The 115,343-nt window shown below is 60.4% G+C and carries 86 protein-coding genes and 1 pseudogene (1 of these 87 running past the window's edge); 36 read left to right on the forward strand and 51 right to left on the reverse strand.

Going from position 1 to position 115,343, the window contains the following annotated elements; genetic code table 11:
• Nucleotides 1-577, forward strand: a pseudogene (locus tag HNQ65_RS10130) (hypothetical protein); the annotation flags it as partial.
• A 104-nt stretch (nt 578-681) separates the two neighbouring features.
• On the opposite strand, the gene HNQ65_RS10135 reads toward HNQ65_RS10130, so the two are convergent.
• Nucleotides 682-3,639, reverse strand: a complete 2,958-nt coding sequence (locus tag HNQ65_RS10135; protein ID WP_184339417.1) for a PAS domain-containing protein — start codon at nt 3,637-3,639, stop codon at nt 682-684.
• A gap of 131 nt (nt 3,640-3,770) precedes the next feature.
• The gene (locus HNQ65_RS10140; RefSeq protein WP_184339418.1) at nt 3,771-4,211 is read right to left on the reverse strand and encodes a 23S rRNA (pseudouridine(1915)-N(3))-methyltransferase RlmH; all 441 of its coding nucleotides are present in this window, start codon (nt 4,209-4,211) and stop codon (nt 3,771-3,773) included.
• 170 nt (nt 4,212-4,381) lie between these two features.
• On the opposite strand from HNQ65_RS10140, the gene HNQ65_RS10145 reads away from it, so the two are divergent.
• From HNQ65_RS10145 to HNQ65_RS10160, 4 genes are all read left to right on the forward strand, one after another.
• Complete coding sequence (locus tag HNQ65_RS10145) at nt 4,382-5,140, forward strand: hypothetical protein (RefSeq protein WP_184339419.1); 759 nt, start codon at nt 4,382-4,384, stop codon at nt 5,138-5,140.
• A gap of 128 nt (nt 5,141-5,268) precedes the next feature.
• Entirely contained in the window at nt 5,269-6,072 is an 804-nt protein-coding gene (locus tag HNQ65_RS10150) for an MlaE family ABC transporter permease (protein WP_184339420.1), read from the forward strand.
• 4 nt (nt 6,073-6,076) lie between these two features.
• Nucleotides 6,077-6,871 (forward strand): ABC transporter ATP-binding protein, encoded by a 795-nt coding sequence (locus tag HNQ65_RS10155; RefSeq protein ID WP_246438082.1) that lies wholly within the window; start codon nt 6,077-6,079, stop codon nt 6,869-6,871.
• A 44-nt stretch (nt 6,872-6,915) separates the two neighbouring features.
• Nucleotides 6,916-7,968, forward strand: coding sequence for an MlaD family protein (locus HNQ65_RS10160; protein WP_184339421.1), 1,053 nt, complete (start codon nt 6,916-6,918; stop codon nt 7,966-7,968).
• Nucleotides 7,969-8,117: 149 nt separating this feature from the next.
• Here HNQ65_RS10160 and HNQ65_RS10165 read toward each other — a convergent pair whose 3' ends face one another.
• Nucleotides 8,118-11,675: an MBG domain-containing protein gene (locus tag HNQ65_RS10165; RefSeq protein WP_184339422.1), complete on the reverse strand. Its 3,558-nt coding sequence runs from the start codon at nt 11,673-11,675 to the stop codon at nt 8,118-8,120.
• Nucleotides 11,676-11,957: 282 nt separating this feature from the next.
• A complete protein-coding gene (locus HNQ65_RS10170; RefSeq protein WP_184339423.1) occupies nt 11,958-12,596 on the reverse strand; it encodes an RNA polymerase sigma factor in 639 nt (212 codons plus the stop codon).
• A gap of 143 nt (nt 12,597-12,739) precedes the next feature.
• Between HNQ65_RS10170 and HNQ65_RS10175 the strand changes: the two genes are divergently transcribed.
• Nucleotides 12,740-14,362: a sensor histidine kinase gene (locus HNQ65_RS10175; protein ID WP_184339424.1), complete on the forward strand. Its 1,623-nt coding sequence runs from the start codon at nt 12,740-12,742 to the stop codon at nt 14,360-14,362.
• 31 nt (nt 14,363-14,393) lie between these two features.
• Here HNQ65_RS10175 and HNQ65_RS10180 read toward each other — a convergent pair whose 3' ends face one another.
• Together HNQ65_RS10180 and HNQ65_RS10185 are read right to left on the reverse strand one after the other, a co-directional pair.
• Complete coding sequence (locus HNQ65_RS10180; RefSeq protein ID WP_184339849.1) at nt 14,394-15,302, reverse strand: hypothetical protein; 909 nt, start codon at nt 15,300-15,302, stop codon at nt 14,394-14,396.
• Nucleotides 15,221-16,318 (reverse strand): alpha/beta hydrolase, encoded by a 1,098-nt coding sequence (locus HNQ65_RS10185; protein WP_184339425.1) that lies wholly within the window; start codon nt 16,316-16,318, stop codon nt 15,221-15,223. The genes HNQ65_RS10180 and HNQ65_RS10185 overlap by 82 nt, the downstream gene beginning before the upstream one ends.
• A 131-nt stretch (nt 16,319-16,449) precedes the next feature.
• Here HNQ65_RS10185 and HNQ65_RS10190 point away from each other — a divergent pair, with 131 nt between their 5' ends.
• Nucleotides 16,450-16,764: a spore coat protein gene (locus HNQ65_RS10190; protein ID WP_184339426.1), complete on the forward strand. Its 315-nt coding sequence runs from the start codon at nt 16,450-16,452 to the stop codon at nt 16,762-16,764.
• A gap of 114 nt (nt 16,765-16,878) precedes the next feature.
• On the opposite strand, the gene HNQ65_RS10195 is transcribed toward HNQ65_RS10190, so the two are convergent.
• The gene (locus tag HNQ65_RS10195) at nt 16,879-18,363 is read right to left on the reverse strand and encodes a protein adenylyltransferase SelO (RefSeq protein ID WP_184339427.1); all 1,485 of its coding nucleotides are present in this window, start codon (nt 18,361-18,363) and stop codon (nt 16,879-16,881) included.
• 132 nt (nt 18,364-18,495) lie between these two features.
• On the opposite strand from HNQ65_RS10195, the gene HNQ65_RS10200 reads away from it, so the two are divergent.
• The 3 genes from HNQ65_RS10200 to HNQ65_RS10210 all read left to right on the forward strand — a co-directional run bounded on the left by HNQ65_RS10200 (nt 18,496) and on the right by HNQ65_RS10210 (nt 20,915).
• Nucleotides 18,496-19,101: a tRNA (mnm(5)s(2)U34)-methyltransferase gene (locus tag HNQ65_RS10200; RefSeq protein WP_221306115.1), complete on the forward strand. Its 606-nt coding sequence runs from the start codon at nt 18,496-18,498 to the stop codon at nt 19,099-19,101.
• Nucleotides 19,102-19,181: 80 nt separating this feature from the next.
• A complete protein-coding gene (locus HNQ65_RS10205; protein ID WP_184339428.1) occupies nt 19,182-20,087 on the forward strand; it encodes a sugar phosphate isomerase/epimerase family protein in 906 nt (301 codons plus the stop codon).
• Nucleotides 20,088-20,132: 45 nt separating this feature from the next.
• Nucleotides 20,133-20,915 carry an NIPSNAP family protein gene (locus tag HNQ65_RS10210; RefSeq protein WP_184339429.1) on the forward strand — a complete coding sequence of 261 codons (783 nt, stop codon included), beginning with the start codon at nt 20,133-20,135 and terminating at the stop codon, nt 20,913-20,915.
• A gap of 60 nt (nt 20,916-20,975) precedes the next feature.
• On the opposite strand, the gene HNQ65_RS10215 is transcribed toward HNQ65_RS10210, so the two are convergent.
• Nucleotides 20,976-21,398, reverse strand: coding sequence for a thioredoxin family protein (locus HNQ65_RS10215; protein ID WP_184339430.1), 423 nt, complete (start codon nt 21,396-21,398; stop codon nt 20,976-20,978).
• A 186-nt stretch (nt 21,399-21,584) separates the two neighbouring features.
• Here HNQ65_RS10215 and HNQ65_RS10220 point away from each other — a divergent pair, with 186 nt between their 5' ends.
• On the forward strand, nt 21,585-22,568 hold the full coding sequence (locus HNQ65_RS10220) for a hypothetical protein (RefSeq protein ID WP_184339431.1): 984 nt from the start codon (nt 21,585-21,587) through the stop codon (nt 22,566-22,568).
• A gap of 21 nt (nt 22,569-22,589) precedes the next feature.
• Nucleotides 22,590-23,453, forward strand: coding sequence for a hypothetical protein (locus HNQ65_RS10225; RefSeq protein ID WP_184339432.1), 864 nt, complete (start codon nt 22,590-22,592; stop codon nt 23,451-23,453).
• 76 nt (nt 23,454-23,529) lie between these two features.
• Here the strand turns inward: HNQ65_RS10225 and HNQ65_RS10230 are convergent, their stop codons facing one another.
• Together HNQ65_RS10230 and HNQ65_RS10235 are read right to left on the reverse strand one after the other, a co-directional pair.
• The gene (locus tag HNQ65_RS10230) at nt 23,530-24,069 is read right to left on the reverse strand and encodes a hypothetical protein (protein ID WP_184339433.1); all 540 of its coding nucleotides are present in this window, start codon (nt 24,067-24,069) and stop codon (nt 23,530-23,532) included.
• A 73-nt stretch (nt 24,070-24,142) separates the two neighbouring features.
• The gene (locus HNQ65_RS10235) at nt 24,143-25,018 is read right to left on the reverse strand and encodes a LysR family transcriptional regulator (RefSeq protein ID WP_184339434.1); all 876 of its coding nucleotides are present in this window, start codon (nt 25,016-25,018) and stop codon (nt 24,143-24,145) included.
• 89 nt (nt 25,019-25,107) lie between these two features.
• On the opposite strand from HNQ65_RS10235, the gene HNQ65_RS10240 reads away from it, so the two are divergent.
• From HNQ65_RS10240 to HNQ65_RS10250, 3 genes are all read left to right on the forward strand, one after another.
• On the forward strand, nt 25,108-28,101 hold the full coding sequence (locus HNQ65_RS10240; protein ID WP_184339435.1) for a DUF2339 domain-containing protein: 2,994 nt from the start codon (nt 25,108-25,110) through the stop codon (nt 28,099-28,101).
• Complete coding sequence (locus tag HNQ65_RS10245) at nt 28,098-30,023, forward strand: hypothetical protein (RefSeq protein ID WP_184339436.1); 1,926 nt, start codon at nt 28,098-28,100, stop codon at nt 30,021-30,023. Before HNQ65_RS10240 ends, HNQ65_RS10245 begins: the two co-directional genes overlap by 4 nt.
• A 135-nt stretch (nt 30,024-30,158) precedes the next feature.
• Nucleotides 30,159-32,516: a heparinase II/III domain-containing protein gene (locus HNQ65_RS10250; protein ID WP_184339437.1), complete on the forward strand. Its 2,358-nt coding sequence runs from the start codon at nt 30,159-30,161 to the stop codon at nt 32,514-32,516.
• A gap of 51 nt (nt 32,517-32,567) precedes the next feature.
• Here HNQ65_RS10250 and HNQ65_RS10255 read toward each other — a convergent pair whose 3' ends face one another.
• From HNQ65_RS10255 to HNQ65_RS10290, 8 genes are all read right to left on the reverse strand, one after another.
• The gene (locus tag HNQ65_RS10255; protein ID WP_184339438.1) at nt 32,568-33,455 is read right to left on the reverse strand and encodes a tyrosine-type recombinase/integrase; all 888 of its coding nucleotides are present in this window, start codon (nt 33,453-33,455) and stop codon (nt 32,568-32,570) included.
• 5 nt (nt 33,456-33,460) lie between these two features.
• On the reverse strand, nt 33,461-34,249 hold the full coding sequence (locus tag HNQ65_RS10260) for a hypothetical protein (protein WP_184339439.1): 789 nt from the start codon (nt 34,247-34,249) through the stop codon (nt 33,461-33,463).
• Between the two features lie 23 nt (nt 34,250-34,272).
• Nucleotides 34,273-35,943, reverse strand: a complete 1,671-nt coding sequence (locus HNQ65_RS10265) for an FMN-binding protein (protein WP_184339440.1) — start codon at nt 35,941-35,943, stop codon at nt 34,273-34,275.
• Between the two features lie 84 nt (nt 35,944-36,027).
• The gene (locus tag HNQ65_RS10270; RefSeq protein ID WP_221306116.1) at nt 36,028-36,759 is read right to left on the reverse strand and encodes a DUF434 domain-containing protein; all 732 of its coding nucleotides are present in this window, start codon (nt 36,757-36,759) and stop codon (nt 36,028-36,030) included.
• A gap of 54 nt (nt 36,760-36,813) precedes the next feature.
• Complete coding sequence (locus HNQ65_RS10275; RefSeq protein WP_184339442.1) at nt 36,814-36,960, reverse strand: hypothetical protein; 147 nt, start codon at nt 36,958-36,960, stop codon at nt 36,814-36,816.
• Nucleotides 36,961-36,988: 28 nt separating this feature from the next.
• Complete coding sequence (locus HNQ65_RS10280; RefSeq protein WP_184339443.1) at nt 36,989-37,432, reverse strand: hypothetical protein; 444 nt, start codon at nt 37,430-37,432, stop codon at nt 36,989-36,991.
• 144 nt (nt 37,433-37,576) lie between these two features.
• On the reverse strand, nt 37,577-38,965 hold the full coding sequence (locus HNQ65_RS10285) for a HAMP domain-containing sensor histidine kinase (RefSeq protein ID WP_184339444.1): 1,389 nt from the start codon (nt 38,963-38,965) through the stop codon (nt 37,577-37,579).
• A 4-nt stretch (nt 38,966-38,969) separates the two neighbouring features.
• Nucleotides 38,970-39,671 (reverse strand): response regulator transcription factor, encoded by a 702-nt coding sequence (locus HNQ65_RS10290; protein WP_221306117.1) that lies wholly within the window; start codon nt 39,669-39,671, stop codon nt 38,970-38,972.
• A gap of 93 nt (nt 39,672-39,764) precedes the next feature.
• Between HNQ65_RS10290 and HNQ65_RS10295 the strand changes: the two genes are divergently transcribed.
• From HNQ65_RS10295 to HNQ65_RS10340, 10 genes are all read left to right on the forward strand, one after another.
• The gene (locus tag HNQ65_RS10295) at nt 39,765-42,047 is read left to right on the forward strand and encodes a multiheme c-type cytochrome (RefSeq protein WP_184339446.1); all 2,283 of its coding nucleotides are present in this window, start codon (nt 39,765-39,767) and stop codon (nt 42,045-42,047) included.
• Nucleotides 42,048-42,173: 126 nt separating this feature from the next.
• Entirely contained in the window at nt 42,174-42,755 is a 582-nt protein-coding gene (locus tag HNQ65_RS10300; protein ID WP_184339447.1) for an RNA polymerase sigma factor, read from the forward strand.
• A gap of 10 nt (nt 42,756-42,765) precedes the next feature.
• A complete protein-coding gene (locus HNQ65_RS10305) occupies nt 42,766-47,820 on the forward strand; it encodes an InlB B-repeat-containing protein (protein ID WP_184339448.1) in 5,055 nt (1,684 codons plus the stop codon).
• Nucleotides 47,821-47,979: 159 nt separating this feature from the next.
• Entirely contained in the window at nt 47,980-48,462 is a 483-nt protein-coding gene (locus tag HNQ65_RS10310; RefSeq protein ID WP_184339449.1) for a hypothetical protein, read from the forward strand.
• Between the two features lie 161 nt (nt 48,463-48,623).
• Nucleotides 48,624-49,193, forward strand: coding sequence for a YceI family protein (locus tag HNQ65_RS10315; protein ID WP_184339450.1), 570 nt, complete (start codon nt 48,624-48,626; stop codon nt 49,191-49,193).
• Nucleotides 49,194-49,196: 3 nt separating this feature from the next.
• Nucleotides 49,197-50,357, forward strand: coding sequence for a type III polyketide synthase (locus tag HNQ65_RS10320; protein WP_184339451.1), 1,161 nt, complete (start codon nt 49,197-49,199; stop codon nt 50,355-50,357).
• Nucleotides 50,354-51,526 carry an FAD-dependent oxidoreductase gene (locus HNQ65_RS10325; protein ID WP_184339452.1) on the forward strand — a complete coding sequence of 391 codons (1,173 nt, stop codon included), beginning with the start codon at nt 50,354-50,356 and terminating at the stop codon, nt 51,524-51,526. The genes HNQ65_RS10320 and HNQ65_RS10325 overlap by 4 nt, the downstream gene beginning before the upstream one ends.
• Before the next feature lie 9 nt (nt 51,527-51,535).
• Nucleotides 51,536-52,384: an SAM-dependent methyltransferase gene (locus HNQ65_RS10330; protein ID WP_184339453.1), complete on the forward strand. Its 849-nt coding sequence runs from the start codon at nt 51,536-51,538 to the stop codon at nt 52,382-52,384.
• 30 nt (nt 52,385-52,414) lie between these two features.
• Nucleotides 52,415-52,777, forward strand: coding sequence for an acyl carrier protein (locus tag HNQ65_RS10335; protein WP_184339454.1), 363 nt, complete (start codon nt 52,415-52,417; stop codon nt 52,775-52,777).
• Nucleotides 52,774-54,033 carry a beta-ketoacyl-[acyl-carrier-protein] synthase family protein gene (locus tag HNQ65_RS10340; protein WP_184339455.1) on the forward strand — a complete coding sequence of 420 codons (1,260 nt, stop codon included), beginning with the start codon at nt 52,774-52,776 and terminating at the stop codon, nt 54,031-54,033. The genes HNQ65_RS10335 and HNQ65_RS10340 overlap by 4 nt, the downstream gene beginning before the upstream one ends.
• Here the strand turns inward: HNQ65_RS10340 and HNQ65_RS10345 are convergent.
• Nucleotides 54,026-56,563, reverse strand: a complete 2,538-nt coding sequence (locus HNQ65_RS10345; protein WP_184339456.1) for an efflux RND transporter permease subunit — start codon at nt 56,561-56,563, stop codon at nt 54,026-54,028. The two genes, HNQ65_RS10340 and HNQ65_RS10345, sit on opposite strands and share 8 nt — an antisense overlap.
• 94 nt (nt 56,564-56,657) lie before the next feature.
• Here HNQ65_RS10345 and HNQ65_RS10350 point away from each other — a divergent pair, with 94 nt between their 5' ends.
• Nucleotides 56,658-58,247 carry a hypothetical protein gene (locus HNQ65_RS10350; protein ID WP_184339457.1) on the forward strand — a complete coding sequence of 530 codons (1,590 nt, stop codon included), beginning with the start codon at nt 56,658-56,660 and terminating at the stop codon, nt 58,245-58,247.
• Here HNQ65_RS10350 and HNQ65_RS10355 read toward each other — a convergent pair whose 3' ends face one another.
• Nucleotides 58,248-59,819, reverse strand: a complete 1,572-nt coding sequence (locus HNQ65_RS10355; RefSeq protein WP_343076556.1) for a peptide ABC transporter substrate-binding protein — start codon at nt 59,817-59,819, stop codon at nt 58,248-58,250.
• 108 nt (nt 59,820-59,927) lie between these two features.
• Here HNQ65_RS10355 and HNQ65_RS10360 point away from each other — a divergent pair, with 108 nt between their 5' ends.
• The 3 genes from HNQ65_RS10360 (at nt 59,928) to HNQ65_RS10370 (ending at nt 64,787) form a co-directional block, all read left to right on the forward strand.
• On the forward strand, nt 59,928-61,601 hold the full coding sequence (locus HNQ65_RS10360; protein WP_184339459.1) for a sialate O-acetylesterase: 1,674 nt from the start codon (nt 59,928-59,930) through the stop codon (nt 61,599-61,601).
• Between the two features lie 85 nt (nt 61,602-61,686).
• Nucleotides 61,687-63,189, forward strand: coding sequence for a S1C family serine protease (locus HNQ65_RS10365; RefSeq protein ID WP_184339460.1), 1,503 nt, complete (start codon nt 61,687-61,689; stop codon nt 63,187-63,189).
• Nucleotides 63,190-63,227: 38 nt separating this feature from the next.
• Nucleotides 63,228-64,787 carry a S1C family serine protease gene (locus HNQ65_RS10370; protein ID WP_184339461.1) on the forward strand — a complete coding sequence of 520 codons (1,560 nt, stop codon included), beginning with the start codon at nt 63,228-63,230 and terminating at the stop codon, nt 64,785-64,787.
• A 5-nt stretch (nt 64,788-64,792) separates the two neighbouring features.
• On the opposite strand, the gene HNQ65_RS10375 is transcribed toward HNQ65_RS10370, so the two are convergent.
• The gene (locus tag HNQ65_RS10375; protein ID WP_184339462.1) at nt 64,793-65,485 is read right to left on the reverse strand and encodes a YceH family protein; all 693 of its coding nucleotides are present in this window, start codon (nt 65,483-65,485) and stop codon (nt 64,793-64,795) included.
• 140 nt (nt 65,486-65,625) lie between these two features.
• Between HNQ65_RS10375 and HNQ65_RS10380 the strand changes: the two genes are divergently transcribed.
• Nucleotides 65,626-66,216 carry a hypothetical protein gene (locus HNQ65_RS10380; RefSeq protein ID WP_184339463.1) on the forward strand — a complete coding sequence of 197 codons (591 nt, stop codon included), beginning with the start codon at nt 65,626-65,628 and terminating at the stop codon, nt 66,214-66,216.
• 155 nt (nt 66,217-66,371) lie between these two features.
• Here HNQ65_RS10380 and HNQ65_RS10385 read toward each other — a convergent pair whose 3' ends face one another.
• The 6 genes from HNQ65_RS10385 to HNQ65_RS10410 all read right to left on the reverse strand — a co-directional run bounded on the left by HNQ65_RS10385 (nt 66,372) and on the right by HNQ65_RS10410 (nt 83,727).
• On the reverse strand, nt 66,372-67,061 hold the full coding sequence (locus HNQ65_RS10385; RefSeq protein ID WP_184339464.1) for a pseudouridine synthase: 690 nt from the start codon (nt 67,059-67,061) through the stop codon (nt 66,372-66,374).
• Nucleotides 67,062-67,165: 104 nt separating this feature from the next.
• Nucleotides 67,166-69,523 carry an alkaline phosphatase D family protein gene (locus tag HNQ65_RS10390; RefSeq protein WP_184339465.1) on the reverse strand — a complete coding sequence of 786 codons (2,358 nt, stop codon included), beginning with the start codon at nt 69,521-69,523 and terminating at the stop codon, nt 67,166-67,168.
• Nucleotides 69,524-69,593: 70 nt separating this feature from the next.
• On the reverse strand, nt 69,594-70,715 hold the full coding sequence (locus tag HNQ65_RS10395; protein ID WP_184339466.1) for an acyltransferase family protein: 1,122 nt from the start codon (nt 70,713-70,715) through the stop codon (nt 69,594-69,596).
• An 18-nt stretch (nt 70,716-70,733) separates the two neighbouring features.
• The gene (locus tag HNQ65_RS10400; RefSeq protein ID WP_184339467.1) at nt 70,734-71,981 is read right to left on the reverse strand and encodes a PhoPQ-activated protein PqaA family protein; all 1,248 of its coding nucleotides are present in this window, start codon (nt 71,979-71,981) and stop codon (nt 70,734-70,736) included.
• Nucleotides 71,982-72,061: 80 nt separating this feature from the next.
• Entirely contained in the window at nt 72,062-82,606 is a 10,545-nt protein-coding gene (locus tag HNQ65_RS10405; RefSeq protein WP_184339468.1) for an Ig-like domain-containing protein, read from the reverse strand.
• 521 nt (nt 82,607-83,127) lie between these two features.
• Nucleotides 83,128-83,727 (reverse strand): group I truncated hemoglobin, encoded by a 600-nt coding sequence (locus HNQ65_RS10410; RefSeq protein ID WP_221306118.1) that lies wholly within the window; start codon nt 83,725-83,727, stop codon nt 83,128-83,130.
• Nucleotides 83,728-83,888: 161 nt separating this feature from the next.
• Here HNQ65_RS10410 and HNQ65_RS10415 point away from each other — a divergent pair, with 161 nt between their 5' ends.
• From HNQ65_RS10415 to HNQ65_RS10425, 3 genes are all read left to right on the forward strand, one after another.
• On the forward strand, nt 83,889-84,365 hold the full coding sequence (locus HNQ65_RS10415; protein WP_184339469.1) for a group III truncated hemoglobin: 477 nt from the start codon (nt 83,889-83,891) through the stop codon (nt 84,363-84,365).
• Nucleotides 84,362-85,561 carry an NnrS family protein gene (locus HNQ65_RS10420; protein ID WP_184339470.1) on the forward strand — a complete coding sequence of 400 codons (1,200 nt, stop codon included), beginning with the start codon at nt 84,362-84,364 and terminating at the stop codon, nt 85,559-85,561. The genes HNQ65_RS10415 and HNQ65_RS10420 overlap by 4 nt, the downstream gene beginning before the upstream one ends.
• A 74-nt stretch (nt 85,562-85,635) precedes the next feature.
• Nucleotides 85,636-86,739: a radical SAM protein gene (locus HNQ65_RS10425; protein WP_221306119.1), complete on the forward strand. Its 1,104-nt coding sequence runs from the start codon at nt 85,636-85,638 to the stop codon at nt 86,737-86,739.
• Between the two features lie 10 nt (nt 86,740-86,749).
• Here the strand turns inward: HNQ65_RS10425 and HNQ65_RS10430 are convergent, their stop codons facing one another.
• From HNQ65_RS10430 to HNQ65_RS10455, 6 genes are all read right to left on the reverse strand, one after another.
• A complete protein-coding gene (locus HNQ65_RS10430; protein ID WP_184339471.1) occupies nt 86,750-87,283 on the reverse strand; it encodes a hypothetical protein in 534 nt (177 codons plus the stop codon).
• Nucleotides 87,284-87,339: 56 nt separating this feature from the next.
• Nucleotides 87,340-88,860, reverse strand: a complete 1,521-nt coding sequence (locus HNQ65_RS10435; protein WP_184339472.1) for an arylsulfatase — start codon at nt 88,858-88,860, stop codon at nt 87,340-87,342.
• A 69-nt stretch (nt 88,861-88,929) separates the two neighbouring features.
• The gene (locus tag HNQ65_RS10440) at nt 88,930-90,348 is read right to left on the reverse strand and encodes a sulfatase family protein (RefSeq protein WP_184339473.1); all 1,419 of its coding nucleotides are present in this window, start codon (nt 90,346-90,348) and stop codon (nt 88,930-88,932) included.
• Nucleotides 90,349-90,469: 121 nt separating this feature from the next.
• A complete protein-coding gene (locus HNQ65_RS10445) occupies nt 90,470-91,060 on the reverse strand; it encodes a hypothetical protein (RefSeq protein WP_184339474.1) in 591 nt (196 codons plus the stop codon).
• A gap of 34 nt (nt 91,061-91,094) precedes the next feature.
• Nucleotides 91,095-92,411: a sulfatase-like hydrolase/transferase gene (locus HNQ65_RS10450; protein ID WP_184339475.1), complete on the reverse strand. Its 1,317-nt coding sequence runs from the start codon at nt 92,409-92,411 to the stop codon at nt 91,095-91,097.
• Nucleotides 92,412-92,490: 79 nt separating this feature from the next.
• Complete coding sequence (locus HNQ65_RS10455; protein ID WP_184339476.1) at nt 92,491-93,888, reverse strand: sulfatase family protein; 1,398 nt, start codon at nt 93,886-93,888, stop codon at nt 92,491-92,493.
• Between the two features lie 111 nt (nt 93,889-93,999).
• On the opposite strand from HNQ65_RS10455, the gene HNQ65_RS10460 reads away from it, so the two are divergent.
• Complete coding sequence (locus HNQ65_RS10460) at nt 94,000-94,929, forward strand: VPGUxxT family thioredoxin-like (seleno)protein, type 2 (protein ID WP_184339477.1); 930 nt, start codon at nt 94,000-94,002, stop codon at nt 94,927-94,929.
• A gap of 4 nt (nt 94,930-94,933) precedes the next feature.
• Here HNQ65_RS10460 and HNQ65_RS10465 read toward each other — a convergent pair whose 3' ends face one another.
• Genes HNQ65_RS10465 through HNQ65_RS10485 form a run of 5 tightly spaced genes read right to left on the reverse strand, consistent with a single transcriptional unit; the run spans nt 94,934 to nt 98,088 of the window.
• Complete coding sequence (locus HNQ65_RS10465) at nt 94,934-95,899, reverse strand: right-handed parallel beta-helix repeat-containing protein (RefSeq protein ID WP_184339478.1); 966 nt, start codon at nt 95,897-95,899, stop codon at nt 94,934-94,936.
• Nucleotides 95,900-95,936: 37 nt separating this feature from the next.
• The gene (locus HNQ65_RS10470; protein WP_184339479.1) at nt 95,937-96,623 is read right to left on the reverse strand and encodes an SDR family NAD(P)-dependent oxidoreductase; all 687 of its coding nucleotides are present in this window, start codon (nt 96,621-96,623) and stop codon (nt 95,937-95,939) included.
• Between the two features lie 24 nt (nt 96,624-96,647).
• Complete coding sequence (locus HNQ65_RS10475) at nt 96,648-97,073, reverse strand: nuclear transport factor 2 family protein (RefSeq protein WP_184339480.1); 426 nt, start codon at nt 97,071-97,073, stop codon at nt 96,648-96,650.
• A complete protein-coding gene (locus HNQ65_RS10480) occupies nt 97,070-97,675 on the reverse strand; it encodes a pyridoxamine 5'-phosphate oxidase family protein (RefSeq protein ID WP_184339481.1) in 606 nt (201 codons plus the stop codon). The genes HNQ65_RS10475 and HNQ65_RS10480 overlap by 4 nt, the downstream gene beginning before the upstream one ends.
• 41 nt (nt 97,676-97,716) lie before the next feature.
• Nucleotides 97,717-98,088, reverse strand: coding sequence for a DsrE family protein (locus HNQ65_RS10485; protein WP_184339482.1), 372 nt, complete (start codon nt 98,086-98,088; stop codon nt 97,717-97,719).
• A gap of 124 nt (nt 98,089-98,212) precedes the next feature.
• Here HNQ65_RS10485 and HNQ65_RS10490 point away from each other — a divergent pair, with 124 nt between their 5' ends.
• Nucleotides 98,213-99,106, forward strand: coding sequence for a LysR family transcriptional regulator (locus HNQ65_RS10490; protein WP_184339483.1), 894 nt, complete (start codon nt 98,213-98,215; stop codon nt 99,104-99,106).
• Between the two features lie 75 nt (nt 99,107-99,181).
• On the opposite strand, the gene HNQ65_RS10495 is transcribed toward HNQ65_RS10490, so the two are convergent.
• The 10 genes from HNQ65_RS10495 to HNQ65_RS10540 all read right to left on the reverse strand — a co-directional run bounded on the left by HNQ65_RS10495 (nt 99,182) and on the right by HNQ65_RS10540 (nt 111,982).
• Nucleotides 99,182-100,174: an alpha/beta fold hydrolase gene (locus HNQ65_RS10495; protein WP_221306120.1), complete on the reverse strand. Its 993-nt coding sequence runs from the start codon at nt 100,172-100,174 to the stop codon at nt 99,182-99,184.
• Nucleotides 100,175-100,248: 74 nt separating this feature from the next.
• Nucleotides 100,249-100,758 carry a DUF5069 domain-containing protein gene (locus HNQ65_RS10500; RefSeq protein ID WP_246438086.1) on the reverse strand — a complete coding sequence of 170 codons (510 nt, stop codon included), beginning with the start codon at nt 100,756-100,758 and terminating at the stop codon, nt 100,249-100,251.
• A 35-nt stretch (nt 100,759-100,793) separates the two neighbouring features.
• Nucleotides 100,794-101,678 carry a GH25 family lysozyme gene (locus tag HNQ65_RS10505; protein ID WP_184339484.1) on the reverse strand — a complete coding sequence of 295 codons (885 nt, stop codon included), beginning with the start codon at nt 101,676-101,678 and terminating at the stop codon, nt 100,794-100,796.
• Complete coding sequence (locus HNQ65_RS10510) at nt 101,675-102,394, reverse strand: phytanoyl-CoA dioxygenase family protein (protein WP_184339485.1); 720 nt, start codon at nt 102,392-102,394, stop codon at nt 101,675-101,677. Before HNQ65_RS10510 ends, HNQ65_RS10505 begins: the two co-directional genes overlap by 4 nt.
• A gap of 53 nt (nt 102,395-102,447) precedes the next feature.
• Nucleotides 102,448-104,331 (reverse strand): sulfatase, encoded by a 1,884-nt coding sequence (locus HNQ65_RS10515; protein ID WP_184339486.1) that lies wholly within the window; start codon nt 104,329-104,331, stop codon nt 102,448-102,450.
• A gap of 71 nt (nt 104,332-104,402) precedes the next feature.
• Nucleotides 104,403-105,974 (reverse strand): hypothetical protein, encoded by a 1,572-nt coding sequence (locus tag HNQ65_RS10520; protein ID WP_184339487.1) that lies wholly within the window; start codon nt 105,972-105,974, stop codon nt 104,403-104,405.
• Nucleotides 105,971-107,371: a sulfatase gene (locus HNQ65_RS10525; RefSeq protein ID WP_184339488.1), complete on the reverse strand. Its 1,401-nt coding sequence runs from the start codon at nt 107,369-107,371 to the stop codon at nt 105,971-105,973. The genes HNQ65_RS10520 and HNQ65_RS10525 overlap by 4 nt, the downstream gene beginning before the upstream one ends.
• Before the next feature lie 2 nt (nt 107,372-107,373).
• On the reverse strand, nt 107,374-109,137 hold the full coding sequence (locus HNQ65_RS10530) for a sulfatase family protein (RefSeq protein WP_184339489.1): 1,764 nt from the start codon (nt 109,135-109,137) through the stop codon (nt 107,374-107,376).
• Nucleotides 109,134-110,552 carry an arylsulfatase B gene (locus tag HNQ65_RS10535; RefSeq protein WP_184339490.1) on the reverse strand — a complete coding sequence of 473 codons (1,419 nt, stop codon included), beginning with the start codon at nt 110,550-110,552 and terminating at the stop codon, nt 109,134-109,136. Before HNQ65_RS10535 ends, HNQ65_RS10530 begins: the two co-directional genes overlap by 4 nt.
• Nucleotides 110,553-110,575: 23 nt before the next feature.
• The gene (locus HNQ65_RS10540) at nt 110,576-111,982 is read right to left on the reverse strand and encodes a sulfatase family protein (RefSeq protein ID WP_184339491.1); all 1,407 of its coding nucleotides are present in this window, start codon (nt 111,980-111,982) and stop codon (nt 110,576-110,578) included.
• Between the two features lie 102 nt (nt 111,983-112,084).
• Between HNQ65_RS10540 and HNQ65_RS10545 the strand changes: the two genes are divergently transcribed.
• Nucleotides 112,085-112,543 carry a hypothetical protein gene (locus HNQ65_RS10545; protein ID WP_184339492.1) on the forward strand — a complete coding sequence of 153 codons (459 nt, stop codon included), beginning with the start codon at nt 112,085-112,087 and terminating at the stop codon, nt 112,541-112,543.
• 4 nt (nt 112,544-112,547) lie between these two features.
• On the opposite strand, the gene HNQ65_RS10550 is transcribed toward HNQ65_RS10545, so the two are convergent.
• The 3 genes from HNQ65_RS10550 to HNQ65_RS10560 all read right to left on the reverse strand — a co-directional run.
• On the reverse strand, nt 112,548-113,690 hold the full coding sequence (locus HNQ65_RS10550; RefSeq protein ID WP_184339493.1) for a cytochrome P450: 1,143 nt from the start codon (nt 113,688-113,690) through the stop codon (nt 112,548-112,550).
• Between the two features lie 97 nt (nt 113,691-113,787).
• Nucleotides 113,788-115,185, reverse strand: a complete 1,398-nt coding sequence (locus HNQ65_RS10555) for a sulfatase family protein (protein ID WP_184339494.1) — start codon at nt 115,183-115,185, stop codon at nt 113,788-113,790.
• A 40-nt stretch (nt 115,186-115,225) separates the two neighbouring features.
• A protein-coding gene (locus HNQ65_RS10560) for a family 16 glycoside hydrolase (RefSeq protein WP_184339495.1) crosses the window boundary here: on the reverse strand, nt 115,226-115,343 show its end. It continues 3,230 nt past the right edge of the window; the window shows 118 of its 3,348 coding nt (coding positions 3,231-3,348); the start codon falls outside the window, past its right edge; the stop codon is at nt 115,226-115,228.

A 115,343-nucleotide genomic window follows, 5' to 3' on the forward strand; every position in this document is an offset into this window, starting at 1 on the left:
ACAAGCTTGCTCGCCACTTCCTCTCCCTCATTCAGTTTGCCTCCGTCATCGACTGGCTCAGATATGGCTCTTGAGGGTTTTCAAACACGGCCTAGCCAGCTACGAACGCAATGAAGACGGCACGCAGACTTGCGCCGCTCGTGGCACATACAAGGGCGCAGAGGTCGGCTTTCGAGTTCGGCTGCCTTCCGAGTGGAAGCCAGGCACCTTGGGGAATACGGGCATAACCACTTATCAAGCCACAATCACCCTTGAAAGCCTGGGCGCGGCCAGTGATTGCTTCGTCGTAGCGCTGGGAGACTTGTATGGCGGTGAGCTGCGCCCCACCAGCATGGCCCCACAGGTGACTTTCACCGCCATTAGCCTGGAGGGCACCCCAGCCACGCTCGAGAAGGGGGCGACGAAGATCAAACTGTTCTTCGAGCCCACGGAAGATTCGGAGGAGGCCAGCGAGCTGTTCTATGCCGAACACTATTTGAACATTGATCTTGAATCTCGGACAGTTGAGTTTCACGAGAAGGATGATTCCTACAGAGATGCTGTCTTGAGAGCTCTCTCTGGTGAGATAAAAAAATGAACCTGCCGCACGTGGGCAACCTGGCATGATATTGAGAGCAATGTGGAACGGTCTGTTGGTCTAGTAGACAGCGTTCATCCCCATTGGAGATCGCACATCTGGCATCAGCCCTCGGTGGAGGAAATCGGGAAGCGCAGCTTGATCTCCGTGCCTTGGTCTGGATTCCCCCGCACATAAAGCTGGCCGCGCATCTGCTCGGCAAAAACGGCGAGGATCTTGAGGCCGAGGCCGCTGCCTTCTCCCGGATGAAAATCTGCCGGCAGGCCCACGCCGTCATCGAGGATGACGAGCTCTCCAGTGCCGTGTTTGTAGTTCAGCACAGCGCTGACCTGGCCTTTGCGACCGTGCGGGTAGGCGTGCTCAAAGCAGTTGGAGAGAGCCTCATTCAGCGTCAGCGCCAGAGGCATGAGCCACTCCTGCTCCACTGAGCCTTCCTGGAGCTGCAGCTTCACCTTGATCTGCTCCTCCTTCATTTCATAGCACTCGCGCAGATGCGCCACGAGATCGCGGGCAAAGTCGTTGAAGGTGTCTCCTCTGCCCAGCGCCACCTGATAGAGATGCTGGTGCAGAGCGGCGATGGCGCGGACTCGGTTCTGGCTGGAGCGCAGGGCATTGCGTGCATCCTGATCACTCACGCCATTGATCTGCATGTTAAGCAGGCTGGAGATGATCTGAAGATGATTTTTGATGCGGTGATGCGTCTCGGTGAGCAGGAGCTTCTCGCGCTCCAGATTCACCACCGGCCAGCGCTGGCTGGAGGGAGCCACCACCTGGTAGGCCACCGGCGTGGCTGCATGGACGGCAGGTGCGGTCTGCATCTGCGCCGCCCCTGGGGCATCGCCAGCAGGACTGCTGTGACTGGAGAGCTCGATGCCGCCAAACTCCAGCACGCGCGCGGTGGTTTCCACCTCGCCGCGCTTGCCATTGCCGCCAAAGAACGGACGCCTGACGATATTGTCTGGGTGTGCGGCCTGATCTGCCAGATCGGTGAAGAAACCGGTGGCGTCCGAAGGACGGAAGAACTGGTGCAGCGGGCGGCCGATGGCTGCGGCGGCCTCGATACCAAAGACATGCTGCGCATGCTCCGTCCAGCTGCGCACCCTGCCGTTGGCATCGGTAGTCAGCAAGATGTGGCTGATGGGCTGGGAAGGAGCGTGGAAAGGTCGCGTGAGTGGCGGTGCCGCAGGGAAGGAAGGCACGGGTGCGGCCCCATGCTCCGGCAGTTCCTGCAGATAATGAATGGTGCAGTGTGCCTCACCCTGGGCATCCTGCACCACAGCGATGTGCAGCATGGCGCGGGAGAAGCCGCCGCCTGGGCGCTTGATCTGCACGCTGATGGATTCTGACTGCCTGCCGCTGATGCGAAGGGTGCGCAGCGCATCCCTCCGTGCGGTGGCGCTTTCAGGGTCCAGCCACGCATCCAGCGGGTAGCGGCGCAGCTCCGACTTGGCCTGTCCCAGCAGCGCCTCGGCATGCTGGTTGACTTCAAAGATCACGCCCGCCTTGTCCGTCATCACCAGCGCCACGGGGCTGCCCTGCATGAGCGTGCGCAGTTTGGCCTCCATGCTGCGCAGCTGCTCTTCATGACGTGTGTGCTCGGTGGCGTCCTGAATGCTCACGAGCAGTCCGCCGCTGGGCAGCGAGACGGGATGAAATTCCAGCTCCTTGAGCAGGCCGTCAGCCGTAGCCAGAGAAACGGTACGCGTGAGCTGCCTGCGCCACACGCTCTCCCGCCAGGCCATGACCACCTGGGCGCGGTGCTCTTCGGTGGGGCAGCCATGCGCCAGCCAGCTTTCCACATTTTGCTCGGGGTCCAGCGGGCGGCCGAGCAGCTTGGCCAGGCGCTCGTTTTGAAACACAGGTGTGCCGCGCTCATCCAGAACAAAGACTCCGCAGGGGATGCTCTCCAGGTAACTGCGCAGCCGTCCCTCACGACGGGCAAAGGTCTGCTGCGCCTCGGAGAGCGTGCGCAGTTCCTGGCGCGCACGGGAGAGCTCCGTCTCCAGGCGCTGCAAGGCACCGTCGTCCACAGCCGGTGCGGGCGCTGGCTGGGCCAGGAAAGCCGGCGGCGGTGTGACAGGAGCTGGTATCACCGGCTCAGGCGGACTGTAGAGCAGACCGCCCTCCAGCGCCGTCTGCGGGGAGAGACCCATCAGCATGAACTGCCGGGGCGCATTCTCTCCGCCTTTGCTGGCCAGTGCTGAGACCAGCCAGCGAGATGGCGCGCCATATTCTGCGGAAAAGTCGTTTCGGGTGATGATGCAGCCGGGAGTAGGTTCCTGGCTGAGCGCCACATTGGTCAGCACCTCCAGTGTTTGCAGTCGCAGGGCACCGTGGTCGCGTCCCGGGCCGAAGATTTCCCAGAAGCAGGTGCTGCCCTCCTGAATGCCTTTGTCCAGGGTCAGATGGGCTGCAGCCACATTGGCGCGCAGGATGACTCCGTCTTCATTCAGCACCAGCATGGGCATGGCGCAGTCCAGGGCGTCGGGGGCCTTCGCCTCAGGTGGGGTGTCCTCCAGATCCTCGATGTGGGAGGGTAGTTTGGAATCGTCTTCGGCGGAACGCTGGCGTGAGCTGAACTTCTCGCAGGTGACCATGAGGCCTCCTACAGAGGCATCCCGCTTCTTGCGCCAGGGGCGCACCTCCCAGCGGTACACCAGATGGCGTCCATCAGGGCCGCTGAGCGCGTCGTGCTCACTGCGGACGATGTGTCCCTGAAGCGCACGCTCATAGACCTGCCGCCAGCCTGGGTGCAGGCCGGGAAAGATTTCATACTGGCTCTTGCCCACCAGTGGCTGCACCTGCTGCAGGCCAAATTCGGAGATCCACTGCCGGTTGGCCAGCATGTAGCGCATGCTGCGGTCAAACATGGCCATGGCCACCGGGGCGTTTTCCACCAGCACACCCAGCACCAGCTCCATGTCCTCGGATTCATTCTTGGTGGGCTCCCCACCTCCTGCCGATCTCGTGGTAGGAGGATCCTTGAACTCATCGCGCGTCTTCTCCGCAGGCGCTGCCTGCGCCTTGGGATGAATGACATTTCTGAGGACCGAGGAAGACATTTCGAGACTTGTTGAGAAAATTTAAAATTTAAGTCCTCCCAAGTTATCAGCAAGGCGAAAAACAGAAGAATTGATTCTCAATTCAGCAATATTATAGCCTGAAGTGCAATGGGAGCAATTGGGCGGAATATTCATTCCCGATGATAAGGCTCTCCCTTGATAATGGTGTAGGCACGATAAATCTGCTCCATCAACATCACCCAGGCGATGTCGTGCTGCATCGTTAATGAGGAAAGAGACCAGCACACGCGGGCCTTGGCGCGTAACTGGGTCGAATGACCGTCAGCACCGCCGATGACGAGGCAGACGCGTTTACGTCCGGAGACCTCTTCCTGCTGGATCCAGCGCGCCATTTCCACACTGCGCAGCTGCTTGCCTCGCTCGTCCAGCAAAATGCACAACTCTCTTGCGCAGGCAGCCTCGATCTGTTTCTCCACTTTTTCGAGAGGCCCCTCTTTAATGATGATATGCTCAAAGTGGCTGTAGTGTTGCAGCCTCTTCCAATAGAGGTCCACGGCCTCCTTGACCCAAGGATGGCCGGGTTTTCCAACGGTGATGATGCGCCACTGCATGAGAGACAAAAGCCCACATCAGCAGGAGATGATCAACATGTCCATGATATTATTGTGGTTTTAATAAAAGTGGATATTGTTACTTAGCATTACCATCCTTGTTGTTGCATAATTTAAAAAGATCGTTAAATTGAGAATGCTAATTCAAAAATTAACCGCCCGATAAGCCTATGTCTAAAGCTCCTCTTACTTCGGTTCATCTCGTCGCTACTGGCCTTGCGGCGGTTATGATGGCCTCCTGTGCCGTCCCGCCCCGCCAAGCCTGGCAGCAGATCCAGACTCAGGGTCTCTTCTCTTATTACATGGGAAATGAGAGCCGCCCGCTGGGTGCTGGAAACCGCAGCACTCCTGTAGTCGTGCAGAGCAACACCCCTGCTCAGACTCCTGCTGCTCCTGTCGTGGGTCCTGACCGCCCTGCCACCCCCCCACCGGCCATGCTGAATGCTTCCACCATGCCCGTGGCGCAGACAGTCCCAGACCTTCCCGGTTATGTACGCACTCCCTTCACCAATCCGCCGCGTCTTGTGGATGTGCGTGGCATGGCTGCGGGCTCCAAGGTGGTGTGCCCCTATACCCAGCGTCCCTTCCTGGTGCCTGGCAGTGTGAGCGCCACCAGCGTGGCCTCCAGCCGCCCGAAAACTCCGGCTGAGCCAGAGCGTCCACGCACCACGCCTCCAGTGGAAGCCAACACCAATGTGGCCGCAATGACCAAGCCCGCGCCTTCTGCCCCGAGCACACCGGCTCCCGTCACAGCACCTACCACCGCCGCTCCTGAGCTGCCGTATGGTACCGCCATCGCCGGCCGCCCCGGTTTTGTGAACAGCCCCTATGCCGCCAAGCATCAGCTGGTGGACGTAACCGGCCTCCCTGTCGGTATGGAAGTGAAGTGCCCCTACACCGGCAAGCTCTTCCGCGTTCCTCCGCAGTAGGCTCCGGCTTTACCCAGCATTGCTCAATCACCCGCCCCGTCTGGAAAAAATCCGGACGGGGCTTTTCATTTTTTATCTGCGTGTACCGTGATTTGCCTTCACGCCACAACATGCGATGATGGCGCGCAATGGAATTCCCCACTGGCCCGTTGACCCTTGCGGGCCGCACGTTTTTACATTTTCTGGTCTATCTCGGGCAGCTCACCTCACTGATGAAGGAGCTGTCGATTGCCGTGCGCTCCGGTGTCTGGAGGCTGCGGCTGGTGGCGCAGCAGATTGTCTCCATCGGCTATGGTTCCCAGGCGGTGGTGATAGTGACCGGCGCCTTCACCGGGGCGGTGTTCACGTTTCAGAGCTACGCCAAGTTCAAAGATTTTGGCTTTGAGACGACGGTGGGCGCCGTGGTGTCTGTGGCGCTGTGCCGTGAGCTGGGACCAGTGCTGGCCGGACTGATGGTGGCAGGCCGTGTGGGTGCGGCGATGGCTGCCGATATCGGCACCATGAAGGTCACGGAGCAGGTGGACGCACTGCGCGTCATGGGCGTGCATCCGGTGGACTATTTGGTGCTGCCGCGCTTTCTGGCCATGATGGTCTCCATGCCCTTCCTGGTGGCGGAGAGCATTTCCTTTGGTCTCTTTGCCTCGTATCTGGTCACGAGCTTTGGCTATGACATGCCTTCGGCATGGTATCTGACCCACATGCTCGACCACACCAACATGGAGGATCTCAGCATCGGCATGATCAAAGGTTTTGTCTTCGGCATGCTGATCACTCTGATCTCCTGCCATCAGGGGCTGAATGCAGAAAATGGTGCCGTGGGTGTGGGCGCAGGTACCACGCGTGCTGTGGTGATCTCATCGCTGGTGATGCTGATCGTGAATTTCTTTCTTTCCATCCTGCTGAACTACGTCTTTCCCATCGGGACCGTCTAAGCCCATGGCTGAATCCTCCTCCAACATGACGAAGCCTGCACCCGCAGAAAGCGGACGTGCCTTCATTGAACTGATCAATGTCAGCAAGCGTTTCGGCAGCCAGGTGGTGCTCGACAACGTCAATCTCTCCCTGCAGCATGGGGAGACACTCTGCATCATCGGCCCCAGCGGCGAGGGCAAAACCGTCACGCTCAAGCACATCATCGGCCTTCTCAAGCCCGACAGCGGAGATATCTACGTGGACGGCATGCACGTGAATCGCCTCAAGGAGCGCGAGATGGCGCCCATTCGTCAGAAGGTCAGCATGCTTTTCCAGGGCGGCGCGCTCTTTGACAACCTGACTGTGGAGCAAAACGTGGCCTTCCCGCTGCTGGAGCATGGCCTCCGGGACCGTGAAGAGATCGACCGCCGGGTGCGGGCCGCGCTGCAGGCCGTAGATTTGGACGAGCACCGCTTCAAATACCCCACCAGTCTCTCTGGTGGCATGCGTAAGAGAACCGGCATCGCCCGCGCCATCATCGACCGCAGCGAGTGCATCCTGTACGACGAGCCCAACTCGGGCCTCGACCCTATCGGCTCGGACATCATTGACCAGATGATCCTGCGCATGCAGCGCCGCTACAAAGTGACCTCCGTCATCGTCACGCATGACATGCGCAGCATCTTCAAGATCGCCAACCGTGTGGCCATGCTCTACCGTGGCCAGATCCGCTTCCTCGGCACGCCCCAGGAGCTGCGGGATTCCCAAGATCAGATCGTGCAGGACTTCATCAATGGCCGCTCTGACGTGACCGGCTGACCTGCCGCATAGCTTTCTTCATCCTCATTCCACTTCATCATCTCATGATCGACAGCGACAAAAAAACCGAAATGCTCGTCGGGCTTTTCATGTTCGTCGGGCTTCTTCTGCTCGGCGGCCTCATCCTCATGTTTGGGCGTGTGCGCGAGGTCTTCAAGGACACCTACCATCTTCGCGTGGCGTTTCCAAACGCTGCCGGCATCAAGGAGGGCTCTCCGATCTTCCTCGGCGGCTCCCGCGTGGGCAAGGTGGACAAGAAACCGCAGCTCAATGACACCTTCACCGGCGTTATCCTGGATCTTGAGCTCTTCAAGGACGTGATGATCCCTGCGGACGCCTCCTTTGCCATCGGCTCCGCAGGCCTGATGGGAGATGCGCTGGTGGAGATCAAGCCCACCGGCAAGCAGACAAGCGCCTTCCTCCCGCATGACCTCGACAAGGTCATCGAAGGTGAAAAGGGCGGTGGTCTCAACGACCTGCAAAGCCAGGCTGAAAAGGTGGGCAAAAAAGTGGATGTGGTGCTGGATGACGTGCGCACCGCACTCAAGGATGTCCAGGGCGCCATGGGCAAGGTGAACAAAGAAGCGCTCTCAGACACGACGATCCAACACTTCAAAGAGGGCATCGAGCATCTGAACAACACGCTCAAACGGGTGGATGAAAAAGTGCTGGGAGACGAAAACTCCCTGGCTCTCAAGACAGCTCTGGCAGACTTCAAAGCCGCGGCAGCCAGCTTCAAGGTGGCCGCCAAAAACGTGGAGGAATCCTCCGCCAAGCTCGGACCCATGTTAGACAAGCTGGACCCTGCCATCGCCAAGGCCGACAAAGTCATGACCACGGCGGATGAATCTCTGCAGTCCATCAAGAAGGCCGCTGACAGCTTTGCCCTGGCCGCCTCTAACATCACCACCGGCAAGGGTCTGCTGGGCGCGCTCATGAACGACGAGCGCCTCATGACCGACTTCCGCGACCTGATTTACAACTTCAAGGTCAACGGCCCGCTCTGGTACAAGGACACCGCCGAAAGGCTGCGTGCGGAAGAAGCCAAGAAGCTGCATCCCGAGGAGTCCCAGCCGAAGCGTGGTATCTTCAGGTAAAAAGTATACGCTATGGCGGAGAGGGCTCGTCCCGATGCTTCGAGCCGTCGCAGAATCAATTCATCCAACGTTTTGATGGCCGGCTGGGCCGCGTGGTGTCGTGGTTGAGTTGACGGTATCTTGACGAGCCAGCTGCTCCCAAACCATGATTACGGTGTGCCGAAGATCAGGCGCATAAAGCGGCGGGTGGTATTGCCGCTGCTGAGGGTATCGCGAGCGCGCACGGTCTGCACAGGACCGTCTGTGATGACTTCCAGCGTGACTGGGTTCCAGCTGCCGAATGAGTCAGTGGACTCTGCAGAGTAGGTGACGTCCGGCAGGGCCTTGGGCCGGGTGAAGATGAGCGTGAGTCCGTTGGCATCCACCGTAGGCTGCGGTGGTGTATTGCGTGCCAGCGGATCAGTGCCCATGGCGTACTCTGCCAGATTTTTCACGCCATCGCCATCCGGGTCTGCATTGTCGGCGGAAAGACCTGCGGAGATCTGGCCGGCGGTGAAGTGCTGTGACTTCCAGCTGCTGGAACTCTGCCCCTGGATGACGAGTGTGCCGCCCTGGGTGCCGGTGTAGTTGGTGTCGGAGATGCTGGCCGCCACCGTGTAGCTGCCGAAGCCGGAGGGCGCGGTGGAGGATCCGTTGTAGGTGATGTTGACCGTCAGCCCCACAGGCGTGGTCACCGCAGTGACGGGCTTGGCTGCGCCATCGTAGACTTGAGTGAGGCCGCTGAGCGCGATACTGGCGGTGGCCTGTGCTACGTTCAGGGTGCCGTTGGCGGTGCCCTGATAGTTGGTGTCGTTGATCGTGGCGACAATAGGATAGCTGCCAGCGTTGGTGGGTGCGCTGGAAGAGCCGTTGTAAGTGTAGGTAACCGTAAGGCCATTAGGCGTCGTGGTGGAGGTGACGGTCCTGGCAGTGCCGTTGTAGGTCTGAGAAAGACTGCCAAGACTGATGCTACCGCTGGCTTTGGAGATGGTGAGTGTGCCGTTGGCGGTGCCCTGATAATTGGTGTCGTTGATGGTGGCGACAACAGGATAGCTGCCAGCGTTGGTGGGAGCAGTGGAGGAGCCGTTGTAAGTGTAGGTCACCGTGAGGCCGTTGGGTGTTGTCGTGGAGGTGACACTCTTGGCGGTGCCGTCGTAGGTTGGAGAAAGACTGCCAAGGCTCACTGTTGCAGTCGCTTTGGCGATGGTCATGCTGCCGGTGGCGGAGCCTTGGTAGTTGGTGTCATTGATGGTCCCCACCACCGTATAGGTTCCGGCGTTGGTGGGAGCAGTGGAAGAGCCGTTGTAGGTATAGGTGACTGTGAGGCCGCTAGGTGTGGTGGTGGACGTGGCGGTCTTGGCGGTGCCGTCGTAAGTGGGGGAAAGACCGCCTAAATTCACAGTGCCACTGAGTTTGGGCACGGTGATACTAAAACTCTGAGTGGTTGTGCCGTTGCTATTGGTGGCTGTTACGACTCCACTGTAGGTGCCTGCGGTGCTGCAGGTGCCGGAGATGACACCTGCAGAGCTTAGGGTCAGTCCCGCTGGCAGTGCTCCTGACGTGACAGAGAAAGTCGGCACAGGATAGCCGGTTGCAGTATAGGTGAAAGAATAAGCGGAGCCCACTGCACCATTGGCGCTAGGCGCTGCACTGGTAATGGAGGGGGCTTGATTCACGGTCACTGCAAAAGTCTGCGACACAGTGTTTCCATCCAGATCTGTTGCGGTGACGGTCACATTGCTCTGACCGCCAGCCACGCCATTGATCTGCAGGTTGGTGCCGCTGATGCTGGCGCTGACGGCTGAAGAGTTGGTGTTGCCGGTGACACTGTAACTCAGCACGGCCACGGGGGCAGCGGAGGTGATGGTGACCATCTTTGTCGTATCCATCGTGGAGCCACTGGTCACCGGCCAGTTGGTCAGCGAGGTGTTGGCGGTGCCGTCCACATTCACCGTGCTGCTTACTGTGGGCAGGGCTGCGATGGCGTTGGCTGTGGTCATGCCGCTGCCAGCCACACGCGCAAAAACGGTGAAGCCACCGTTTTGGTTGTCCAGGTTGCTGCTGTTGTCCGCCAGATTGACAAAAAACTGGTCTGTGGCGCTGTTGGGGTCAGAGCCCAGCTTGGCCATGGCCACAGTGCCTGTCAGGTTGGAGATGCCGGGCTCATTGGTGGGAGACGCGGTCGTGGTAATGGAGGTGAAATTGTTTGGCGATGACAGTACCTTGAAGCCCCCCCCTTGAATGACGAATCCGGGCACAGAGCGGTGAAACACAGCCCCGTTGTAGTTTCCGCTGTAGCTGGCGTTGTTGACGTAGCTGAGGAAATTCGTCACCGTGTTCGGTGTGGCGGTGTTGTAGAGAATGAAGTCCATGTTCCCCATGTTGGTGATGAGGCGCACGGCGGATTCAGAGTCGGGATCTGAAAATTTGTCTGTGAGGGAGATGGAGGTGTTGCCGCCGCTGGCCAGCGTCTGGCTGCTGATAGTGGTGCCGGTCAATGGCGCGGCAGGGGCTCGGATGATTCGAAGTTTGAGCGTGTTATTGGTGGTCCATCCGCTGCTAAACGTGGCCGTCATCGGGCAGCTGAACACGCCTGTCACCGTTGGTGTGCCGGAGACGAGCCCTGTGCTGCTGTTGAAAGTGAGGCCGGTGGGCAGGCCCGTGATGCTCCACGAAGTGCGCGAGGATGCCGTGCTGACGGTTGCTTGATAAGAGAAGGCCTGGTTGTAGGTGATAGGCTGGTAGGTGCGACTGGTGAAGCCGTCCTTGGTGGTTGTTGTAGCGGTGTTGCTGGCCGAGGAAAGGATGACTGAGGTGCTCTGATAGGCGGCATACACCTGGAAGTCATAGGCGGTGCCGGGGTTGAGGCCAGTTACGCTATACGAGGTTGCGTTTGCAGCCGTGTAGTTAAGCAAGGTATAGCTGCCTGTTCCGCTGCTGCGGTAATAGACCGCATAGCCACCCTCAGCGGCAGAGTTGTCCGTCCAAGCCAGGTTCACCGTGCTCTCAGAGGCGGTGGTGGCCGTGAGGCCGGTGGGCGCAAAGAAGGGTGTGGTGACAGACACCGTGTTGGAATAGGAAGTGTAGGCCGTGGGACTGGCGGACGTGCCCTGGAAGCCACGAATGCGGAACTGATAGGCCGTGCCCGGAGCCAGGCCGGGGAAGTTCACATTGGAGAGGCTGGCACCTGTGTTTCCTCCTGAGACGAAACCGGTGGAGGCGGGGTTGTATTCGTAGAAATAGCCCGCCTCGGAGTAGGAGTTGTCCACAACCGCGAAGCGCACGGTGGATTCATTAGTGATCGTGGTCGTGGCGATCACCGGCGTGCTGAAGGATGCGGGCGTGACGGTGATGGTATTGGTGTAGCTGGTGCTGTTGCCTGCGTTGAAGGCTCCGACGTAGGCGCATACCTGGAAGGTGTATGTGGTGCCGGCCGACAACGTGAGTCCGACGTATACAGTACCCTTACTGGCGCTGGTAGTAGAGGTCACCTGAAAGTGCTGTGTGCCACTGCCGTTTACCGTGTAGGCAAAGTCAAAACCGGTTTCATCGGTGGAGTTGTCGTCAAAGCTGAAATAGACAACACTCGCACTGTCTTGGACGGCTGCGCCGAGTGCGGCTGGAGCGCCATTGGGCACACCTGCGAAAGAGGGCGAAGCGCAAAAAAGCGCCAGAAAGCTGATGACGAGAAAGCGCAAACCCCGGAGGGAGAGAATGCTGGAGACCATGATTTGGAGGATTTTTGGGGGAGGGCGGCGAGAGTAACCGCAATGGCCCGACGGCGTCAATCACAGAGGGGCGGACCATGGTGGCGGTGCCCTCTACCTGACATCCCTGCGCGGCAAATGTTCACCACTTTGATGCTGAATAGGCTGAACCTTTAATATTCGGCACTCCCGACGGAAACCCCGGACGGCAGGAGCATGGAGCACTATCCCCAGGCAGAACTTGAAACCTTGAAGATATTTCCGGCCACGCTGCGCTGTGTGACGAAACTTTTACACGCCGAGCTAGGCCAGCACTTCGTGCAGCATCTGCTCGTCTTCCTGCAGCTCCTCCAGAATGAGCGCACGCAGGCGGCGTTTGGCGCGATGCAGGGCGGTGCGCAGGGAGCCTTTCATGGGCTGAGCTGCGCGGCAGCCTTTGACGATCTGGTCTTCCAGGCAGCTCCACACATCAGGATGCCCCTGGGCATGCAGCTCCGCACAGCAGGAGTGCAGCGCACGCTCGATCGCGCCACGGGCCCAGTCGCGGTCCATCTCGTGGTCCGGTGCGGGATGTGAGTCTGCCACGTCGATGTTTTCGCCATTTTCATCGCTGAGGGAAAAGCACACGGCACCGCCACCACGACGCTGCCGGGTGCGGTGCTGCCACCGCTTGATGAGGTGGGTGCGCAGTCGTGCAAACAGGAAGGCAGCCTGCTCTCCATGATCCACAATGGCGGCGGCGCGCTCGTGCTGGCCCTGGGCCACCAGTTTGGCAAAGAGCTCCTGCACAGCGTCCTCGGCGTCGTGCATCTCACAGCCGCGTGCCCTGGCAAAGGCGCAGAGCACCGGCCAGTGGCGGCGGTAAAGCTGAGAGGTGGCGGCGAGGGCGGAGGTATCGGTGGTGTAGCTGCTGCTGGTAGCGTGGTCTTCTCCGAGGTGCATGGCGTGCGTGGGTTGTTTCTTTGAAGCATTTGAGCCGCACGGCATGACGCCAGCCTGCGGCGGAACATTAATTGGCATTTATCTTCGTGCGCACTGCGCCGTGCCGGGTGAAACTCCCCGCAGATACTCCTTCCCCTCCCGGCATGAGCGCCCCGGCCAACACCCGCAGCTTCCGTACCCGCCTGGCCCTGCAGACCATCGTCGTCGCAGGCGCCTTGGTGGCGGGCTTTGGCACCGCTGCATGGTGGTATGCCAGCCGCACGCTGGAGCGCAGCGTGGACGACCGCATCATCGCCCCCGCTCAGCGTGTGTGGAACCGCATCGACCCCTACACCACAGATGCACAATTCAAGATGATCGCCGACCTTGTCTTCGGCACTTCCCCGGACCGTAATTCCACGCATGCCGCCCTCGTGGTACAGGAGCATGCGCAGGGTAAGACGCTTTTCGCAACGCCCAATGCGCCGAAAGATCTGGATGTGTATTTCCGCAGCTGCTTTCCCACGGCCGAGGAAATCCAGCGTGCGCCGCAGGGGCCGCATCCTGGAGGTGCAGGTGGCCCGCCCGGTCCTCCAGGGAGCAGGCGGCGCGAGCCCCCGCCGCCGCGCGGTGGCGGTGGGTTTGACGAGCTGCTTGGCACCCCTGGCTATGACCTCGGACGGCCGCCACCACCGGACGACGAACTGCCCTTCCGCCCGCAGATGCCCATGGTGCGGGAGCCCACCACTTTTACTGCTCGCTCCGGAGGCATCGACTGGCGTTTTGGCGCTTTCAGCAGCCCCAGCTACACCATCTTTGTGGGCCTCTCTCTCACCGACGTCTATGCTGAGATCAACCGCATGGCATGGTGGTACGTGAGCGCCGGTGCGCTGGGGCTGGCTCTGGCGGGCCTCGGTGCACTGTGGACCTCCAGGCAGGCCATGCGCCCGCTGGAGCGCGTGGTGGGGACCGCACAGCGTCTCACGGCCAGCGATCTCGCCGAACGCATCCCGCTGCAAAAGGATGACAACCGCGAATTCGCCCAGCTCATTGACGTGCTCAATGGCATGATGCAGCGCCTGGAGGCCAGCTTTCAGCAGGCCGTGCGCTTCACGGCAGACGCCTCCCACGAGCTCAAGACGCCGCTGGCCATCATGCTGGCGGATCTGGACGATGCCGTGCGCCATTCCACCCCTGGCAGCACTGAGCACGAGCGCTTTACCTCGCTCTTTCAGGAGGCCACACGCCTCAAGCAGATCACCCAGAGCCTGCTGCTTCTCTCTCAGGCAGACGCGGGCCGTCTGCCCACCCATCCAGAAACCTACGACCTCAGCACAGATCTTGAGCGCCTCATCGAGGACGGAGAAATTTTGTGCGAGCAGGCCGGGCTCAAGCTGGAGCACCACATCCAGCCCGGCATCTCGGTGCATGCAGATCGTGCGCTGCTGCAGCAGGTATTTCAAAATCTGCTCAGCAATGCAGTTAAGTACAACCGCCCCGGCGGCAGTGTCTCACTCAGCCTTTCACGCCAGGATGGGATGATGGTTTTCACCGCTCTCAACACCGGCCCCGGTATCCCTGCGGAAAATCAGCAGCGTCTTTTTGAGCGCTTCTTCCGTGGAGACAAAGCCCACACACGCCAAAAAGACGGCTTCGGTCTCGGCCTCAACATCGCCACCGAACTCGCCCGTGCCAACGGTGCCGACCTTCGTCTGGTGAGCTCGAAGGAGGACGAAACGATCTTCGAGGTTCGAATGCCTGCGCAGGCCGAGATGGTGGCGGCGTGATGCTAAATTGTCAGAGCCAAGTCTGCCCCGGTTATTTTTTGCCCATAATACCTGTGGCAGTCTTATTTTTAAATGCTGGTGCGGCAAGGATTTCCCACGTAGCCTCCGGGTTCTCGCGCCTTTGCATGACGCCAGGTTCAGCGGGCACGAGCCCTCGTTTTTTATTCGGCAGGCCCTGTGCTTCTTTCCAGGCATCCATCATGAAGTCGGCCATTCCCGCATACCATTCTAGATCAGGGTTAGGGTACATTTCCCCGTCTGCTAACTTCGCTTTATGATCAAGAGCTGATGTGATCGTAATCTGCATAAGCTTGCTGCCAGTCAGTCCAAAGACCATAAACCCTCTGATGCACAGGAGGTCGAATCCCCGAGGATTTTGAAAAAACAGCCCCGGCGTCCTGGCAATCACTGAAGTCCGGGAGATTCTATGCCAAAGCGCATCATGGGCAGTCTGAGAATCAGCATACTCGTGAAACTCAAAAAGGACGAGGGCTCTGACCTTCGAATCTTTTGGAAAGTCAATTTGGAAACCAGTGCGCATCGAGGAGGAATCCGTTCGAATAGCCTTAGAATCGTCAGCCGGTGCATTTGTTGCAGGCTTTACACTTGGATTAAAAAAGATGTTATAATCGCTTTGTGTGGGATGGAGGTTTGTTAACCGATCCGCCAGGACGGTTTGGAGATTTGCATAAGCATTGAAGCGAGCATCCTCTCCATGGATCAGTCGGGTGGAAAACAAGGCACCTACAATTACCAAAGTTAATTTGGCCGCCATGATCATGACTAGATTTTGTTTAAAAGGTGCCTGGATGCGAATGCTGCGTTCTTCGCCGCAATGAGGGTGGAAGGCTCTTTTCTTTACCGAAACAGCTTCGGCGTGAAGTCGGTGAGATACTGACGCCACACGGGCCAGGAATGATCTCCTGCGGTCTCGTGCCATTCGTGGTTGATGCCGCTGGACTTGAGCTTGTCGATGAGCTGATGATTGCGCTCCAGCAGGAAGTCTTTTTCTCCGCAGGCGATCCACAGCAGCTTCAGTTTTGCATTCGTGCCCGAGGCGTCATTGAGAGCGGGCTTGATTTCGTTTTCATCCACTGCGCCGCTGAAGGAGCCGATCCAGGCAAAGCGGTCGAGATTTGTCATGCCGATGCTCAGGGCCTGCCAGCCGCCCATGCTGAGGCCGGCGAGGGCGCGTTGCGTACGGTCTTTGGACACACGGTAGTGGCTTTCCACCAGAGGGATGGCATCGGTGAAGAGTTCGTCCTTGAAGGCGGCCAGAGAGAGTGCGCGGCGGTCGGCCATGTCCCGTGGCACCTGGCCGAGCGGGTGACCGTCGATCATGAGGATGATCATGGGCTGCGCTTTGCCTGCAGCGATGAGGTTGTCGAGAATCCAGTGTGCCTTGCCATGCTGCACCCAGGTCTCGTGGCGGTCGCCGGAGCCGTGCTGCAGCACAAAGAGCGGGTACTCTTTCGGTGCACCGGACTCATAGCCGGGCGGGGTGTACACCCAGGCACCGCGTTGTTTTTTGAGTGCCTTGGAGAGGTAGATGTGCTGATGCACGGTGCCGTGGGGCACCTCCTGAAAATCCCACGGCGCAGGCGGGCTGGCGGGAATGTGCAGGATGCTGGAGGTGGGGCTGCGCTGGGGCTTCTGTGCCGTGTTGGCGGGGTCGATCATGCTGAGCTCATCCATCACCAGGCTGTACTCCCAGACGCCTGCGGGCACGCTGGGCACCGCCAGAGTCCAGACGCCATCTTCGCCCTTGGTCATGGCCACGGTCTTGCGGTCCCACTGGCCTCTCACGGCCACGTTTTGAGCCTTGGGCGCACGCAGGCGGAAGGTCACGCTGCTGCCATCCTCCGCGATTTCGGGGGAGATGACGGGGCCGCTTTTCTGTGCCAGAGCGGCACAGTGGCAGGTGAAAAGAAACGCGAGGCTAAGGAGGTGCTTCATAGGAGACTCGATGCTGACATAACGGACAGTTAAAGGGAAGACTGGAATATGGATACCACAGTGAGAGGGGGGATATTGTTGAATAGGGGCGGCTGGTGGGCGTCCAACTCAAATAACAACCCACTGTGGTTATGAAAACAAAACTCCTCCTCCTCGTGGCGGCTGTGGTTGCCGCCACCTCTCTGAGCTCATGCTATGTGCCGGGCTACTACGGCTACAGCAACAACTACTACCGACCGTGGGGCTACTACGGCGGGTACGGCATCTACAACAACTACTACGGCCGCCCTGGCTACGCTTACGGCGGCTATCGCGGGCCTTACTTTGGCCGCCCTGCCTACGGCGGTTATCGGCCAGGCTTTGGTGGCTACCATGGTGGCTTTGCCCACACGGGTGGTTTCCACGGCGGCTATCATGGCGGTGGTTTCCACGGCTGGCACCACTGATGCAAATGGCTGCAAGCAGATCATCCCCGGCACTAGGGGCATGATCTGTCCGATCTCACATGCCGCATGCACTCATGCGGCATGTGCTTTTTTCGCAGGTGCGTTTGAGCCAGTTCAGGTGCCGCAGAAGGTCTGATACTCGCCGGGACCAACGCCTGAGGGAGTGGTGTACTCGGCGGGCAGCGTGCGGCTGTGATCAAACGGCCGCGCCAGCACCTCAAGCAAGTGGTGCATGGGAGTCAGATCATCGCGCTCTGAGGCCGCTGCCAGCGCCTCCTCTACCTTGTGATTGCGCGGGATGACAACCGGATTGTGCGCTTGCATGCACTGCTGCACCTCGTCTGCAGACTGGGGCTGTCGGCCCAATCTCTCCTGCCACTGTTTGTGCCAGGCGGTGAAGGCGGCGTCCTCCAGCGGCAGGTTTTTCTCGGTGCTGCTCAGGCTCCGGAAGGCATTGGTAAAATCCGCCTTCTGCTCGCGCATCCAGGTCAGCAGACCCTCGATCAGCGCACGATCCTCCACCTCCTCGGTGAAGAGACCCAGCTTGGCGCGCATGCCAGCCAACCATCGCTGCTCAAAGAGCGTGCGGAAGCTTGAGATCTCCGCGTTGGCCACTTCTATGGCCTGCTTTTCATCGGCATGCAGCAGCGGCAGCAGAGCCTCGGCAAGGCGGGCCAGATTCCACTGCGCCATCTGCGGCTGGTTGCCGTAGGCATAGCGTCCGTGGCGGTCGATGCTGCTAAACACCGTGGCGGGGTCGAAGGCATCCATGAAGGCACAAGGGCCATAGTCGATCGTCTCGCCGCTCAGTGCCACGTTGTCTGTGTTCATCACACCGTGGATGAAGCCCACGCACTGCCATTGCGCGATGAGTGCGGCCTGGCGCTCGATCACCGCACGCAGCAGGGTCAGGCCGGGTTCATTTGTCTCTGCACGGTCCGGGTAGTGCCGCTTCAGAGTGTACTCTGCCAGCGCCTTCAGAGCTTCGTGGTTCTGATGCGCCGCCGCCCACTCAAAGGTACCCACACGGATGTGACTGGCGGCGATGCGTGTGAGCACCGCTCCCGGCTGCACCTCCTGACGCCAGACTTTCTCTCCCGTAGCCGCCACCGCGAGACTGCGCGTAGTGGGAATGCCCAGCGCGTGCATGGCTTCGCTGATGATGTATTCGCGAAGCATCGGTCCCAGCGCTGCACGGCCGTCTCCACGGCGTGAGAAGGGCGTGGGTCCTGAGCCTTTGAGCTGCACGTCAAAACGCTCGCCTGCAGGCGTCACCTGCTCTCCCAGCAGGATGGCGCGGCCATCGCCCAGCCCGGTAAAGTTTCCATATTGGTGTCCCGCATAGGCCTGCGCCAGCGGCTTGGCACCCTCCGGCAGCTCATTGCCTGCAAAGATCGCCGCACGCTCTGCCAGCACTGAGCCGTTGAGTCCGAGCGTTTGCGCCAGCGCGTGATTAAACACGACCATGCGCGGCTCCTTCACCGGTGTGGGGTCCAGGTGCTCGTAGAACAGCGCGGGGAGCTCGGCGTACGTGTGCTCCAGATTCCAGCCACTCAGGCCGGGCGCGGAGACAGAGGATGAAATCACAGACTCAGACATGCAGGGTATACGCCCCTCATCCGCCACGCGGGGCGGCAAGTCCAATGCTCACGCGAAGAGAGAGAAGCACCATCGTCACATCCCGCATGCAAACTCATGGTTTCTGCTCCAAAGGATGCGTCTGATTGCGACATGACACCTGCTCCCCATAAACCTCACCTTGCCAGCCCGAATGGCGGCCTGCCCTCATCCGTGCTGTGGGCGCAACTCATGCTCAAAGACCGCCTGCAGCCCGGAGACGTGGTGGTGGATGCCACGATGGGCAATGGCCATGACACTCTTTTCCTCACGCAATGCGTGAGCCCCGGCGGCCATGTGTATGCGTTTGATGTGCAGGCCGCCGCGCTGGTGGAAACCGCCAAACGCGTGCCTGCGGAGATGACGACCCTCATCCACTCCGGGCATGAAACCATGCGCGAGCACGTGCCGGCTGAGCTTCATGGAAAGATCAGCGCCATCATGTTCAATCTCGGCTACCTGCCCGGTACGGACAAAACGCTCATCACCCGCACTGAGACCACCATGACCGCCGTGCAGGTGGCGCTGGAGCTGCTGCGGCCGGGAGGGCTGCTCACCATCGCCGTGTATCCCGGGCATGAAGGCGGAGCCGAGGAGGGGCGCAGCATCGCCGCGTGGGCTGCGGGGTTGGAATCCCGCCGCTACGAGGTGCAGCATCTGCGCCCGATCAACCGTGCTGCTTCCCCGCCGGAGCTGTGGGTGGTGTGGAAGCGCGGATAATGCGTCATAAACACAGCCGGGCTTGCGCAGGCGCTGGGTACGAGCCCCATTACGATACGTTCTCCAACCATCCGCTCTCCATGCCCACACGCCGCCACTTTCTTCACACCGCACTTGGGTTTGCCACATTGCCCCATCTCGCACAGGCGGCACCGAGTGGCATCGGTCTCGGATTCAGCCTGTATGGCATGAAGACGTTGACGCTGGCAGACGCGCTTAAAACGTGTGCCGAGATCGGCTACTCGAATGTGGAGCTGGCTCTGAACGCAGGCTTTCCTAGCGAGCCCAAGGTCTTCACTGCCGAGGCGCGCAAGCTGGCTGTGGAGCAGCTCGCGGCACTGAAGCTGGACCTGCCCTGCCTGATGGTGAACATCAGCCTGACTGCCGACGACAAGGCCCATGCGCTGGCATTGCAGACCATCCGCGATGCCGCGCAGGTGGCGCGTGACATGAACGCTTTGCAGCCGCCCATCATCGAAACCGTCTGCGGCGGCAAACCGGCCACCTGGGAGCAGCAGAAGGCCGGCATGGTGGAGAAACTGCATGCCTGGGCTGAAGTGGCCGAGAAAGAGAAGACCACCATCGCCATCAAGGCCCACGTGGGCAGCGCGGTGAACTCGCCCGAGCGGCTGCTCTGGCTGCTGGATCAGGTGAAGTCTCCCGCCATCCAGGTGACCTATGACTACAGCCATTTTGAGCTGCAAGGCATCGACATGGAGGAGAGCATGAAGCTCCTGCTGCCGCGCACCAAGTTCATCCACGTCAAAGACGCGAGCGGAGATGCCGCCAAGTTCCAGTTCCTGCTGCCCGGCGAAGGCCGCACCGATTACGTGAAGTACTTCACGGTGCTCAAGCAGCACGGCTACCACGGACCCGTGGTGGTGGAGGTCAGCGGCCAGATCTTCAGCAAGCCCGGCTACGACCCCGTGGCTGCAGCGAAGAAATGCCACGCCGCGCTGGCTGGTGCGCTGGCGAAAGCTGGTTGATCTCGTTTTCCTCTTTCTGATCTGTTCCACCAACTCCCCTCCCCCATGACACGAAGCTCCTTTCTTAAATCCACCGTAGCCGCCACCGGTCTGGTCGGCGCTGTTCAAAGCCTGTCTGCCGCTGATGCACCTGCTGGCGCTCGAGAGTACTTTGAAATTCGCAAATACACACTCAAGAGTCCGGAAAAGCAGGCCGTGCTGGAAGCTTACCTGAAGGACGCCGCCATCCCCGCGCTCAACCGCCTGGGTGTGAAGAATGTGGGCGTGTTTCTGCCAGAAAAGCAGGAAGGTGCCTCTGTGCTATATGTGGTGCTGCGCTACAGCACGCTGGACCAGCTGGCCAAAACGGTGGAACTGCTCTCAGACACCGCGCTGCAGCAGCAGGGCGCAGCGCATCTCGATGCACCTGCCACGGATGTCGTCTTTGACTGCGTGGAAAGCTGGCTGACGCAGGGCATCTCCGGCATGCCAGCCATGGAAGTCCCCGCCAAGGGCGACCAGGTGTACCAGCTCCGCATCTACGAAAGCCCCACGGAGAAGACCGCGAAGAAAAAGATCGAGATGTTCAACATCGGCGAGCTGGAGATCTTCAAGCGCAGTGGTCTGAACGCCGTCTTCTTTGGAGAGACAATCGTCGGGCCGCTCATGCCCAATCTGACCTACATGCTGAGCTTCAGCGATGCTGCGGCCAAGGACAAAGCCTGGGGCACCTTCCGTATGGACCCTGACTGGACCAAGCTCAAGACCACACCCGGATTCACGGACAAGGAGATCGTCTCCCGCATCACCAACATCGTGCTGGTGCCTGCACCGTATTCACAGATCTAGCGATAATGTTGGAGCCGGGATGTTTCCCGGCTCCGCAGTCTCAGGTGGCAGGCTTCGGCTTTATTTCTTTGCTTTGGCCAGCACGCTGGAGAGCGTCTTGGCAAACGCTTCTGGTGAATTGGAGCCAATCTGTTTGTCGATCTCCTTGCCTTCAGGCGTGAGAAACTCGATGTGCGGAATGCTGGTGACGCCGTACTTGGTGGCGACTTTCTCATTACGCTCGTCATCGATGTCGATGTAGGCCCAGACGAATTTGTCGTGATAGGCCTTCACCGCCTCACTGGGATAGACCTCCCTTTTCATGGACTGGCAGGGGCCGCACCAGGCTGCGGAGAAGACCATGATGACGGGCTTGCCGGACTTTTTGGCGGCGCTCATGGCGTAGTCGCTGCTGTCTTTGAATTCGGGGCTGCCTTTGGGGAAATCACTGGCGAGTGCGAGGCCAGTGGCTGCCGCGAGGACGAGAAGAATGGCTTTTTTCATGGCTGGGGTTGGGTGGTGTATGAAAGTGTAACGACTCATACGAGGCAGGGGCGGCGGTTTTATTTCAGGTTTTTCTCTCCCGCTCTCATCGCATGATGAGGATTGACATGCCTGCCGCCTGTCCTAGCCATGCGCATGAAGATTATCCGGTTTCCACTCATGGTGGCGTGTGCTTCCGCTCTTATCATGTCGTCGCTGCCGGCGGCGGCGAACGAAGGATTCTTCTCCAAGGATGGCCAGACCGTGACGCTTGGCTTGGGAGAGCGGGGTATCTCGGGTCTGCTGCAGGTGGAAATAGCCACTGGAAAAGTCACCCAAGCCCCGCTGCCGGCAGAGCTCAAGGATGAAAGCATCGACAGCGTGGCCTGTGGCAGCGAGGGCGAGGCACTCTTTCTGGCCAAGAACGGTGTGTGGGTGTGGACGCCCGGAGCCGCCATACCAGTGAAGCACGTCTGCCCCACCGCGCCTGCCATGAATGCCATGGAGCTTTTTGTTTCCACGGTGCCTGGCACCCCCTTCACCGACTGCCTTTTTGTCAGCGGCAATGAGACTGCAGACGCGGGCAGCCTGGGCTCCTTCTACGGACGTCGCCCGGGTGCTAAAAACGCCTTTCAATCTGTCTTCTGCCGCAGGGTCAGCGATGTCACAGGAGGCATCTTTTCCACGGACGGGCGTCTTTTCTTCATCAGCCGTGGCGATGTGTGGGAGGGCGGGTTCCAGCCGAATGAAGACAACGGCATGGATCGCCTAGGAACGCTGGTGGGCGCACGCATCGCTCCATTGGCTGCGCTCTATACCGATGAAGCTAGCGGAGGCAGTCTGTGGGCGGAGCACGTGGCTCCTGCGGGGGGCTGGCTCTATGTGCAGATGCGCGGACGCCACATGGCCACCGTGCTGCGGCTGCCTCTGCCCGCCAAGCCGCTCTACACGCCTGCCTCGCAGGATACTCCAGGCACAAAAGACCAGCTCTCCGTCATGTCCCACGCCTTGGCCCGGACGGAAGTCATTGCTGAGGACATGGAGTTTGCCAGCGGCTTCTGCGCCACCGAAGTGGATGGCAAGCCGCGCATTTTTTACGTGAGCGACATGGAGGGTGAAAAAGGCCTGGCCATGATGCTGTGGGAAGGTGCAGGCAAGCCGCGTGTCATTGGCCACCTGCCCAGGGAGTAAACCACGCCGCCTATCAGATTCATGTCCCCTGGCGAGCCCCTCCGGCTGACTCTCTTTGCCGTGCCGAAACCTTTTGAGGGACACATCGGCTGCATCCAGCGCAATGCCGTGCGCAGCTGGCGGCAGCTGGGCGAGCAGGTGCAGATCCTGCTGTTTGGCGATGAGCATGGCACGCGGGAGATGGCGCAGGAGGTCGGGGCGGTGCATCTGCCGCATATCCGATACAATCAGCATGGCACTCCGCTGCTGGACGGCGTATTTGCCGAAGCCCACCAGCACGGCACAGCTCCATTTCTCGTCTATGTGAATGCAGATATCATCCTGCTGGATGACCTCTGGACTACGCTGGAGATCGTGCGGCAGTCCGCGCATCAGCGGTTTCTCATCTTCGGAAAACGCACGGATCTGGATGTGACCGAGACGATTCCCATGGAGAGCGCAGGCTGGCAGCAGCAGCTGAGGCTGGACGCCGCCCAGCGTGGTGTTCTGGCCTACCGGGGGTGCAAAGACTACTTTCTTTTTTCGAGGTTGGTCTATGAAACGATTCCCGCCTTTGCCGTGGGGCGCGGCAATTGGGACAACTGGATGCTGCACGATGCCAAACTGCGGAAGATTCCTGTCATCGACGTTACGGGAACGCTCACTGCCATCCATCAAAACCATGGCTACAGCCACACCAAGGGCTCGCGCAAAATGGCGTATGTGACCGGAGCTGAGGCTCGGGAAAACGAGAGACTGGCAGGGGGGCAGAATATTGTCTCCGGCAGCACGCCTACCCACACCATCCGAGGCAGGCAGATCAGGCGCCTATCCTGGATGGCGAGCCGCTGGCTCTACTGGCGCGAGATACCACAGCTGTTCAAGCTGCTGAAAAGTTTTTGTTAAACTCTGCAGCCGCCTGTAGGGGGCACTGCGTCGGGAAGAAGGCTGCAGGCGCAGTTTTGTCCAGCTTTCCGCAGCATCAGTGCATGCCTCGGTGGCTTCCGCCATGATGACTGCCGCTGCTGTGGCCAGATGATGAGCCGCCGGACGCAGCCCCCCCTGAATGATGCCTGCCATGCGAGCTCCCGCCAAAACCCCCTGCCCCTGCGCCGCCACCGGAGTGGTGATGCGTGCTGCCGCCAAAGCTGCCACCCGCTGAAGATCCGCCGGAATGATGATGTGAGCTGCCGCCGAAGGAAGAAAAACCGCTGCCCAAATGGCTGCCAGAATGGTGCTGGTAGTGGCCGGCTGAGGGAGCCGGCACGTGCCTGCCGCTGGCATGATGCGAGGGCGCGCCATGCCATGAGACGACCGAAGAAGGGCCGGAGTAGCTAGTGTAGGGACGTGTGGGGTAGCGGCTGTATGAGCCCACCGGGCGCGAGTAATAACTGCTGCCGTAGTAGCCGGGCCTCCCGTAAGAGGAGCCGTAGCCATAACTGGAGACATAAGGGCCGTCCACACAGGAGGGCAGAGAGACGGCAGTGATTGAGGCAAAAAGAAAAAGCAGGCGGATTTTCATAGTCTCCCTATCCGACGAATAGGCCCACAGCTTATTCAGCCTATTATTGCAGCAGGTGCATGGCCCCGTTTTTCTACTTCGAGAATTCGCCTGCCAGCGCGGTGGCTTCCGCCAGAAAGGCCTCCGCCAGCGGCGAAAGACGGCCCGTCCATAGCGCGCCAAAGCACAGGGGTGGAAAGTCATCTAGCACCAGAAGCTGCAGCTCTGCAGGCAGTTCAAAGCGCGGATGCTGCAGCACGAGGCCCGCCCCAAAGCCCTCTGTGACGTAGCGCAGCACCAGATCCAGGCTGCCCACCTCCAGGCTTGGCAGCCACTCAAGACCGCGCTGGCGCAGTGCTGTTTGAAAAGTGCGCGACACCACATCCCGCGCACCCATGGCCACCAGCGGCAGGTCGATGCGGTCCTTTTCAAAGATTTGAGCGGCACGAGTGATCCCGCTCTGCTTTGGCACCAGCAGGGCCATGGGCAGGCGAAGCAACTCGCGGGATTCGATGTTGGCTGTGGTCTTTTCCGTCAGGGTGCCAAAGCCAATGTCGACCTCCTGTGCTGCCAGCAGGGTCTCGATCTCCTGCTGCCGACCGTGTGTGAGTGTGAAGTGAAAACCCTTCACCCGCCGACGCATGCGGCCAAAGATCTCCGGCAGGTAGTCGCGCTGCACCACCTCCGCTGCAGCGATGCGCAGACGGTTTTCTCCGCCGCCGCGCAGGCGGTCCGCCATCTCACCCAGGCCGCCGAAAAATGGGGAGATGAAGTCATAAAGCGTCTGTCCCTCGCGCGTGAGCTGGAACGGCCGCCGCTGATAGAGCGTGACGCCCAGCGCATCCTCCAGCTGCAGAATCTGCGCGCTGATGGCAGGCTGCTGGATGCCGTAAGGCATGGCCCGTGCCGCCGCGCTCACACCGCCGTGACGTGCCACATAGTAGAAAAGCTCAAGGTGATGAACGTTCATGCCGGCAGGAGGCTATACGGTTTATCAATGATGCCACCTGGAAATATCAATTTCCCTTGCGGGTCGTTGCTGGGAGACTTCGCGGCGTTATGGAAGAAATCGTTTTCATCCTGTTGATCGTCAGCGGTGCGGTGCTTGTCATGCCCATCATCGCGCTTGTCACCGCCAACCTGGCCAAGCGACGCATCGCGGCACTGGACACGGAAATCCAGGCCATGCGGGAGCGCGAAGACAGGCTGATCCGACGCATTGAGGCGCTGGAAAATACCAGCCCGTCTCAGACGACCACAGCCGCCGTTCCGCCAGCCTCAGCCCCGGCCACCGTCGCAGCACCTCCGCCTCTTGAGCCCGTCTTCGCTGCACCCAGCTCGGTAGCATCGCCTGCTCCAGCCGTCCGTCCTCCGGACCCGCAACCACCCGCAACGGTTCCCGCCGTCAGTCCTCCGTACTCGCGGCCACCCGCCCCTCCCAGACCCCGCTCCGCGCCTGCGCCCGGCATATCGCTTGAACAATTCATGGGGGCCAAGCTCTTCGCCTGGGTGGGTGGGCTGGCCTTGTTTTTGGGCATCGTCTTCTTTGTGAAACTCAGCATCGAGCGCGGCTGGATCTCTGCGGAGCTGCGCACGGCCATCGGTTTTGTCATGGGTGCGGCGCTTGTGAGCGCCGGAGTGGTGATTCAGCGCCGCAGGGCTTATGCCACGCTGGCTCACACGCTCTGTGCCACAGGCATCGTGGTGCTCTACGGGGTCAGCTTTGCCGCACATGCGCTCTACCATATCCCTCCCTTTCACCATTCGCTCGTGACGTTTGGCATGATGGCCCTCATCACCACCGCCGCATTTCTGCTGGCCGTGCGCATGGAGGCTCAGGTCGTCGCAGTGCTCGGCATGCTCGGCGGTTTCCTCACCCCCATCCTCTGCTCCACCGGCCATGACAACCCGGGCGGGCTGTTTGGCTACATCGCGCTGCTGGACATCGGCGTGCTGGCCGTGGCCAGAAGCAAACGCTGGCTGCACCTCACGGCGCTCGCAGCTGCGGGCACCATCTTCATGCAGGCGGGATGGATGGTGAAATTTTTCCACTCCTCACACTATGCCATGGGTGCGGCCACATGGGTTCCCGTATCCGTGTTTCTCGGCTTTGCGGTGCTGTTTGCGCTCGCGGCGTGGTGGTCGCGCCGGAGTGAGGATGAGGACGCCTTTCCCGCAGCTGCCGCTCTGGCCCTTTGCGGCAGCGCCTTGTTTACCGCCTTTGTGTTTCTTTGCTTCGGCGCCATCACGGAACGGCCCACGCTGCTGTACAGCTTTGTTCTCGGCATCAATCTCGTGGTCATGTGCCTGGTGTGGCTGCAGCCACGTATGGCCAAGGCTCACGCCGTCGTCGTGACGCTCACTTTTCTGCATCTTTCGGAGTGGACCGTCAGCAACCTCAGCGCCGCGCTGCTCTCCCAGGCGCTGGGCATCTATCTGGTCTTTGGCCTCATTCACTCTGCCTACGCCGTGCTCTGGCACCGTCGGAATGCGCTCGTCGCCCCTTTCATCGGGTGGATGCCGGTGATCACGCTCCTGCTGCTGCTGCTCCCGGTACTTTGTCTCGATTCCGTCAGCCTTCTGCTTTGGCCTGCCATCCTGCTGGTGGATCTGCTCATCATCGGGCTGGCGATTCTCAGCGGGGCTTTGCTTCCCGTCCTGGTTGCGCTGTTCCTCACGCTTCTCACCGCCGCAGTATGGCTGTTTCATCTGCCCTCCCATGCAGCAGGAGGACTGGGCCAGTTCCTGGTGGTGGTGGGCGGTTTCGCTGTGCTGTTTGGTGGCATGGGCAGTTTCCTGGCGCGCAAAGTACCGAAGGCCCTCTACGCCTCTCTGCTGCCAGTCAGCTCCGCCGTGCTGCCTTTTGCCCTGTTGATTATGGCAACGCTGCACCTGGGGGTGGCTGACCCCTCACAGGTGTTTGGCCTCGGGCTGCTGCTGACGTTGTTTCTTCTCGGGCTGGTGCGGATCAGCGGCATCACGGTGCTGGCGCCCACCGCGCTGGGCTGCGTGCTGGCTCTGGAGTGGGCGTGGCACGGGCAGAGCTTCAGCACGGAGCGTGCAGTCACGCCGCTGCTATGGTATGCGGGCTTCTATGTGCTGTTCACGGTGTTCCCTCTGGTGTTTGCCAAGCTCATGGCCGCACGCAGGCTGCCATGGATTGCTTCTGCGGCGTCGGGGCTGGGCACCTTTGGCCTCGTCTATCGTGCGGTCGGCCTGACCTGGCCGAATGAGACGATGGGCCTGCTGCCCTTGGCCTTTGCCATCGCGCCGCTGCTGTGCCTGGTGTTTGTGCTCAAACAACACTCGGCGGAAAATCCCGCGCGTCTCTCGCAGCTCGCGTGGTTCGGTGGTGTGGCGCTTTTTTTCATCACCCTCATTTTCCCGGTGCAGTTTGAAAAGCAGTGGATCACCATCGGCTGGGCGCTGGAGGGCGCAGCGCTGTGCTGGCTCTTTCTGCGGGTGGCCCATCCGGGGCTGCGAGCTACGGGGGCGGTGCTCCTCTCGGCGGCCTTTGTGCGGCTGGCCCTCAATCCTGCCGTGCTGCAATATCAGGTGCGTGGCGGAACGGCTCTGCTCAACTGGGAGCTTTACGCCTACAGTCTCTGCGCGCTCGCACTCTTTGCTGCGGCGCGCTTGCTTGCTCCGCCACATCATTGCTGGGGTAAAATCAATCTCCGCAGCGCCTTCTGTGCATTCGGCGGCATCCTGCTCTTCCTCCTGCTCAATATCGAGATCGCGGATGCTTTCACGCCATCGGGTCAGCAGTCGATCACTTTTGATTTTGACGGCAGTTTTGCCCGCGACATGACCTACACTATCGCCTGGGCGCTGTATGCGCTCGCGCTGCTGGTGATCGGCATCTGGCAGAAAAATGCGCCGACGCGCTATGCGGGCATCGGCCTGCTGGCCATCGCCCTGCTGAAGCTGTTTCTGCATGATCTCGCCAGTATCGAAAGCATCTACCGCATCGGCGCTCTCATGGTGGTGGCGGTGATTGCCCTGGCCGCCTCATTCCTGTATCAACGTTTCCTCACCGACGACCGCTCATGAAACCACTGCTCCTTCCGTTCCTCGTGCTCTGCCTGCATGCCCGTGTCGGCGCCGCCGACTTTGCCACCTGGACGCATCGTCAGAAGATCACCATCGCGCAGTCCGGCCTCATCCGGATTGAGCTTGAGCCTGCACTGCTGGATGTCTCGCGCAGCACCGGCGGCTCGGCTTTTCACGATCTGCGCGTCATCAGTCCCGATGGTGTGGAGACGCCTCGCATCATTGAGCTGCCTCGTCTTACGCGCCCGACACTGCACGCCGCCGCCACCTTTAAAACCACGCTCAATCCCACCAGCACCGTGCTGGAGTTTCAGCCGCCTGCCGGTGTCGTCATCTCCGCCGTACAGCTGCAGACAAACGCTGCTTCGTTCATCAAATCCGCCACGCTGGAGACAAGTTATGACGGCAGCCTTTGGCAAACGCATGCCACCAACGAGATGCTCTGCCGGCAGAGTGGCACCGAGCGCCTGCGCCTCTCCTGCCCTCCGGCGGCGTGGACCCATTTCCGCATTACCATCGATGACACCCGCACCATGCCTGTCATCTTTACGGGGGCGCAGCTGCGGGCTGACCTGCCGGAGCTTCAGACGCTTCCTCAACCCGTGACAGTGCGGGCGCGTTCTGAATCCGGCGGAGACACTCACCTGAAGCTGGACCTCGGCACCGCCAACATCTTCCTGAGTCACCTGCGGCTGCACACACCCGAGGCCGTGTTTCAGCGCGAGGCCACGCTTCTCGGCGCACACGCCACCCTCTACCGCCTGCAGCATGAAGGCCGTAGCGTGGAGGAGCTGGACATCCCCGTGGATCAACTGGCCGGCACACGCGAGGTGGAACTTGTCATCCGCAACGGCGACAGCCCGCCGCTTCGTATCGACCGCATCGAGGCCACCCGGCACCCGGTGGCCGTGGTGTTTCAAGCAGATGCCGCCGGCGAGTGGCTGCTCTACATGGGAAATGCTCAGGCTCCCGAACCACGCTATGACATCGCCCGGCTCGATGACAAACTGCGCTACGTCGCCGCCCACTCCGCCACGGCAAGCGCGGTGGAGGCCAACTCCGCCTACAGCAAAAGCGCCACCGCCCCGGATGTGGGCGACTCGGGCCCTCCGATTGACGTCTCTCCCTGGTCTTTCCGGCGGCCTGTCCTGTTTAAGGAGCCCGGGGTCATCATAGTGGAGGTTGACCCCGAAACACTCGCCCGCTCGGCCAATGACCTGCACGACATCCGCGTCGTGCGTGAGGGGCGCCAGCTCCCGTTTCTGGCCATCAAACCCGGCCTCGAGCGCTCGCTCGATGTCCCCATCGCCGAAGTGGCAGTCCCCGGCGCTCCCACGTGGTCCAAATGGGACATACAGCTGCCCTTTGCCAACTTTCCTGCCAGCGAGCTCCTGCTGGAATCTCCCACTCCTCTTTTTGCCCGCACACTCACGGTCACCGAGCAGCATGAGTCAGAGCGCGGCAGCTTTGAGCGCATCCTCAGCAATGCCAACTGGCAGCGCAGGCCCGGCCAGGCCGCAACCAGCTTCCACCTGGCGCTCTACTCTGCGCCGCGGGCAGCCTCCATCCGTGTCGCGACGGACAATGGAGACAATCCCCGGCTGCAGATTACCTCCGCGAAGGTCATCTACCCCGTGGTGAAGCTGCTGTTCCGCGTGCCAGACACAGCCCCTGTGCAGCTCTGCTACGGCAATCGCCAGGCCCCTTATACGCGCTACGACCTCCAGCTGGCGCGGCCCGAATTCGAAACCGCCACAAAAGTAGCCGCAGAGCTCGGCGCTGAAGAGAAGCTCCCGGGTTTCTCTGCCGACTCTGCCCGTTCTGCCAGCCTGGGCAGTCCCTGGCTCTGGGCCGCGCTGGCGTTGGTGGTGGTGGCGCTGCTCTGGGTGGTGGCCAGGATGCTGCCAAAACAAGCAGCATGAAGAGGTAGCGCCCCGACCTTGACGTCATGAATGTGATTTGGCCCTATCTTTCCGCCAAACTCACGCGCTTGATCAGCGTTTATACTTGACCTCTGCACCAGCACCCGCTGCTTTAGGCTCCGCACTTACTCCCTCATGAAAACCGCCCCGCGTTTCCTTACCCTCGCATCCGCCTGCCTGATCGCTGCCTCCAGCGCCAGCGCCCAGCTCGCGGAAGAGTACCGCATGTGGACGAACACCGCCGGCAAGCAGGTGGAGGCCACTCTGGTGTCTGTGGATGCCGCTGCACGCAGCCTGAAAATCAAGATGAAGGATGGGCGCGAGTTTGATGTGCCGATCGCCACTCTCAGCCCGGCGGATTTTGAATATGCCAAGGCTCGCTATGCCGCCATGCAGGCAGCACCGGCCGCCACACCTCCCGCTGCCATGCCCGCAGCGACCACTCCTGCGGCAGCCGCCACTCCGACACCCGCTGCGCCTCCCGCAGCTCCTACGAAGGGCGGAGCCAAGGCGGTGGCCGCCAAAAAGCCTGCGCCGGAACGGCCTAAGCTCACCGTGGTTCCAGTGGCCAAATTCAAAGCTCCTTCGGCCAATGATTACCTCAGTGGCATCGCCAAAGTGCGCCCCCGCCTCATCCACAATGCCGCCAGCTGGGCTGCACTGAAAGGTCAGATCGCGGCGGATCCGGTGCTGGCCAAGATCATGGAGGCCCTCAAGGCCTCCGGTGAAGACCTCCTGAAAGACCCTGAGCTGGCCCGCATCAATGGCGACACAGGCGGTGAAGGCCCCAAGGCGGTGTACCGCATGGGCCTGCTGGGCGCGCTGCACTACGGCGATGGCGACCTCAAATGGCAGGAACGCGGTGTGCGTGAGCTCATCGCCCTCACGGACAAGGTCTCCTTCCGCGACTGGCACCCTGAACTCGTGGACAATGTGACGGACATGGTGGTGGCCACCGCCTTGGGTTATGACTGGTTCCGCACCGGGCTGAATGCCGAGCAAGCCACCGGCGTGCGCACTTATCTGGCGGAAAAAGGAATCGCCGCCCTCATAGCCCATCTTGAGGGCGAAGAAGTCCCCGAAAGCGCCAAAGGCGTGTCCGGAGGCCAGACGGGGACGAAGTCCAAGGCTGCTCCGCCAAAGGGGCAGCCCAAGCCGCAGGCCAAGCCAGATACAGGCAAACTGCCGCCGGACAGCAAGCAGATGGCCGCCGCCTCTGCGCTGCTGCTTTCTGCCATCTGCCTCGTGGATGAAGAGCCTGCCATCGCCAAAAAAGCGGCGGAAGCATCCGCCAAAATCTTTGGCAAAGGCATCGTGCGCTTTGCCCCGGCTGGCGTGTGGCCAGAAGGACTGCAGGCTGGCGAAACGGTGATGGATTACGTGGCCATGCTCTCGCAGTCGCTGAAATCTGCCACCGCCACCGGCAAGGACCTTGGCATCAGCTATCTGGAAGGCATCCCTCAGTTCGCCGTGGCCCGCATGCACATGATGGGGCCCACCGGGCAGATCTTTAATTTCGGAGATACCAAGGGAGCCGTCTCGCTGCGTCCGTGGGTCACCACCTGGTTGTGTGGTGTGGCTGGAAACCCAGGCATTCGCGCCGTGGCAGCCACTGGCAAGCAGCCCGTCAGCGCTTCTTACTTTGGCCAGGTCGGCAACTTCCTTTACTACAACCCGCATGCTGCTGGCGACGGCACGGCCGATAGCATGGACTACTCACAGCCCGGGGGCTTTGTGGCCACCTCGCGTTCCGGCTGGGAAAAGACGGACTATTTCGTCGCGGTGAAAGGCGGAGATAATGAAGACACGACCGCGCAGCTGGACATCGGCAGTTTTGTGCTGGATGCCGGCGGTGAGCGCTGGGGCATCGAGCTGGGCGCCGAGCAGGACAAAGCACCTGGCTTTGAAGTCAAGCCGGGCGCGGACCGCACCAAGCGCTTTGCCCTCTATGTCGAAAACACCCTGGGACAGAACACGCTGGTGATCGACGGCAACCAGCAGGATCAAGATGCCAAGGCATCAGTGCTTCTGGGCTATTCGACTCCGGAGCGCGGCACCGCTGTGGTGGACATGACCAAGGCCTACTCAAAGCCTGCCAAGGACGTGCATCGTGGCATCATGGTGGTGCGCGGTGCCAAGCCCTACGTGGTGCTGCAGGATGACCTTGTGATGAAAAACACCGGCAGCATCACCTGGAGCATGCACACCAAGGCCGAGATCAGCGCCAGCGGCACGACCGCCAAGCTGACTCAGGGTGGCAAGACGCTGGTGGCCACGATCGTTTCTCCCGCCAACGCCACCTTCAGCTCCGCAGAACCGCCTGAGGCCGCCACCGAACAGTCTCGTGATCTGGTGCGGGAAAAAGTCCATGTGCTCAAGGCGTCGGTGGATGGTGCCAAAGGCCCACAAAGCCTGTGCATCACCTTTGCGCTGGATGAGGCTGCCACACACACTGCCACCCCCGTTGCCACCTGGGGTGCGCCAAAGAAGTAACACGGACTGAGCTTGCCCGCAGTTGTCAGGTGACTCCTGCGGCGTGCTGTCCTACGCGCGCGGATGCGCTGCCTCATAGACCTCCTTCATCCGCTGGGTGGAGACGTGGGTGTAGATCTGTGTGGTGGAGAGGCTGGCGTGGCCCAGCAGCTCCTGCACGCTGCGCAGGTCGGCGCCGTTGTTGAGCAGATGCGTGGCAAAGCTGTGGCGCAGCTTGTGAGGGGTCAGGTGCACCGGCAGGCCGGAGGCACGCCAGTATTTGGAGATCACGTCATCCACCGCCTGGCCGGAAATGCGGCGGCGCAGCTTGCTGAGAAAGAGCGCGCCGTCGTGCACCCCGGCCTTGAGGCGGTAGCGCTGCACTGCCTCCAGCGCCTTGAGGCCCACCGGACAGATGCGCTCCTTGCTGCCTTTGCCAAAGACGCGCACGGTCTCCGTGTAGGTGTCGATGTCCGCCACGTTCAGCGCCACCAGCTCGCTCAGGCGCATGCCAGTGCTGTAAAAAAGCTCCAGGATGGCTGCGTCCCTTTCCGGGGCCCAAACAGCGTCCCGCTTGGACTTCTCCATTGTCAGCGGCAGCGTAAGCATGGCCTCCACCTGCGCCACGGTCAGCGTCACAGGCAGCTTCTTCTCGCGCTTGGGCAGCTGCACCTCCAGCAGCGGATTGTTCTTCCAGCCGCGGCGGCGGGTCAGCCATTTGAAGAAGCTGCGCAGCGCCGCAAACTGGAGGCGGATAGTGGCGCGCCCGCGCTCCTGCTTCATCAGGTCAAAGAGAAAGGCGCGGAAGTCATCCGCCGTCAGCTCGCTCCAGCCTTTGAAGGGCGTGCGCCACTCGCGGAGCTGACGCAGGGCCAGCTCGTAATTGGCCTGCGTACGCACCGAGGAGCGGCGCTCCACCTCCAGGAACTCCAGAAATTCGGCGGCCAGCTTGTCCTCCATGGCGGTCAGCCTCCGGTGCGTTTGGCGCGGCAGGCGCTGCAGATTTCTTCTCCGGAGTCCAGCACACGGAAGTCCAGCTGAGGATCATCCAGGTCTGTCTTTTTGCACACAGAGCACTGGTGGAAAAAGCTGCTCGCAGGCATCTTGGCGGATTCAAACCGGCTGCGGCGTGAGGCCACCTGCGCCATGCGCGCCCGCTCGCTGACAAATCCGGGGCCGAAGGCCACGAGGTAGTTCAGATGCCAGAGCAGCACTGGCAGCACCAGCAGAGGCTCGCGGATCACCATCAGCGCCGTCATCCCCGCCGTCAGCGCGGCGACCCACTTCATTTTCACGGGCAGGATAAAGTAGATGAAGATTTCCTCGTTTGGAAACAGCGTGGCAAAAGCGAAGAGCAGCGTCTGATAGAGAAACATGCCCGGGGCGGGCCAGCCCAGAAACAGTGCGCCCAGTGTCACGGCCAGCATCCAGCCGAAGATGTAGAGATTGACCCGAAACGCTCCCCAGGCCGCATCCAGGCTGCGGCCGATCCACATCATGAACATCGTGCCGATCAGAGCCCAGATGAGCGAGAAATTGCCAGGAATGAACACATGCGTGATCAGCCGCCAGACTTCGCCGTGCATCACACGATCCGGATCCAGCTTGAGAAACTGCAGGTAGGCCGCTGCTCCCTCCTTGGACATCAGCGTGACGATCATGAGCACCAGCAGCTGAAAGATCGCGATCGTCTGGACGAGGCCGGGGATGGCAAAGCGGCCGAGTTTGGATTCTAATTTGGAAATCAAAGGCATGTGGGAGGTCTGGTAGTCCGGTTTCAGCCCGGAGCCAAGAGAAGAACGAGCGCCACACATAATGCGGCGAGCCAATCTCTCGTGCCGAAGCGGTCGCCATCGCCCGTAAAGCGGAGCAGCTTGAACACGGCCCCCGTGGGGCAGCCGTAGCGGCAGTAGGCCAGTGGCGTGAAGAGAGAAAATACCAGCCCCCCGATGGCGATGCCGATGCTGGCCCACCCCGCCACACGAAAGACGTACGCGTCAAAGGGCTCCAGTGCATTCAGATTCACCGGCAGCGCAAACGCGGCACTGAAGAAGACCAGCGCCAGCAGCACGAAGGGAATTTTGGAAAGCAACGCATCGACCTTCTTTGACGGCGACCACTGCCATCTCAGCTGCCGCACCAGCAGCTGCTGCAGCGCACCGTGCGGGCAGATGTGGTGGCAGTAGAGTTGTTTGCTGGTAAAGACCGGCCCCAGCAGCGCCACGGCTGCGAGCAGCACCAGCCCCTGCGCCGTGCGCCACGGCGTGCCATGGGCCGACCATCCGGCCAGCAATCCCTGAGAAAGCATCTCTCCTGCGATGAATCCTCCATACACCACCAGCAGCGCATGATGCAGGTGGCGGCACCAAGCACTACCCCGCAGCGGCGTGAAGGCCATCACAAACGCCGCCAGCAAGATGGCCACATGTCCCGTATCCTGCCAGCGCCAGCGCGCGGCCATCTGCTGCCACCAGCCGTGCCGTGCCTCGTTTTCCTTCTGCAGGCTCTCCGCACGCACGCGCACCCCTTCCGCGATGCCATAGCTCGTCTGCGTCGCGCCAGACACCCCCTCCACGCCGGCGGCATTGAAGTCGATATGCGCGATCTTCTCCGTCGTCATGCCATCAAAGGTTTTCAAAAAAGCCGGATCGCCCGTCACGTAGCCCACATACTGCTCCGTGTCATAGCTGCGCCGCAGGGCGATCCCGCGCAGCGTGCCGCCGCTCGCGTCCATCAGCATAAAGGTGTCGCTCGGCCCCTTGTAGCCCACCGTGCCGTCGGAGGCCGGCGCGGTGCGCACCGCCAGCGCGATCACCGCGCCCTTATCATCCAGCACCTCCTGAGAGCCTGGATGTGCCTTCGATTCACGCAGCTGCGCCGCTTTTGGCTCCAGTTTCTGCACCTCCTCCAGCGTGATCCCATCAGGAAACCGCAGCGACGTCGTGGCGCTCTTGCCCATCCGCCTCAGCACGCCTTCAGCGATGGCGCTGCTCGTTAGCGTTGCTCCCGTCACGGCCTCCGGCTGCAGGCTGGCCAGCTCTGCCGCCTTCTTCCCGGTGAACTGCTTGAAAAAAGCGCGCTCCCTCACCACCTCCGCCACATGGTCCGTCGTGTCTCCGCTGCTCAGAATGCGCAGTCCCAGCACTTTGCCGCGTGCATCCAGAGCGATCAATGTGTTGGTCGGTCCCGAGTAGCCGATGATGTCATCCCCCTCCGGAGAGGTCTGCATCACGTGTCCGATCGTGATGCCCGACTCATCCTTCACTGCCTGTATGCCGCCTTGAGAGACCAAGGTCGCCGCCGCAGGGAAGAAATCCCGCACCCGCTCCACCGTCAGCTCCACCGCTGCTGGCGGCTGCGCGCGTCGGATGGCCACCACCGCCAGCGCCAGCAGCCCCACGCGCCAGAGGCGCAGGGCGGTGGATTTCCAGCGGAGTGTGGTGGGCATGGCAGCGTGTCAGGAGAAGATACGGATTTACACCGCAGGGATCATAAAGCCGCAGAGATTTTTCTCCTTCTTTCCGCCAGTTCCTCAGTGCACTTCCCCCAGATCCACCACCCATGGCTGCCCGCAGCGCCCTCCCAAAATCAGGTCCGCTGCCAGATTATACCAGCACGGGGCGCCATCGATCACCACCGCGTCAGAGCTTACCACCACCACGTCGCGGGCGGCGATCAGCTCTGCATCCGGGTTGAACACGGTATCCACCGTCCAGGGCCAGCCATGCTGCTCCGCGAGTTCACGCAGGCGCGCGGCCAGACGCCCGCTGTTGGACACTGGCTTGTCCAGCAGCCAGTGCACAGACGCCGCTCCCAGCTCCGCCAGGCGGCTGCCCGCCAGCACCACCGCCGCATCCGTCTCCGCCACCGCATGGTAGGAGCCGTGCACGCTGGACATGTCACGCACACAACCGTCCCGGCAGCGCAGCAGCACGCCCCCGCTCAGGGCTGCCTCCAGGCTCACCAGCAGATTGAATCCGTCCACCATCACCCCTCGCCCGCGAAGCGCCTCCGCCAGCAACTGCCGCTGCGCCCGCCCTTCACGCGCTGCATCCGCGCAGGCGGCACGGCCTGCGGCCAGGCGCTGGCGCTCCCGCAACTCATGGCGGTCTCCCACCAGCTTCACCGCCGAGTTCCGGGCATAGCCTCGGCTCATCAGCCACGAAAGCTCCTCCACTGCCACCCGCAGTACCGGTGCCGCCTCCGCAGCAAACAGCTCCTCATCCGCCGGATGCCTGCCACGATGTCTTTCCACGCCGCTCATGTTGGGTTCAACCCTACCAGAGGAGATCGTTCGAAACCAGTCCTGATTGACGCGTCAGCACCAGATGCGCCGCTCCTTCGTCTCAAGCGGGCTCGGGACGAAGGAGGCATGCAGATCAGTGATCAGCGGCTGCTGCAGATACTGCCAGATGGTATCCATTCCGCCGCCGATGCGTGCATGGCAGAAGCTGGAACGACGCAAAGATTGTTACGGAATCTAGGGCCAATATTCAGCGGGTGCTCACCGTGCGTGCTTTGGTCGAAGGCCGGGTGGCTCGTGATCCATTGCTGCCGACAATCCTGGCGAAGGTGCTGCCTGCAGGAACACCCATGGAAACCCGTGTGGCACCGTTGGTGATGTGCGCTGCCGTGTTTCCAGGGTAAGTGCGGATGCCGGACATCGGCGAGACAGCCCCGACTGGGCGGTAGTAAACCACGGGTTCGACTCTTGTGGGGCTGCTGTTCTCGGCAAAGACCGGCTTTGCGGGGGTGGGTTTCACCGCTGGTGATTTGGCAGGTGCCGGTACAATGGCGCTGGCACTTGCAGCATTGGCAGCAGTCGTGCCGGAGGGAATGATGGCTGGCAGAATGGTTTCCGCCGACGTTTGGGCCTTGGCAGGCGTGGTGAGCACCAGCACCGCCAGAGAAATCAGGAGGATGCATGTGGTTTTCATAGTACAGAGATTAAACGCACGTTTTGACGCCTCGATGCAGAAAATAGGACTGCGTACTTGAACATAGGTTCGTGCGCCTACCCTGCACTATCGGGCCACTTCTCAGGGAGTTCATTCCCCACGGGTCGGCCTGAATACACGAGCTCAAACCACATTAGCGGAAACGAGCGGGTCTCCCACCGGCAGCTCGACCCAAAATTCCGCGCCGCCTTCGTCGCGGTTGGTGCAGCCGGAGCTGCCATTGTGTGCATGCATCAGCGCCTGCACCAGGCTGAGACCCAGTCCCATGCCGGGCGTGCTGGCGCTGGATGCAGAGCCGCGCATATGCCGCCGCCAGATTTTGGTCAGGTCTCCTGGCGTGAGCCCCGGACCTGTGTCCGTGACTGAGATGCGTGCCTGTTCTGCACGCATGTTCAGAGCCAGATTCACCATTCCTCCTCGCGGCGTGTAGGCAAAGGCGTTGTCCAGCAGATTGGCAACTGCCTGGTTGATGCGCTGGCGGTCCAGCAGCACCCAGCAGGTGGTGGGGGCCTCCAGAGTGAAGGTGAGGCCGCGCTCCTCCGCTGCGGCCTTGTAGAGATCGTGCAGATCGGTGAGCAGCTCTTTGAGATCGACGATCTCAAGATGCAGCTTCAGCGCCTTGTGCTCTCCTGCCCGCGTAGTGAGGATGGTCTGCACCAGGTCCGCCGCGCGGTCGATCTCCTCCAGCCCGCGTGCGGCAGCCTCACGTGCGGCGGGGGTCTCGATATGGTCATGAAAAGTTTCCAGATTGCCGCGGATGCGTGCCAGAGGCGTGCGCAGCTCATGCGCCAGATGGTCATTGGCGCTCTGCAGTTCTTCGGTCAGGGCATCGATCCGGTCCAGGCCGGCGTTGTAGGCGGCGGCAAAGGCCTTCAGCTCCGGCACTGCTCCAGGCGCTTCGAGTCTTGTGGTGGTCAGTCCTTGGGCCAGCTTCTGCGTGCTGTGCATCATCTCCTGCACGGGCTTCATCACATGCCGCACAAACCACCACAGGGGCAGCAGCATGAAAACGGTGGAGGCCAGGCCCGCGAGCCAGAGATGCCGGCGGATGTGCTCGACGTAGGCCAGGTCTTCGGCATCGGTGCGGCCAAACCAGAGGGCATTCCCATCTTCCATAACCTGACAGCCGACGAGAAGCTGCTGCTGCCTGCCGGGGTGTGCGATCGTCATGAGCCAGGTCTCCGAAGGCTTCATCTTCTTGGGCGGGCGTTTGGGCCAGTTGTAACCCGCGACGGCCTCCGGCGTCTGCTCGAAAATCGTTTCGCCCTTGGCATTGGTGATACGGACAGCCTGGCTCTCCTCATGTTTTCCGGCCTCAAAAACCTCCCTGAGCTCCTTGAGGCCGTTGCGGTTGTAGAGCACGGCGTACTCACCCAGGTCATCGAGCACCACAGCGCGGGCGATGCTGCTGAGATTTTGCCGCATGGCCCAGCCGGCCACGGTGATGCACAGGGCGGTGCTGCAGGCCATGAGGACTGTCAGCAGCAGGCCGAGCCGCCAGGTGGACGGCATGCGCTCAGGTAGCAGACGTGAAAACATAACCTTTGCCTCGGACGGTTTGCAGGTGGGAGGGCCTGCCCGGAGTGTCAATCTTTCGGCGCAGGCGGCAGATCATCGCATCCACGACATTGGTGCCCGGGTCAAACTGGATGTCCCAGACTTTCTCGAGCAGGAATTTTTTGCTCAGAGTGCGCTGTTCATGGGCCAGCAGCACCTCCAGCAGCGTCCACTCGCGCGGCTGCAGTTCCACGGTTTCCGTACCGTCATGCAGCCGGCGTTTGATCGGGTCCAGAGTCCATCTGCCCAAACGGCGTGTGCCCGCCGCGGGTGGCTGCTGCACTCCGTTTTGACGCCGGATGGCCGCCTCCAGGCAGGCCAGCAGCTCCTCCACCGCAAAGGGCTTGGTCACATACTGGTCGCCTCCGGATTTGTAGCCGCGCACTCGGTCAGTCACATCCCCACGCGCTGTGACGAAAACCACGGGAATGCTGAATCCGCGCGCACGGATCTGCTCCACCACAGCGAAGCCGTCCATGTCCGGCAGGCCCACGTCCAGCACTACGGCATCAAAAGGCTCCTGCGCCAGCAGCGGCAGCGCCGCCGCACCACTCGCGCGGTGGGTGCACGTATAGCCCGCCTCCTGTAGCCAGAGCGCCATCTGGCGTGCGAGCTCGACATCATCTTCAACAAGCAAAATATGCATGGTGGTGCGCAGCATAGGCACAGGCTGTTTCAAAAGGCACCCAAATTAGGAGTTCATTACCAAATGATAACGTGTCTCCTGCATTGAAATCTGTCGAAATGCACTTGAATGAACCGTCATCGTTTTGGGCGCATGTTTCTGGCAGGCCTGCTTATGCAGCCCGTGATGCTTCCTGCAGGAAACGGCCAGTGGACAGTGGTGGCCTGGAACAACCTTGGCATGCACTGCATGGACGATGACTACAGCGTCTTTTCCATTCTGCCTCCATTTAACACGATCAACGCGCAGGTCATGGATGCGGCGGGGCATCTGATCACGGATCCGACAGCCGCAGGCATAAGTGTGACGTACGAGTCCCTGGCAAGCCCGGACGGATCCATCAACACGACTTCCTCCGGCAAGACAAACTTCTACGACTATGCAGCGATGTTGTTTGGTGCTGGTTTGGGCGCAGATCAGGGACTGGCAGGAAAATCAATGCCAGGCCCGGCAAACACACCGCAGGTGATGTCTTGGACGGCAGGCATGAATTGGTTTGAAGCGGCGGGCATTCCGCTGACACCGACGGACGATGCGGGCCGGCACAATCCATATCCGCTGCTACGCATTTCGGTGAGGAACTCTCTTGGCAGCGTGCTGGCCAGCGCAGACATCGTGGCGCCGGTGTCAGATGAAATGGACTGCCGTGCCTGCCACAAGTCCGGCTCCGGACCTGCGGCGATGCCTGCTGCCGGCTGGGTGAACGATGCCAGTGACAAGCGCGACTTCCGCCTGAACATCCTGCGTTTGCACGATGAAAAGAGCGCCGCCGATCCGCTATACGCGCCAGCGCTGGCGGCGATGGGCTATGCACCAGAAGGCCTGTACCATAGCGTCGTGAACAGCCACAAACAGGTGCTGTGCGCCACATGCCATGCCTCCGAGGCGCTCGGTACCGGCGGTTATGCAGGCGTCAAACCACTCACTGCGTCCATGCACGGCAGGCATGCCAGCGTGACAAACCCCACCAATGGCCAGCTCATGGACTCCGCACTCAGCCGGAATGCCTGCTATCTCTGCCATCCGGGCTCTCAAACACGCTGCCTGCGCGGTGCGATGGGAGGCGCGGTGAACGCCACGGACGGATCTCTGGTGATGCAATGCCAGAGCTGCCACGGCAGCATGAGCACCGTCGGCAGCACCGCCCGCACCGGCTGGCTGGACGAGCCAAACTGCCAGGCCTGCCACAGCGGAGATGCGCAGACGAATGAAGGATCGATTCGCTTTACCAGCGTCTTCAGCGCCCCAGGGGTGATGCGTGTGCCATCCAACCAGCGCTTTGCCACAAACGCGGACACACCCATGGCGGGCAAGTCGCTGTTCCGCTTTTCAAAAGGGCATGGCGGCTTGGTTTGCAGCGCCTGCCATGGCAGCACGCATGCGGAATACCCTTCCCTGCATCGGGATGACAATCTCTACTCCTGGAACAAGCAGGGGCACCGCGGCAAGCTGGCGGACTGCACCGTCTGCCATCCCTCCATGCCCTCCAACAGCGTTGGCGGCCCTCATGGCATCCACCCCATCGGGAGCCAGACTTGGGTCAAGGATCATGCGGACATCGCCCGCGCCATCAGTCCCAATTATGCCGCCTGTCGTGAATGCCACGGCACGGACTTGCGCGGCACTCCCCTGTCGCGTGCGCAGGCGGATCGTGCTCTGACAACGAAGTTTGGCCTGCTCACACTCAAACGCGGCATGGAGGTGAGCTGCTACTACTGCCACGACGGCCCTGGCAGCAGCAACGCCAGCACTCACGTCGGTCCCAGCGTGGCCAATGCCCGGCTGGCGGTGCCATTGAACACACCTTCGAGCGTCACGCTCACCGCCAGCGGTACCAGCCCACAGCTGCGCGTCATCCAGCAGCCCTTTCACGGCACCGTCGGCATCTCGGGCACAGTGGCGACCTACTTTCCTGATACCGGGTACCAGGGACCGGACGCCTTCACCTACATTGCCAGTGATTCTGGCAGCTTTGTGGACTCGCAGCCCGCGACGGTATCCATTGTCGTCGGGACCAGAGATTATCAGCGTGATGCTGACGGCGACGGCTTGAGCGACTGGCTGGAATACGCACTCGGGCTCGATCCTGCAATGCGAAGTGAGCGTCTGCCTCAGCACCAGATCGAAAATGTGGGTGGCACAACTTACCTCACTCTACGCGTCTTCCGCAGCCCGATGCGCCCGGCGGAGATGAGCACCGTGGTCAAAGTCTCCGGTGATCTGAAAAACTGGACGCCCGGCACCATCCTAAACGACACCGCCACGGAGCTCAAGGTGCGCGACACCATCAGTACAGGAGCCTCCTCCTCACGTTTTCTGCGGATCGAAGCCACCGGGCCTGGCACACCGTGATTTCGTCTTCGGGTCCTATCGCAAAATAGGCGCACTTCATCCCAAAGGCCGCCGTCTCCGGCATTCATTACCAAACGATAACGTGTCTTTCGGCCCGCGTTCTGGCCCAATACGACCCAGTGCGCCATGACAACCACTATCCTTCATCCAGCCCAGGACGAGTACGACCGCCTCTTTGCACAAGCTCTGCAAGGAGATACCGTGTCGGCTGAGCGGCTTTATGCCCGCTGCGTGCCTTCACTGGCAGGGTGGCTGGCGCAGCGTTTTGGCCAGCACATGGCGCATGAGGCAGCGCATGAGGCCATGGCGGAGGCTTTCCGTCAGGGAGATCAGTTTCAGCCGCGGGGTTCATTTTGCGGCTGGCTGTGGAGCATCGGCTGGCATCGCGCACTCAAAACTCTGCGTACTGAAACCCGGCGTAAGGCCAGGGAAGAGATCTACTCTCTGTGCGAGAGATCAACACACGCCGTTGAGTTGCATGATCGTCATCTCAGGCTGGTCTCCCTTCTCGCCAGGCTGCCATCCTCCCAGCGGGAACTTCTGGTGCTGCACTATGTGCAGGGAAAATCCAGCCGGGACATCGCCGCGCTGCATGGGCGCACACGCAGCGCTGTGGCGGTGAATTTGCATCGTCTCTGCCGCAGGCTGAGGGCGCAGCTCCTCGCACCAACGGCCAACATCCAAGCCTCTGCAGCAGCAACCCACTGAGCCTTTTCACATGAAACGCAAGACCACTACCCTGCCCGCCACAGACGTGGCACCTACGATCTTCCGCAGCAGATTGTGGATGAGCGTGCTTTTTTCGCTTTCTCTGGCAGCAGGCATATCCACAGCTCGCGCCAGCATCGCCTACGGCAGCATCAACAACTTCGACACGGTCAACGACACCGGCGTCGAGTGCCATGGCTTTGAGATCGAGCTGGATGACATCCACAGCACCGACATTACCTACACCTACAATTACAACCACTACGGCGTGCCGGACATCAAGGAGGACAACACTGACCCGGCGCATCCGAAAGTCTTCATTCGCTGGCAGGGAAAAAAAAATCCCAATGGCACCTGGTCGGCCTATACAGCCATACCGGCGGCTCCGATTCCTCCGACGCAGGGGCATCAGTTCACCAATCCCGCTGTTAACTTCGGTGGCGAGCATTTCGGGGTGGGATACATCACCCAGCCTTCAGCGGTGCTTTACAACTGGCTGATCGACAACGGCAGCGGCACCCTGGTGCGCGGCGGTGCGGTGCAGGTCTCCACGCCTACCTTCACCTACAATCCGCCTGCCGCCGCAGCACCTGCGCAGGTTCAGGCGGTCATAGTGCCACCTCCGCCTCCAGCGCCACCGCCCAAGGAATTTGGCAAGGCCGTCTGGATGAAGGAAATCAAAACCACGACACACAATGCCGGCAAAGTGAAGCTTCGTGATTTGGTGTCTGAAGACCCCGCTGACCCCGGCGGCAAAAACTGGAAAAACGGCGAGCCCGACGAAGTGGAGGTCGAGTGGCGCATCCTGCAGAAAAAAACCAGCGCTGCCGATGGCGGCCCGAACAACCAGGTGGCCGCTGCTGCCGAGCCGCTGCCCAATGGCAATGAGGTCGTCACTCGCCGCTACGAATTCTACAAGTATGTGGGTCCGCTGGATGCAGAGACAGGCGAAGCCATGGGGACGGCTGTAGGTGCTGATGGTGTGCACGGAACTGGCAGTGCCACCTACGCGGACCATTTCAATGGAGCCACGGGAGAATGGGTCACCGTGACCACAGACATGACCACCCAGGTGCTGGTGGGAGATTTCACTGGTGCGCAGATGGCCGCTGTGGATGTGAACGAGGCACTCGGACTCATCGACCACGTAGGAGACGGGCAGGTCGGAAAGGCTTTTGCCGCGCGTAGAATGATCGTGGAAGGTGGCGTGCCATTCACCGCTGTGCAGACCGGCACGGTGCCGCCTGGAATGACGTTTGATGAAGTCACCGGCATTCTCAGCGGCACGCCCAGCACCGCCGGGCAGTTTCAGTTCAGTGTCACCGCAAGCGACGGGGTAAACCCAGATGTGCAGAAGAACTACACCATGAACATCGCTGCCGCTGGAGCAGCGCTGCCGGCGCAGTCCTTGCTGGACACCGTGGTGTCTCCCGTGGGCGCGGGAACGACGGCTGGAGATGGCTCCTACAATCCCGGTGACAACGCTGCAGTCTCCATCGCCACTACAGCTCCGGGCTACACCTTTCTAAACTGGACAGACAATGGTCAGGTCGTCAGCACACTTCCGGACTATACCGTGGTGATGGATGTGAACCACACGCTGGTGGCCAATTTTGTGCCTGCGACGGTGCAGTGGACCATCAGCGCCAGCGCCTCCCCTGTTGCGGGTGGCATGGTTAGCGGAGACGGCCTGGTGGACGACGGCACCAGCGTCACGCTCACGGCCATTCCCAATGCCGGCTACGTCTTTACCAGTTGGACCGAGGCCGGGGCACTCGTCAGCGCCTCTGCCACTTATACCTTCACGGCCTCTGCGGACCGTACCTTGGTTGCCAATTTTACCCTGGCTCCCACCTATAGCATCACCACCTCGGCAGCTCCGACGGCAGGAGGCAGCACCAGTGGCGGCGGCACTTATGCCAGTGGTGCCAGCGTTACTGTCACAGCCACTCCGAATGCCGGCTACACATTCGTCAATTGGACTCAAAACGGCACTCAGGTCAGCTCCGCAGCCAGTTACACGTTCAACGCCACCACCAGTCGTGCCCTGGTGGCCAATTTTGTGCTCAATGGCGGAGCTTTGCGCACCATTGCTGCCAGCTCGAGTCCAGTGGCAGGCGGCACCGTTTCCGGGGCGGGCACTTATGCAGACGGGACCAGTGTCACCGTCACAGCCAGTCCGGCGGCCGGGTACAAGTTTTCCAAATGGAAAGAAGGCAGCACCACGGTGAGCACCTCGCCCAGCTACACCTTCACCGTTTCGGCGAATCGCACACTGGTGGCCTCCTTCTCTCAGTCTTACAAAGTTACATGCACTTCCAGCCCGGCCAATGGCGGCAGCACTGAGGCAGACAGCCCCAGCTACAGCCCTGGAGACAACGGTAATGTGAAAGCCACCCCGGCTGCGGGTTACCAGTTTGTCAGCTGGACGGAGAACGGCGCTGTGGTCAGCACCAATTCGACCTACAACTTCACCAACGTCAGAGCTAATCACGCCTACGTGGCCAACTTTATGCCGGTGGGCGGACTGCTCATGGCAGTGAGTGCCTCACCTGCTGCCGGTGGTGTGGTTTCAGGCGGCGGCGCTTGCATGGTGGGAGACAGCGTCACTGTCTCTGCCACGCCAAATGCGGGCTACGTTTTCACTGCCTGGACCGAGGGGGGAGCCGTGGTCAGCAATGCAGCCAGCTATGCTTTTCTGGCTTCGGCAAGCCGCACGCTCGTGGCCACCTTTACGGCGGGCTACGGCATCACCACCAGTGTGCAGCCACCCACGGCAGGCACGACCGGTGGCGGCGGAGTTGTCAGCGTAGGGGCCAGCACCACACTCAGCGCCACGGCCAATCCGGGCTACTCCTTCATCAACTGGACGGACAGTCAGGGAAACGTGGTCAGCACCAATCCAAGCTACTCTTTCACTCCTGCAGCCAGCGGTGCCTACACCGCCAATTTCAGCTCCTTGGTCGCAGGCATTCCGTTCAACTTTGACAATGCCACCCCTGCGCTGAACACAGATGCCCCGGTGCCATTCACGCAGCTCATGGTGGGGTACACCGCCACCTTCAGCTCGGATGCAGACGGTGCCTTTACGACGCGATCCGATGCCGCCTCGGGTCGAACACTCTCCAAGTTTTCAGGGCTCTATCTTGAATCTGTCTCTGATGCGGCACAGCTCGACATCAGGCTGGATCAGTCTGTCACCGGTATCAGTCTGGACTTTGCCACGATCGAGGCGCTCACTGTTCCGGTGGCTTCAACTCTGCAACTCACCGCCATCGACAATTCATCAGGCGCGCCTGTCGTGGTTGGCACTGTCATCGCGCACGGGAGCGCGAGTGCTGGTGATAGCCTGCCCTGCGGCAGCATCAGCTTTAATGCTGCTGGTGCGGTGTTTGACGAGGTCCTCCTTCAGCTCCCGGACCTGCCAGCCGGGGCGCAGCGTTTCATTGTGGACAACATCGAGGTGAGCCCCGGTGGCAGCACGGGAGGAACCATGACGCTGGCGAATCCCAATTGGAACATCACGCTTTCAGATTTCGGCTATTCCGACTTCCTGCTCGATAACACGGCGGGTTTCGTCGGGCGCGAGTATCTCTCTGGCGAATGGGGCAGCGCCGTAGCTTATCAGGTGGGCGGGCAGGCTCATGCGCCCACCTGGCTGGAACCTGCTTTCTTGTATCCCGACTGGCAGACCAACTCTGACTTCCATGTCGTCACCGGCATCCATCTGGTGGGCGGAAACAAGGATGGGCTGCCGGTGGCGGAATCAGTGATCGCCAACAACGACATTGAGATCATCCTGCGCTTTGAAATGGTGGACACCGTTGTGGGCACGCCCATGGGCATCACACCCGCCAGCGCGCCCGGTGCGGGAGCATCGATCAACAGCAACCGCTACGTAATGAACCAGACCTTTGTGGTGCGAAACATCAGCGGTGCTACCATCACCAACTTGCAGCTCTTTCAGCTGTTGCACGGGCTCATTTCCCAGCATGGCCAGTACGACAACCGCAGCTACACCGGCAAGCTCTCCGAGTACCGCTACGACGCCACCATGGCGGGCGTGGATGACAGCGCTGCTGGCAGTCAGAGCTCCACAGTCGGTCTGGAGGACTACATCGGCTTTCAGTCCAAAGTCGCACCGGCAGCTTACGAGATCGGCAGCTATGGCATCGTGGGCATTGATGACCATGTGACTGGCAAGCCCTCTGATGGTGTGCATCTCTCGATTGAAAAAAACTGGCAGAGCGCCCCATACACCAGCCGCCTCGGCCGCGATCTCTTCACACCCACCAGCCCATGGATAGCCGGTGGGCAGCGCTGGGATCTCGGCACGTTGGCTGCAGGTCAGAGTGTCAGTTTTGACATCGTCCTCAGTCTTCTCACCGGCACCAAGGTGAGCATCACCGGCGGAGGCAGCGGCGGTCAGGGTGGCGGGGGCAGCTGCAATGGCGGCTCTACGCATGTGGGTGGAGTGGATTTTGAATTCGACGAAATCACCCAGGAAGGAACCTTCTTCGGTGAGTATTCAGATGCCGACGACTCTGAACTTTCCGAGCGCACCACGGAGGGCGAGTTTGCCCTGCCGTCATTTGAGACACCGCATGCCACGCGCAGGCAGCTCTGGAAGCTCCAATACAACGGAACCCATACAGGGAACATCAAGCTGAAGTTCGCTTATGATCCCAGCCTGCTGCCAGCGGGCTATGATGAAAACCAGCTCGTCATCTACCACTTCCGCAATGGTGTCTGGGAGAAGCTCAGCGGCAAGGTGGACACGACCAACAAGGTCATCGAGGCCGTGAGCCCCTCCCTCTCGCCATTCATGCTCGGAGTGAATGATGTGGTGGTGAAGCCCGACGTGGCGGTCTCTGTTTCCAATCCGGGAACTCTGACAGTCAGCTGGCCGGATTCCTTCACAGGCTGGATCCTGCAAGAAGCTGCAGATCTCAATGCCGCCAGTTGGGCCAACTCCACACGTCCTGTCACTTCGGCAGGCGGTACTTGCAGTGTGGATGTTCCCATCAGTGAAGGCTCGAAATTCTTCCGTCTCATGAGGCCCTGAATCTAATGACTGTTAGCACCGTGATTCTTGCTAAGATGCTCATCGGTGAGATTGAGTTTCAAGTTCACTCGCGGCATGTGTCAAGGTCTGGGCAGGAATTGGTTGAACAGCCTTAAGCCTGTGGGAAGATCGGCGTCTGAGATCACGAGAATCTCTCTCATGAAGCGCATTTACCGCCTGCTTGCCTTGCTGCTGCTGCTTGCCTACGCAGGCTCGGCCACTGCGATCATGCCGGCTGTGTTCGCGGCATTGGCAACCATCGATGGCAGCCATCGAGTCTTGATCTGCCGGACTGAGCAGGGCACCCAGGTGCGGCTCCATCATCATGAAGATGACTACACACCCGAGGTGTGTGACCACAGCGGCATGCTGACCAGACTGGTCGTGAGCTTCTGCCGTCCTGCCACGGAGGGAGACCACAGCCTTTCCACCACTCAAGACTCAGGAACCCTCGCAGGCCCGGACGATGAGGAGGAGCGTCTCATCAAAGACAAGCATTGGGGTGTCCTGCCATGCTTGGAATTCACGCCCCGCTTTGCGCGAACGTCAGCGCTTCATGTGTCCAGTCTTGCTTGGAATGATCAGCATGAAAATACCGCTGATACACTCAGACAGATCGCCACCATCAGGCTGCTGATTTGATCTGAAGCTGGCAAACAGCGTCTGCGGCATCTTCATGCTGGCGGCGGTTGGTTTGCCATTTGCTCCTGCTTCCGATGCTAAACGCACCAGATCATGCGTATGCATTCGGAGTTGCTCTCTCTCTGCTTCCATAGCCGTCCTGCCCGCATCACGCGCACTTCATGAAAATATCTCCTCTTCTTCTGCTCTTTCTCCTGGCCGGTTCTGCCCTGGCCGAAACCTCCCGCTGGTCTGGCACCAGCACCATCGCCTTCAACGGCTCCTCCACACTCCACGACTGGGGTGGCAAGGTGGAGCCCAAACCCTTTACCACCATTGTCACTATGGATGCGGATGGAAATCCCACCAAGGTGGAGGCCACTGTCACCGTGGAGGTGTCCAGGATGGACACTGCCGAGGCCAAGCGGGATGAAAACATGCGCAAGGCCATGCAGGCCACGGCGCATCCTCTCATCACAGCACTCATCGACACTCCCTTCACGGCCATCCGCCAGGGAGATGCCGCTCCTGCCACCCTGCCCTTGAAGCTTACGATGCTGGGCCAGACGCAGACCGTCATCGGCAAAATCAGCCGGTGGCATCACCAGGGTGACAAGGCTTCCTTTGATCTCGATATCGATCTCTCCCTGAAGAAAAGCGGCATCACGGTCCCATCTGTTCTGCTTTTCATCCGAGTGGGCGATGCCATCCGCGTGCATGCCAGCGTCTCCCTCAAACGCCACCATTCTTGATTCATGCCCGCCTACATTCACCACATCGCCACGGAGACGCCGGAGTTCATCTACAGCAATGAATTCACGCGTGATCGCATGAAGGGCTGGATCTCCGAGCCGCGTGCCCAGCGCCTTGTCGAGATGATCTATGACCGCACAGGGATCGAGACGCGCTACAGTGCCAGCGACGACTTCATGAAGGAGGAAGGTGCGCTCTTCCGCACCCAGCCGGACGGCTCGCTCAATTCGCCAGGCACCGGAGAGCGAAATGCTCTCTATGCCAAAGCCTCGCGGGAGCTCGCCGTGAAGCTCGCACGCAAGACGCTGGCGGAGTGTCCGCACTTTGCCAAGGAGGAGATCACCCACATCGTCTTCGCTTCCTGCACCGGCTTTGCCAATCCGGGGCCGGATTACCACATCATGCGCGAGCTGGGACTCAACGAGAGCGTGGAGCGCTACACCGTCGGCTTCATGGGCTGCTATGCCGCCTTTCCCGCGCTGCGCATGGCCGCGCAATTTTGCGAAGCCAATCCGCAGGCTGTGGTGCTGGTCATGTGCCTGGAACTCTGTTCACTCCATCTACAGGTGAGCGAAAAACCGGAAAGCATCGTGGCCAATGCGCTCTTCGCCGATGGCGCGGCCGCTGCCATCGTCAGCGCGCGCGAGCCGCAGAGGGACCGTCCCAGCTTCCGCGTGCATGGCTTCCGCTCGGCGCTCGTGCCCTCCAGCGAGGCGCACATGGCCTGGGATATCGGGAACAACGGCTTCAACATGGTTCTCTCCGCCTATGTGCCCGAGCTCATCGGCAGCAACATCCGCGACATCCTTGGCGGCATCCTCGACAAGCATGGCCTAAGCGCGACAGACATCGACGAATGGGCCGTTCATCCGGGTGGGCGTGCCATTCTGGACCAGATCGAACAGCAGCTTGCGCTGCCTGCCTCCGCGCTGGAGATGTCTCGCAGTGTACTGCGGGACTATGGCAACATGAGCAGTCCCACCGTGATGTTTGTACTCAAAGGCTTCCTCGAAGAAGCGGAAACCAAACGGGCCATGACCTGCGCCATCGCCTTTGGCCCTGGTCTTACAGTGGAGACCGCCGTCCTCGAGCGCTGTGGTGCGGCCATTCCGCCCGTGGAAACGGTGCAACCTGCCATTATGACTCAGGCCGCAGTACCATGAACACCACCGACTACGACGTCATCATCGTCGGCGGCGGGCCTGTGGGTCTTCTGCTCGCCTGCCTGCTCAAACAGCAGGGGCAGCGCATTCGTGTGTTGGAGCGCCGCACTGAGTCCATCGCACACTCCGCAGCCATCGGCATCACGCCGCCCTCCCTGCACATTTTGGAAAAACTGGGGCTCGCCTCCAAATTCATCTCCAGCGGGGTAAAGGTGCGCGACTGCTTTGTGCATGGCCAGCGTGGAAAGCTCGGCTGCGTCTCCTTCCGCGAGATCCCGGACGAGCACCGCTTCATCCTCTCGCTGCCGCAGGTCACCACCATCGCCCTTTTGCAGGATCATCTGGGTCCGGAGCACTTCGAAGCTGGCTGCGAGGTTAGCTACGTGCGGCAGACGGCGGATCACTGCGAGGTGCAGGCCGGCGGGAGCAGACTCACGGCGCGCTTTGTGGTGGCGTGTGATGGCAGCCGCAGCTCCGTGCGCAGCGTCATCGGCATGCGTGCGCCGGGCCGCTCCTACGACTGCCATTTTGTCATGGGCGACTTCGTGGACCGCAGCAGCTTTGGAGACGAGGCACACCTCTTCTTCACTGCAGCGGGTTCGGTGGAGTCCTTTCCCCTGCCCGGTGGGCAGCGCCGGTGGGTGGTGCAGACAGACACACGCATGGACCGCCCGCCTCCCGGATTGGTCAGCATGCTGACCAAACAACGTACCGGCATCGACGTCCCTGCTGCAGACCAAGTCAATGAGAGCGTCTTTACCCCGCGCAAGTTCAACTGCGACCGCTACTACGAAGGGCGCATCCTTTTCTGCGGAGACGCCGCACACGGGATGAGCCCCATAGGTGGCCAGGGCATGAACACAGGCTTTGCCGATGCGGAATTTCTCGCCGAAATCCTGACGCGCAGCGATCCCCTCAAGCTTTTGCCCGCCTACAACCGCTACCGCCGCAAGGCCGCTAAAACGGCCATCTTCCGCGCCGAGTGGGGCATGTGGCTCGGTACCTGGCGCGGGCGTGTACGCTCAGCACTACGGGACTTCATTTTGAAATACCTGCTCTGCCAGGGCCCCGTGGCCAGGCACATGGGCTCGTTCTACGCCATGCTCACCATTCCTTTTAACACCCTCAAACGCGTTCCTGCCGCCAGCCTGCAGCCGCGCACCCTCTGATTTTGCCTCATGTCCGACTCCTCTACTTACATCTCCACCATCGAAGGCGCAGCCTCCCACTACGACGACCTCGACCAGTTTTACCGAGAAATCTGGGGCGAGCACATCCACCACGGCGTCTGGTTCACCGGTAAGGAGACCGACACTGAAGCCGCTGAAAATCTGGTCAAAATCGTCGCCGACCTCGGCCATCACAGCCCTGGTCTGAAGGTCTGCGACATCGGCAGCGGCTACGGCACCACCGCCCGCATCTTGGCGCAGAAGCACGGTGTCGACATCACCGGCATGACCATATCCGCTGTGCAGGTTGCATATGCCGAAAAGCACAATTCAGTGCCCGGACTCACCCATTTCATGCTGCGGGACTGGTATGACAACCAGCTGCCGGACAACCACTTCGACATCGTACAGACCGTTGAAAGTCTGGAGCACATGCCCGACCTGCCCGGCTTCTTCCGTGAATGCTACCGGGTCATGAAGCCAGGCGGCCGCCTGGTGGCCACCGCCTGGATGTCTTGTGAAAATCCCGACACCTTTGCCCGGCGGCATTTCATCGATGCCATCACGCGCGAGGCTCAAATTGCCGGCGTCAGGCCAGAGAGCGAATTCCGCGCTGCCACTGAGGGCGCAGGCTTTGTGAAATATCAGTTCAAAGACTACGCCCCGCAGGTGAAACGTACCTGGCCGCTCTGCGCCCTGCGCACAGTAAAGGGGCTGCTGACGAAATCGCGCTACCGCCGTTTCCTGTTCAGTTCCCGCAATCCGAACCGCATTTTTGCCCTGACACTGTTCCGCATCTGGCTGGCCTACGAGCTGGGCATCCAGCGTTACGGAGTCTTCAGTGCCGAAAAGCGTTGAACCGGCACCAGAATTGATTAAACACCGCCCATGCCTGTAAGCGAAGAACGCCAGCAAGAACTCGCCAAATCCCTCAAGCGCTGCAGCGCGGAGACTTTGGCGGCCGCCATTCGATTCGACGAGACCAAAAACCTCGATGAACTGCCCGCTATCATCCTCGGCGTGCTGGAGCGTGACGCCGCCAACCCGCGCCCGGATGGCATGGCCTCCGTCACGGACGATATGAAGCTGGTCGATGACATCGGCATGGACTCCTTTGGCATGATCGAAGTGGTGATGACGGCCGAGGAAGTGCTCGGCCTCACCATCGCTACCGAGGAGATGGGCAGCATCAGCACTCTGGGCGACCTGAAGAAATTCCTGCGTACCAAACTCGGCGCCAGCCATTCATGAAGCGCGTCGTCGTCACAGGCCTGGGCTTCATCTCCAGCATTGGCAACAACCGTGCCGAAGTCACCCAGAGCCTGCGCGAAGCACGCTCCGGCATTGAGTTTGTGCCTGAGCTGGCCGCAGCCAATGACCGTGTGAAACTGGCGGGCACAGTGAAGGGGTTTGATTTCCCCTCCTCCGACCCACTCGACTGGACCTTCCCATCCCACGTGCAGCTCAACCGCGCCCAGCTGCGCACCATGGTGCCCAACTCGGTCTTTGCCACCGCTGCCATGCAGGAGGCCATCGCCGATTCTGGACTGCTCCCCGAGCAGGTTTCAGATCCGCAGACCGGGCTCTACTGCGCCTCCGCAGGCTCACCCTGGATGACTTATCTGGCCATGGACTCCGTGCTCAAGCGAGGCCCGGCCCGCACCTCGGCACCGGTCGTCATCGCTGGCATGCCGAATTCCCTGCACCTCAATCTCACCGCACGCTTTGCCATCAAAGGAGCCACGCTGGCCTTTAACAGCGCCTGCGCCTCTTCCTCCCACGCCCTCGGCCACGCCTGCGACATGATCCGCCTGGGCCGGCAAAAGCGCATGTTTGTCGTCGGTGCTGAGGATGCGCAGCAGATCCACACGATTCTCCCCTTTGCCTCCCTGCGTGCACTTAGCTCGCAAAGCGATCCTTTTTTGGCTCCTCGTCCGTTTGATGCAGGTCGTGATGGCTTCATCATCACCGGTGGCGGAGTGGTGCTCGTGCTCGAAGAGGCCGAACTGGCTGCCGAGCGTGGCGCCAAAGTGTATGCCGAGGTCAAAGGCTGGGGCCAGAGCTCCGACGGCTATGATGTCGTCGCACCCGATCCCTCCGGCAGCGGACTCGCACGCGCCATGACGAATGCCATGCAGGACGCGGACCTCGCTCCGGAAGCGATCGATTATATCAATGCCCACGCCACGGCCACCCAGGCCGGAGACATCGCCGAACTCAGCGCCCTGAAGACCGTCTTCACTGGAGACAAACGCCCCAAGGTCAGCAGCACCAAGGCACTGACCGGCCACGGCCTCTGCCTCGCAGGTGCGCTGGAGGCGGGCATCAGCTGTCTGGCTTTGAGTGAGGGCTTCATGCCTATCTCCGCCAAGATCCAGAATCTCGATCCCGCCAGCGAAGGCGTGTCCATCCTCACCAGCCCGACCGATCAGGCTCCGCGTGTGGCCATGAGCAACTCCAGCGGCTTTGGCGGCTCGAATGTGGCGCTGATTTTCTCGGCTACTTGATCCAGCGCCATCGGGCAAACTGGAGGTAAAGTACGGGCAACAGCACCAGCGTGAGCACGGTGCCAAACAGCAGTCCAAAGATGTGCACCGCTGTCAGCGGCCGCCACAGCTCACCGCCAGTCACGGCCAGAGGGATTAGTCCGCACACCGTGGCAAACACCGTGGCCAGCACAGCACGCAGGCGCACCAGCGCGGCCTGCATGAGTGCAGGCTCCAGCTCCATGCCAGCGGCGCGTTCTTCCTCAATGAAATCCGAAAGCACGATGATGTGGCTGACGATGACGCCTGCCAGACTCACGATGCCGATCAGCGCCATGAACCCGAAGGACGCATGCGTGGCGGCCATGCCGGCAAACGCGCCGATCAATCCCAGCGGCACGGTCAGCATGACCACCACCGATTTCATGAACGAGCGAAATTGTATCATCATCGCCAGTGCGATCAGCGCCAGAGAGATTTTCAGCACACGTTCCATCTCCCGCTGGCTGGTGGTCAGTTCGCGTTCCTCGCCACCGAAGGCAATGCCGGAGGCGGGGAAGGCAGTGCGCGCCTTGGTCAGAATGCCTGAGGCCAGTGTGCCGAAAGGGGCCATGGCTTTCACCGTCACCGTGCGCTGCTGGTTGATGCGCGTGATGATGCCCGAGTCATCATGCACCTTGTAGGCTCCCGCATCGACCAGCGCCTGACGCACCTGCGCGATCTTGGCCGGGATGTCATCTCCGCTTATTTCGATCTGGATCGGCGTTTCCAGCGCAGGCCCCTGCTCGATCTGTTTCACGAGGCAGAGTGCATCCTTGATCTCGCGGTCAAAGACCTCGCGCAGATGCACGATCAGTGCGGGCACATCCTCCGCATGGCGCGTGTTTACCAGCACCTGGGCCACGTTCGCCGCAGGCTGACGCGGCAGGACATTGTAGTAAAACATCGGCGTGCCGCCGCCGCTGACGAGGATCGCGCTTTGCACCGCCTCCTCCTTTTGCAGCCTGTCGCCGATTTGTGCGGTGACCTTCCGCGTCTGCTCGATGCTGCTTCCCTCCGGCAGGCGGAGGTCGATCAGGAACTGATTGCGCTCCGCCACGGGGAAGAATTGCTTGCCAAAAAACGGGATGAGCGCCGTGCTGGCACCCAGCAGGCCGTAGGCGGCAATGATCGTGAGCAGCGGCCTGCGCAGCGCGAACTGCAGCGCGTTTTTGTAAAACGGAATGAGCCGGTGCAGCGGGTGCGAGCCGTTGACGGCATCGAATCCTTTCTGCCCGCGCAGCAGGTAGTAGCCCAGCAGCGGGATGAAGGTCATGGAAACGATGCGTGAAGAGACCAACGCCAGCGTGATGACCACGGGCAGCGAGATGATGAAGGCACCCATGTCTCCCGGCAGCAGGGCCAGCGGCAGGAAGGCTACGATGTTGATGATCGTGCCAAAAAAGATGGCTCGCCGCAGCTTGAAGGGGCCCAGCCAGGCGGCGATGCCGCGCGGCTGCCCGTCTGCCAGCTCGCGGTTGATCCCGTCCGAGGCCACCACCGGATCATCCACCAGCATGCCCAGGGAGATGATCAGCGCGGCAATGGAGATCTGCTGCAGCGGCACATGCAGCGCCGCCATGCCGCCCAGCGTCATTGCAATTGTAAGCGGGATGGCCACGGCCACGACCAAGGCCGTGCGCCAGTCCATCAGCAGCAGCGCCACCAGCACCACCACCACGACGGCCTCGATGAAACAGCGCAGGAATTCCCCAATGCGGTGCGCCGTGGCTGCAGGCTGGTCGGAGACAGTGATCACCTTCACACTCTCGGGCAGTTTGAGCCCGCCGATTTTCGCCAGCACCGCATCTTTGAAATCATGAATGATGTTTCCCGCCTTCATCTCCACCGCCACCAGCACGCTCTCGGCAGGCTGCAGCTGGCCATCTTTTTCACGGTGCAGCGTGCGCACGCTGTAGCCAGCAGCGACCATGTCCTCAAAAGAGGCGATCATCTCCGGCGCATGCCCAAACTGCCGGATGCGCCCGCTGCTCGGCACCGTCCTCAGCGCCCTCTCGATCTCATCCGCACCGCTCACAGCTTTTTCTCCCAGCACCGCAAAAAGCAGAGTGGCGGGCAGCTGGTAGTCCGTCTCCAGGCGCGGCTCCAGGCTGCCTTCCGGTAGCTTCACCGTCTTCAAAATCTCGCGTGTCTTCCGCCACTGTTCATCAATCGCTTTCTTGCGGTCGGTGTAGAGTCTGATGACAATGGTGGACACATTGTCCTGCGACTGAGACTGCAGCTTTTCCAGCGTGGGCAGATGTTTGAGCGCGGCTTCCAGCGGGGCTGTCACCTCCTGCTCCATCTGCGCGGCAGTCAGCAGCGGGTGCACAGTCACCAGCACTGCATCGTGTGTCGGAAAGGTGGGGTCCTCCTGCTGTGGCAGACTTTGAAATGAGAGCCAGCCCCAGGTGAGTACCGCCGCCATGGACAGCCACCCCAGCAGCCGATGCTCCACGAAGAAACGCGTGATGATGGCATTGGCGGGAGCAGATGCGGAAGACGAATCCATGCGGGCTGGGGCTGGCTCTAGTTTTCGCCCCGTCTGGGCGGCTGTGCAATGACGCACGTTGCCCTCTCGTAGGAGTGCGTTCATACTGCAGCACATGATCCGGCCCCACACGCCGCCAGAAACTCCCGCCGACAAGCCCGCCCGCAGCGGCGAGGCGGCTGGCACGTGGGCGTCTCCCTGGGAGCTGGATCTGGAGTGGATGGATGCGCCAAAGGGAAAGCGGATTCGTCCTGCAGAGCCGAAAAAAGCTGCGACTCCTCCGGTGCACACGCCTCAGGCCATGCCTCCTCCTGTTGCTGCTTCGTCACCCGCGCAGAGGCAGCCGGTCAGTGAGGTGGAAAAAGACGACTTCATACCAAGGCAGGCGCCGCCCTCACGGCTCGTCAAAAAAGCCCAGCCTCCACCACGTGGCGAGAGCGAGGCCTCCTGGCCCACCCTCATCATTCTCAGCATGGGGCTCCTCGCCTTTGTCTTCATCATCTGGCTGTATGTGGACGATCAGACGCCAGGTCTGGACACTGACTTTCTGGTCAACCGGCCGGTCGATCAGGCGGCCACGATTCAGACGCCCGAAAAGCTGCGCAAACTCCTCGGTTCCCTGGTGCCTTTTGATGATGGTCAGCAGCAAGGCACCCCCCCCTGGTTGTGGGACACCCCCACGCTTTCCCGCGTGGTGCAGGCCAACGGTCTTGCGCTCGAAAACCTGCGCGATCTGCTGGAAGACGCCGACTGGCATCCCGCGCACGCTTCATGGCATGCCGCAGACCCTTGTGTTGATCCACGCTGGCGGCAGCTCATGGTGCTCAAGCAGGCTGAGGCCGCCTACCTTTCCCGGCGTATGCAGGAGGATTCCGCCTTCACCGCCGCCATCGACCTCGCCGAGCTCGGCTGGCGGCTGGAGCAGCTCTGGGCCTGGCCGTCTTGCTACCGGCAGGCGCTTCAGGCGCAGGCGCTCGCTTCCCAGACCATGGCAGACCTGCTGCGGCAGACACGGCTGCCTGAGGCCACCCTGCGTCAGTTCCAGCGTCAGTTCAGCGTCTGCCAGCCCACGGCGGAGATGCTCGTGGGGGCCATGAGCGCTTTTTACGTGCATGAAAAGAAGCTCATCCTCGGTCCCAAGAGCGGAGAGAGTCTGGATACGATGCCCGGCGGCGTGGCACTGCGACGTCCCGGACGGCTTTTCTTCAAGCCGTATGAGACTCTGCAGCATTTCGCCACCGCATTCCGGCAGATCAAGGCCGAGGTGCCCTCTCCCCTTGCCCTCACCTCCGAGGTTCGGCTTAAGGAGTCCATCAACAGTGAAGCCTCCTACCAGCCCAACTCCTCTGGTCTCGCCTACTACCACCAGCGGATGAGGCTCTACACGCCCATGCCTGCCGAGTTGGGTCTGGCACGCGCCCGCGCAAACCTCATCATCACCCTCTTCGCCGTGCGGCGCTGTATCGCCGAAAAGAAATCTGTGCCGGCCAGCCTCGAAGAACTGCGCACCTTCAACTTTCTCCTCGATGTTCCCGTAGACCCCTACTCTGGCGCGCCGCTGTTCTACAACCGCACCAGCGGCCTCATCTGGTCCGTGGGCCGAGACCTCAAGTCTGCCAATGGCTCACCCACAGAGCCTCCTATGAGCGACGCCATGGAGCCTACCGTGGAAGTCGGCATCGCCGTGGCGGCTGTGGCAAAGTGATTACTTCCACCGCATGCAGCGGAAGGGATGATCATCGATCATGTTGGCCTGCACGCCGCTGAGGCGGTCGGCATGGTAAAACTGCACGCCCACGTAGTGGTAGAGGGGCATGATCACGCAGTCGTCTGTGACGAGGAGCTTCTCGGCCTGCTGAAAGAGCCTGTTGCGTTGGCCCAGGTCCGCCTCGCGTCCGGCGGCGGCGATGAGGTTATCGTATGCCGTGCTTGCCCAACCGGTGGCGTTGTTGCCGCTGACGGAGAGAAACATCTCCAGAAATGTCCCCGGGTCGTTGTAGTCACCCACCCAGCTGCTGCGGCACAGCTGGTAGTTTTTCCCCTTCATGGAGTCCAGGTAGATCTTCCATTCCTGCTTGGCCAGGTCCACGCTTACGCCGAGGTGCTCTCGCCACATGGCCTGCAGCTCCACGGCGATGTTGCGCTCGACCGGCTTGGGAAAGTAGAGGTATTCCACACGCGGAAAACCTTTGCCGCCTGGATAGCCTGCTTCAGCGAGCAGCCTGCGCGCTCGTTCGGGGTCAAAATCCGGTCCGCGAGGCGGCTGATAGTTCTGCCCCGCGCCGGGAGGGGTAAGGCTGTAAGCATCGAGTTCTCCTAGCTGCGTGATCTTTTCCGTCACCCGTTTGCGGTCGATCGACAGTGAGAACGCGAGCCGGATCTTCGGGTTGTCAAACGGCGCTCGTGTCACATTGAAGCGCATGAAATAGCTGCCGAGAAACGGGCCCGTGTGGAAGTAGGGCTTCTGCTTGAGCTTCGCCGTCAGCGAGGTGGGCACCATGCCCTTGTCCACGATCAGGTCTGCCTGGCCGGTGAGGAAGTAGTTGATCGCCGTGTTCGGCTCCGAGATCGGCAGTACATCGATGCTCTTCATCGACACATTGGCTGCGTCCCAGTAGCGCTCGTTGCGGCGCAGGGACATGCGGTCGTCCAGCAGCCATTCCCCTAGCGTGTAAGCTCCGTTGCTTACGAGTGTGCCTGGTTTGATCCACGCCGAGCCATGCTTTTCGATCACGCTCTTCGGCACCGGATACAGCGTCGTGAAAGCACAGAGGTCGATGAAGTAGGGCGTGGGGTTTTCCAGCTCCACCCGCAGCGTGCGGTCATCCACCGCCGTCACACCCACCTGCGTAAAATCCTTGAGCGTGCCCTCATGGTAGGCGCGTGCATTCTTGATGACATAAAGCTGGCTGGCGTAATCCGCGCCAAACTCTGGCGTGAGCACACGCTGCCATGAGTAGATGAAGTCTTGCGTGCCTAGCGGCGTTCCATCGCTCCACACCGTGTTTGGGCGCAGGTGGAAGGTGTAGGTCTTGCGATCAGGTGTCACCTCCCAGCGCTCCGCCAGGCCAGGCTGCGGCTTGCCTGCTTCATCGATCCGGCACAGCCCCTCAAACAGCGCCGAGGCCACGCGCATGCCCACCTGATCTGTCACCACATGCGGATCGATGCTCTCCGGCTCTGCGCCATTGATGAACACTAGGTCCGCACGCGGTCGCGAACGCCCGCAGGCGGCGAGGGAGATCAGGAGTGCGGCTGCGAGTGCGAAGCGGATCACGCAAAAAACTAGCACACGCTTCGCAGCCTATGCAGCACAATCCTTGCATCCTGCTGCAATGATTCGTATTCCCACAGCGTTCCCAGCATCCCTCCCTTTTCCCGACCCATGCGCATCCTCTGCCTCCTCTCCCTCCTGGCCGTCTCCGCCCGTGCGGAATTGAAACTCCCCGCCATCATTGGCGACAACATGGTGCTGCAGCAGAAGCAGGCCAATCCGCTCTGGGGCTGGGACGCTCCGGGCACCGAGGTGACAGTGAAGTTTGGCCCCCAAACGAAGACCGCCAAGGCCGGTGCCGATGGTAAATGGACCGTGAAGCTGGACGCCGTGCCCGCCAATGCGCAGCCGGCCACCATCTCCATCAAAGGCAGCAGTGCCAAGGAGCTGAAAAATGTGCTCGTGGGCGAGGTGTGGGTCTGCTCCGGCCAGTCCAACATGGGCTTCAACCTCAACAGCACCTGGGATGCCGATCTCGACATCGCTCAGGCCAAGGACGCCCAGCTGCGCCTCATCTCCGTGCCGCAGGTCGGTACGCAGGAGATTCAGAATGACTTCAAAGGCCAGTGGGAGGAGTGCACCCCCACCAGTGCGGCGCAGTTCACTGCCGTGGGCTACCACTTTGGCCGCGTGCTGCGGGAGATGCTTGGCGTCCCCGTCGGCCTCATCGACAACGCCTGGGGTGGCAGCGCCTGCGAGGCCTGGGTGAAGCGCGATGTGCTGGAAAAAGATCCGCGATTCGCCTCCATCATCGCCCGCTGGAAGCAGACGGAGTCCACCTTCACCCAGGAGGCTTTCGACAAGCAAGTCGCCGATCACAAGACGAAGCTGGCTGAATGGACCAAAGCCCGTGCCGAAGCCCTCAAGGCCGGCAAATACTTCACCGCTCAGGCTCCCCGCCCGCCGCAGAATCCCATGACCGGCCAGCATCGCCCCGGCAACCTCTATGCCGGCGTGCTTCATCCCACCATCGGCTATGGCATCAAAGGCGCCATCTGGTACCAGGGCGAGTCCAACGCCAGCCGCGCCAAGGAATACCGCGATCTCTTCCCCTTCATGATCGAGCATTGGCGCAAGGAGTGGAAGCAGGGAGACTTCCCCTTCTACTGGGTGCAGCTGGCCGACTACAAGGCCTACAAGACCGAGCCCGTGGAAAGCGACTGGGCTGAGCTGCGCGAGGCGCAGACCCTCACCATCCGCAAGCTGCCGCACACTGGCCAGTGCGTGATCACTGACCTTGGTGAAGCCAACGACATCCATCCTAAAAACAAGCGCGACGTGGCCGAGCGCCTCGCCCGCTGGGCGCTGGTGCAGGATTATGGCCAGCAGCTTGTCTATCGCAGCCCCGAGCTGAAGGACGCCAAATTTGAAGGCGGTAAAGCCCTCCTCACCTTCGACTACGCCCCGCAGGGCCTGCGCACCGTGGACACCGACGATGTCAAAGGCTTTGCCATCTGCGGCGAAGACAAGAAATGGGTCTGGGCCAAGGCCAGCATCATCGGCGGCTCCAAGAAAGGCACCAACCAGATCGAAGTCAGCGCTGAGGGCATCACCAAGCCCGTTGCTGTGCGCTACGCCTGGGCAGACAATCCGGTCTGCAATGTCTATTCCGCCGAAGGCCTGCCCGTCACCCCCTTCCGTACCGATGACTTCCCCATGATCACCGATCCGGCCAATCCGAACAGCGCCGAGGCCCAGAACGCCAAACGTGCGGAAGATCTCAAGAAGCTGATGGAGGCGAAAAAAGCCAACGAGGCCAAGAAGAAGGCCAAGGCCGCGAAGTAGGGTCAGCGCCGATAGCGATTATTTCTTTAGCAAACTTGTGCTAGAGGGGGCGGGCTGCGTATGTTTGTGACATCCTGTCACCTGCATGAACATACGCCCGCTCCTGTTCGTCCCCGCCCTGGTCTTGCTGCCTGATGTACTCAGAGCACAGCCCGCCTCACCTTCCCCTGCGGTCACCCAGGCGGTCGACACCTCCACCTCGGCATGGGAGGGCATCGTCAATATCGATGTCTCCGTGCTCATGCCAGATTATCGCGAGCCATGGAATGCAGGCCAGCCCAGCGGTGGCAGCGGCACCGGCTTCCTCATCGGCAAAAACCGCTTTCTGACCAATGCGCACGTCGTCAGCAACGCCACGCGCATCCTCATCCGCACCACCAACGACCCTGAGCCGCACGCGGCCAAGATCGTCCACATCGCGCATGACTGTGACCTCGCCCTGATCGAAGCCGAGGACGGCAGCCATTTCGACAAGCTCAAGCCGCTCGATTTCGGCGGTATTCCTCAGCTCAACACCGAGGTCATTGCCATCGGCTACCCCATCGGCGGCGATCGCATCTCCGTCACACGTGGTGTCGTCTCCCGCATCGACTTCCGCCCCTACAGCCACACCAGTGTGGATTCCCATCTGGCCATTCAGGTGGATGCCGCGATCAACCCCGGCAACTCCGGCGGCCCCGTGATGCAGTCCGGTAAGGTGGTGGGCGTGGCCTTCCAAGGCTTCAGCGGCCGGGTGGCGCAGAATGTCGGCTACATGATCCCTGTCCCGGTCATCAAGCGCTTCCTCAAGGACATCGAAGACGGTCGCTACGACCACTACGTGGACCTCGCTGCTAGCGACTTCCCCATCGAAAACCCCGCGCAGGCCAAAGCCCTCGGCATCAACGGCGACGGTGTCGGCGTGCTGGTGGGAGATGTGGAGCCTCAGGGCAGCGTGGCCGAGGTGCTCAAAATCGGCGATGTCATTCTCAGCATTGATGACAATCCGGTGATGAACAACGGCCTCGTCCGCTTCGAAGGCGAGCTCATGGACATGAACGAAATCGTGGAACGCAAGTTCGCTGGAGACACCATCAAGGTGAAGTACCTGCGTGAAGGCAAAAAGAAGGAGGCCACGGTCACGCTCAAGCGCTTTGACCCCTATGTGCGCCTCGGTGCGCAGTACAACCAGCGCCCGCGCTATATCGTCAATGCAGGCCTCGTCTTCCAGCCGCTGGACCGCAACCTTGTGGATGCCCACCAGATTCGCGATGACACCGTGAGCTATGTTTTCGACAACTTCCTCACCGACAAGCTCTATGTCGAGCGTCCGGAGCCCGTGGTGCTTACCAATGTGCTGCCGGATGAGGTGAACACCTGGATCACCCCCTACGCGCACAGCATCGTGGATGAGATCAATGGTGTGAAGATCCGCTCCCTCAAGGACGTGCAGACCGCCCTGGCCAAGAAGGAAAAGCCCTTCATCGAAATCTCTCTGCTGGAGAAAAACCGCCCGCTCGTGCTCAAGCGCGAGCTCGCCGAGGCCGCCCACAAGCGCATCATGCAGAACTACAACATCCAGGAGGACTCCTATCTCGGAGACGAATAACAGCACCGCCTTCCGAACCTTCCAGCCTCGACGCCTCCATGAAGCTCTCCCCGTTTTTCCCTCTCCTCCTTCTCACACTCGGTGCCGGCGCGCTCTCCGCGCAGACACCCTCGGCCGATGCACCGAAAAAGAAACGCGCTGCTGCTCCTGCAGAGAACGGCGCGGCCGTGCCTCAGCAGGTGGTGCAAAGCAATTCCCTCGTGAAGGTGAACGCCACCTCCCAGCCCTACAGCCTGCATCTGCCATGGCAGAAGGAGTCACCCTCCGGTCGTCGTGGCCTGGGTGTGGTGCTGGCAGGCAATCGCGTACTCGTCACCGGTCAGATGGTGGCCAATGCCACCTACATCGAGCTGGAGCTGCCGGAGAACGGGCAGAAGGTCCCTGCCAAGGTCGTAGCGGTGGACTATGAGGCCAATCTGGCGCTGCTGGAGTCCCCGGCCTCGGACAAGCAGAAGGCCTTCTTCGCCGGGCTCAAGCCCATGGCCGTGGACAGCGGCACCCGTATCGAGGACAAGGTGGACATCCTGCAGGCCGGACGCGTGGGAGAGCTCATCAAGAGCCCCCTCGTCATCAGCAAGGTGCTCACCCGCCGCTACAATGTCGAAGGCTCCGGCTTCCTCGTCTATGAGGCCAACAACATCGTCCGCAGCGAGGCCAACAGCTTCACCCTCCCTGTGGTGAAAGGCGGTAAGCTCGTCGGTCTGCTGCTCAGCTACGATTCCAAGAACCAGGTCACCACCATCCTGCCCGCGCCCATCATCGAGCACTTCCTCAAAGACGTGGCCGATGGCAGCTACGAGGGCTTTCCCAGCCTCGGCATGGAGATGCAGTCCACCATGGACGAGCAGTTCCGCGAATTCCTCGGCCTCAAGCCAGATGCCCCCGGTGTGCTCATCAGTGCGGTCATGAAAGGCGGCTCCGCCGAAAAATCCGGCATGAAAAAGGGTGACATCCTCGTGGCTATCAACGGCTTCTCCATCGACTCCCGCGGCGACTACAAAGACCCGCAGTTCGGCCCCCTGAGCTCCAGCCATCTCGTCCGCGGCCGCGCCTATGTCGGAGACAAGGTCGAGATCAAAGTCATCCGTGAGGGCAAGGAAATCGTTCTCAAGAGCGAGCTCGCCCGCCGCAAGCCCGACGACTTCCTCGTGCTGCCCTACCTCTTTGACAAAGGCCCTCGCTACGTGCTGATGGGCGGCCTCCTCTTCCAGGAGCTTTCCCGTCCGTATCTCGACGCCTTTGGCGATGAGCAGCGCGGCGGCGCCATCCTGCGCCTCGCGCACATCGCGGCGCATCCTGACAAGTATGAGGAAGAGGGGCGGCGGAAGCTCGTCTTCCTCAGCCTCGTGCTCCCCACGCCCAGCGCCCAAGGCTACGACAAGCTCGGCGGCCAGGTCATCAACAAGGTCAACGGCCAGGTCATCAAAGATCTCAACGACCTCGCCGACGCCTTCAAAAACAACAAGGACACTGTGCACGTTATCGAGCTCAACGACTTCCCGCACATCCTCTACCTCGATGGCTTCAATGCCGAGCGCGACAACATGCGCCTCCTGGGCGGTGCCTACCGCATCGGCAGCTTGAAGCGGCTGGAGTGATCGCTTTACTTCACCGCCCCAATCAGAGTTTGCAGCCGCGACACCTGCGCCTTCAGCAGCGCTATCTCCGCCTCCATGCGTGCGCGCCAGTCGGCATCCGAAGGCTCCTCGGTCATCGGTGCTGCAGTGACAGGCGCTGAGTTTAGCACAGCCTCGGCCGCACCAGCCACCTCTCCACAAAAGAGGTGCATGAACTGCGCCACGCGCTGTCCTGGACCTGCGGGGATGCACTGCACCAGCGGTCCCTCCTTGTAGCCGATCAGTTCCGCCAGCGCATTCTCCACGCTCTGCATGTCGGGAAACTCAAACAGCCTCTCCGTTCTCTGGCGCAGCTCTCCAGCGGTCTGGCTGCCGCGCAGCAGCAGCATGCACAGCAGCGCCATGTGCTGCCGCTCCAGGCCTGGCAGCTTGCCCTTCAGATTGTGCCGGTACTTCAGCGTGCGCCCGCCCACGATGTTCACTTCAAACACATACCCGTGGGTCTTCAGCATCTCCAGAGCACGCAGTACGGTGCGTTCATCATAGCGTACGATCGGGTCCCGGTTCGTCGTCTGATTGCATGCTGTCACCAGCGCGTTCAGCGTCATTGGGTAGTAGTCTGGCAGTGTGATCTCCTTTTCGATGAGACAGCCCATCACCCGCGCCGCTTCAGAAGTTAGAGTAAACAGGATGGCGGTAGTTACAGATTCGGCGGGCATGGGGGATAAGTGAAGCTTTGTCGGATGAACATCATCCAACGGCTCCATGCCTCCTTCAACTTCGCGCCGCCATTGGATTTCAATCAATGTGAAATTATTTTTCTGAATACTTCCCGTGGGCAGGCGTCCAACTCTGTGTCATGAAAACGAAACTTCTCCTCCTGTGCGGTGCCCTTGTTGCCGCGCTCTCACTCTCCTCCTGTGATATTTACGGGTATCCCGGCTATAGTTACGGAGGATACGGTGGCTACTCACCATACGGCTACGGCCTTGGTAATAGCTACTATAATAACTATTACGGTGGTGGCCTTCTCGGACTCAGCAGCTACTATGGCGGTTACTCGCGGCCCTATGTTTATAATAACTATTATAACAGGGGTTACTATCCTAGCGCCTTCCGCTCCTATGGCAGCACTTACAACAGAGGCCACTATTCATCCCCGCTGTGGAATCACACCGCGTTCCGTGGCCTGAACAGCTCCTCGTTTGCCCACACAAACTTCGGCAACTTTGGGAACTTCAGCCACAACAACTTCCGCGGCCTCAGTTCTCCTTCGTTTGGCCACAGCTTCGCCAGCCATAGCGCTCCCTCCTTTGGTGGCTCTCGCTCCTTTGGTGGCATGCCGCACATTGGCGGCGGCGGTGGCCACTCCTTTGGTGGCGGCGACCACAGCTTCAGTGGCGGCGGCCACAGCTTCAGTGGCGGCGGTCACGGTGGCCATCATCACTAACAGCAGGCCCTGTTAAAAAGCCCTTCTGCAACTCTCGCAGCGCCCAGGATCTCTGGGCGCTGATTTTTTGGCACAGCATCCTCACGCATTGCACCAGCGTGTTTGCCGAAAGAGAGATCATCCTTAGCGCTTCGTCAGGGCAATCAGGGGCTCCCCTATCCACGCATCGGCTCCAGCATCCGCCACTCTCCCTCTGGCAGATCACCCAGCTCATACGGTCCAAAGCGTTCGCGGTGCAGCTTTTCCACATGCCAGCCCTGACTGGCAAACATCCGCCGCACCTGATGGTACCGTCCTTCCGTGATCGTGAGCCGCGCTGTGAGGTCTGAGACAATTTCCAACCTGGCAGGCAGGCAGGGTTTGTCCTCGCTGCGCAGCATCAGATCGCCTTTGGCAAACACCTCCTTCAGCGCTGGATCCAGCGCCTTGTCCACTTCCACCAGATACGTCTTCTCGATGTCCGACTTCGGCGAGGTGTAGCGGTGTACCAGGCTTCCGATGTCAGACACCAGCAGCAGTCCGCTGGTATCCTTGTCCAGGCGGCCCACGCTTGTCACCACAGGGTTTCTGTCCGGCCAATGGGCGGGCAGCAGCTCATAGATGTTCGGTCCTTCATCCACGCTGTGGGTGCAGGAGTAGCCCACGGGCTTGTGCAGTATCGCCAGCAGACCGTCGGGTGCCTCCAGCGGCAGATCATCCACGGTGATCTGCGCCGCATCCACCCGCTGGTCCGAGCGCTTCACCACCACACCGCCCAGTTTCACCCGCCCATCCTTCACAAACGCCATCGCCTCCTTGCGCGAGCAGTAGCCGAGGGCGGAGAGCAGTTGATCTAGGCGGCGCATGAGGGGTCGGAACAAGGAGGCTCGGATGCTCGCTGTTTGTAGCAGGATGTCATGCAGGAAATGCACGCAGTTCCCGCATCGTTCAAATACTGCATCTCAAGGCATCACCCGATCACATTCTCCCCACGATTCTCCTGTTGCTGAATGGTCATGGGCCAGCCCGGGAATTGGTTTGTGGTTTTGCCGTCTTTCACATCAATGAGAAAGCGGAAGGATTCAATGAAGTAGGTCTTCTTCTCTGTGTCGAAGGTGATGAAGCCAAAGCCGCTGCCTTTTTCGTGCGCCTTCTCGTAGCGATTGGCGGCCTGCCCCACCGCTGGATTTCCCACGGCATAGACATAGGCCTTGTTGCCAAAACCGTCGATAAACTCACCAGTGTCCGGCAGACCGTGCTTGGGACGATTTTGATGCGGCATCTTGAGCTCGTCCGGACGCCACCAGCGGGGGTAGCCAGCAGAGATCGCGGGGGTGCAGAAAGACCAGTTGCTGTCGCGCTGTTTGTCCACGCCGTATTGTGTGAGCGTGGTGAGATGCTGGTCGCCATTGATGTGCAGGGCCATGGAAGGGCGCATGATTTCCACAGCGCGATTACGCGGCGTCTGTGGCCAGCTGCCGGAGTCGAGATCGGCTTTGAGATACCCATCCGGGGCGCCGTGATGCGTCGCTACATTGGCAAACACCGTCTGGCTCAGCACGGCCTTTAGCGTGTGGCCGCGCCAGTCCTGCGCCCACTTTTTGAGAAACTCCTCCTGCCGCTCTCCGAGCAGGACGAGCCCGGGCTTGTCGAGCGTGGAAGTGTCAAAGTTGGGATCCGGCACATGGTCAGCGCGGCCGGCGCCCGTCTGCACATGCTCGGGGCCGCTCTTCCACTGGCGGTCGGCGATGATGGCAAAGCCCACACCACCATAGACCATGTCTCCGTAATACACGCTGATGTCCTGCTGCACGGGTTTGGGATCATAGGCATCCGGGTGGTGGGCCACATTCGTCTTGTGCACCGCATTGACCATTCGTGCCGACTCGATGTAGCCGCCCTTTGAGGATGCACCTGAATCACCCACATCCATCTTCTTGCCACCTTCGCCCCAGATGTTCCCCTGAAAAACATCGTGGTCATCTGGCAGGCAGAGCGTCGGCGCATTTCGCATCACCTCGCGAAAGGCCCAGCCGTGCTGGTAGAATTTGCGCAGGTAGTTCAGGATGGCGCGCTCTGATGGCTCTCGGATGATGCCAAAGCCGCCGTGGTTCTCATAGATCTGATCCCCGGAGAAAAAAACGAGATCGGGATCCAGCTTGAGCAGGTTCTCCGCCACGGGTGCGTAGGGAAAGCCGTAGTCGTTTTGACAAGTCAGCGCCGCCATGCGCAGTGGGCGGCCTTCGGGATTGGCCTTGATGTTGCCGGTCCACTCATACAGCGTTTCTCCGCCGCCATCCTTGTGCTGCTCACGGTAAACTACCTTGTACGGTGTGGCCTGTTTTGCATCCCACTTGGGAATGCGAAACGTCGCCACCCAGGCATCCGGGTCCAGCTTTGCCGTGCCAAGTGATTCCCATTCACGGCCCTTTTTCACCATCAGCTCGACGAGCTGATTATCCTTGGCCCCCAATGGAGCTGTTAGCGCGCTGAGCTTCAGGACAAAGCCCTCGTTCGTGCGTGAATCGCTCAGGGAGTACATCGACCACAGCAAGGGGCCGAAGCAATGCTGCGGCGTCACGGTGAAAGCCGCACCATACAGATCCCAGTTTTGAAACCGGTAGCGCCCTGCGCCTGCTGCTCCAGCCTTGGCCTTGTTTGCGTTCTTTTTCGCGCCTGCCACTGCACCTGCGGCGAAGTTGTTGGCGATCGACACATTGCCGAGAATTGCGTCCGCTTCGAATGTGTGCGAGACAGCGCCTAGTTCAGCACGGGAGTCCACGCCATACGCCGTGAGTGTCAGCACACACTTGTCACCTTCAGGCACGCCCTTGAGCGTCAGCTTCACCTGCTTCAAAACGCCGCCGTCTTTGACCAGCCCGGTCTTCGGGCCTAGAACGAGCTGGTCGCCCTGCCATCCGGCGTTGATGCCCTTCTGCACGAAGCAGTTGCTCCGGTATTCGTTGATCTCGCTGCGAATGCCGATGCGGAAACCCGCGCCACCGTCGGTCTTGCTGGCTTCCAGTCGCGTCAGGATCACTTCCATGGTGAAGTCGCCATTCTCCGTCACCTGATGCGTCAGCGAATGCACGCTGCGTCCGCCACCCATGCTGAGGCACTCCGCGCCGCCTTCGCTTACGCGCCAGTCTTCCATGGGATTCGCCCAGAACTGCCCGCCGAGAAACACGCGGTCGTGTGTCCAGGTCCAGACATCGTTTTTGAGGCGTCTTGCAGCAGCGGCAGATGCGTCATCACGGCTAGCGAGCCCCATGAGCGTGCCTGCCGTCATCAGCTTGAGTCCGGTGCGTCGGGAAATCTTTCGTTTCATAAAGATGCTGCAACGTCATTCACGTGCCGCACCCATCAGTGAATTTCGGTTTTTCCAGAAGCTCCCACCTTCACGCCTTGAAGAAGATCTGCCTGCGGTAGAGAGCGTAAAGAAAGAGCCACACCAGCAGCAGGCCGCCGGTGCTTTCCAGCACGTTGTGCCATTTGGGATCCAACGGCTGGTAGAGTCCGCTGAAGAGCAGCTTGGAAGTGTGGCCAAAATCCACGAAGTGGTACACCATGTAGATGGTGAGGCTGTTCATTCCCACGACCACCAGCGGAAAGGCCCAGCGCTTGAAGTTCAGGAGGTCGATGATGCCGTAAAACACCGCCAGCAGCGTGAAAGAGATGCCGGTCGTCACCAGAATGAAGGAGCTCGTCCACATCCGCTTGGCGATGGGGAAATGCAGGCTCCACAGCAGGCCTAGCGCGAGGCACACCGCCCCCGCAAGCAGCAGCTGGCGGAACTTTGCCGATGGCGTGCTGGTGCCGCCTTTGAGAATCTCCCCGGCAAAGACGCCAAACATCGTCAGGCACATGGCCGGAAACTGCGTGAGCAGGCCCAGCTCGTCATACGTTCCTTGCAGCAGACGCCCGGGAAGGAAGCTGCGGTCAAACCAGCCGACGAGGTTGCCTTCAAACGAGAGATTGCCCGCGCCGTAGCCGGGCACCGGCACGAGGAACAGCGCCGCATAGTAGGCCAGCAGGATGCCGCCGGCCACGCACAGCCGCTTCATGGAGTCCAGATTCAAATACAGCACCACGCTGACAAAGCCTGCCAGACCTATGCGCCCCAGCACACTGCCCAGTCGCATGTGGTGCGGCTCAAAGAAAGGAATCGGCGCGTTTTTGTCCAGAAATCCCAGCGCTGCGAGGATGAGCAGGCGCACAAAGGCCTTTTTGTACAGCTCGGCTTTCGGCGTGCCCTGCGCCACGGCCTTGGCCAGCGAAAATGGAATGGACACTCCTGCGAGGAAGAGGAAGAGCGGGAAAAAGCAGTCGTAAAAGGTGAAGCCGAACCACGCCGGATGCGTGAACTGTCCTGCCACCGCATCCACCCATGCCAGTCCTGTTTTCCCTTGCAGCTGATGGATCACCTGTCCCGCCCCGGCAATCATGAGCATGTCAAAGCCGCGCAGGGCATCGATGGATACGAGGCGGACTTTTTGCGCAGGAGCAGGTGAGGCGGACATGTCTTGCGTTCGGGCTGCTTATTTCGCCAATTCCACCACGGTGCTCACCATTGCATCCCGCTCATCAGTCACGCCAATGAACCACGTGTTCGCTTCAGCAGGCGGTTTGGGCGCGGTGATGGTGCTGCCCTGGATCGTAGCCGGAATGGATTTCCATTCGCGTTTCGAGCGCAGGCCCGTATCCGTGGTGTAGTTCAGCTCAGCCTTTTTCAGCGGGATCTTGCTCTCACAGCTCACCGTGACCTTGTCGCCTGTAACCACAGGTGCACTCGGATTTGGCAAAGGGTCTCCGCCACGACATTTCGAGTCGATGAAGAGCCCGATCTCCTTCGGTGCCCATCCTGGCGGGTGTCCATGCGGCATCTTCACCTGGATGCGGATATGCTTCTCTCCGGGCACGGCATTGTAGCTCTTCATGTAGCTGTCCAGCACGTAGTGCACGTCGTTGGTGCCGTTCACAAAGAGGATGGGCACACGGCAGCGCGGCAGCAGGCTGCCGGGGTCATACTCCTTCACCCATAACGCGCGGTGCTCAGGGTCCAGCTTGTCGATGCTGGGTTTCTGCACAGATTCGCCCTCATGCAGAAAGCCGCAGCCATACACCGGCACAGCGGCTTTGAATCGGTCATCCAGCGAGGCCACGAGACAGGTGGTGTAGCCGCCCCAGCTGATGCCCGTGACGGCCGTGTGCTCTGCGTCCACTTCAGGAAAACTGCGCAGCAGCGAGTGCGCTCTCATCACGCTGGCAGCAGCGTGAAAGGGCCAGTCATCGCTCGTGTCCGGAGTCAGAATGCAGTCAAATTTCTCCGGATGACCGTGCGCAGGTCCGCCATTGGGCAGACGCTTGCGTTCACCACGATGCCCGTTGCCGATCGCCATGCCAGTCTTGGGATCAAACTCCACCTCAGGCGGGCGCGAGCCGTTCAGATCCATGGCAATGGCCGCGTAGCCACGCTTGGCCCAGAGGTGCACCCAGTCGGCAAAGGCCGTGCCTCCCCCACCGTGGATGAGCACCACGCCGGGGAATTTGGAGCCGGACTTTGCCTCTCCCAGCGTGGCGGGAGAGGCATAGAAGGCGAAAACCTCCGTGTCCTTGCCCTGATATTTCTCCCCAGCATAGGTCAGCGAATGGATCGGCTGATCCTGCCGCACCCACTTCATGGCGGGCACGTTGCTTTTGAGTGCACCCAGGTCCCAGGGGCCGACTTTTTCGGCCTTCAGGGAGGTGGCAAGACAGAGAGCGGCGGTGAAAACAGAAAACCTCATGACGGATGATCAAACGACAAAGGCAGGCTTGTTCAGCCATTTTTTCAGCTTTTGTGAGAGACTTTTTCTTGAACCGCCGGCTACTGCGACATCAGGCCAGGCAGGACACGCACACGCCCGAACTGGCGGGAACCAACCAGCTTGTTCATGGTAAAGCTCATGTTGGTGCCAGTGCCCGTGAGAACCGTGGTGGCCGGGGTCCAGGTGCTGAGATCGCTGGAAGTCTCCACGATGTAAAGTCGCCCTGCCTTGGAGTTCCAAGTCAGCAGCAGTTCGTTGTCGGGCGCCGTTTGTGACTTGCTGGGAACGATTTCAAGACGGTCCAAGGCGGAGCGTGGATCTGTGCCCGCTCTGAACTCGTTCAGGTCGCTCATGCCATCATGGTCGCTGTCCGTGGTGGCCGAAGCCAGGGACAGACTGCCGAAGTTCTGCATTTCCCACCAGTCAGCGATCCCATCGAGGTCGGTGTCGGCAATGGAGAAGGTGGCTTCGTAAATGCGGCTGACGTCGGAGCCTTTGACAGAGATGGCGCGGATCTTGCCACTCCAGCCCATGCGCACAGGCGTGCCTGAGACGAACTGTGGGCTGGTAAAATCCGGTGCCGAACCGTCTACAGTGTAATGGATCTGAGTGGTCGCATCCGCAGCACCGATGACCACATTCACCGGCTGATCAAAAGACCCACCCGGGGGGGAGAAGGTGATGGCCGGCTGCGCAGCCCATGCCGAGACGGTGCCTGCAGAGGGGTTGGAGATGATCAAAGCATCATCGACGACCGCCGGGCTGCCGCCGCTGCTGAGCGTGGCGAGCAGCACCTGATCGTAACGGCCAAAAATGAAAGTATTGCTGCCCGAAGCGGCAATGACGAGATCATCCGTGACCACAGGCTGACCGGAAAGGTAGGTGCCGGCGGGTGTGGAGTAGGTGCAGACAAGCCCCCCGTCCGTCGTGTTGCGAGCCTGCACGGTGTTTCCACTGATCACAAACACAGTGCCGCTGGAGACCGCCGGCGTGCCGGTGAAGTCACTATTTACTGACCAGACGACAGCCTGAGTGTCGAGGTTGATGCACACAAGGTCTTCATCGTAATAGACGGCCGTTGGACTGTCGTTCACAAGGTAGGCGCGACGGTTGTCCAGCGCCGTGGTACGGCCCATGCTGTAGCCAAATCCCCCCCATCCCAGGGATCGGGTCCAGAGGACAGCCCCAGAGGCTGGATTATGACGTGCAAAGTCGCCGTTGACGAAGGCATAAAGCTCCGAGTCCAAGATGGAGGGCGTCCAGCTGTCTGACTGCGGTTTGGTCTGGAAAAACATCTGTGTGCCGCTGGCAGAGAGGCCATACATGCCGCCGTAGGCACCGCCATCGGCGAAGATGCCGAGATCTGACACTGCAGGTGCCATGTAATTTTCCCATTGTGCTGCAAGCGGCGCGGACCATACAGTGGCTCCGGTGTCCGACTGCAGGGCGTACAGCTGGGTGTCGCCGTAGTTGTTGCACCGCTGGACGTAGACGCGCCCGTTGTAATAACTGGGAGGGTTCATGGAAAACGCACTGGTGAAACTGCGCGACCAGAGCTGAGCACCGCTGCCCGCGTTCAGAGCGATCACACGACAGGAGGAGGAGTCGCGGAAAGAGGCATAGATTCTGCCTTCAGCACTGGCGATGGGCTGCAGGCTGTTGTAGCCGCCGCTGCCGACGGCGTTGCTCCAGCGCATGGCCCAGCCTGTTCTTCCCAGCGCTGAGGTGGAGTAGCCTGTATGCGCCGGACCGTTGCCAAAGCTAGGCCAGGTGCCTGTGATGGACTGCATGATCGAGACAGTCACGCTCGCGGTGGCAGCAGCGCCTGAGGGATCAGTGATTGTGTAGCTGAACTGGGTGCTGCCCGTCGTGATGTCCGAGGGGGCCTGATAGCGCAGCGTGCCGTCAGAATTGCGCGCCACAGTGCCCAGAGCTGGCTGTGTGAAGGACAGAACCGTGAGAGCGTCTCCATCCACATCATAGTCATTAAGCCTTTCGCGAACAGGGCTGAGGATCTGGCCTGGTTGGGCAACTCGGACGTCCGCACGCGCCACAGGCGCATCGTTCACCGGCTGGACATTGAGGGTGGCCGTGGCAGGGGCTGAGAGGGATTTCCCGTCACTCGCAGCAAAATTGAAACTGGTCAGGGGCGAGCCATTGCGGTCAGCCGCAGGGAGGAAGATGACCTTCCCCTGGGCATTGGTGACCAGCGTTGACGGCGAGGACACAGGATTGCCGATGGTGGTGCCGTCGCTGGTCTGGTACAGGGTGCCTGCTGCTGGCAGGGAGGTGATGACAAAGTTCAGGGCATCATTGTCCGCGTCTGTGCCCTGCAGGGTGAGCGTCACGCGCGTGTCTTCCAGCGTCGCAGCTGTCTGCGAGATGGCCGCAGGAGGGTGGTTTGCCGAATCCGGAACACTGAAGGAGCGGATGTAGTTGTCGCTTGAAGCAATGTACAGGGAACTGCCTGCGAGGCTGATGTTTCCACCGAAGAGAATGGTCTGGCGCAAAGCTCGGGTGCCAAGGTCAAAGATGTAGGTCTTGGCTGCCGAGGAAGCGATGACAGCGTCATTAGTGACGATGGGCTGCATGACGAGCCCGGTGTCCGTGCCGGGTAGTGTGTATGCTCCGATGAAGACACCGGAGGCGGAGTCATACGCCCTGATGGAATTACCCCCTGAGATCGCGAACACTGCCTGGTGGGCCACGGCTGGTGTGCCGCTGAAGCTGCCAAGCACCTTCCAAGCGGCTTTTTTCTGGTTCAGATCCACACAGATCAACTCCTGGCTGCCTGAGGGGATGGTGACGGAGTCATTGACAAGGTAAGCGCAATTATACGCGCATGCCGTGGTCCTTCCCATGGAATAGCCTGCCCAGTTCCAGCCAAAGTCAAGAGACCACAGAACCGCTCCAGTGGACTTGTTGTGGCTGCGGAAGATACCTTTCATGTAGGAGTAGAGCCCCCCGTTGTAGAGAGTGGGTGTCCACTGGTCGTACTGATCCAGAGACTGGTAAAACAGCTGTGCTCCTGTCGAAAGATTGTAGGCATACATGCCGCCATAGGTCCCACCATCGACGTAAACGCCCGAAGAGTCGACTGCAGGCGCAAGGTAGGTTTCCCATTGCGCTCCAAAAGGCGAGCTCCATGTCGTGGCGCCAGTTGTGGCATTGAGGCAGTAGAGCTTGCTGCTGCTGGAGTAGGCATATTGCATGAACACACTATTGTTGAAAAATGTCGGAGGGTTCATGTAAGCAGGCTGGGTGAAATTAGATCGCCAAAGCTCGCCGCCACTCGCGCTGTCCAGCGCCACCAGGCTGGAGTCCTGGAAATAGACCTGCAAGCTTGCGAAAACTTTCCCCCCCGAAACTGCGAGCTGGTAGGCAGGCTTCGTCATGTTTGTCTGCCACACCTGGGTGAAGGCTGTGCTGCCAAGCCTCACCGGCAGAAAGCCTGTGTGATCCGGCCCGGCACCGAATGTAGGCCACGAGCGCCCCAAGGTGGTGCTGATGGTGACGCTCACCGCGGCAGAGGCCTGCACATTGGCAGCGTCGCTGATGGTGTACGTGAAGGTGTCAGTGCCAGAGGTGAAGCCGGCATTGGGAGCATACTGCAGGGTGCCATCAGCGCTCTGCGTGACCTGCCCCGAAGCGCCCTGGGTGTAGGAGACCACCTTGAGCACATCTCCATCGACATCGCGGTCATTGGCCTCAGGATGAAAGTTCAGCAGGGATTCTCCAGGACGCAGGGCGATGCTGTCAGCCACAGCCACCGGCGGATCGTTCACAGGAGCGATGTTGATGGAGATGGTCGCTGCTGCCGAAGTGGAGACTTGATCACTGGCGGTGAAGGTGAAGGAACCTGCTCCCGCCCCAAAGACATTTAGCGGAGCCACATAAATCACAATGCCAGAGTCATTGAGCACCTGCGCGGGCGCCTGCGTGATGGCAGCTCCTTTGGTGTTGCCGTCCACAGTCTGGTAGAGAGTGCCTTGGACGGGCAGCGTGCGCACCACATAGCTGAGAGCTTCTCCGTCAGCGTCTGTACCTTCGAGGGTGATGGCGGCCTGGGCCTCTTCCAGAATACCCGCCTGGGCAGCGAGGGCCACAGGGGTGTGGTTTGAAGCCACAGTGTGGCCAAACAACCGGACTTTGTTGTCTGAGCAGGAGAGATAGAGCAGGTCGTTGACGACGGCCGCCTGGCTGCCAAACGCAAGCGTCTGAATCAAGGAGCGGTTGATCAAATTAAAGATATAGGTTTTTGAAGACGAGCCAATGATCAGCAGATCATTGCTGACAACCGGACTGCCATTGAGGCTGGTTTCCGTCCCCGCCGTGTAGTCCCCGGTCCAGACGCCGGTCGAAGCATTGCAGGCTTTGACCACACCGCCGCAGCAGGCATAGACGATCCCATTCGCAATGGCCGGAGTGCCGTTATAGTTTCCGGCGGTCCTCCACAGCACACTTTGTGTCTGCAGATCCACGCACACGAGTTCTGTGCCTGAGGCTCCCTGGTTGACGACATAAGCCCGTCCAGACTCACCGCAGATGGTGCGGTTCATGGACCCGCTTGATGATCCAGTCAGGTTTACAGACCACTGCACCACGCCTGTGTCCGGGTGGTGATTGCGGAACGTGTTGCTGACAAAGGAATAGACCTTGCCGTCGATGATGGCGGGAGTCCATTGATCCACCTGCTCCAGGCCGAGGAAGAATTTCTGCGTCCCAGTCTGGTAATTGAAGCCATAGATGCCTCCGTAGCTGCCGCCATCGACATAGACTCCCAGATCCGACACGGCAGGGGAGAAATACCGCTCCCACTGGGAATCGTGCGGAGTGTTCCAGAGCACGCTGCCATCAGAGGATTTGAGCGCCCAGAGCTGGGTGTCTCCGTAGTTGTTTCCGCGCTGTGTATAAACCGTCCCGGCATAATAGCTCGGCGGATTCAGTGAATTTCCTGGCTGGAACTTCGTGCGCCATGCCTCGCCGCCGGTGACGGTGTCCAATGCCACCGCATACATGTAGTTGTTCCAGTTGCCTGTCTGCGTGGCATAGACCTTGCCTCCGGCCACAGCGATCGGGTTGATGCTGGACGGGAAGGCATACTCCCAGCGCTGCACCCATGTCTGTGTGCCCAGGGATCCAGGATAGCGCCCTGTGTGATTTGGGCCATTGCCAAACTGCGTCCATTCCCTGCCATACGAGGCGCTTACGAGCACCTGCACTGTTGCCGTGGATTGTGCGCCTGCACCGTCGCGAAGTGTGTACTGGAAGCTGTCCGTTCCCTCGGTGAAACCAGCCTGCGGTACATAGTTCAAGGAGCCGTCTCCATTCTGGGTCAGAGCGCCCCTGGCGGGATTGGTGAAGGAGACGATGGTCAGCGGCTCGTTGTCCACGTCCACATCATTCGCTGTTGGCTGGTAGGAACTCAGAGTGCTGCCGGCCCGCAGATACACCGTGTCATTCACGGCAACAGGCGGATCATTGACGTTTGTAATATTGATGGTGGAAGTGACTTCAGCGGAGCTGATCGTGCCGTCGTTGACCTTGAACTTGAACGTGGTGTAGGGCGTGCCGAAACCGTCGGGCGCCGGACGGTAGATGACCTTGCGTGCAGAATTTTGCACAACAACAGGTGCTAGCGTAATCGGACTGCCCACCTGCACGCCGTCGGGCGTCTGGTACATGACTCCTTTGGCCGGGAGGCTGGTGATGATGCCGACGATAGGGTTGTTGTCTGCATCCGTTCCTGGCAGCGTCAAGGTCAGGAGCTGGTCTTCGACACCAGTGGCCATCAGCACCGAGGCCACGGGGGCCCTGTTGCCGGAGCTGATCACCGCATAGCAGCGCAGAACGCCGTCTGTGCCCGCCAGCAGCAGGTAGCCATTGCTGAGACTGGGGATGCCGCCGGCGGCAATCGTTTGTATTTTGGTGCCCGAGCTGAGGGTATGAACAGCAGTGCTCGTCGATGATGAGGCGATGAGCGCATCATTGGTGATGATGGGCTGGTAAAGCCCCGTGCTGCCAATGCCAGTGATGTAGGTCTTCTGCAGGGTGCCTGTGCTGATATCATAGGCGTTGACGTTTCCTGAAGCATCAAAGGCATAGACAGAAGATCCCGAAATGGACGGCGTGCTGACGGCAAAACCGGTCTGCACCCGCCAGCGGACGGCCTGGGTGGACAGGTCGATGCAGACGAGCTCGTTCGATGGCGTGCGATTGTTCACCACGAAGGCGGCACCCGAGGCAATGGCCATCGTGCGTGCCATGGTGTAGCCGCTCCAGTTCCACGTCAGGTCCAGTGTCCACTCGATGGCCCCGGTGGTCAGATTGTGCTGGCGGAATTTTCCTGTCACGAACGAATAGACTTTGCCGTTGTAAACGGAGGGGGTCCAGGTGTCGTATTGTTCAAGACTGGAGTTGAAAAACAGCTGACTGCCGGAGGTGCGGTTGTAGCCATACATGCCGCCATAGGTGCCGCCGTCCACAAACACGGAGGTGTCAGTGACTGTAGGAGGCAGGTACTCCTCCCACTGCGCACCGAAGCTTGTGGCCCATAATTGCGCTCCGGTGCCAGCATCGAGACTCACTGTCTGCGGAAAATCTGTGCCCGATGTTGACTTGCCACGCTGCACGTAGATTGATCCGCCGTAATAGGCGGGCCCGTTGATCGAGCGCGCCTGCAGAGGCCAGGTGTATTTCCATGCCAGGGTGCCGGTGACCAGATCCACGGCACTGACCTGCGTTTCGTTGAAATAGATGTCAGGAGAAGCAAACACCTTTCCTTCCGCGATCGACACCTGGTTGAGTGCCTGCGGGGCCACCTGCAGTGTCCAAGCCTGGGAAAGAGTCTGCCCGTTCAGGCTTCCGGGGTAAAAGCCGGTGTGTGCCGCGTTTGCCCCCATCATAGGCCAGGGGCCCGCAGCCAGGAGGCCCACGGCAACCGTCACACGGGCGGTGGCGGTGCCGCCCGCACCATCGCTGATGGTGTAGGTGAAGGAATCCTGTCCGCTGGTAAAGCTGGCATTGGGCGTAAAGCTCAGCGTTCCGTCGCCATTGCTTGCCACAGTCCCCTTTTGGCCCTGAGTGAAGGAGGTGAGCGTCAGAGTCTGGCCGTCCACATCGATGTCATTGGCCAGCACTTTGATCGGCGAGATGACCTGTCCTGGCAGACCCGAAGCGGAATCATCAAAAGCCACGGGAATGTCATTCACCGGCGTGACATTGAGGGTGACCGTGGCCGCAGTGGACTGCGAACGCTTGTCCTTCATCAAAAACTGGAGGCTGCCGTAGGGAATGCCGTTGGCGTTTGGCGGCGGCACGAAGATCACTTTTTTCGCGTTGTTGGACACAATCGCCGGCGCGGCTGTAATGGGGTCGCCCAAGCTGGTGCCATCGCTCGTCTGGTAAAGGGTGCCGGCGGCTGGCAGCGTCTGGATTTGTGCGGTGAGTGCATCCCCTTCGGCATCGCTGCCTGTCAGGGTGATGACCGCCTGAGCATCCTCATTCAGTGTCACGGTCTGCGCGTTTGCCACCGGCGGGGTGTTTGGCCGCTGCTGCACCGTCATCGTCACGGGAACAGAGACCACGGGATTCGCGGGATCATTGGAACTGATGTCGATCTGGCCCAGGTAGTCGGCCGCCAGCTTGCTGGTCGCGTCCAAGGTGACCGTGACTGTGGCAGACTGACCCGGTGCCAGCGTGCCCCCGGCAGGGGACTGCGTCAGCCAGTTCAGGCTGGAATCCATGAGGCGGATGTCGTCCCACCAGGCCTCAGAACCAGTGCTGAAGTTGTAAAGCCAGAGCTGGGAGACTTCATCGACAAGGGAGGGATTACGGAATGGGATGCCCGCCTTGACCAGGGTGCCATTGACATAGTAGTCGAAGGTTTTTGCAGTCCAGTCGAGATTTTGAAACTCAACATGGTACCAGATGTTAGCCTGGTAGGTGTACGTCTTGTCTCCGCCGACATCGCCATTCACATAAAAGGTGCCCAGACCGCTCGCGTAGAACCAGATCAGCTCCGCGCCATAGGTGCCGTCTGTCAGGACGAAATAGCCGTCGTGTGTGGCCGTGGAGCCGGATCTCACCCAGAAGGAGATGCTTTTCGGCTTTGCGCCGGAGGCGAAATCCTGGCTGATGCCGTTGAAGTGACTGGTGCTGCCCTGATAGGTATAGTGAAAACTCTTGCTGCCGGCAGCGGCCGTGCTGGAAACGATCTCCCGCGTGCCGGCACCTGAACCCATGGTCCAGTTGGATAGGGAGCCGCTTTCGAAACTGTCAGAAAACGGCAGCGTCGTGGAACCTGATTCGATGCGGATCAGCGCAGTCGCGCCCGCAGGCTGGGACTCGGCCGCAGCATCCTGCTGGTCTGTCACAGGCGCCGGGGAGATGCTGGCTGCGCCCAGATCCATCGAAAACACGGAGGCGCGTGGCACGGTGTTGATATCAAAGACCAGCGGCAGATCTCCATTGTTCGTCAGAGTCAGCGACTTCGTAGCCACGGAGTCTTCATACTGCGTGGAGGCCAGCGATGTGGGATTAACCTGGAGATGGGATTTGCCGAGTGCAAAATTCACAGCCGCAGGAGCGGGCGGCACCGTCACGACTGTGCTTGCGGATGCATTGTAGCCCGGAGCTGCCGCGCGGAACTGATAGGTTCCGTCTGTGAGATTGACACTGTACCTGCCATCTGCCGCCGCGATGACACTGCCCGTGGAGGTGCCCGTGTAACTGATAAGCGCACCGCCGATGCCTGCACCGCCTGTCACTGCCGTGACACTCCCTGCCACAGTGCTGCTCCTGAAGGCCGTGAGCTGGGCCTGGGCATCCCAAGTATTGCCATTTGTATCTGCCGTGGTCAGGTTGAGTGAGAAGACCAGCGGAGTGGGGGCGTTTGCGGCGATGCGGATCAGGAAAGGTGAGCTGCCGGTGTATGCAGTGCCACCCGCCGTCAGGTCGCCCCAGGAATGGCTGCCCTGCAGGACAGTGACGTAGTTCCCTGCTGAAGTTGAGCTGAGGGTGCTGGTGATCCCAAATGCGGTCTGCGAACCGCTGTTTTTCAGCGTTACAGCCAGCGTGATGTCTTCTCCAGGACTCAAGATGCCGTCGTTGTTGCCAGTGCCGCCCTGCTGACCGCTGTCCGAAGCCTGCAAAGTGGCCAGCGTCACATAAGGTCCTGTGGCAATGACGAGCGCCCGCGCCAGATTCAGTCGCCCGTTGGCGACCATCTTGCCGTTCATCCCAGCCACCCCATCGACGTTGGCAATCAGGGAATTTTTGATATCCAGCCATCCCATGGTCGGGCGGGCGGATTTCATCAATGCGCAGGAGCCTGCCACATGCGGGCATGCCATGGATGTGCCGCTCAAGGTGCGATAGCCGCCGCCAGGACTGGTGGAGTAAATGCTGACACCCGGAGCAGCAAGGTCCACCGTAGTGGCGCCAAAATTGGTAAAGCTGGCCAGCGAGTCCGTGTTGTCACTGGCGGCCACGGAGATGATGTTGGCGGAATCATAGGATGCAGGATAGGAGGGCGAGACGTCGGTGTTGAGGCTGCTGTTTCCCGCCGCCGCGACGAACAGGATGCCGGCCGCACCGGCTGCATCGATGGCATCCTTCAAGGTTTGCGAATAGCCACCGCCTCCCCAGCTGTTGGAGGTCAGCGTCACGTGGTTGGCCGTGGCATAAAGCACAGCCTCGATCGCGTCTGAAGTGGAGCCGCCGCCGCCGCTGGAAAGGAACTTCAATGCCATCATGCGCACGTTGTGGCAGACCCCGGCGACTCCGATGCCATTGTTGCCCACGGCCCCGATGGTCCCTGCGCAGTGTGTTCCATGATAATGATCGTCTGCAGGGTCATTGTCGTTCGAGACGAAGTCCCAGCCGCGGGTGTCGTCAATGTAGCCGTTGTGATCATCATCGATTCCATTGTCAGGCACTTCACCGGCATTCAGCCAGATGTTCGCCGCGAGATCCGGATGTGTGTAATCAATGCCGGTGTCAATGATCCCCACCACCACGGCGGCACTGCCACGCGCCACGTCCCAGGCCTCCGGTGCGTCGATGTCCGCATCGCCCACACCTCCATTCTGCCCATTGTTGTTCAAGCCCCAGAGCGAGGAGAAAGAGGGGTCGTTTGGCACCATGGAGGCAAAGACCACGTAGTCCGGCTCGACGACCTGCATGCCTTTCCCCTTCTGCCGGTAATCGGCCAGTTTGGAGTCGAACAAATCTAGGTCGGAGGTGCCCGGTTCCACAAGATAGACCTGCGAATTGGGCACATGTCTGCGCACCTTGCCCCCCAGGCTCTGCAGCACGGCCTGCAGTTCTTCAGCGGTTACGCCGTCCTTCAGAGTCATCAGGAAATGATCTGCCACCATGATCTTCTGATCCAGCATGGTGTCAGTGCCAGTTGTAGGATCGCGTTTCCACGACTCCTCAACGCGCAAATACGGATACTTGAACTTCGCCTCCACCACACGTTTCCGGGTGTAGTTGCCTTTTTCGTCGGGTGCTGTGTCCCGCTGCTGCAAGACACGCGCCTGCCTCAGAAAACGCTCCCGCTCTGCGCTGGCCGCCAGATCCGCGCCGCTACGCGGGGCCACGTAAGGTGCAGGCTCGTTTTTAGCCCCAGGATTTGCCTCCCGAGGGCCGAAAACTGCCGGGGCCGCAGAAGGGGAAGGTTGAACGCTGGCCGATGCCCTGTCTGGCACTTTGGGTGCCGGTGAAGTGGAAGCAGAAGGGGATGCCTTTTTTGCAACAGTAGTCTGCCACCCCACAGCGGCTGCAAAAAGCAGGACCAATGTCAGGGCCAGGAAAAAAATGCGCCGGGGTGTCATACTGAATCCACTACGAATTTCCATCTCAAATCGCAAGCCTTTCCTTCGTAAATATTAGGTTACAAGATTAATTCACCCAGTATAAATCTTATCGCTTAAACGTTTTTTCAAATAGGATTCGTTGAATGGTATTTCACGGCAATTCCGATGTTCAAAACGTTCTGATTCAGTGAATTGTAAGCCGTTTTCTCTGGCTCATTTCTCTTTTTCTCAAACGAAACCGCCGCAGCGAGCGACTCCTGGCACTCACTGCGGCGGCTTATGGGTCAATGAGAGATGGACCGCTCTCAGTTGGCCTTCTTCGGACGGCCAAGCACATCGTCCTTGGTCGTGAGCGCGACGGCCACGACCTGGTCGATGAGATCCTGGCTGATCTTGAGATCCTTCAGGGTGTTCACGAGGTTTTCAGCGATGGCGTTGAAGTGCACCTCGGTCAGTCCCATGCCTTCATGGGCTTTGCGCATGTCCTTGCCTGTCCAGGGCAGCGGGCCGCCAAAGGCAGCGCTGAGAAATTCCTTCTGCTTCCGGCGCTGTTTGTCCATGCTCACATCATCAAAGAAGTGCTTCACACGGTCATCGGCCAGCACTTTCACATAGAAGGCATCCACAGCAGCATTGATGGCGGCCTTGCCACCCAGCTTCTGGTAAAGACTGTCCTCGCGCGCCTTCAGCCACTTCGTCTTGCAGGCCTCTTGGGCAAACGCCCATTTGCGGCCCTCATATTCGGTGTTGATGGCGGGATCCACAGGTTTGCCGCTGATCGGGCAGATCGCGTTGGTGGCAGTTTCAGAGGCGACTGCGGCGGGGTCTACCGCCAGAGCAGCGGCGTTGACCAGCAGAGTCATGACAGCGGTGATGGTGACGAGGGATGAGAGGATGAGTTTCATGGTTTGGTTGGGCCATGTAATAAGTTGCATCGGCGATGCATCAATGCACCGATCCTGCCTAGCTCTGCGCATTTCTTGCGTGGCACTTCTCGCGCCAATTCCTGCGCACAAGGGCGCAGGAAGCGGCGAGCGCTGCCCGTTTAAAGTTGCATCATCAATGCATGTTTGATTCCTCCCAAGCTAACAAACCCGATATCACTGGACGCGCCGAGATCGAAACTCTGGTGAACACCTTCTACGACCGCGTCCGCGACGATGCAGTGTTGGGCTTCATTTTCAACGAGGTCGCCCAGACCAACTGGACCACCCATCTGCCGAAAATGTATGCTTTCTGGGAAACGGTGCTCTTCCGCACGGGTGGCTTCACGGGCAATCCCATGGCCGCACATGCCAAACTGGTGCCTCTTACAGACATGGGGCGTGACAAGTTTGACCACTGGCTGCAGCTCTTCCGCAGCACGGTCGATGATCTCTTTGCGGGAGAACGTGCCGAGCACATCAAGAACTGCGCCGCTGACATGGCCAATGTGATCTACTCGCGGATCAACCAGGTGCCCGACCCACGTTTTGATCCCGCTAATCTCACGCCAGAGCAGCGTGAGCGCTATGCACGCTACAAGCCGCCGCCCGTCGTATGAGCCAGTTTCCTGCCTGCAAACACAAAAAACACCGCGCCACCGGGCCGCGCCGTGACGGCCTGCGCTGGCTCGCTTCGGAGCCATATCGCGTGTTCTTTTTCAGTGGCGCTCTATGGAGCATCATCGGAGTGGTGATGTGGCCGCTGTATTATGCGCAGCAGCTCGGTTTTTATCCCAGCTTTGTGCATGCGCGGATCATGATCGAGGCTTTTGGCGCAGCATTTGTCGTTGGCTTCCTCGGCACCGCCGGACCGCGCATGGCTACCGCGCCCAAGCTCACGCCACTGGAGCTGGCGTGGCTGTTCTCACTGCATCAGGCCTGCGGCATCTCCCACCTCACGCTGCACATGGCGTGGGGAGATGCGTGCTTCATCGCGCTGCTCGGTTCATTGCTGTTGTGCCTCCTCATCCGCGTGGTGAAGTTCCGCAAAGATGCGCCGCCACCACAGTTGCTCCTCGCCCTTACCGGCCTGCTCTGTGGCATCACAGGTGCGTCATTGCTGCTTTCTTCCGTCACGCTGCTCGATCCGCAGCGTCTTCGTCTCGCCAACCTACTGCTATATCAGGGACTCCTGCTGCCGCCCGTTCTCGGCATAGGTGCGTTTGTGTTTCCACGCATGCTCGGCGGAGATTTTGGCGATCCCAAAACCGCGGCACAGAGCCGTACGAAGCTCATCCGCGCTGTCATTGCTGCTGCTTTACTCGTGGGCAGCTTTTTTCTCGAAGCCTGCGGCCACGTCATCGCGGGCTATGCGTTGCGTGTCTTTGTGACGGCGGTTTATCTTCTCATTGAGGTCAGGTGGAAAACGGCGCAGAGCGGCTCTCTCACCACTGGCTTGTTCTGGTCGCTCATCGTGGGCGGACTGGGGCTGGCGCTGGCCGGGTTCTTCTATGCGCAGCATGTCAGCGTGGAGCACCTGCTCTACATTGGCGGTTTCGGCATGCTCATGCTCATCGTGGGCAGCCGCGTGCTCTTTGGCCACAGCGGCGACCTCGACGGCTTCTTTGTGAAGAGCAAATGGGTGCGTTTCCTGATCTTCCTCGGTGTGCTGGCCGCCATCACCCGCGCCACACCTGCCTGGGCACCTTCCACCACGGTGTCTCATCATATTTACGCTGCATTCACGTGGGCTCTGCTGGCTCTCTCCTGGCTGCTCTGGCACCGCAGGCGCTTTGTGAAGCGGGATGAGGAGTAGCCTCCCCGCAAAATCAGCACAGCATTCCCCATGCGCAGGTGGGAATGCGGCGGCCTTCCTTGGTTTACTCCGGCATGAATGCAGCACTGAGCAATCCCGAATGGTCCAAGGTGGAGTCAATGGCCTACGATGGCTTTGATGAACGTCCGTTTCTTGTCTTCTGGGAGATCACGCGCGCCTGTGCGCTGGCATGCAAACACTGCCGTGCCGAGGCGCAGTCTCACCGCCACCCGGATGAGTTGACGCGGGAGGAATCGAGCCGCCTCATCCGCCAGCTGGCGGAACTGAAGCCCCCCATGCTTATCCTCACTGGCGGTGATCCCCTCATGCGCACGGACGCGCTGGATCTCGTGCGTGAAGCCACCGCTGCGGGCCTGCATGTGGGCCTGAGCCCCTCCGCCACGGCACGGCTCATGCACGCCGACTTTGCAGAAATCAAAGCCGCAGGTGTGGAGCGCATCTCACTGAGTTTGGACGGTGCCACACGGCAGACACACGACGCTTTTCGAGGCGTCAGCGGTACATTTGACCGCACCATCGCCGCCGTGCATCGTGCCCATGCAGCGGACCTGAGCGTGCAGATCAACACCACCCTCACACGCAGCAACCTGCGCGAATACGAGGCCTTCAAGAATCTCATGTTTGAGCTGAAGCCTGCCATGTGGAGCGTCTTCCTCCTGGTGCCCACCGGCCGTGCTGGCATAGCGGACCTCCCTGATCCGCAGGACATCGAGCACGTGTTTCAGGACATGGCCTCGCTCGTGGGCAGGGCGCCGTTTGCCATCAAGACCACCGAGGGCCACCACTTCCGCCGCGTGCTGATCCAGCGCCATGGGGCTGGCGGTCGGCAGCGCCCCGGCATGCGCTCACCGCTTGGCATTCGCGATGGGCGCGGCGTCATGTTCATCTCCCACACCGGCGTCGTGTCACCCAGCGGCTTCCTGCCGTTTGATTGTGGCAATGTGCGCGAAGAGCATCCTGCGGACATCTACCGGCATCATCCGCTCTTCATCTCCCTGCGCGACAACGATGCCCTCGGCGGCAAATGCGGCCGCTGCGAATTCCGCACCGTTTGCGGTGGCTCCAGAGCACGCGCCTACGGAGTCACGGGCGATCCCTTTGCGGAAGACCCCGCCTGCATTTACCAGCCAAAACTGAGCGGCGCTGTGCAGGTATGATCAAAGTGCGTTAAGAACTGACCGTTTGAAAATTTTCCATTAAACGCGGTTCGGAGAGCAATGATTTGGCAAGAGTTCCGGCAAGTGATTGTGGCAAAAATTGCTCCAGTTCGAGACGAAGCACGAGCCTGTTGGGTGCTGCGACAGGACGAATCATAAGCAGAGCATCGACAGCGGTGCGCACAAGTTCCGCACCATCCATGCCCTTGTCCCAAAGGGATTGAACGATGAGGAGCAGAGCAACAGCGGTGCTGCGGGAACGGCCTGCCCAGCATTGCACGAGGAGCGGAGCATTCCCGCTCTGTCGGGCAAATCGCAGGATGCTTTCGAGGTGTGTGGCTCTGGGCCCGTCACTCTCTGTACCACCGAATACGTCTGTAAAAACAAAGACACGGCTCCTGAGAGCATCTTTCAGGATGGCTTCCGGATGGTCGGGTTCACGAATACTGATGACATGCCAGCGGCCAGGTGAATCTGCCAGAAACTGTTCGACTTCTGAATGAGGACAGACGGCGGTCTCGCGCTGAAGGCTTTCGATAAACACCTGCACAGATTAGCACAGCCTTGCAGCCGGGTCACTGGCAGAAGCATCCAGCCTGCTTAAAGCGACGGTGGCGACCAGTCAGGGATGCCGCCGGACTTCTGCTGCTTCTCGTACAGCTCCCAGAATGGCTTGGTGGGAGACATCGGTGCAGTCTCATTCACCATAAGCGGGCGTGCCTCTTTCCAGAAGGCCTCGTAGGCGGCGTTCATTTTCTGCACCACTTCAGGGTAGTCGCCACTGACATCGGTCTTCTGATAGGGATCTGCATCGAGATCGTAGAGTGCGCCTTTGCCGGTCTGTGCGGCAGCCGCCTGTTTCTTCTTTGGGTTCCCGCCACCACGCGGTCCCACATAGCGGAATCGCTGGTTGCGCACGCCATAGTTGAGGAATTCCTGCGTGTTCGGCTCCGTGCCCGTAGGCCAGCGCGCCACATGAGTGAAAAGATAGCGGTCTTCCCAGTTGCCAGCCTTGTCCTCGATCAACGGCAGCAGGCTGCGGCCTTCCACTTGGTTCTTGGGCAGTTCGGCCCCGGCCATGGCGGCAAAAGTGGGCAGGAGGTCGATGTGCGCGGCGATGGTCTTGATGTCGCGCCCCGGATTGATATGCCCGTCCCAGCGGATGAAGAAAGGCACGCGCACGCCGCCTTCATCCGTGGAGCCTTTCAGGCCCACCTGGTCACCATTGAAGAAGGCGTAGCCGGGAATGATCTCCTTGCCACCGACAGCGGCGCCAGGTCCGCCGCCCGTGGTGCCATTGTCAGACATGAAGATGACCACCGTGTTTTTATAGAGGTCCCACTCCTTCAGCTTCTCCGCCAGACGCCCCATGTTTTCGTCGAGGTTCTCGATCATGCCATAGAATCCGGCCTGATCCTTGCCAAAGCCGAGATCGGTGAAGCGCTTCGCGTTCTTCTCTGGCGCGATGTAAGGGCCGTGTGGCGCATTGGTGGCGATGTAGGTGAAGAAAGGTTTCCCGCTGTCCTTTTGCTGCTTGATCCAGCCGAGCGCGGCGGTGAAAAAGACATCCGTGCAGAAGCCGTGCGTCTTCACAAAGCTGCCATTGTGCCGGATCACGGGATCCATGTACTTATTGTCTGGCGCATCCGCGCAGGAGCAGTCGTAGGCTTGGCCAATGCCGCCCGCGCCGTGGATGAAGGCTTCATCAAAGCCGCGCTTGTGCGGCTGGTAGGCCTCCTCATCGCCCAGGTGCCATTTGCCAAAGATGCCGGAGGTGTAGCCTTTGGTCTTGAGCACCTGCGGCAGGATGGTGGCATTCAGCGTCATGCGCTCGCGCTCCAGGATGGTGTGCGTGATGCCGTTCTTCAAATCGTGCCGTCCGGTCATGATCGCGCTGCGCGTGGGCGAGCAGGTGGGGCTGACGAGAAAGCGTGTGAAACGCAGGCTTTTCTCATGCAGCGCATCGAGATTCGGCGTCTTCAGCCAGGGGTGGCCCACGCAGCCCATCTGCGCATAGCCCTGGTCGTCTGACATGACCAGGATGATGTTCGGCCTGCTGCCGACGAGATCGGCAAAGGCATGCAGGGCCAGGGCAAAGAAAAAGATCAGGGCGAGTTTCATGGTCGGAACTGTGAGGACGCAGGAGCGGCGATGCTCTTTCAAGCAATGCAGCCGAGCGCGGCGTGGAAGTTACTTTTTATACGGAGTGCGCTTCACTTCCAGAATGACGGGCACATCCTTGTTCATCTCTTCGTAGGCGGCCATGAGCCGCTTCACCTCCTCGGGATGCTCGGTGGCCACATCGTGCTGCTCGCCGGGGTCGTGCTGCAGATCAAAGAGCTGCATCTTTGCCGCTGCGTCTCCGGTGTTCAGGCCGGGGAAGGCATCGAGGTTATACTGCTCATAGGGGGCAAGAATGGTGACACCATCCGGTGCGCGCGGGTCCAGCCATTTCCCGTCCGCACCGGGCTTGAGCTTGATCTGCGTGGCGGGCAGCACATGCAGCTTCCAGCGTGCATCGCGGATGTTGGCCAGTTTGGAATTGAGATGGCCAAAGATGTATTCATGCGGCGATTTTGCCTCCGCGCTCTTCAGCACCGGCATGAGGCTGCGGCCATCCAGCACACGATCATCTGGCATCATTGCGCCTGTGGCCTCCAGCACGGTGGCAAAGAGATCCATCGTGATCGCGAGCTGATCACACATCCTCCCGGCGGGGATCTGCCCCGGCCAGCGTGCGATCATGGGCACGCGGTAGCCGCCTTCCCACTGAGCCGACTTCATGCCGCGCAGGACTCCGCAGCTGCCGCCGAACCATGCGCCATTGTCACTGGTGAAAAGCACGAGCGTGTTTTCATCCAGCCCCAGCTCCTTCAGCTTCGCCAGCACCTGGCCCACGCTCCAGTCCAGCTCCTCCACCGCATCGCCATAGAGTCCCGCCTCGCTTTTCTTATAAAACGCCTCTGAGACAGCCAGCGGCTTGTGCGGCATGGCCTCCGCCAGGTAAAGCAGGAATGGTTGGCCCTTGCTGCGCTCGATGAAGCCCAGCGCGCGTTCCGTGTAGCGCCGCGTCAGCGTGGCCTGCACCACAGGATATTCGATGATCTGCGTGCCCTCCAGCACCTGCACTGGACGCATGTCGTTGGAGTAAGGAATGCCGTAGTATTCATCAAAGCCGCGCTCCGTGGGCAGAAAGCCCGGCTTGTGGCCTAGGTGCCACTTGCCCACCATGCCCGTGGCATAGCCTGCGGACTTCAGCACCTGCGCCAGAGTGGTCTCTTTTTCCGGCAGATGCAGTGCATCCGCCTCCGGTCCTCCATCGGGTGCCGGATTGGCCGTCATGCCACAGCGAAAAGGGTAGCGCCCCGTCATCAGCGCCGATCTCGTGGGCGCGCAAAACGGTGCCGGGCAGTTGAATTGGGTAAAGCGTGCACCCTCCGCCGCCATGCGGTCCAGATTCGGCGTCTTGATCTTTGGATGCCCGTAGCAGCCGAGGTCGCCATAGCCCAGATCATCGGCCAGGATGACGACGATGTTGGGTTGTTTCGCTGGCAGTGATGCAAGCAGAACAACAAAAATGGAGAGCAGCGTCAGGAGTGATGTCTTCATGCAGATGCGCGTGGTTGAGGTGCGTACTCCACGGATTCAGAGCGGAAGTCTTTCACAGGCATCCAAACACAGACCTCTTCATGAGGCGGCTCAACTGCGTGCATCTGAAGTTCAACAAAGCTCAGGGCGCTCCTGCCTCGGCGCGGATGCCGCGCAGTTTCGTCCAGATCTCCGCCTCGGCAGCCTGTGGCGAGAGCAGCAGAATGATCTGCGTTTTGCTGCTCTGCGGCAGCGGGCGCACCTCGATCTCTACATTCAGCGTGATCTGACGACCGTCTGTAAAGGTGTCGATGTAAGGCACCCTGGCTAAAAACGAGCCTGCTTTCTCCAGCGGTTTGACCTCGGCATTGAAGACAGCGGGATCAGGCTGCATGCCTTTGCCCCGGCCCACCATCGTGCTGAGCCCTTTGAAATACCGGTCCAAAAAGTCTTTCAGCTCCGCTGCTTCAATCTTTGGTGTGCCGTCGATGCAGACGGACAGCACATACGTGAAATACGTGGGCGAATCCGTGCGGAACATGCCGGGGGAGAAGCGTGCCTCCTCGTAGCCGCTCCATGGGATGTCACGCGCAAAGCCGGGTGGAATGGGCAGCCGCTCAAACCGCCAGTCCGCAGGACCGGCCAGCATGGTGGGCGCAGGCGGTACTCGTTGTGCGGAGGCCATGTCGAGGGCCCCGCAGGCAAGCATGATAAACAGGATAAAAAGCTTCATGATGGCTGAAGATGCGATCTCACTACACCACACGCTACTTCTGCATTTTCTTCTTTTTCTTTTTGCGCGGCTTCTCGTCTTTCTCGCCACTGGGGTCGTTTTTCCCTGCCGCAGGGTTCAGCTCCGCCAGCACGGCGGTGAGTCGTGTGCGGGCGGCCTTGCTGGCTTCGGTGTCAGCAGCTGCTTCCACAGGCTTTTCCACAAAAGGAGCGTCGCTCATGTCAAAAAGCTCCCCTTTTTCATTGAGCTTCCAGCCCTGATTCCGCACATACCACCTGGCACCGAGCTGCACATAGACCCATTCGCGCGGCGCGCCCTTCTCCCCACGCAGCTGCGGGGCGATGCTGACACTGTCAAACTTGAAGCCCTCAGGCGCTTTGGCGCCGGCCAGCTCCAGAAAAGTGGCGTGCATGTCGGTGAAGTTGATGAGGTCCTTGTTCACCTTTCCCGCCGGGGTCACGCCAGGCCAGCTGGCGATGAGCGGCACACGTGAGCCGCCTTCCTGCATGGAGGCTTTTTTGCCATTGATCATGCGCCCGCCGATGGTCCTGGGATGATTCAGCGCGGTGCCGTTGTCTCCGGAGAAGATGATGAGCGTCTTCTCGCGCAGGCCCAGTTTGTCCACCTCCGCCACCAGTGCACCCACCTGCTTGTCCATGTAGGCAATGTTGTCGTTGTAAAAGTCCGTGTCCTTGCCGGCATCTGCCGCTGAGTCCGGCGTGCGCAGGATGGGGCCGTGCACGAGGTGCATGGAGTAATACAGGAAGAACGGGTGCTCTTTGTGCCGGTTGATGAAGTCGAGGCTGAAGGCCTGGATGATGTCGGGATTGTACTCCTCTTTGGGCGTGGTGACCGTCTCGCCGTTTTTCTCGTAGCTGTCTTTCCAGTACCATCCACCTGCCGTGGGATCGGTGCAGTATTCGTCAAAGCCCCAGTCACGCGGCGTCTCGCCCACCTGCCGCCATTTGCCCGACTCGCCCGTAGAATAGCCAGCCTGCTTGAGCAGCCTGGCCATCGGCTGCTCATCAGCCGATTTCGCGCCAGGGCCGCCATTGCGCCAGGATCCATTGCCAATGCCACCGGTGCGGAAGGCGTAGCGACCGGTCATCAGTACGCAGCGTGAGGGCCCGCACAGCGGTGCTGAGTAGCACTGCTCAAACCGCGTGCCGGAGGCTGCGAGCTTGTCGATGTTGGGTGTCTTGCGCACATCCGAGCCATAGCAGCTCAGGCCATCAAGACCCAGATCGTCCGCTAGGATGAAAATGATATTGGGTTTTCCGGCATTTTCTGCAGCAGGAGAAAAACATGGTAAAACAGCCAGGGTGCAGAGCAGTGTCAGGATGCGTTTCATAGTGGGCATTGGAATGAAGTGCCTAAAGCAGCAAGCGGCGTGCACCGCAGAAACGACAAAGACAGCCGCTTCATACAGCTCAATCGCCCTTGTCATCGCCATGGTCGTAGGTCTTGGGCAGCGTGGCCGTCCAGGCCGCGAGCTGTTCGGTGAGGCGTTTCAGCACCTCGGGCTGCTTTTCGGCCAGGTTGGTTTTCTCGCCCGGATCGGCGGCCAGATCGTACAGCGCAACCTCGCCTTTGCGGCGGTGGGAACCATGCAGCTTCCAGTTTTCCACCAGCAGTGTGGGATCGCTCTTTTCCGTGTTGGTTTTCCAATAAAGCGGCTTGGTCCGCACATGCACACCGCCCAGCAGCGCCTTGGACGAGTCCTCGCCGTCAAAATCACTCGCGTTGACAGAAATTCCCGTGATGGCGCAGAGAGAGGGGAGCCAGTCTGCCCCGCTGATCACCGACTGCTCGTCCACACGCCCTGCGGGCACCCTGGCAGGCCAGCGGACGATGAAAGGCACGCACACTCCGCCTTCCAGATCGGTGTGCTTGCCGCCTCGGAAGTTCGGACCTGCGTAGCCCATGGCATTGAGGCGGATGTCATCGATGTCGCTGCCTGCAGGCCCTTTGTTTTTCTTCCGGGGCTTGGCGTCTGCACCTTCGGTGTCGCGCAGCGGTGCGGCACCTTGGTCGCTGGAAAAGACAACAAGTGTGTTCTCACTCAGGCCCAGTTCATCCAGCTTCTGCAGCAGGCGTCCGATCTCAGCGTCCATGGATTTCACATCCGCCAGGAAGGCTCGCATATGGGTCGCAGGATCACCACCCAGCTTTTTGCAGGTTTCAAACTTTTCGCGCATCTCTGGCGTGAACTTTGACTCGTCCAGCTCCAGCGGCCCAAAGGCATCCAGCACTGCCTGGTTGGGGTGGATGGGATGGTGAGAGATGTGATCCCAGATGTTCACGTAAAACGGCTCCGCCTTGTGCTGCTCAATGAAGCTGATCGCCTGATCATACATGGGCGCATCGCGTCCGCGATTGTCCTCCGGCTGGCGGTGCTTGCCTGCCGAGCCCTGATCTGAGCCGATCACATCAATGCCATACGTCCCGGGCTCCAACACTGGGCCGATGTGCCATTTGCCAAAGTGGCCGGTGGTATAGCCGTTCTTCTTCAGCAGCTCTGTGATGGTGACGCGTGATCCGAATCCATAGCTGGCTGGATACTTTTGAAACGTGGCCGGAAATTTCCCCGTCATCAGACCCGTGCGCGCCGGGCAGCAGGTGACGCCCGTTGCATGAAACTTCGTGAAGCGTGTACCCTGCGCCGCCAGCTTGTCCAGATTCGGCGTCTGCGCATACGGATGCCCATAGCAGTGCGGGTCCCCCCACCCGAAATCATCAGCGAGAATAAAAATGATGTTAGGTCTATCAGCTGCCAAAGATGCTGGCGGCAGAGCCAGGAACAAAGATGCGAACAAAAGGATCTTCATAGAGTTACGGGCGCGAGCGGTGAATATATGGCGCTTCATGGTCTGCCCCTCAAACGCTGTCCCGGCCAAGTCTTTCGTGAAATAAATGCGCCCGGCCCGCCTCTCACCGGCATGAAGCCCGCCCTTTTCGCTCTCGCCCTCATGCTGCCTTTCCTATCCTGCTCCGCCAGCACCACCCCGCAGCCTGAGGAGGCCGGCACGGTACACTGGGGGCGCATTTTGGAGACTGCGCTGGCCTCCAGCGCACAATCGGGAAAGCCGGTCTTTGCCTTGTTTCAGGAAATCCCCGGCTGCGCAGGCTGCAGGCAGTTTGGCCGCGAGGTCATGTCGCATCCCCTCATCGTGGAGGCCGTGGAGACAGAGTTCATCCCGCTGCTCATTCACAACAACAAAGGCGGCAGAGATCTGGAAGTGCTGCAGCGTTTTGGCGAGCCCGCATGGAACTACCAGTTGGTACGCTTTTTCAATGCTCAGGCCGAGGACATCATCCCGCGCAAGGACCAGGTGTGGGACACCGGGGGAATCGCCGAGCGCATGGTCGCGGCACTCACCCTGGCAAAGCGCCCGGTGCCAGCCAGCCTGAAGCTGCTGGCGGCAGAGCATTCACCACGGCTGAAAGAGGCCGTGTTTGCCATGTACTGCTTCTGGACCGGCGAGATGGAGTTGGGCCGCATCGATGGCGTGATCACCACCGAGGCCGGATTCATGGGCGGGCATGAGGTCACGCGGGTTAAATACGATCCCGCTGTCATCACCCTGCCTCAATTGATCGCCGCAGCCGAAATGGTGCGATGCGCCAATGCAGTGTCTGTACCTGAAACGGATCTGCACGTGGCTAAAACCACGCGCCTCAAGATCGGCACCATCTCCGGCTACCGTACGGCACCTGTGAGCGATCAGAAAAAACAGATCAGCGGCACGCCGGCTGAAAAGCTGACTCTATCTCCTTCTCAAGCCACCAAGGTGAATGCCTGGATCCGCACCGATCCGGCGAAGGCGCTGGCCTTCCTCAGCAAATCACAGCAGGCGCAGATCCGGTGAAGGCTCAAGGCTGCGTCTTCACGATGAGGCTCTCCAACGGTGGTGCATCGTGCGCGCCGTTGTTTTCATAGCCGGGCAGCTCCTTGCCACCATGCCGCTCCTCGCGCGTCTTCACGTCCGGCCCGTAGGCCATGCGCAGGATCTTGAGATCCTGGATTTTGTCCTCGGCACGTAGGGCTGCTTGGGTGCGATAGACGGCGCAGTCCTCCACCCGCACCCTTGCATCTCCACGCCCGCCCGGCCCACGCGCACGGATGGCCACCTCATTGTCATCAAAGACACAATGTGAGATCACTGCATCAATGTGCTCCTTCAGATTCAGCGCTGCACGCGTGCTGATCTGGCTGGGCTGATTCCACCCATGCAGGTAGCACTGGCGGATGATGAGCTTGCAGCGCTCGCCATCGGGCGGCGTCTTGGAATCAAAGGCATTTTCTCCAGGGCTCTGCCCTGCTTTGAATCCGGGTGCATCTTCCGCCAGCGCGCCCGTCCACAGACGGCACATTTCAATAGTGAGGCTGCCACGCGAACGACGGTCGGGATCAAACTGAATGCAATCACCCGTGATGTGGGAGATGTCACAGTTGCGGATGGTCACATCGCCCCAGCGGCCGGTGATGCCATGGGCGTCCGTCTGCTTTTCAAAAGTGCCGTTGAGAAGATGATGGATACGGCAGTTTTCAATCACCACGCGAGTGCCAAATACACCCACACCGTTGCCGGTGCCATTGAAGATCTCGCAGTTCCGCAGCGTCACATCATCGGCGGTGATCTTCACAATGTTGCCGCCCGCACCTTGGGCATCCACGCGGTAGTTTTCATAAACGCCCGGCTTGGTGATCTCCAGCCGGTGCACCAGCTTGGCCCCAGTCTGTGTGCCCACGGGTCCCGGAGTTCCCGCCAGCTCGGCGGCATGTAGCGGAGTCAGCAGAATCGAGATGATGCAGCAGAGACAAATCGTTTTTGACATGCCCTCTCAACGTTGCTGTAGGGTGGAAGTTTCCAGTCTACCAGGGAATCACCGCCCGATCCTTGATGAACTTCCCGCGCAGATCGTGCGGTGCCTCCAGCGCCAGCCAGGTCAGCGTGTCAGCTCCCTCCTCGGGGCTGCGTGGCGCGTCGCTGCCGCCCATTTCCGTGCGGCACCATCCGGGGCACATGCTGTTCACCATCACCTGCGGCAGTGCGGCGGTGAGCTGCTGCGTGAGCATGTTCAGCGCGGTCTTGCTGATGCAGTAAGCCGGCGCCCAGGCCTGTGGCTCTCCATCCAGCTGCCCAGCCCCGCTGGAGACGTTGATGATGCGCGGTGCGCTCGACTTGGCGAGCAGCGGCGAAAAAGCCTGGCTCACGCGCAGCGTGCCCACCACGTTCGTGTCCAATGTCTCCAGCAGCACCTCGGGTTTGAGGTCGAGCAGGCTTTGATAGTGGTCCAGCAGGATGGCCGAGTTGTTTGCCAGCACGTCCAGACGGCCAAACTGTCTGCCGATTTCCCCCACCGCCGCCTCCACGCTGGCGGCGTCCGTGATATCCAGCGCTACGCCCGTCGCTCCTCCGCCAATTTTTTCAGCAGCCGCCATGGCACGCACACCATCACGACTGCCGATGATGACCTGCGCACCGCGCGCGGCCAGTTGCTTCGCTGCTGCAAGGCCAATGCCACGCGTGGCTCCGGTGATGAGGATGATGGGCTTCATGAGATGAACCAAGGCAGCGCGGCTTCAAACGCGTTCCCAGCGGAACTTACGCTCCTCTTCACGGATCGGTTGATCATTGATGCTCGCATAGCGTCTGGCCATGTAGCCGTTTTCATCAAACTCCCAGTTTTCATTCCCATGACTGCGCCACCACTGGCCGGAATCATCATGCCACTCGTACTCAAAGCGCACGGCGATCCGGTTTCCCGTGAAGGCCCAGAGCGTTTTCTTGAGCCGGTAGTCATGCTCCTTGGCCCACTTCTTTTTCAGAAATTCCACCACTTCAGTGCGGCCGTTGAGAAACACATCGCGGTTGCGCCACTCGGTGTCCGGTGTGTAGGCCAGCGAGACACGCTCGGGGTCGCGGCTGTTCCAGGCGTCTTCGGCGGCCTGTACTTTTTTGATTGCAGATTCTTCAGTGAAAGGTGGCAGGGGTGGGCGGGGGTTCATGGTGTTTGGAGTTTGAGCTGGGATTCGAGTTCGGCAATGCGGGCTTTCAGAGGCGCCACGGCCTCTTGCACTTCAGCGGCCGTGAAGCGCGGTGTGATGAATTTGGGGCAGTTCCAGTCGTAGGACAAAACGTCGATGACAAAGACGCGCTCCACTTTGGCTGCATGACCACCGGGCGGGGCGATCTTTTCCACCAGCTCAGGATGCTCACGCGCATCCAGCACACGGGCGTGGCCGAGAATCTTCAGCCTTTCACGCGCCGGATAGTCCATGAGGAAGAGGCTCACGCGGTCATTCTTCGCCAGACTGCCCACGCTGATCATCTGGCGGTTGCCGCCATGGTCTGCAAACATGAGCTCGTTCGGCCCCGTGACACGCAGGAAGCCTTTGGCCCCGCCCCGATGCTGCAAATACGGCCATCCGTTTTCCGTGATCGTGGCCATGTAAAACGAGTCACGCTGCGCGATGAAAGCAGCTTCTGCCACAGTCAGTGGATCGCGCTCAGGCGTGGATTCAAAGGCAGGATAGGTCCGCCCATAGTAATGACGCTCCGCCGCGAACACGGCAGGCGTGAGCACAGTATGCATGAAACGGTCGGCCATGGTCGGGGTGGAGCGAGGGGTTAAAAGAGGCAGGGTTTGTTTTAAAAGACCAGCGTCTGCCAGCCTTCGGCAAGATATCGGCGGATGCTCGCAAAACCGGGCGTCCCAGCCAGTGCGAAATCTTTGATCTCCGGCAGACCGCAGGCTTCGACTTCCTTCGTGGCGCCAAAGACAGCCGAGCAGCCGCAGGAGGCACCAGCGATGGCGTGACGCACGGCATTATAGAGACCATGGGCGGGATGCGTTGGCTTGGAAAATTCCGCAGGCCAGCGCACGCCGGTGCCGGTGAAGACGACGCTGACTTCGTCGTTCTTTTCCTGGGCTTCTGCCGCCAGCGCGAGGCCGTTGAAGGCGCGGCCGAGGGCTTCTTCGCCGTTTTGAGGATCCGAGGTGATGATGATGGCAAGTTTCATGGGATGGTATGTTTGGTTTGGTTCAGCTCTTTCTGGAGCGAGTGAAGACTGCGCCATGGCTGAGCCTGCGGGTAATGCCGTCTGTCACTTGCCGTTATGCCAGATATGCATATCCTCCATCATCATGATGGACCGCATTAAAGCCCTGCTGACGGTGATCGAAGAAGGCAGTGTCAACCGCGCCGCCGTGCGGCTGCGCATCACCCAGCCGGCGCTGAGCCGCCAGATGCAGGCGCTGGAGCACGAGCTCGGTGGCAGGCTGCTGGAGCGCGAGACCAGCGGTGTGAAGCCCACGGGCCTTGGCCATGCCCTGGTTAAATCCATGCGCCCGCTCGTCGAAAATTACGATGCCGCGCTCGCCGATCTGCGTCGGCAGGCGCGTGGAGAGCACTCCGAGCTGCGCGTGGGGTATCTATTCTCTGCCGCTCAGAGCATGCTCACACCAGCGCTGGCCAGGCTGCGAAAATCACACCCGCAGGTAAAGCTCAAACTGCATGACATGTCTCCCCGCGAGCAGATCGACGGGTTGCGTTCGGGCGAGCTCGATCTCGCGCTCATCGGGCAGGAGGGCATGCTGGCCGCACGGGAGTTCCACAGCGCCAGGCTCCGCTCGTTCACTGTCTGCGGGGCCGTTGCAGATGGCGATTCTCTAGCCCAGAAAAAACGCATCACTCTTAAAGAGCTGAAGGGCCGCGATTTCATCGGTGTGGATGAAGATCAGGTGCCCGGGCGCAACCGCTGGATGACCGCCCTTTGCAAATCGGCCGGGTTCAAGCCGCGCTTCGCCATCGTCGTGGATGGCATCACCCATGTGCTTTCGCAGGTCGTTTCAGAATCCGCCGTGACTCTGCTGCCCGGCTACTTTGAAAAACTCCAGCATCCTGGGGTGACCTTCGTGCCAGTGAGTGATGACACTGCCCGCTGGGACTGCATGGTGCTCTGGCAGAAAGGCCGGGCGTCTGCTGCTGCCCGTGCTCTGGTAGATGCGCTGAAACAGGTGGCGGCAGAAATAAAATGAGGAAGCTCCTGGGGAGCTTCCTCATGACGTAATCTTCTCCGTCCTGGCCTTGCGGGCAGATCAGACCGGGAGCGGTTACTTTTTCACGCCCATCTTTTGGCCTGCCACTTTCTCGGTGTAGAAACGGTGCATCTTCTCGGAGATGAACTCCAGGTGGTCCTCCACAGCAAAGTGCCCCGCCTCCAGCCGGTGCATTTCGGCATTCGGCAGGTCCTTCAAGTAGGCCTCTCCGCCCTCAGGCGTGAAGAAGATGTCTGACTGCCCCCAGAAAATCAGCGTCTTCGGCTGGTTCTTGCGCAGGAACTCCTGCCACACGGGATAGAGCTCCACGTTTTTGCGGTAGTCGTAGAACAGATCCAGGTTCAGCCGCGCGGCGTTCGGCCTCTGCATGAAGGCAAAGTCTGACTCCCAGTTGTCAGGGCTGATCAGGGCCGGATTCTTTGCCCCTTGGACATACATGCCCTTGATGGCGTCATGGGTGAAAAACCCCGTCAGCGGTTTCTCCGTTTCCTCCGAGCGGTTTTTCCAGAGCGCGCCACGAAGACCATCCCATGCCGCAGTGAACCCGGACTCATAGGCGTTCGAGTTCTGCACGATCAGCCAGTCGAGGGCCGCAGGATTGCGCACCGCGATCCTGAATCCCACCGGGCCGCCATAGTCCTGCATGAACAGCCCGTAGTGTTCGAAGCCCTTGAGCTTGAGAAAGTGCTCCACAATCTCGGAGATGCCGTCAAAGGTGTAGCTGTAGCTTGCCGGGTCAGGCATGTCGCTGAGGCCAAAGCCGGGATAGTCTGGCGAGATCACATGGAAGGCGTCAGACAATGAGCGAATCAGGTCACGGTACTGATGGGATCCTGAAGGAAATCCGTGCAGCAGCACCAGCTTGGGTTTGGCGGGGTCGCCCGCTTCACGAAAGGCGATGTTCAATCCGTCCACCTTGATGCTCCCAAAGCTGATGGGGTGCGGTTTGGCGTTCATCACCGGTTTGGCGGCACTGGCCACGCCACCCGTGAAGGTGCATGCGGCGATTAGTGCGATGGTTGCAAGGGTTTGTCGTCGGGTGTTCATGTTCGTATCAGGTTTTGTTTTTTTCGGGGTTTGCTCACGACGCCGGAAGCGTGGTGAAAAAATGAGGCTCTCGCCTAGGCCTCGCCGCCAAAGCTCACGTGGTCGTCCAGGTCGAGGTAGTCGAAGGTGCCGTGCAGGTCTTCGCGTGCGGGGTTGAGGCGCTTGATCTGCTCGGTGAACCATTCGCGCATCGCGACGTCATTGAAGGCCACCGTCTCGGTCCAGTCGGACCACTGCTCGATCTCCAGTGCGGTGCGCTTGTACGGTGCCTGCTCGTTAACCCACAGCAGCAGCTCCCAGTCTCCAGCGCCGGTTTTCACCTGCGCCAGCAACGCCTCCGGCTCGATGCCGGTGAAGCTGAAAAAGCGTTGGTCGTTCAGGCTGTCATAGACGTATTCTCCATGGGTGCCGGCCAGCGTGGCCCGCGCTTTGTCGAGCAGGCGTGGCAGGATGGTATAACCGCCGAGGCGGACGCGGGGGCTGCGGGGAGGACGTTGGGTGAGGTTGAGTGCTTTCATCACCACCATCATCCACGCCGCCGCCGTCGGCGGGTAATGCCGCCTTGTCGTGACGGCTATGCCCATTCGGCATCGCCTTTTTCTTCTGCCCAGGCGTGGCCTCAGCGCAGCCTCAGCCCATGTTGCAGCCAGAAGGACTGCATGGCCGCATGCGAGCCGTTGAAGACATTGCGCTCCACCGGTCGGTCCAGATTGCCAAAGTAGAGGCTGTTACGGTTCATGCCGTGGCTGTACACCTTGGGCTGCGAACGGCCATGAGACCAGTCCACACCGCCATACTGCCACATGGCCCAGTCTGACCACACCCGGTACTGATGCAGCAGGCCATGCGGAGTTCCTGGTGCGGGATACACCGGACCCGCGCCGCCATCGTGCGAATACAAAGCCACCCAATAGGGCATGCGGCGCAGCTTTGCCTTCGTGGCTGGATCCGCGCTGCTCAGCATCTGTTTCAGGTGTGTGCTGTTTTCCAGATACGCTACTGGCACCACGCCTGTGCGGGACTCCACGCGGTCCATGAAGCGCAGGATGTCTGACATGCGGGAGTTCGCATCAAAGTCCGCGCACAGCAGCAGCGCCGGTGCATTCCACGCACGGCCACGTGCCAGGGAGTGCGCGCGTGCGCAGAACTGATCTGCCTGCGCCACCGCATCCACATGCGTCTGCAGCCGGTAGTAAATCCCTGGCAGCATTCCATTTCGGTCCGCCGAGGCCAGGAAGTGCGCGCACTTCTCATCCAGATTTCCACCCTTACCCGCTCGTGCGATCAGCGCACTCGCCCCATTGGCCCGCAGCGCCGACACATCATGCTCCGAGTAGCCCTGACCCGGCCGCTGCTTCTCCTTCGGATCATACGCCGAGACATTGATGACCTGCGGCATGCCCCAGGAAGACATCGGCGGCTGGCTCTCCGGCGGTCCGCCGGTGGGCGGTGTGGTGCAACTGGCGAGAGCAAGAAAAAGAGGCAGCAGCAGGGGGCGTTTCATACGGATGTATTCGGTTGTGGCACCAGTGGCGGACTGACCGGCCTTTGGCAAGGAGCCTCATGCCACTCCATCGGTGGAGGCAGGTAAAAGCCGGCGAATTCCACATGCAGTACCCGGCGGCGGCTTGTACTGGTGGAACGTGACGAGGCATGAAGCAAAAGCGGCCGCATCAGCAGCACATCTCCTGCCCTGGCTTCACACAAAACCTCACAATGTGTTTCGCGGCATTGTTGGATGGACTCGGCGCTCAATCTACCCAGCCGATGCGTGCCGGGCAGCACTCTCAGCGCACCATTTTCTGCGTTGGCATCATCGAGGTGCAGACGCACTGCCAGCATCTGCTCCAGCAGCGGAACAGGCGGCTGCACATGCGGCACGCCGTCCTTCACACTCCAGGGGCCGAATCCCGGAGATTCCACCGGGGCTCGGAGCGCCAGTGTCAGATCCTGATGCCAGGCCACCAGCCAGTTGGTTTCAGGGCGTTTGTCAAAGTAGATGCCGCGTACCGGCACTGGATCGGATGGGAGATGGGGGCGTACAAGACCGGCCAGTATGTTCTGAGCCAGGTCCGCCACCACAGGAATGTGCAGCATGCCGCGTGAGCCGGCACCGGTTGCATCCCCGAGCGCTGACCTCAGGCCATCGCAAGCGGAGTCATCGAGCACATTCGGCACGATGACATATCCATCGGCATCCAGGCTGGCGGCGAGATTCATGTCCCGATGGCTTGCGCGGCCACGGCGCTTTTGCAAGTCATCGAGCTGGTGAATCAAAACTCCGTCCGCGTCATCTTAACGCCATTCTCCGAACGCAGCTCGATCCAGTCGAGCTCCACCGGCTGCTCCTGCATGGGCAGGTAAAGCCGCACGATGCCCAGCGGTCCAGCAGCAGGGATCTGCACGCTGATCTCCTCCCAGCCGCCTCCCTTCAGCGTAAAGAGCACGCGCTGCGCTTTGCCACCGCTGGGCACCCAGTCAAAATGGGAGGTCCCCGCCTTGGCCTTGATGCGGAATTTCGCCGTCGTCGGCCCGCTGTGCTTGCCAGCGGCGAACCCGAGAAAGCATTCAAAGCCGATGTTGGTCACACTCACGATGCCGTCCTTCACCGTGGCCTTGCAGTCGCGTGCCTTCCAGCCTTGCAGCGCGGGATCACCGTCATCTTTGGCGGGTGCCTTGGCTTTCGCCTTGGCCTGCGGCTTGCCTTCGAGCTCGGGATGATACTGCTTCGGGTCAAAGGCCGGATTCGGCACCGGTACCACCGCATGGGTGGCTTTGAGAAACGCTTCGATCAGCGCGTCCAGCTCCTGCACGAGTTCCGGCTTCTGTGAGGCGAGGTTGTTCTGCTCACCGGGATCATCGTGCAGATTGAAAAGCAGGTATCGGTGCGCGCCTTTCTCGCCGCCGTGGAAGAGCCGGATGAGCTTCCAGTCGCCACGATGCACGGACACTCCCGGCGGCAGCCAGGCCGGCACATTGGGAGAGGAATGCGGGAAGTACTGGAAGATGGCCTTGCCGGGAAGATCACCGCCTTTCAGCGCGGGCAGAAGGCTGTGGCCGTCAAAAATCTGCCCTGCCGCAGGCTGGATCGCGAAGGCTTCGAGCAGCGTGGGATAGTAGTCCTCGCTCTGGATCAGCGCATCGCTGCGTGCTCCCGCTTTGGCAAGACCCGGCCAGACGATCACGCCCGGCACATGTGTTCCGCCTTCAAACAGGCAGGCCTTACCCCCACGCAGCGGCGCATTGCTGGTGGGCGTGGTGCCGTCCACCTTGTCATACATGTTACCGCCGTTGTCGGAAGTGAAGATGATGATCGTATTGTCAGCAATTTTGAGGCGGTCCAGTGCATCCAGCAGCGTGCCGATGGCGTCGTCCATGCTCTCCACCATCGCCGCATAAGTCGGGCTGCGCTGCGGATCTTTGGGATTCACACGTGCGCGATGTTTCTCGATCAACGCCTTCTTCGCATCAAACGGCGCATGCACGCTGAACATCCAGTAGTTCATGTAAAACGGTCCGTCCTTGTGCTGCTCCATGAAGGCCACCGCTTCCTTGGCCATGCGGTCCTCGATGTGCTGGTCCGGCACATCCGGATCCGAGTCAAAGTCCGCGAACTTCCACGGCGCCACGTAGCTGCCCGCCGGTCCCGGCCCAGGATGGTGCGGCACATCCACATCAAAACCCTGCTGCAGCGGCGAGTACGGCTCGGGGCCCAGATGCCATTTGCCAAAGTGCCCCGTGGCATAGCCCGCATCATGCAGCGTCTCTGCCAGTGTGCGATATTCAGTTTTCAGGCGTGTCGGTGGCGTGGGCTGGATCGCCTTTTGGTCCGCTGCCGATTTCTTGGGCAGCGTCGCTTCCAGCACCACCTGTGGCATGTGGCAGTTCGGCACGGTGATGCCCGTGCGCGCCGGGCTCAATCCCGTGAGAATGGCCGAGCGCGTGGGCGAGCACAGCGGGCTCGCCGAATACGCCCGCGTAAAGGTCATGCCACGCTGCGCCAGCCGTTCCACGTTCGGTGTCTGGTAAAACTTAGTCGTGCCATACAGCGTCGTATCACTCCAGCCAAGATCATCCGCCAGGATGAAGATGACATTCGGCTGGGCCGCGATCAAGGGCGTGGCTATCGCGAAAAGACAGGCAAGAAGACGAAGCATGACAATGTGAGTGATAAAACTGTGACAGTGATTCTTCAGCAAGTGCGGGATGGCGATTCGAGTCTGGCAGTTCAAGGCGCTGCAGCATCCTCCTTCTGCAGTTCCTGCATGGCACGCACGGCCATGAGCTCACAGTTGAACCACATTGTGGGCCCGCCGGATTTCATGAGCCAGGTAAGATAACGCCCCGGTGCCTTCTTGTTCTGCTGGCTGCGCACGAGAGTGCCCGCCAGAGCCCGCGCCTTTTGCAGATGCAGCCGGTCTTTCGTCACACGATATGCAGCAAGGTAGGTGCGGATCAATTTCGCCGAGCTCGCGCAGACTGGCGCGTAGCACCGGTATTGCTCCAGCACACAGGGCAGCAGCCAGTTCTTCGTTTTGGCCGTCGCCTGGCCATCGTCATTTTGGCCGCCGGGGCGGCTTTCGGGCGGCTGATCCCACACCACAAACTGGTCCTCAGCAAAGCGCAGCAGATCCAGCGCGAGCGTCCGCTCCTCCGGCAGCATCTTCGCCTGGTTCAGCAAGTGAATGGCGAAATCGCAGGCCTCATGCTTGGTCAGGTTTTCATAAGGCGGCAGAGGCTTCACGTCCTCAAACTGCCCCTGCCAGTTCCAGGTGCGCACGGGGTTGCGCATGATCCAGGCCACGGCTTTTTCACGCATGGCATCAAAGCGCCGCTCCTTCGTTGTATTGGCAAGATGGTCGAGGAACTCGACGACCAGTGTGGGCACCAGCACATTGTTCGTGGCTGCCTGGCCGTCCTTTGGTGTCACAAAAAGCAGCCAGCTGCCGTCCTCGCGCTGCTGCTTCTCATAGGTCTCGGCGATACCCACCGCCGCCTTCAGATACTTTTCATCCTGGCTGGCACGATATGCATCCAGAAAATACCGGCCGGCCTCCGCTCCGCAGTTGGTCATGTAGTTGTTGGGATTCATATGCCCCTGCATGCGCTCGCCGAACCGAGTGGGATGATACGTCGGCGGATGAAAGGCCCAGGCAGACTCTGCGGGCTCGCAGAGCGCCAGCAGCGTGTCCGCCGCACGCCTCGCAGCCTGCACAGCTTCAGCAGCATCCGCAGGTGCGGGCGTCTGCATGGCATACACCGCCAGTGCCGACGCTGCCGCGCCGATGATCTTCGAGGGATAACGATACAGGTGAAACTGCTCGTCGATCTCGCCCGTGGTAAACCAGCAGCGCAGATCAGGCGAATGCACCAGGGCATCCAGCGCAGCCCGCGCACTCTCACTCCAGCTCTTGTCCAGCTTGGCTTCACTGGATTGAAACACTGAGGCACGATGAAACATGCGCGTCATAGCCTCGCCCATCATCACACCGCTTGCACCCAGCGCCTCCACCTTCAGCGTTGTTTGGCCAACGGGCACTCGCGTCCATACCGGAGAAAGCGGCACATTTGGCTTGGCGGCCTCAAACATCAATTTTTCACCCGACGATGGGGTAAGTGTATAGTGGTACGACTTCGCTCCTTCGACATCCTTGAAATCAAACGCAGGCGCAAACTGAAACTGCACAGACTCCTGATTCCAAAACGGCACACCGGCGCGCACAGGCGTGGCGGATTCGTTCAGCGCCTGCTGCGCCATGATCTGGCACGGGAGCAAAAAAGCGGCAAAAAAGGACTTCATGGCGAAGTGACGTTTTTTAAATGCACCGCGAGCCGCTCCCGCATGCGCTTCATGCGCTCAGCCTGCGACGGTTGGTCGGCAAGATTGTGCAGTTCGTCCGGGTCGGTGCGCAGGTCGTACAAAAGCTCGCCGCCGTTTTGATCCCAGGCAATGTAGCGAAAGGCGTCTGTGCGCACGCTGTGGCCGGTCAGCTTTGTGTTGGTGGCCACCATGGTGCTGACAGCAATCTGGCGGCCCTTGGCGGCGGGATCGTCGAGCATGGGTTTCAGACTTCGGCCCTGCAGGTGCCTGGGTCGTGGCAGTCCGGCGAGGTCGCACAGCGTTGGGTAAATATCGACCTGCTCGGCCAGCCCGCTACGCACTCCCGATTTCACGCCAGGCGCGGCTATGATCAGCGGCACGTGAGTTCCGCCTTCAAACAGGGTTTGCTTGGCCCACAGGCCATGTTCGCCCAGCTGATAGCCGTGGTCGCCGGTGAGCACCACGATGGTGTTCTCTGCGAGCTTCAGCTCAGTGAGCCTGTCGAGGACACGACCGATCTGCGAATCCACAAAACCCGTGGCCGCCAGATAGGCCTGCAAGGCATCACGAGCTTCGTCATGCGTGGGCTCAGCATAGCGGAAGACGTTGTTGTTGGGCCGCAGCGATGACTGTGGCAGCTGCGTGAGCACCTCTCCGCCCGTGCGGTAAAACGGCGGCATGCTGAGCCGGTTTTTCTCGACGGCATCAAAGAACGACTTTGGTGCTACATACGGGGTGTGCGGCCGGATGAAGCCCACCGCCAGGAAGAAGGTTCTTTCTTTGAAGGCATCCAGCGTGGCGATGGCATCATCGGCGATCTGGTAGTCGGTGAAGTCAGCCGCCGGCCGCGCCGAGGCGGCGTAGGCGCGGTTGTATCCCTCTCCCTTGGTGGTTCCGTGCGGCTTGTCACCAGGATCGTTCGCCACCTTCGCTTCGACGAAGTTTTCGGTGTCCTTGTGCAGCGCCGTGCGCAGCTCCACATCGAGCTTCGTTTTGGGGTCGGTCACATGAAAAACTTTTCCGACCCGCCCCGTGGCATATCCATGATCTTTGAAATACTGCGGCAGCGTCACCACATCCGGCAGCGCCTTCCGCAGGCTCGTCGTGAGATCCATGACCCCCGTTTTCTCTGGGTAGCAGCCCGTCAGAAAGGAGCAGCGTGAGGGATTGCACAGGGCAAACTGAGTGTAGGCATGCTCAAACCGCACACCACGCGCAGCCAGCGCATCCATGGCCGGAGTGTGGACGTGCGGGTGGCCGTGGCAGGAAAGAGTAGTCGTCAGATCATCGACGATGATGAACAGAACATTGGGGCGCGCTGCGTTCAGCACAGGCGTGCAGAGCATTGCCAGAAAGAATGCAAAAGAACGCATCATGGTCACTTGGCTGGCTGGAGGTCAATCGTGCGGAATTCCGCCGCGCCCAATGGCAGATGCACACGCACATGAATCACACGCCCCTTGGCCGGGATCGCAACCTCTTGCGTCTGCCATTCATCGCCCGCTTTCACTTCAAACGGCGCACGGTTCGCAGGGAGAAAGTCTTTGTCTCCATCCATGCGCCAGGCGATGGCGCCCTGACCTGAAGCGGCGGTTTTGAAGATGATTCTGGCTGTCGCAGGAGCGGCCAGCTTGATCTGACTGCGGGTGATGAAGGTGCCCTTGCCACCCTTGTCTGGCGTGAGCACCAGCACTCCATTCTTATTGATCAGGTTGCCTCCACGCGCCAGCCAGCCGCGTGTGGCCTTGGTGTCGGGTGGGTCGGCCTTGGTCTCAGGTTTCGGCGCAGGCTTTCCTTCGAGGTAAAAGTCAAAATAGTCATTCCACACGGGGGACATAGGCCCGAGAGCAAGGCCGGGCGGGTTGAGCTCCGCACACCATGTCGTGAGTTTGTCACGCAGCCGTGTCGCGATGTCCGGATGCTGCGAGGCCAGGCTGTGTTTCTCCTCCAGATCGGTGGAGAGGTCGTAGAGATACTCGCGCTCGCCCCCGCGCAGCAGCTTCCAGTTTCCCTCACGAATGGCGCTCTGGGCCATCCAGCGCCACATCAGCGCCTCATGCGGAGGTCGCGTGTTTTCCCCTTTGAGATAAGGCATGAGATTCACGCCATCCAGATCTCCCGGCTTCACGGGAACATCAGCCAATGCCGCCGCCGTGGCCGCGACATCCAGTGCGCTCACCGCATGCTTATACGTCTGCCCGCCGGGAATCGTGCCGGGCCATGCGATAAGAAAAGGCACATGCATGCCGCCTTCGCTCAGCATGCCCTTCTCTCCATTCAGCGGTGTGTTCAGGCTGCCATCCCAGCCGCCCGCGTCGCCATCCAGCGGCGAGTCGGTTTTGTGAATCTTGAGCGGAGCGCCGTTGTCGCCGATGAGAAAGATCAGCGTCTTTTCCGTCAGTCCGTGCTGCTTCAGCGTGTCCGTGATCAGGCCCACGCCGTCGTCCACCGCAGCCAGCATGCCCAGCGCGGCACGACGGCGCTCCGGCATCGGGCCGGGAAAGCGGTCCTTGTACGACTGCGGTGCATCCAGCGGCGTGTGCGGCGCACGCAGGGCGATGTATAGAAAGAACGGCTGCTCCTTGTAACGCGTCACGATCGCCGCCGCCGCCCGTGTGCAGCCATCGATGTGATAAAGCTCCGGCTTCATCTCGCTCATCGGCTTGTCTTGACCATCCACCGTGATGTTGGCGGGAAACTTCTGCTGCCCGTGCTGCGAATACACATGCTTGAACCCATGTTTGGTGATCTCACTCTGCGGCCCCAGGTGCCATTTGCCAAACTGCGCCGTCACATACCCGGCCCGCTGCAGCCGCGTGGCGATCGTCGTCTCTTTGTTAAAGCCGTCCAGAGCGGAGCCGTTGTTGTCCAGATTGAAACGCCCCTGGAATTTCCCTGCCATCAGCCCGCCGCGTGAGGGCACACACTGCGGCGCGGTGCTGTAGCCATGCTTTGCGATGACACCGCTGCGCGCCAGCGCGTCGATGTGCGGCGTTTTCACATCCTTCTCCACACCTCGGATGCCGAGATCAGCATAGCCGTGGTCATCGGTGTAGAAGACAATGATGTTGGGCTTCACCGAAGCGCAGGCTGCTTCAGCCAGAATGACGAGGCCTAGAGCGAGGATAATGCGGAGCTTCATGGAGCTTTCTTTTTTTTGGTCTGGTCAAACATCGCTGCAGCCTCATGGCCTACCTGGCCCGGTGTCACGGCGTCTTTCAGGAACTCGGCCAGTTTGGCACGCATCGTGGCCAGACGCTCGGGCTCCTGCGCTGCCAGATTGTTCTTTTCGCCGATGTCGTTGGCGAGGTTGTAGAGGGCGAAAGTGTCTGCGGTGTTGGCTGTCTTCGCACCCCCCTTTCCCTTTTTGCCTTTTCCCTTCCCTTTTGCACCCTCTGCCGGTGCTTCCTCGCTGTCGGCATCACTGCCATTCATGACGAGCTTCCAGTCGCCCATGCGCAGCGCGGCCATGGTGGGAGACTGCACGCAGAGGATCGCATCATGCGGAGAGGGCGCACCCTGCGTCAGCATGGGCCAGACATCCTTGCCATCCAGCGGCGTCTTCTGCTCCAGGGAGCCGCCGGCCAGTTTCACCAGCGTGGGATACCAGTCCACCGTATGCATGGGTTCTTTGAGGCGCTTGCCAGCCGGAATATGTCCCGGCCAGTTGGCAAAGGCGCAGCCGCGTACACCGCCCTCATAGATGCTGCCTTTAAAGGCACGCAGCGGCCCGTTGCTGCCAGGAGGCGGACCGCCGTTGTCGGTGGAAAAAAGGATCAGCGTGTTCTCACGCTCGCCGCTTTTTTCCAATGTGGTCACGATTTGACCGATCGCCTCGTCCACCGCCGCCAGCATGCCCGCGAGTTTTTGCCGTCCGCCTTTCAATTCGCCATAAGGTTTCAGATACTCATCCGGCACCTCCAGGGGGCCATGCACTCCATTGAAGGGCACGTAGAGAAACAACGGCTTCGACTTGTCCTTCTCAGCGATGGTGCGGCAGGCCTCACGTGCGAGAAGATGCGTGGTGTAGCCCTCCTCTTTGATCTGCTGGCCGTCGCGGTACCAGTCCAGATCCTGGCCACGCATGTGGGTGAAGTAGTCCAGCATGCCAAAGTAGTGCCCGTAATGGTGGTGGAATCCTCGCGCCGTGGGCAGGTAGGATGGCTGGAACTCGCCTAGATGCCATTTGCCGATGATCGACGTGGCGTAGCCCGCATCATGCAGCGCATTTGCCAGCGTGCGTTCCGTCAGCGGCAGACCCCACGTGGCATGCGGACGCACGATAGTGTACACACCCGTGTGCGTGGCGTAGCGGCCGGTCATTAATGCGGCGCGCGTTGGCGAGCACACCGGCTGCACATACAGCGACTCCAGCACCGTGCCTCCGGCTGCAAGCTTGTCGATGTTCGGTGTCCGGATCTCCTTGCCGCCATTGAATCCGCAGTCCGCATAGCCAAGGTCATCGATCAAAAAGAAGACAATGTTAGGCTGCTTTTCGACCGCGAAGGCTGACACCGAAAGGAGAAGCGATGATAAAAACAGTGCGCTGATTTTCATGAGAGGAGAATGGAGATAAGGTTTCATTTGGCCTTCTTCTTTTTGCCGGCGCCGGGATCCACCATCGTCAGCGGTTCGCCAATCATCAGCGGCTTGCCAAAAACGGTCTGCTTGTCCCCCTGCTGCTGCATCCAGGCATCCATATCGACGCGCATCTGCTGCAGGCGCTCAGCCTGCGTGGGTTCGGCGGCGAGGTTGTGCAACTCGTTCGGATCACTCTTCAGATCGTACAGCTCCTCCGCAGGCCGCACCGAGTACCGCTTCACCTTGGCCGCAGCTTCTGGGCTGCTCTCTGCGGCGCTGAGCCAGCTCTGCCAGTAGTTGAACCCGCTGGTCACATTGCTGGAGCGGGAGATGTGGGTGTGATGCTGGAATTCGGGGTGCAGGTTGCGGATGTACTTCCAGTCGCGCGCACGCACACTGCGGATGGGATAGACGTTGAAATCACCATCGCCGCTGTGCGTGGTGAAAATGCGCTCACGATGCGTTGTGGCTTTGCCCAGCAGCACGGAGGCAAATGATTTCCCATCAATGCCCTCCGGCACCGTGCCGCCACCCAGCTCGATGAAGGTCGGCAGCAGATCCGGCCAGGCGATCATGGCATCATTCGTGGAAGCCGGTGCCAGATGTCCCGGCCAGGCTGCAATGAAGGGGATGCGGATGCCCGCATCATAAAGGTTCCATTTCCCAAACGGCCACTGCCCGCCGTGATCAGCGGTGTAGATGAAAAGCGTATTCCCCGGCACCTTTTCTTTCACCAGCGCCCGCAGCTCACCGAGCAGGTTGTCCGCACGCGTGATGTCCGAGCAGTAGCGCGCTCGTTGCTCCCGTGTCGCCGCAGTATCCACATGTTTAGGGGGAAGTTTGATCGTCGCCGTGTCATAGCCCGCGTTCTCGCCCCAGGGGACATGCGGATGACGCGTGCCAAAGAACAGGCACAGCGGCTTGGAGGCATCACGGGTGTTGAGAAACTTGGCCACTTCCACGGTGTCTGTGTCACCGTGCTGCTCACCTCCCAAAACATCGAAGCCATGGTCCTTGCCGTAGTTTCCATGCGCCACCTTGCCAAACGCCGCCACCTCATAGCCCAGCGCATGCAGCACGGGCGGAAGAGATTTCACATCCGGATTCTTCGCCTTGTGGTTCGGCTCCGCTCCATTCCGCGCCGGCCACAGCCCTGTGCACAGCGCCGTGCGGCTGGGGCCGCAGGAAGGCGAGGCCACAAACGCATGCGTAAACTTCATTCCCTCCGCCGCCAGCTTCGCCATGTTGGGCGTGCCGATGTCCGTGGCTCCATAAGGCTCGGAATCCAGCATGCCATGATCATCCGAAATAAAGACGACGATGTTTGGCGGCAAGACTTTCTCAGCTCCATAAAGCTGCAGGCTCAGAAAAGCAGCGGCAAGAAAGGTCAGAGTCAGGTTGGACATGCTTCGGTTAACGTACGGACTTGCAGGGACATCTCAGCAAATACTGTGTCGGATTGAGCATCCCGGCTTGTCATTCGTGAAAAGGCCTTTTAGCGTGCTGCCATGAGCTCGAAACCTACGAACGCCACCGCCAAACAGTCAGCCGAATACGCAATCTACAAGCCCAATAGTCGTAACACCGGTGGTGTGATCCGCTTCGAGTTCAACCGCGCCAAGGGCTCCGTCTTTGTGGATGCCGCCTCACAGAGCGGGGAGAAGCAGTTCGACTGGGAGCAGAAGATCACCATGAAATGGGGCCTCTCCGATCTCGGCGCCGTACTGGCCACCCTTCAGGGACGCCAGGAGCAGGCCAAGCTCTTCCACCAGTCCGAAAAAGCCAACAGCGCCTTTGAGCTCACCTTCCGCGATGATCCGCAGAAGGCCCCGTATTTCATGAGCATGTCGCGCCAGGAGGCCGCATCCAAGAGCGTGAAGAAAGTCACCTTACCAGTGACCCACGCCGAGGCCGCGATTCTGGAAACCGCCCTGCGCGCAGCGATCACGCGTTTGATCGGGTGGTGAGAAACTAGAGCGCCTCCAGCTTCACCGTCAGCGATTCATATCCCAGCTTGCGGTCAAACTTGGCCTCATGCTCCACACGCTCTGCCGCATTCACAATCGTGATGCGCTTCACGCGTTCGCAGCACAACCTCAGCAGCGTGCGCAGGATGAGGCGTGCGTGCGGTGCTCCGAGGCAGAGATGCGTACCAAAGCCAAAGCTCAGATGCGGGTTGGGTTTGCGGTCCAGGCGCACCTCCTCCGGCTGCGGGAAGGCGTCGGCGTCAAAGTTGGCAGAGGCCCAGGCCAGAGAAATGCGCTCGCCAGCTTTCACCGTGACACCGTTCACATCCGTATCCGCCGGGCACACGCGGCCGATGTGCGTCAGCGGCATGAACACGCGGAAAAACTCCTCGCTCGCCAGCGTGATGCGCTTCGGGTCTTCGCGGAGAAACTCCAGCGCCTCATGATGCTCCGCCAGATAACCGAGCGCGCAGGAGATCGTGTGAATGATCGTGTCTCGACCGCCGGCAAAGGCCAGATTCGCAAAGCCCATCATCTCCTCCCGCGTGAGCTTGCGCCCGCGATACTCCGCCAATGTCAGCGCACTGAAGAAGTCCTCGCCAGGATTAGCCTCAGCACGGTCAAATTGCGCGTGCAGATAGTCCTCCAGCACATTGCCTTTTTTGAACTCACCGCCAGTAACCTTGAATACATGAATGCCCCAGCCGATCCACGTTTCGCCTTCAGACGCGGGCACATTGAGCAGGTGAGTCAGTGCACGTGACTGGATGGGCAGCGCGAATTCGTTGACGATCTCGATCGAGTCGCGGCTCAGCGCCTGCGTCAGCATGCCGTCCATCAGCGCCTCCACTTGCGCGATCATCGCCGGGTCTTTGGATCGTTGAAAAAAGGGCTCCACGATGGCGCGGTAGTCGGTGTGCTCAGGCGGATTCGTCTCGATGGGCAGCTGGCGCATGGTGCGCACCTCCTCCTCGGAGGGAATCGGCACGCGGAAGGGCGCGTCCGAGCTGAAGGTCTGCCAGTCCTTGGCCGCCTTGCGCACATCCTCGTGGCGCAGGATCATGGTAATGTCTTCGCCATGAAAGGGGCACTTCATCACGCCGGAGGTGCTGCGTGCTTCGCGGAAGGGATCGGAAAAGGCGGGCATAGGAGGAGTTCAATGAAACGCTGAATGCAGGATGCTTTCAGTGCAACCTTTGCTCTTTGTAAGATGATGCCTGCGGCCTGTGCAAAGGCCGTTCCGCTCACTTCTTTTTCGCCTTGCCAGCCTTGGCCGCCGGTTTGGCCGGAGCAGTGGGATCTTCGTTGATCGCCCCATGCCACTGCGGCGCGATGTTTTTGGCGTTCCACTCGGCCCAAGCCTTGGAGAGCTTTGCCACGATCTCCGGCTTTGCCGCCGAGAGATCATGCTCCTCGCCGATGTCTGTGCTCAGGTCGTAAAGCTTCCAGCCGGACTGCGTCTTGGCCTCCATGTCTCGTACATCCACCAGCTTCCAGTTTCCTTCGCGGATGGCCTTCTGCGGCCCGAAGCGCCAGGCCAGCATGTCATGCGGCGGCGTGGAGACCTCGCCTTTGAGATGAGGCAGCAGATTCACGCCTTCCACACCCGCAGGCTGTTTCGCAGCGGTGATGGCGCAGGCCGTGGGCAGGATGTCCAAGGTGCTCACTGGGTGGTCGTAGGTCTTGCCAGCTGGCAGCTTGCCCGGCCAGCTCACAAAGAACGGCACCCGGATGCCACCCTCCAGCGTCTGGCCTTTATCTCCACGCAGCGGGGTATTGACACCCGTGTTGTAGGCAAAGAAGGGTTTCCTGCCGGAGCCACCGTTGTCACTGAAAAAGAACACCAGTGTGTTCGGATGCTTCGCCTTCAGCTCTGCGGTGATGCGGCCAATGTCATCATCGAGCGCCAGTAGCAGCGAAAGATAACCACGACGGTTCTCATCGGTCACATCCGCAGGAATCCGATCCTTCACTCGGTCTGCGATCTCCAGCGGCGTATGCACGGCATTATAGGCCAGGTAGAGGAACCAAGGCTTGGCCGCATTCCGGCCCATGAATCCCAGCGCCTCATCGGTGAAAAGGTCCGTGGCGTATCCATCCAAATGCTGCAGCTCACGACCGCGATAGATCATGTCATGCGAATGCGCGGAGCCAAACTCAGGCTCGGCATCCTTGTGCAGCAGGTAGTTGTGCCCGCCCACGAGGAAGCCAAAGAACTCATCAAAGCCACGCGACTGCGGGTGATGTGCCGCATCAAAGCCCTGGTGCCATTTCCCGATGAGCGCCGTGGCGTAGCCCTCGTCATGCAGCACATTGGCGATCGTACGCTGATCCAGCGGCAGCCCCAGCTTCGCCTCATCCCCCACATGCGGGTTGAACTCATGCCCAAACCGCGTCTGCGCCTTCCCCGTCAGGAACCCTGCACGCGACGGGCTGCAATAGGGTGCAGTGACGTACCCATTCGTGCACCGCACCCCGCTGGCCGCCAGCGCATCAATGTTCGGCGTCGGTACCACCTTCCCCCCATGCACGCCGATGTCCGCATACCCGAGATCATCTGCGACGATGACAAGGATGTTGGGTTTCTCAGCAGCATACAGCGAAGGACAGAGGGCAAGCAGGAGCAGGGCGAGGCGTTTCATGATTCGCAGCAGGTGGGTGTGGATGGGTCAGAATACGAACTCACTTCACAAACATCGCATTCCCCTTGTCACCACCGCTCAGCACATAGGCCACGAGGTCGAGGATCTCGTCCTTCTTGAGCATGGACAGCAGCATGGGCGGCATGGGGGAGACGGTG

The organism is Prosthecobacter vanneervenii, from assembly GCF_014203095.1.
In the GTDB taxonomy this organism is placed as follows: Bacteria; Verrucomicrobiota; Verrucomicrobiia; order Verrucomicrobiales; family Verrucomicrobiaceae; genus Prosthecobacter; species Prosthecobacter vanneervenii.

What these genes read in the sequence shown, in the direction of transcription:
- HNQ65_RS10225 (WP_184339432.1), top strand. Translation starts at nt 22,590, where the DNA reads ATGTCCCCTGGCGAGCCCCTCCGGCTGACTCTCTTTGCCGTGCCGAAA.
- HNQ65_RS10410 (WP_221306118.1), bottom strand. Translation starts at nt 83,727, where the DNA reads ATGAAACTCATCCTCTCATCCCTCGTCACCATCACCGCTGTCATGACT.
- HNQ65_RS10255 (WP_184339438.1), bottom strand. Translation starts at nt 33,455, where the DNA reads ATGGAGGACAAGCTGGCCGCCGAATTTCTGGAGTTCCTGGAGGTGGAG.
- HNQ65_RS10420 (WP_184339470.1), top strand. Translation starts at nt 84,362, where the DNA reads ATGAGCCAGTTTCCTGCCTGCAAACACAAAAAACACCGCGCCACCGGG.
- HNQ65_RS10450 (WP_184339475.1), bottom strand. Translation starts at nt 92,411, where the DNA reads ATGAAACGCATCCTGACACTGCTCTGCACCCTGGCTGTTTTACCATGT.
- HNQ65_RS10475 (WP_184339480.1), bottom strand. Translation starts at nt 97,073, where the DNA reads ATGAACCCCCGCCCACCCCTGCCACCTTTCACTGAAGAATCTGCAATC.
- HNQ65_RS10195 (WP_184339427.1), bottom strand. Translation starts at nt 18,363, where the DNA reads ATGTCTGAGTCTGTGATTTCATCCTCTGTCTCCGCGCCCGGCCTGAGT.
- HNQ65_RS10480 (WP_184339481.1), bottom strand. Translation starts at nt 97,675, where the DNA reads ATGGCCGACCGTTTCATGCATACTGTGCTCACGCCTGCCGTGTTCGCG.
- HNQ65_RS10435 (WP_184339472.1), bottom strand. Translation starts at nt 88,860, where the DNA reads ATGAAACTCGCCCTGATCTTTTTCTTTGCCCTGGCCCTGCATGCCTTT.
- HNQ65_RS10445 (WP_184339474.1), bottom strand. Translation starts at nt 91,060, where the DNA reads ATGAAGCTTTTTATCCTGTTTATCATGCTTGCCTGCGGGGCCCTCGAC.
- HNQ65_RS10525 (WP_184339488.1), bottom strand. Translation starts at nt 107,371, where the DNA reads ATGATGCGTTCTTTTGCATTCTTTCTGGCAATGCTCTGCACGCCTGTG.
- HNQ65_RS10245 (WP_184339436.1), top strand. Translation starts at nt 28,098, where the DNA reads ATGAAACCACTGCTCCTTCCGTTCCTCGTGCTCTGCCTGCATGCCCGT.
- HNQ65_RS10385 (WP_184339464.1), bottom strand. Translation starts at nt 67,061, where the DNA reads ATGCGCCGCCTAGATCAACTGCTCTCCGCCCTCGGCTACTGCTCGCGC.
- HNQ65_RS10300 (WP_184339447.1), top strand. Translation starts at nt 42,174, where the DNA reads ATGACAACCACTATCCTTCATCCAGCCCAGGACGAGTACGACCGCCTC.
- HNQ65_RS10555 (WP_184339494.1), bottom strand. Translation starts at nt 115,185, where the DNA reads ATGAAACGCCTCGCCCTGCTCCTGCTTGCCCTCTGTCCTTCGCTGTAT.
- HNQ65_RS10455 (WP_184339476.1), bottom strand. Translation starts at nt 93,888, where the DNA reads ATGAAGATCCTTTTGTTCGCATCTTTGTTCCTGGCTCTGCCGCCAGCA.
- HNQ65_RS10145 (WP_184339419.1), top strand. Translation starts at nt 4,382, where the DNA reads ATGTCTAAAGCTCCTCTTACTTCGGTTCATCTCGTCGCTACTGGCCTT.
- HNQ65_RS10135 (WP_184339417.1), bottom strand. Translation starts at nt 3,639, where the DNA reads ATGTCTTCCTCGGTCCTCAGAAATGTCATTCATCCCAAGGCGCAGGCA.
- HNQ65_RS10380 (WP_184339463.1), top strand. Translation starts at nt 65,626, where the DNA reads ATGAAAACGAAACTTCTCCTCCTGTGCGGTGCCCTTGTTGCCGCGCTC.
- HNQ65_RS10230 (WP_184339433.1), bottom strand. Translation starts at nt 24,069, where the DNA reads ATGAAAATCCGCCTGCTTTTTCTTTTTGCCTCAATCACTGCCGTCTCT.
- HNQ65_RS10325 (WP_184339452.1), top strand. Translation starts at nt 50,354, where the DNA reads ATGAACACCACCGACTACGACGTCATCATCGTCGGCGGCGGGCCTGTG.
- HNQ65_RS10345 (WP_184339456.1), bottom strand. Translation starts at nt 56,563, where the DNA reads ATGGATTCGTCTTCCGCATCTGCTCCCGCCAATGCCATCATCACGCGT.
- HNQ65_RS10390 (WP_184339465.1), bottom strand. Translation starts at nt 69,523, where the DNA reads ATGAAACGAAAGATTTCCCGACGCACCGGACTCAAGCTGATGACGGCA.
- HNQ65_RS10540 (WP_184339491.1), bottom strand. Translation starts at nt 111,982, where the DNA reads ATGTCCAACCTGACTCTGACCTTTCTTGCCGCTGCTTTTCTGAGCCTG.
- HNQ65_RS10170 (WP_184339423.1), bottom strand. Translation starts at nt 12,596, where the DNA reads ATGCACCTCGGAGAAGACCACGCTACCAGCAGCAGCTACACCACCGAT.
- HNQ65_RS10400 (WP_184339467.1), bottom strand. Translation starts at nt 71,981, where the DNA reads ATGAGGTTTTCTGTTTTCACCGCCGCTCTCTGTCTTGCCACCTCCCTG.
- HNQ65_RS10485 (WP_184339482.1), bottom strand. Translation starts at nt 98,088, where the DNA reads ATGAAACTTGCCATCATCATCACCTCGGATCCTCAAAACGGCGAAGAA.
- HNQ65_RS10440 (WP_184339473.1), bottom strand. Translation starts at nt 90,348, where the DNA reads ATGAAGACATCACTCCTGACGCTGCTCTCCATTTTTGTTGTTCTGCTT.
- HNQ65_RS10335 (WP_184339454.1), top strand. Translation starts at nt 52,415, where the DNA reads ATGCCTGTAAGCGAAGAACGCCAGCAAGAACTCGCCAAATCCCTCAAG.
- HNQ65_RS10315 (WP_184339450.1), top strand. Translation starts at nt 48,624, where the DNA reads ATGAAAATATCTCCTCTTCTTCTGCTCTTTCTCCTGGCCGGTTCTGCC.
- HNQ65_RS10150 (WP_184339420.1), top strand. Translation starts at nt 5,269, where the DNA reads ATGGAATTCCCCACTGGCCCGTTGACCCTTGCGGGCCGCACGTTTTTA.
- HNQ65_RS10290 (WP_221306117.1), bottom strand. Translation starts at nt 39,671, where the DNA reads ATGCTGCGCACCACCATGCATATTTTGCTTGTTGAAGATGATGTCGAG.
- HNQ65_RS10470 (WP_184339479.1), bottom strand. Translation starts at nt 96,623, where the DNA reads ATGAAGCCCATCATCCTCATCACCGGAGCCACGCGTGGCATTGGCCTT.
- HNQ65_RS10260 (WP_184339439.1), bottom strand. Translation starts at nt 34,249, where the DNA reads ATGCCTTTGATTTCCAAATTAGAATCCAAACTCGGCCGCTTTGCCATC.
- HNQ65_RS10250 (WP_184339437.1), top strand. Translation starts at nt 30,159, where the DNA reads ATGAAAACCGCCCCGCGTTTCCTTACCCTCGCATCCGCCTGCCTGATC.
- HNQ65_RS10185 (WP_184339425.1), bottom strand. Translation starts at nt 16,318, where the DNA reads ATGAAGCACCTCCTTAGCCTCGCGTTTCTTTTCACCTGCCACTGTGCC.
- HNQ65_RS10530 (WP_184339489.1), bottom strand. Translation starts at nt 109,137, where the DNA reads ATGAAGCTCCGCATTATCCTCGCTCTAGGCCTCGTCATTCTGGCTGAA.
- HNQ65_RS10265 (WP_184339440.1), bottom strand. Translation starts at nt 35,943, where the DNA reads ATGCCCACCACACTCCGCTGGAAATCCACCGCCCTGCGCCTCTGGCGC.
- HNQ65_RS10395 (WP_184339466.1), bottom strand. Translation starts at nt 70,715, where the DNA reads ATGTCCGCCTCACCTGCTCCTGCGCAAAAAGTCCGCCTCGTATCCATC.
- HNQ65_RS10425 (WP_221306119.1), top strand. Translation starts at nt 85,636, where the DNA reads ATGAATGCAGCACTGAGCAATCCCGAATGGTCCAAGGTGGAGTCAATG.
- HNQ65_RS10500 (WP_246438086.1), bottom strand. Translation starts at nt 100,758, where the DNA reads ATGGGCATAGCCGTCACGACAAGGCGGCATTACCCGCCGACGGCGGCG.
- HNQ65_RS10545 (WP_184339492.1), top strand. Translation starts at nt 112,085, where the DNA reads ATGAGCTCGAAACCTACGAACGCCACCGCCAAACAGTCAGCCGAATAC.
- HNQ65_RS10330 (WP_184339453.1), top strand. Translation starts at nt 51,536, where the DNA reads ATGTCCGACTCCTCTACTTACATCTCCACCATCGAAGGCGCAGCCTCC.
- HNQ65_RS10160 (WP_184339421.1), top strand. Translation starts at nt 6,916, where the DNA reads ATGATCGACAGCGACAAAAAAACCGAAATGCTCGTCGGGCTTTTCATG.
- HNQ65_RS10460 (WP_184339477.1), top strand. Translation starts at nt 94,000, where the DNA reads ATGAAGCCCGCCCTTTTCGCTCTCGCCCTCATGCTGCCTTTCCTATCC.
- HNQ65_RS10415 (WP_184339469.1), top strand. Translation starts at nt 83,889, where the DNA reads ATGTTTGATTCCTCCCAAGCTAACAAACCCGATATCACTGGACGCGCC.
- HNQ65_RS10320 (WP_184339451.1), top strand. Translation starts at nt 49,197, where the DNA reads ATGCCCGCCTACATTCACCACATCGCCACGGAGACGCCGGAGTTCATC.
- HNQ65_RS10155 (WP_246438082.1), top strand. Translation starts at nt 6,077, where the DNA reads ATGGCTGAATCCTCCTCCAACATGACGAAGCCTGCACCCGCAGAAAGC.
- HNQ65_RS10350 (WP_184339457.1), top strand. Translation starts at nt 56,658, where the DNA reads ATGATCCGGCCCCACACGCCGCCAGAAACTCCCGCCGACAAGCCCGCC.
- HNQ65_RS10295 (WP_184339446.1), top strand. Translation starts at nt 39,765, where the DNA reads ATGAACCGTCATCGTTTTGGGCGCATGTTTCTGGCAGGCCTGCTTATG.
- HNQ65_RS10310 (WP_184339449.1), top strand. Translation starts at nt 47,980, where the DNA reads ATGAAGCGCATTTACCGCCTGCTTGCCTTGCTGCTGCTGCTTGCCTAC.
- HNQ65_RS10495 (WP_221306120.1), bottom strand. Translation starts at nt 100,174, where the DNA reads ATGAACACCCGACGACAAACCCTTGCAACCATCGCACTAATCGCCGCA.
- HNQ65_RS10285 (WP_184339444.1), bottom strand. Translation starts at nt 38,965, where the DNA reads ATGCCGTCCACCTGGCGGCTCGGCCTGCTGCTGACAGTCCTCATGGCC.
- HNQ65_RS10305 (WP_184339448.1), top strand. Translation starts at nt 42,766, where the DNA reads ATGAAACGCAAGACCACTACCCTGCCCGCCACAGACGTGGCACCTACG.
- HNQ65_RS10180 (WP_184339849.1), bottom strand. Translation starts at nt 15,302, where the DNA reads ATGGCACGAGACCGCAGGAGATCATTCCTGGCCCGTGTGGCGTCAGTA.
- HNQ65_RS10175 (WP_184339424.1), top strand. Translation starts at nt 12,740, where the DNA reads ATGAGCGCCCCGGCCAACACCCGCAGCTTCCGTACCCGCCTGGCCCTG.
- HNQ65_RS10515 (WP_184339486.1), bottom strand. Translation starts at nt 104,331, where the DNA reads ATGCTTCGTCTTCTTGCCTGTCTTTTCGCGATAGCCACGCCCTTGATC.
- HNQ65_RS10375 (WP_184339462.1), bottom strand. Translation starts at nt 65,485, where the DNA reads ATGCCCGCCGAATCTGTAACTACCGCCATCCTGTTTACTCTAACTTCT.
- HNQ65_RS10240 (WP_184339435.1), top strand. Translation starts at nt 25,108, where the DNA reads ATGGAAGAAATCGTTTTCATCCTGTTGATCGTCAGCGGTGCGGTGCTT.
- HNQ65_RS10140 (WP_184339418.1), bottom strand. Translation starts at nt 4,211, where the DNA reads ATGCAGTGGCGCATCATCACCGTTGGAAAACCCGGCCATCCTTGGGTC.
- HNQ65_RS10510 (WP_184339485.1), bottom strand. Translation starts at nt 102,394, where the DNA reads ATGAATCTCGCCGCCAGCCTGGATGCCGATGGATATGTCATCGTGCCG.
- HNQ65_RS10210 (WP_184339429.1), top strand. Translation starts at nt 20,133, where the DNA reads ATGACACGAAGCTCCTTTCTTAAATCCACCGTAGCCGCCACCGGTCTG.
- HNQ65_RS10550 (WP_184339493.1), bottom strand. Translation starts at nt 113,690, where the DNA reads ATGCCCGCCTTTTCCGATCCCTTCCGCGAAGCACGCAGCACCTCCGGC.
- HNQ65_RS10340 (WP_184339455.1), top strand. Translation starts at nt 52,774, where the DNA reads ATGAAGCGCGTCGTCGTCACAGGCCTGGGCTTCATCTCCAGCATTGGC.
- HNQ65_RS10535 (WP_184339490.1), bottom strand. Translation starts at nt 110,552, where the DNA reads ATGAAAATCAGCGCACTGTTTTTATCATCGCTTCTCCTTTCGGTGTCA.
- HNQ65_RS10490 (WP_184339483.1), top strand. Translation starts at nt 98,213, where the DNA reads ATGATGGACCGCATTAAAGCCCTGCTGACGGTGATCGAAGAAGGCAGT.
- HNQ65_RS10365 (WP_184339460.1), top strand. Translation starts at nt 61,687, where the DNA reads ATGAACATACGCCCGCTCCTGTTCGTCCCCGCCCTGGTCTTGCTGCCT.
- HNQ65_RS10505 (WP_184339484.1), bottom strand. Translation starts at nt 101,678, where the DNA reads ATGAAACGCCCCCTGCTGCTGCCTCTTTTTCTTGCTCTCGCCAGTTGC.
- HNQ65_RS10190 (WP_184339426.1), top strand. Translation starts at nt 16,450, where the DNA reads ATGAAAACAAAACTCCTCCTCCTCGTGGCGGCTGTGGTTGCCGCCACC.
- HNQ65_RS10360 (WP_184339459.1), top strand. Translation starts at nt 59,928, where the DNA reads ATGCGCATCCTCTGCCTCCTCTCCCTCCTGGCCGTCTCCGCCCGTGCG.
- HNQ65_RS10465 (WP_184339478.1), bottom strand. Translation starts at nt 95,899, where the DNA reads ATGTCAAAAACGATTTGTCTCTGCTGCATCATCTCGATTCTGCTGACT.
- HNQ65_RS10280 (WP_184339443.1), bottom strand. Translation starts at nt 37,432, where the DNA reads ATGAAAACCACATGCATCCTCCTGATTTCTCTGGCGGTGCTGGTGCTC.
- HNQ65_RS10220 (WP_184339431.1), top strand. Translation starts at nt 21,585, where the DNA reads ATGTCGTCGCTGCCGGCGGCGGCGAACGAAGGATTCTTCTCCAAGGAT.
- HNQ65_RS10270 (WP_221306116.1), bottom strand. Translation starts at nt 36,759, where the DNA reads ATGAGCGGCGTGGAAAGACATCGTGGCAGGCATCCGGCGGATGAGGAG.
- HNQ65_RS10520 (WP_184339487.1), bottom strand. Translation starts at nt 105,974, where the DNA reads ATGAAGTCCTTTTTTGCCGCTTTTTTGCTCCCGTGCCAGATCATGGCG.
- HNQ65_RS10215 (WP_184339430.1), bottom strand. Translation starts at nt 21,398, where the DNA reads ATGAAAAAAGCCATTCTTCTCGTCCTCGCGGCAGCCACTGGCCTCGCA.
- HNQ65_RS10200 (WP_221306115.1), top strand. Translation starts at nt 18,496, where the DNA reads ATGACACCTGCTCCCCATAAACCTCACCTTGCCAGCCCGAATGGCGGC.
- HNQ65_RS10235 (WP_184339434.1), bottom strand. Translation starts at nt 25,018, where the DNA reads ATGAACGTTCATCACCTTGAGCTTTTCTACTATGTGGCACGTCACGGC.
- HNQ65_RS10205 (WP_184339428.1), top strand. Translation starts at nt 19,182, where the DNA reads ATGCCCACACGCCGCCACTTTCTTCACACCGCACTTGGGTTTGCCACA.
- HNQ65_RS10370 (WP_184339461.1), top strand. Translation starts at nt 63,228, where the DNA reads ATGAAGCTCTCCCCGTTTTTCCCTCTCCTCCTTCTCACACTCGGTGCC.
- HNQ65_RS10165 (WP_184339422.1), bottom strand. Translation starts at nt 11,675, where the DNA reads ATGGTCTCCAGCATTCTCTCCCTCCGGGGTTTGCGCTTTCTCGTCATC.